We start from the raw sequence: 115,343 nt of genomic DNA, 5'->3' as shown, positions 1-115,343 counted from the left end.
CAGGCTTTTTGTGCAAAAGATGCAAATTATTGTGCATTTCATATGGAGGGAGAAATCCGATACAAAACTTTAAAGGAGACTTTTTTATGGATCCTGAAGATAACAAAATCTTACTATAAATTAACATAGAGAGCGTACAAAGCAGCTTCTTTGCTCGAGCTAATGGCTATATATTAAAGAGGTGATTTTAATTTTTTTTGTCTATATTTTAACGTGCACATGTTTAGCAATCGGCATTGTGCTAGGTTTTAAGCGGATTAACTGCAGCATGGTTCCAATGAGCAGCCACAGGGAGATGGAAAAGCAGAATAACACGGGGGAAAAACAACGGTATGGAAAAGTAGCAATTATTATCCCAGTTTATGAAGAAGTAAATGTAATTGAAAAATCAGTACAAAATTTTAGCGGGTTTGCAAAGAATGGAATTAACATTTATTATGTTACTACTGAGAAGGAACACGGGAAGCATACAACGAAAAATGTCTTGCGAGAGATCATCAAACGGAAAAAGTTCGAACAGAATATACACATAATCGAGTACCCATATAATACCGGGGTGATGGCACATCAACTCAATTATGCGATAGAACAATTTGAACCCAATACAATTTGCTTTGTATATAATGTTGATTCAGTTATTGATATTAGAACAATTGATTATGTAATCGACAACATTGAGGTGTTAGATAACGGAGTATTCCAACAGTATTCATACTCGGAACGAACTTCTGACAGCAGAATAATTAATAGTGCTATTCTTTGGCAGAATAGGTGGATGTTTGCTTTTGAACTTCCTAAAACAATAAGATCAAAAGGAACTGTTAAACTATTGAATTTTAATTATGTGATAGGTCATGGTTTGGTTTTTTCAAGGGAAATGTATGATAATTTTGAAGGGTTTTCGGAATCGGACATTAATGAGGATAATGTGCTGGGATATGTCTTGAGCATAAAAAATATACCTGTTTATCATATCCCATATTTGGAGAAGGTTGATTTTGCATATAGTACGCCAGTCTATTTGTTACAGCAGGAAACATGGTTTAACGGCCCGTTATATGCATATAAATACTTTACAGATTTGTGCAAAAAGTTAGAGAACAATAAAATAAAATGGAGAGCATTTATTACGGCATCTTTAAACTTTCGAGCTGCGATAAATTGGTTGCCATTTCCTATCACATGCATTATTCTGTTAATCTGGACAGGACTTACTAGTAGATACGGCATGTTTCTTCTCCTGCTCGCTCTAATTGAGGTTTATGTTAGAGCTATAAATGAGGTGAGTGAACTGTGCATTAAAAAGATAACAGGCAAGCAATTTAAAAGTAGAAACATTATTAGTTGTCAATGTTTGTTTTGGATGTTTGTTCACACAATAGGTCCGATTAGGACGTTGTGGAAGATTATAGCCGGGAAAAATAATCAAGAAAACAAGAAAAAACCCCAAAAAAGTAAGATGTTTTAATCACAGTGCTAATAATATATTTCGATATATTTGAACGAATGGAAGAATTTTCGTTCAATGCTTGAGCGTAGCTTTCAAAGAAGATGTGTTCAGTGCTGTTATAACGCAGCTTAGTATCACAAGTTGTTTTTATTCTGCTTAGTTGTCGTATGATTCGATGACTTGGGAGGTAGAGCAGAATGGGTACGATTTTAGCAATCCCTATGCCCCTTACAGATGATGCAAATGGATGATACTTTTTCGGAACTTCCAATATAGTGAGTTCTGTGATATACTTGCTCTAATTAGGAACATTATACCGTTTGTTCAGTTGTAGGGTGACGATTGCAAATATACGTCAGAAGGCAAAAAAGATTGACGTATCTCAACGTCCATATCGCAAAGAATTGACGGTCAACGACGGCATTCCGCAAGAAGTCACAGTCCATAATGGTGAACCTACCATGATCGATTTGCCTGAGCTATTAAAAAGTGCCAGAATAATTGAGGTATACAAAATGGAACTGAAAAGGATATCGATAATTAACAAGTACAATATAAGTTCGATTGACAAAATATCATATGGCTGGTCGAAGGATGAAAAATATCGTTTGATGGACTGCAAAGGGACTCAATATCTCCTTCGGTTGAGCGAAAAAAAATATATGGATGAAAAATTGAGGGAAAGTAGAATTGTCCGTAAAATTAATGGACTGGATTTTTCTATGTCGCGTTTAGTTGAGACGGGATACAGCCCTGAATTGGACAAAGTGTATATGCTTTTTTCGTGGCTCGATGGGCAGATAATGAACAAATGTATTAATCTATTTGATGAAAATCATCAATTTAGATTGGGTGTTCGAGCAGGTATCATACTTAGTGCCATACATCAAATCCCAATTGATCCGCAGGATTTACCAAAAAAGAATGTTGTTGAGAAAAAAAAGGCGCAGATGGAGGAGTATATTTCTTGTGCGCACCGAGTAGAAAACGACTCACATGTTATAAAATATGTGATGGATAATTTACACTTACTTGAGAATAGTAAAGCTGTTTATAAACACGGAGACTTTCACCTTGGAAATCTAATTCTTTTGAAGAGCGAGGATGATGTAGGAGTTATAGATTTTGATCGCGTGGGATGCGGAGAAGGGTATAGCGAGTTCTACAAAATGCAGGCATTTGAAGTTGAAATCAGTATTCCATATTCAATTGGAAAAGTATATGGATATTTCAATGGCGATCCGCCGGAGTTGTTCTGGAAAATATTGAAACTTTCTGTACTTCTTTCATCATTATATTCAATAAAGTGGGCCGAAGAGTACGGAAATCGTGAAATACAAGGAATGGTAAAAAGATATGAGATGGCATCCAATGACTATGATGGTTTTCAAAGCCAGATTCCTAAATGGTATTCCGACAATTGTCGACGCTTTTTTTAGAATGCCCCTCATTCTATGTGTCATGAATATGCTATAAATCAGCGTTGGTGGATGGAAATCCAATTTTTAAAAGCAATTAATTTGAATGTTGCATTAACTACATATTTGATTATATGGATGCTGATTTGTGAGCTTTTAAATAGAAATGACGGGTCCATGATGATTGTACAAGAGATGTGGGACTGCTGTTTCTTTAACAATGTATCAACGGAAGTCTTAATAATGGCCAGTAGAAACTTTGCGTTGATTATAATGGGAGCTACAAATGGATATAAAAGCGAAACTTCGCCCCTTTTATGTGGCCAAGATGCTCTACGAACAGACTGATGAGGACCATTATCTGACGATAGCGCAGATTATGGAGCAACTTGAAAGGGGCTATGGTATTATACGATGATGCACGCTCCGGAAGCTTTGCACCACTTGCCAAACTTACCGGAGAAAAGAAAGTCGTTTTGGGCCTTATTACGACGAAAAATCCGCAGCTGGAGGACAAGGACGAAGTCATCCGCCGTATTCGCGAAGCAGAGAATTTTGTTCCGTTGGAACGCCTGTATCTGAGCCCGCAGTGCGGCTTTGCCTCCTGCGAAATCGGCAATAAGCTGACCGAAGAAGAGCAATGGGCAAAACTGAAATTGGTGAAAGACATTGCGAAAGAGGTATGGGGCTGATTCGTTTTCACGATAAGGCGAAAGATCATCCTTCTGTCATCTCTTAGAGAACGCAAAAAGCGCTGCCCGTGCAGCGCTTTTTTTGTGTTGTACAACAGATGTCGTTCCGTGCTATGCTGATAGTAGCTTTCGAACAGAAAGAAGGAGACATGGGAAAGAATAAAATCGGCATTATTGATGTCGGCGGCGGCATGCGCGATATATATGGCGCAGGCGTTTTGGATTATTGTATGGAAGAAAATATTACTTTTGATTTGGGCATCGGCGTATCTGCCGGAAGCGCTAATTTGGCGTCCTTTATTGCCCGGCAAAAGCATCGGAATCTGCAATTTTATACGGAATACTCCTTTCGTAAAAAGTATGTCAGTTTGTGGAATTTTCTGCGCCATCGGAATATGGTCGATTTGGATTATGTTTATAGCACCTTAAGCAATGCAGATGGCGAAAACCCATTGGATTATCCGACACTGCGTGATAATCCGATGGATTTTATCGTAGTCGCTACCGAGGCAGAAACGGGGCGGGCTCACTACTTTGATAAAAGAGCCATTTCACAGGATCGATATGATATTTTCAAAGCTTCCTCAGCCATCCCCTTTTTTTGTCGCCCCTATCCGATTGACGGCACGCTCTACTATGACGGTGCATTATCGGATCCGGTACCTGTCGAACGTGCTTTGGCAGAAGGATGCGATAAGGTGATTTTGATTTTAACCTTGCCGGAATCCACCGTGCGCACGCCCGAACGAGATCAGAAAGCAGTTGACCATATCAAAGAAGAATTCCCGAACGCTGCCAAAGCATTTTCACTTCGCTATGCGCGCTATAATGCCAGTGTCGATAAGGTGAAGGCACTCCGGGAGGAGGGCAGAGCCCTTATTCTTTCGCCGGATGACACCTGCGGCATTGATACACTGAAGAGGGATAAAGAAGGCATGCGAAAATTGTATGAAAAAGGCCTCAAGGATGCGGAGAAAATTGCTGTATTTTTGGGGCAAGAGGCAAACCAAGGGGAGCAAATAGGATGAAAAACAGAATCCTTTATCAGCGCGTCAATCCAGCCGGCAACATTACCGCTTTTATTCACACATCTGTACCGAAGGACCGATGGGTAGCGGTGGGGCGTGCCTTGATGGCACAGGCGGATCCGTCCATTGAACAGGTTGCTTTCTTATCAATGGACGATACAGGTTCTCCCGTTCGTATGGACATGATGGGAGGGGAATTCTGCGGCAATGCCACGCGCTCCTTTGCCCTGTTAAAAGCGCTTCAAAAAGACATACACGGCAAAAGCGTGGAAGTTGTGTCCGTAAGCGGCGCCGCGAAGCCCTTGTCGGTTGAGGTAGACACCATACAGAACACTGCTTCGGTGACGCTTCCCGATCCGAAGGCGATTGCTCTACTTTCTTTCGCAGAAAAGGATTATCCTGTCGTGCAAATGGAAGGGATTAATCATCTGCTACTTCAAAATGTCGCAGAAGATAGAAATTTGGTGCCGATTCTCATCAATGTACTGCTTCAGCGTTATCCGGCACCTGCTTTAGGAGTTTTGTTTCTGAACGAAAAAGAGCCATCCTTGGTGCCATATGTGTATGTGACGGAGGCACAAACTCTGTATCGTGAGGGATCCTGTGGCTCCGGCAGCTTTGCGGTGGCCTATCTCTATGCGAAAAAATGGCATCTCGATCAAGATACGATTCTCCTGCATCAACCGGCGGGAATAATCGAACTTTCTGCTACAAGGGAAGGAGAGCATGTGCATGCCGCTATCGGCGGCCCGATAGACTTGGGCAATGTACAGGAAGCCGAGCTGGACCTTACGTGTTGAAAGCAATAACGATTGAAAAACCGTATATCTTTCGGATAGGCTAAGAACGAGATAACAAAAAAATATGAAAACCCCTTGCAAACAGAATGCAAGGTTGCTATAATGTACAAGTCGCTGATATTAAGAGCGTGTTAAATGTTCGTATGGCGATTCAATCTAAGTAGCGGCGGTGATTTTCACTGCTATGCCTTGTTAGCTCAGCTGGTAGAGCGCGCGGCTGTTAACCGCGTTGTCGTAGGTTCGAGTCCTACACAAGGCGTTTTGCCGGGGTGGCGGAATTGGCAGACGCAAGGGACTTAAAATCCCTCGATCCTTACCGATCGTACCGGTTCGATTCCGGTCCTCGGCATTTCCGGAAACGACTTTCGGCAGCTTGGCGGAGTAGCTCAGCTGGCTAGAGCACTCGGTTCATACCCGAGGTGTCATGGGTTCAAGTCCCTTCTCCGCTACTTTTGGCCCTATGGTCAAGCGGTTAAGACATCGCCCTCTCACGGCGGTATCCCCGGTTCGAATCCGGGTAGGGTCAATTTCATGTTTGGTGTGCGGCCCGGTAGTTCAGATGGTTAGAATGCCAGCCTGTCACGCTGGAGGTCGTGGGTTCGAAGCCCATCCGGGTCGTTTTTTAATACGGGCGAGTACCCAAGTGGCTAAAGGGGACGGACTGTAAATCCGTTAGCTATGCTTTCAGTGGTTCGAATCCGCTCTCGCCCATTTAACCAAACATGACCGAATTTTTCGGTTGACAGTTTGGTCTCGAATATGATAAAATATTCGAGTCATTAAAAATCACGAAAGTGATTTGCGGCAGTGGCTCAGGGGTAGAGCATCGCCTTGCCAAGGCGAGGGTCGCGAGTTCGAATCTCGTCTGCCGCTTCCCTGCGGGTGTAGCTCAGTGGTAGAGCTCCAGCCTTCCAAGCTGGCTACGAGGGTTCGATTCCCTTCACCCGCTCTTCGAAGATGTGTGCCATTAGCTCAGCTGGATAGAGCGTCTGGCTACGGACCAGAAGGCCTGGGGTTCGAATCCTCAATGGCACGCTATTAAACCGCTTGAAGAATTTCAAGCGGTTTTTTCTTTGCTTTTTTTCGAGAGAAAAGGCATGCGAATGAAAAAAATAGTGTATACTTAATGGACAGATCGGAAGGGGGAATGCGACATGAATGATCGACTGCTGCAAGTCGAAGAGGGTCTTGAAAATCGTTTTTTATATCAGAATGATCCGGATTCCATGCACATTCTTCTGTCCATGATCGATCATCGCAAGAAGTTGTCCAATATACAGCCCGGCTACCGCCTTATGAAGCATATGATGAAATCCTTAAAGCGCTCTTTGCGTTATCGTAAGGACCGAGATTTCATTGTGGCGGCCATTAAGAAACTTATCAATGACGAAGTGAATCGTTTTGAATTGGCTATTTTTTTGAAGGGCTATGTGGCCGGTGGCCAGTCCTCTTATTTTGTGGATCGACTGGAACGTCTGGCGTTACAGGAATACGATCCGGAGCAACTGGCGCAGTTGCCTACACTTTTTCATAATCAAAAGCAGGGGAAGGTGATGGGGCTGCAGTCCATGGTGTTTTATCATATTAAAACGTCTACAAAGGGTAATCAGGAAGTAAGACAATATTCCAATTTGTATTGCCGTAAGGTACTGCGCAAGAAAGTTTTTCAGTTGAACGGCTCATTGGATTCCCAGATTGTGTTGGACTTTGAACACCTTTCGCAGCTGAAGGTGGAAGAAGGAAATCTGGACTTAAGAGAACTCAATATGATCTATGGAAAGATCAATCATTTTCTCTATAACAACATTGCGAAGGTATATCGGTATGCATTCTGGAGCGGCATGAATGATGCGGTTTTAGAAAGGTATGCGCGATGAGAATCTTTGGCATTGACCCGGGACTTGCTCGCATGGGCTACGGCGTCATTGACTTTGATGGTAACAGCCTACGCCTTGTTACCTATGGATGCATTGAAACGCCGGCGCACAGTCCGATGCCGACAAGACTGATACAAATTGATACGCAATTGAATCAGCTGCTCAAAGAAACCGCACCGGATGAGGCGTCCTTTGAGGAGCTTTTTTTCTATCAAAATAAGACGACGGGCATTTCCGTCGCACAGGCGAGAGGAGTCGAAGTCACAGCGGTGGAGCGTCTGGCAATTCCGCTTTATGAATATACGCCGGGACAGATCAAACAAGCGATCACCGGATACGGTCGTGCGACAAAAATTCAAATGCAAAATGCCGTGAAGATGTTGCTGCGCATGCAGGAAGTCCCAAAGCCCGATGATGCAGCGGACGGTCTGGCAGCGGCTATTACGCATGCTTTCGGGCAACGTTTTAAGGAACAACAACGAATGAGGTAGCCATGTATGCTTATATCATCGGTCAGGTGACCGCAATGGAAGCCGAAAAGATTATCCTGGAAAACAATGGAATCGGTTATGAATTGGCGACATCCCTAAAAGCGATGTCGCGTTTTCAGGTGGGCGAAGAAGTCAAAGTGTATACACGCTATATCGTCCGCGATGATGGCGTTTTTTTGTTTGGCTTCTATGATGAGCAGGAGCGGGATATGTTTGACCGTTTGACTAAAGTTTCCGCTGTCGGGCCGAAAGTAGCCCTTTCGATTCTTTCCTCAGTGAGCGTGGAAGGCATTGTGCGAGCCGTGCAGACGCAGGATTTGGCTACCCTAACGAAAGCACCGGGGGTTGGGAAGAAAACCGCCGGACGCATTCTGTTGGAGCTGATGGATCAGGTTAAGGATTGGGCAATCGAGGGAGCGGTTCTTCCTCAGGAGGAGACGTTACCTACGCAAGAGGAGTTTGATGTCGCTCTGCAGGGACTTTTAAATCTTGGCTATCAGCGCAGTGAAGCTATGCGCGCACTCAAAGGATTGGATCCGTCTCTGCCATTGTCAACCTTAATGCGAGCAGCATTACAACGTTTGAGCTAAGGAAAGGAGGTAACATTGGAACAGGAACGAATTGTGGCAACACAAGCCGATGAGGAAGATACCTGTCACGAAGGAAACCTCCGTCCTCGCTGGTTGAAAGATTATATCGGACAGGAAAAAACAAAAGAGAAGCTGCAAATTTTTATGAACGCCGCCAAAGCGCGTGGCGAAGCACTGGATCATGTTTTGCTTTCGGGACCTCCGGGTCTTGGAAAAACCACGCTTGCCGGTATTATTGCCAATGAAATGGGCGCTCGTTTGAAAATCACCTCGGGTCCTGCCATCGAAAGGCAGGGCGATCTGGCCAGTATTCTGACAAATCTGCACCGCGGCGATGTGCTCTTCATTGATGAAATCCATCGCATCAATCGCAATATCGAAGAAGTTCTCTACTCTTCCATGGAGGATTTTGCTTTAGATATCATGGTGGGGAAGGGAACTACGGCGCAAAGCTTGCGTCTGGACTTGGAACCCTTTACTTTAATCGGTGCAACAACGCGCAGCGGCATGCTTTCTTCGCCATTGCGAGACCGCTTTGGAGTGCTTATCACGTTTGAAATGTATCAGCCGGAAGAACTCGCCCGCGTGGTTTCACGTTCGGCGGAAATTCTTGACATTCAAATGGATGCTGCTTCAGGCATGGAAATCGGACGTCGCTCGCGCGGAACACCGCGTGTTGCCAATCGTCTGCTACGTCGTATACGTGACGTGGCACAGGTATGCGGAGACGGCTCTATCACGCGGGACATTACGCGCGAAGCACTGGCCATGCTGGAAGTGGATGAACTCGGTCTCGATCGCGATGACCGTCGCTTTTTGCATATTATTGCCGAACTTTTCGACGGAGGACCGGTGGGTATTGATACCGTTGCAGCCTCCATGGGAGAAGAAAGCCGGACCGTGGAAGATGTGATTGAACCGTTTTTAATGCAAATCGGCTTTTTAACACGGACCCCGCGCGGCCGTGTCTTAACCCCGGGCGCCTATGATTACCTCGGGCTACCGGTGCCCAAAAATACCCTGCTGTGAACGGCTTTTTCGGCAGGAAGAAAGATGGAACAGGAAGGACAAGAAGCTAAATGAAAACATCGGATTTTAGCTATGTATTGGATCGTCAACTGATTGCGCAGCATCCTACCAAAAAAAGAGAGGATTGCCGCCTGATGATATTGGATCGCGATAACGGGAACATGACGCACGATCATTTTTCGCATCTGTTGGATTATCTGGAACCCGGCGATGCCTTGATCATGAACGATACGAAAGTGATCCCCGCACGTTTGTACGGCCATCGGGAGGGCAAAGACGAACAGATTGAAGTTCTGTTATTGCGTCGCGTTGAGGGCGATCTTTGGGAATGCCTCGTGAAGCCGGGGAAAAAGATGAAGGTGGAGACCGAGATTCTTTTCGGCGATGCCACGGAGCCTCGACTTATGACGGGCAAAGTGCAGTCCATTTTGGAGGAGGGACAGCGCCTGATTCAATTTCATTATGAAGGTGTATGGGAAGAAATATTGGATCGTATCGGTTCCATGCCTACGCCGCCCTATATCACGGAGAAGCTGAAGAATAAGGACGACTATCAAACCGTTTATGCCCGTGTGGATGGCTCAGCCGCAGCACCAACGGCAGGCCTGCATTTTTCAAAAGCGATGCTGGAGGATTTGAAAGCCCATGGCATTCGATTGGGCTATTTGACCTTGCACGTGGGTCTCGGTACTTTCCGCCCTGTCTCCGAAGACAATATTGAAGAGCATGATATGCATTCGGAATTCTATGTCTTTCCCAAGGAGACGGCGGATCTGATTAAAGAGACCAAAAAAGCCGGACATCGTGTGATAGCGGTCGGCACGACTTCCACACGAACCTTGGAGAGCGTTGCCCAAAAATGCGGCAGTCTGCAAGCGGATTCCGGCTGGACGAATATATTCATCTATCCTGGTTATGCGTATAAGGCCATTGATGGTATTATTACGAATTTCCATCTGCCGGAGTCTACGCTGATTATGATGATTTCTGCCTTAGTGGGCAGGGAACGCATTTTGCATGCCTATGAAGTAGCCAATGCTTTGCGATATCGCTTCTTTAGCTTTGGGGATGCCATGTTAATTCTTTCCCGTAGGGATACTGCGCCCGCCAATGCCGAGCGAGGCATTGCGGTGCATCCGGAAGAGTTTCAAGCGGAAAGTGAACACGACGGGCCGGACGCTTCGGATCCGATCTTTGAGGAGGCGCCATGCCGGCCGTAACGTATGAACTCGTCCATCAATCCAAGGACTGCGGCGCTCGTGCCGGTATATTGCATACGCCTCATGGCGATATTTTGACACCGGTTTTCATGCCGGTGGGCACACAAGCTACGGTGAAGGCTATGTCAACGCCGGAGCTGAAGGAAATGGGCGCTCAAATTATTTTAGCGAACACCTATCATCTGTTTTTGCGTCCGGGTCCGGAGATTGTAAAAAAAGCGGGCGGTCTGCATGACTTCATGAATTGGGATCGTCCGATGCTTACGGATTCCGGCGGCTACCAGGTGTTCAGTTTTGCGGATCGCAAGTCCATTACGGAGGATGGCGTGACCTTTCAGTCGCATCTGGATGGATCGCCGCGTTTTCTTTCACCCGAGGTCTCCATCGGCGTCCAAGAGGCACTGGGGGCGGATATCATGATGGCCTTTGATGAATGCGTTCCGTTTGAGGCGGATTATAACTACACGGAAAACTCCATGCATCGTACGTTACGATGGCTGGATCGCTGTATAGAGGCGAAAACGCGTGACGATCGGGCTCTTTTCGGCATTGTGCAAGGCGGCTTTGAAGAAGATTTACGTCGTCTTTCCGCGAAAGAAACCATTGCCAGAGATTGTGATGGTTTTGCGATTGGCGGCATCAGTGTCGGGGAACCGCATGAAGAGTTTTTGCGCATCCTCAATTACACGACACCGTTATTGCCGGCAGACAAACCGCGCTATAACATGGGCATCGGAACGCCGGATTATCTCTTTGATTCAGTGGAAGCGGGGATTGATATGTGCGATTGTGTTTTACCGACGCGTGTTGCACGGAACGGACAGGCCTTAACCCATGACGGCAAACGAAATATGCGCAATGCGAAATTCAAAGAGGATTTTAGCGCTCTCGATTCGGATTGCGACTGTCCTACCTGCACGCAGTATTCTCGTGCGTATCTGCGTCATCTGGTGACGGCGGGCGAAATACTCGCATCGCGCCTTTTGAGCTTTCACAATCTGTATTTTCTCATTCATATGATGCAGGAAATGCGTGAAGCGATTCTGGCTGATGCCTTCCTTGACTTTAAGAAAGAATTTTTGGGACGCTATCTTGCTTGATAAAGCCCGTCTTTACAGACACTGTGATACAATAGAACGGATGCAATAATGCTTGCAAAGCAAAAACTAAGATTAAAGGAGTTACTATGCAACAGTTATATCCCATTATTATGCTGGCCATTATGTTCGGCGCAATGTATTTTCTGATGATTCGTCCTCAGAAAAAACGCCAGGAAGAGATGGCCAAAGTGCGCGACACCTTGAAAATTGGCGACACCATTGTCACCATCGGCGGCATTCGCGGTCGCATTGTCGCTTTGTCGGAAGATGCTTTTGAGATTGAAACCGGACAGGAGCACCATCGTGTCGAATTCCTGCGTAACGCACTTTCCTACGTGGTCCAGCCCGTCGCAGGATATGAGGAGAAGAAAGAAGAAGGCGGTCTTCATTGGGAAGGCGAAGAGAATACCGAGGAGGCAGACAGCCCGGCTTCGGATGTTCCGCAGGAAACAACGGAACAATAGCATGAATGCGAAGAAAGACGGGGTTTCCCGTCTTTTTTTTGCTAGGGAAGGAAGAGCATGCGCTGGTTTATGAAGAACAATCGCGAAGCTTATCAAACACTGCGTCGCGAAACAACACAGTCTCCGCTCTCCGCTCTTCTTCTGGCCAATCGTGGGATTGGCGCGGAAGAGGCGGAGGCGTTTTTGCATCCTCGAAAGGAAGACCTCTTGGATCCATTTCTGTTTCAAGAAATGGAGATTGCCGTTACGTACATCTACGAAAGTTTGCAAACCGATACGCCAATTCGTATTATCGGCGATTATGATCAGGACGGTGTGGCAGCATCCACTATCCTGGTGAAGGGATTACGCGCGTTGGCAGAGGGGATGGGCAAGAATCCGATGCAGGCGGTGAGCTATGCGATACCGGATCGCATTGAGGACGGCTACGGACTCAATGCGTCGCTGGTGGAACAGGCGGCAAAAGAGGGGATTGGGCTGATCATTACCGTGGATAACGGCGTGGCTGCCTTTGAAGGATTGGAAAAAGCTTATGAGTATCAGATTCCCGTCATTGTGACGGATCACCACGAAGCTGTAACCGTAGACGGGCAGGTGAAACGCCCGCCGTGTGAAGCGTTGTTAAATCCGAAATTCCCGGAGGAAACCTATCCTTTTCCCGGCCTGTGCGGCGCCGGGGTGGCATTTAAGGTCATGCAAGCGCTTTGCCGCTATGGTGACATGCCGATGCCGTTTTTTGATGAATTAATAGGTTTTGCAGCACTTGGAACCATTTGTGACATGATGGATCTGCAAGGGGAAAATCGTGTGATCGTATCCTTGGGGCTGGAAGCTCTCAGTCGAACGGAAAATCCGGGTTTGCGCGCTTTATTGAAGCTGCACAGCTGGGATCGCCCGGTAACCACCTATACGGCGGGATTTATTATCGGGCCTTGTATCAATTCTTCCGGACGCCTTTCGACAGCACGCTTAGGCGTCGAACTGTTTTTAGAACAGGATGAAGCCACCGTCGAGGCATATGCGCAGGAACTTTACACGTTAAATGAAGAACGCAAGGACCTGACGAAACAGGGCGTAGAGGAGGCGTTTGCCCGACTTGATGGAAAAGTGTTACCGTCGGTTATCGCTGAAGTGCTTCCGGATGTGCATGAAAGTGTATGCGGCCTTATAGCAGGTCGCGTGAAGGATCGCTATCATCGTCCGACTTTAATATTTACAAATGCCATGGCGGGAGAGCATCTTTTAAAGGGCTCAGGGCGCAGCATTGAGGCCTATGATATGTTCGCTTCTCTCAATCGCCATCGCGATCGCTATGTGGCATTTGGCGGGCATCGCATGGCTTGCGGTATGACAGTGCGAGAAGAAGATTTTCAGGCATTGCGTGCGCTGTGGAATGCCGAAGCGAATTTGCAGGAAAAAGACTTTGAACCTTCGGTGGATTTTGACGGCGTTCTGGATCTTTCCTCGGTTCACGCCGACGCCTTGGATGCCATGGAGGCTCTCGCACCTTACGGAAAAGGCAACCCACCGCCGCTTTTTGCAGCAACGCATTGCAATGTATTGAGCATGCGCTTGGTCGGTCGCCAAAAAAATGTGTTGCAGATTCTATTGGAATCCAAAGGAGCCCGTTTGCAAGGGGTTGCTTTTTCCGGCGATACACTGTTACAAAAACTAGCGCAAGAAGGAGGCTCGACAGCAGAAGCTGAGATTCGTTCTGCCCTTTACGGACAACCTTCTGCGCTTGCGGTGGATATTTTGTATCGACCGGAATGGAACGAATTCCAAGGGAAGAAGAAAATTCAATTAAAATTAGCCGATATCCGTATGAGTAAGGTATAATTTAAAGATAGTATTCTAATGCAAGATATCGAGATTTTGTAAACCAATGCCGATGCGGCAGGAGCGAAGGGGGGAATCATGACCATTGACCAATTGATTGACGCGGTAAAAGCGTATCATCCGTCGACCGATGAAGCCCTCATTCGACGTGCCTATGCCTGTGCTGCAGCGGCTCATGAGGGACAAAAACGAAATTCCGGTGAACCGTACATCATTCATCCGCTGCATGTAGCCATGATCTTGGCCGAATTGCAAATGGACGATCAATCGATATGCGCGGGCCTTTTGCATGACGTGCTGGAGGATACGTCCGTTACGGAAGAAGAGATGAAGCAAGAATTCGGTGAGGAGATTACCACCCTTGTGGATGGTGTTACCAAGCTGAAACAGTTGCAATCCAAATCCAAAGTAGAAAATCAGGTGGAAAACTATCGCAAAATGGTCATGGCCATGGCAAACGATATTCGCGTCATCATCGTGAAGCTTGCCGACCGTCTGCATAATCTTCGTACGTTGGATTATAAGGACCGTGCGAAACAGGTGGAAAAAGCTACCGAGACCATTGAAATCTATGTGCCGATTGCGCATCGCTTAGGTATTTCCACGATCAAGTCCGAATTAGAGGACTTGTGTTTAAAATATCTGGATCCGGATGCGTATTTCGAGATTTCTGAATTGGTACATAAACGCTTGGATGAACGCAAAGAATACATTCGAAAGATTATGGATCGACTGAGCAAGGAACTGGAGTCATTGGGCATTCATTTTGAGATCTCCGGACGTCCGAAGACGCTCTATTCAATCTATAAAAAGATGTATCAGCAAAATAAAACCTTTGACCAGATCTTTGATGTTTCAGCCATTCGTGTGATTGTGGACACGGTCAAAGATTGCTACTCTGTGCTTGGCGTAGTGCATACGCTTTGGAAGCCGATTCCGAAGCGCTTTAAAGACTACATTGCCATGCCGAAACAAAACATGTATCAATCACTACACACCACGCTGATCGGCCCGGGCGGTGAGACGTTCGAAGTACAGATTCGTACCTTTGAGATGCATCAGACCGCGGAATACGGTATTGCTGCGCATTGGCAATACAAAGAAGGACGCCGTAAGAAAACCGCCTTTGATGAAAAACTGACTTGGGTGCGTCAGCTGATGGAATGGCAGAAGACGGCCACGGACTCGAAGGAGTACATGGAAACCCTAAAGGGGGACTTTTTCTCTGATGAGGTCTATGTATTCTCGCCGCGTGGCGATGTGGTAGAGCTCACGCGCGGTTCGACGCCGGTGGACTTTGCTTATCGCATTCACTCGGATATCGGGAATCACTGTGTGGGCGCCAAAGTAGACGGCCGTTTGGTACCGCTTAACCATGTATTGGAAAATGGTAATATCGTGGAGATTCTCACCTCCAAAAATTCGGAGGGCCCTTCGCGTGACTGGTTGAGCTTTGTGGCCAACCCTTCTACAAAGCAGAAGATTCGTCAGTTCTTTAAGCATGCCAATCGTGAGGTCAACGTGGAGATCGGCCGTGATATGGTGGTGCAGGATTTAAAAAAGGACGGTTATCACCCGAATGAGTTGATGAATGACGAGGCTCTGGAATCCGTCATTGCACGGACAAGCTTTGCTTCGCCAGAGGATCTCTATTCGGCAATCGGGTTCGGTTCCCAGACCGTAGGCAGTGTTACGGGTAAACTTAAGGCTATCTATGAAGAGAAACGCAACGAGGAAGCGGAAAAGAAACGACTGGAGAACCTCGAATCATCCGGCGAAGTCCATGCGGTACATGGTCCACAAAGTGGCGATGAGGCGGTTCGGATTCGCGGGGAAGGAGTATCCAATCTGCAGATTAAGTTTGCACAGTGTTGTTCGCCCGTCCCCGGTGATGCGATTATCGGTTATATCACGATGGGGCGCGGTATTTCCATTCATCGAGCGGACTGTGTGAATATCGTCCATACGAAGCAGCCGGAACGCCTGATCGAGGTGGAATGGGCCGAAACGAAAAAATCGAAATTTTTCTCTACCCTGCGCATTTTGGCTCGCAACAAAACCGGCTATATGGCCGATATCGTCGAATTGCTAAATAAGATGGAAATCAACATGTCGGGATTGCAGGTGCATACCGATGCGGATAACACCTCGCATATCTTAATGACCATTGAAATTGATGATGCGAAACAGGTGTATGAGGTGATGCGCAAGATTCGCACCGTCCCGAACACCATAAATGTATTTCGCATGAACGGTTAGGAGGCTGTATGCAGGTTCGCTCCACAGTAGCCGCTTATTTTGGTGAAAACACGTATCTTTTGAGCGATGCGCAAACGGGACAAGCGGTTCTTATTGATCCCGGTTCACCACTGCCACTTTTAGTCCAGTGGATTGAGGAGGAGCATCTCACCTTAACCGATATTCTTCTGACGCATGCACATGTGGATCACATTGCCGGCGTGCCGTATTTCCGTCAAAAATACCATGTTCCGGTATGGCTGTCGGAGAAGGAAAGAGACGTGCTGGAAAACTCCATTCGCAGCTATCCGCAGGTTCTTGGGGATCTGCGAGAAAAGCTACAACCGGATCATTGGATTCATGAGGGCGACTGTCTTACGCCTTTTCAATTGAAGGTGCTGGAAACGCCGGGACACACCCATGGCAGCGTCGTCTACCAAAGCGACAACGCCCTTTTTACCGGTGACACATTGTTTTTCGGATCGGTGGGACGTATGGATTTGTTCAGCGGCAGCGAAAGCGATATGAAAAAATCGTTGCGAAAGTTGTTTTCTCTGCCTGAGGATTATATCGTATATCCCGGACATGATATTCCGACAACATTAAAACAAGAACGCAGCATTAATCCCTACGTTCGATATTATTTACAGGATGAAGAATAGCAAGAAAAAGGAGCAACTATGGAATCCCTTAACGGACTGAAACGCACGCATCATTGCGGACAATTACGTCTGGAAGATGTGGGAAAAACGGTAACCTTGATGGGCTGGGCACAGAAGGTGCGCGACCTCGGATCTTTAGCGTTTATTGATCTTCGTGATCGCACCGGCATAACGCAATTGACGTTTAATGCGGAAACGGATGAGGCGCTCTATGAGAAAGCGAAAGCTATGCACCAGGAATATGTGCTGGCAGCCGTCGGTGAGGTTGTGGAGCGTTCTTCTAAAAATCCGGACCTGCCCACAGGAGATATCGAAGTTATTTGTTCCGAACTTCGTCTTTTAGATGTGGCCAAAACGCCGCCGATTTATATTCGCGATGATGACGATGTGAAAGAAGAGATGCGCCTCAAATATCGCTATTTGGATCTGCGTAAACCACGTATGCAAGAGATGCTCACCAAACGCGCTGCGATTACGCGCGCTTTCCGTGAATTCCTCTATCAGGAAGGCTTTATTGAAGTTGAAACCCCCTATTTAGGCAAGCCGACACCGGAAGGCGCACGCGACTATCTGGTGCCTTCTCGCGTATCGCCGGGGAAATTCTACGCTTTGCCGCAAAGCCCGCAGCTCTACAAACAGCTGCTGATGATCGGCGGGACGGATCGGTATTATCAGGTTGCACGTTGCTTCCGCGATGAAGATTTACGCGCCAATCGCCAGCCGGACTTCACACAGGTGGATATTGAAATGTCCTTTGTTACAATGGAGGATATTTTGGAGATCAATGAGCGTTTGATGGCTTCTGTCTTCCGGTCGGTGTTACATGTAGAGTTACCGCGACCGTTTCAGCGCATTTCCTTTGATGAAGCCATGCGCCGTTTTGGTACGGATAAGCCGGATCTGCGTTACGGTTTTGAAATTGTCGATTTGGAGGGCGTGGAGAAAACCACAGAATTTGCGCTTTTCCATCAAGCGGCGGAAGCCGGTGATTTTATCGGCGGCATTAATTTTAACGGTCTGGCTGACGTTTACGCCCGTAAGAAACTGGATAAGCTCGCGACCTTTGCCAAGGGCATCGGTGCAAGCGGCATGCTTTGGGTAAAGAAGACACAAGAAGGGATTTCTTCCAGCTTTAATAAATTCTTGACAGAAGAAGCCAAGCAATTCCTAGAAAAATCCTTGTCCTTGGAAAATGGCGATGTGGCCGTCATTCTGGTTGGACCAAAAATGAAAACTTTGGAGCATCTGGGAACCTTGCGCACCACGGTTGCTAACGAAAACTTAACCTTTGCACCGGATGATTTTGCGATTTGCTGGATTGTTGACTTCCCGATGTTTGAATACGACGAGGAAGAACAACGCTATGTGGCAAAGCATCATCCGTTTACCAAACCCTTGGAGGAAGATATTCCGCTGCTGGATACGGATCCGGCCAGTGTACGTGCGCAGGCCTACGATATCGTCATTAATGGCGATGAACGCGGTGGCGGCTCCATTCGTATCAACAACGCGGATCTGCAGCGCAAGATTTTTGACTTGCTGAAGCTAAGCAATGAAGATATCGAATTGCGCTTCGGCTTTTTCGTAGAAGCACTGAAATACGGCACTCCGCCGCATGGCGGCATTGCCTACGGTCTGGATCGTTTCGTGATGATGATGATCAATCGCAGCAATATTCGCGACGTCATTGCTTTCCCGAAGACGCAGACGGCACAGGACCTCATGATGGATGCACCGACGGTTATTACGCCTGCGCAATATGAAGAGTTGCACATTACGGCACGCGAAGAAGAGCGGTAGGCTCTGTCGCAGTAGGCTGTTTTCCGAAGGAGAAAGAAAGGAGAAACCATGCAAAATAAAGCGCTTATTGTGAGTACTATGGGAAGTCAATGTAAGATCCTGGTCATGCGCGCTGAGGCATGCGGCTCCTGTGAAGCCTGCAATGCCTGTGGTGCAAAACCCAGCACCTATGTGATTGAGAATACGTTACAGGCAAAGCCTGGAGAAGCTGTTATGGTAGAGATGAAGGATGCAGATTTCTTTCGTCGCGTCGGCTTGCTCTATGTCTTGCCGATGCTGCTCTTTGTCGGCGGCATCGTGCTGACCGATTTGGCGCAAAAGCCCTTGGGAATGCATGCCGAAGCTTTGGATCTTATCGGCGGCCTGTTGGGGCTTGTCCTTTACTGGGCAGTGATTCGAAAGGTCGATCGGAAAGAACCGGATACCCCGGCCATGCGCATGCTCTATCGCACCACGCTCGAAGAAACCAGCTCGAATTGCTGTGAAGTGCAGCATTAAAGAACGGAGGCCTCATGCGTCCCATCGTTTCCATTGTTGGTCGTCCGAATGTCGGAAAATCAACACTCTTTAATAAATTAGTCGGACAGCGTGTCTCGATTACAGAGGATACGCCCGGGGTGACTCGCGATCGTCTGTATCGAGAAGTTGAATGGCAAAATCGCTATTTTCTTCTAATGGATACAGGCGGTCTGGAAGTGAATTCCGATGATGTTATGTCTCGTCAAATCGAATGGCAGGTGGATCTCGGTCTGGCAGATTGTCAGCTGGTTTTGTTTCTTGTTGATGGTAAGGCCGGTGTCACTGCTATGGATCATATGGTGGCGGATAAGATTCGTCGCAGCGGAAAGCCCTGTCTTGTCGTGGTCAATAAGATTGATACGCATGAGACACCAAATGACGTCTATGAGTTTTATGAACTGGGCTTTCCGGATCTTTTCGTAATTTCTGCGGAACAACAATATGGTTTGGGCGATCTTTTGGATGCGATTTTTGATCATTTGCCTGCCGATGCGCAGACGGAAGAAGAAGACGATTCCCTGAAAATCGCTTTGATTGGGAAGCCGAATGTCGGAAAAAGTTCCCTAGTGAATTTTTTACTTGGTGAAAATCGTATGATTGTCACCAATATCCCCGGAACGACGCGGGATGCCATCGATTCGTATTATGAGCACGATGGACGAAAATATACGCTTATCGATACGGCCGGACTGCGTCGACAGCGGTCTGTGGATACACGTATTGAAAAGTATTCGGCTTTGCGAACCCTTTCTTCCGTGGATCGAGCAGACTTGTGCCTGTTTTTAATTGATGCACAAGAAGGTCCGACGGAACAGGATGCTAAAATTGCGGGCTATGCCCATGATCAGGGTAAGGCCTCCATTATTGTGCTCAATAAATGGGACTTGATTGAAAAAGAGACGAATACGTTAAAAACCATGGAAGATCGCATTCGTACGGTTTTGACATTTAATCATTACGCACCCATTTTATCCGTTTCGGTGAAGACGGGGCAGCGCATGGATAAGCTGTTTGCTTTGATTAATGCCGTGGATGAGCACTACAGCTTCCGCGTTTCTACGGGGCTGCTCAATGATATTGTGCGCGATGCCGTCGTGTTGAATCCGCCGCCGACGGATAAGGGCAAGCGCTTAAAGATCTATTATGCTGCGCAAGTGACCACTCGTCCGCCAAAATTCCTTTTCTATGTCAATGATGCGGAATTGATGCATTTTTCCTATATGCGCTATCTGGAAAATCAGCTGCGCAAAAACTTTGATTTTACGGGCGTGGCCTTGCATCTGGAGGTACGCGAGCGAAAGGAACGGTCATGAGACTCGTCGGCATCATTGTGATCAGCTTTTTGTTAGGCGGCCTTCCCACGGGATTGCTGCTCGGCAAAGTGTTGGCACATAAGGATATACGGCAAAGCGGCAGTGGTAATATCGGCGCTACGAATGCGTTGCGTACGCTTGGAATCGGCTTCGGTATTCTGACATTTGCCGGTGATTTATTAAAAGGGATTCTGGCGGTTTTTTTGGCGCGTGTGATTGCACCGGCGGACCCGTTGGGCGTGGCATTGGCCATGTTCTTCGCGGTATTCGGACATTGCTATTCTCCGTTTCTGGGATTTTCCGGAGGGAAGGGTGTAGCGACCGTCTGCGGTGTCATGATGGCGGTGGATCCGCCATTGACCTTATGTTGGCTGGGTGTCTTTTTTATCATCGTCGCAGTAACCCGTCTGGTTTCACTCGGTTCCATCACCACGATTTTTTGTGCTGCCTTATACACTTTGTTCTTTACCACGCATCCTTTCGTGATCAAGGTGGCGCTACTCCTGTGTGCGTCGGTTTCTATTTTCCGCCATCATGAAAATATTCGTCGCTTGTTAAATGGCAGCGAGAAACGTTTGGGAGCTGATCATGCGTCGTAAATCTGTCTCGGAACAACAGTCTGCTTTTGACACGACGGCGGAAAAGCAGCAGAAAAAAGAGCGAAGGAAAGTCCATCGCAGCGGGCGCTTTTACGCCATGTTGGCGGGGATTTTTTTGCTCTGCCTTTTGTTTTATATCGGTTGGAGATTCTTTTTTAATCCGAAGACAATCACATTAGTACGCTCTGAAATGGTGGAGCAGACGCGGGAAGGCAAAGGGGCGTTTTTCTATCATGAATATGCACCGGATGTATTTCGCGGCTTGACCGTGCCCATTAAGAATTTGGATACGACGATACGCTATCGTGTGGAGAAAGCACTTTTTCCTTTGGATGAAGCCTTACGACGAAAAATCGAAAGCGCTTCTGCTCGCTTGGCTGCATCGGAAGAAGCCTCTTATATGAAGCAAATGTTGCAAGCCAATGCGGTTACGATGCCTTTTTCCGGTCTGGTAAAAACAGAAATCGATGGGTATGAAACGTTGTTTCAACCGGAGAGCCTGTCCGTGTTACAACCGGGCGATATCGGTACGGCAGAGGGCAAGGCAGTCAGGGAAAAGGGATTAAAATTTGTGGATAATCGTCTTTTCTATGTCGCCATGGATTGCCCGCAATCGGTATTGCCATTATCCGTTAAAGTTGGGACGAACTATCCGATCAAAACGGAGAAAAATGTGTTTTTATCTGGTACGCTGGTGCGACGGGTATCCGATGCGCAGGGCCGAAATCTTCTTATTTTCGCACTACGGGACGGCTATCAACGCTTACAAGAGGCGCGTTTTGCATCGTTGCGTCTGATTTTGGAGGAAGCGGAGAGCTATCGCATACCGATTTCCTGCGTTTTTCACGAAGGAGAAAAGACCTATTGCTTCATATTGGATAAGAATCATGTGGCGCAAAAAATTCCCGTTCGAATCACAGGTGTTGATGAAAAAACGGATGAATTTTTTATTGCGCCCGTGCCAAGCAAAAATGCATCCAAGGTTCTGTCGCGTTTTGATCGCGTGATACGGAAACCGACCGAAGTGAAAGAAGGAGGGTTGTATCGATGGGATTAAAAGAAAATATCGAAGAGGTGCGCGAACGCATCAATCGTGCGGCCGCCAAATTCGGACATCGCCCGGAAGATATTACACTGATAGCCGTCACGAAAACGGTGGAGGAAGATCGCATCCGTGAGGCGATTCAGCTCGGCATGAAGGATATGGGCGAAAATCGGGTGCAGGAAATGCTGCGTAAACAAGAGGCGTTCCAAGGAGCGCGCTTGCACATGATAGGACAATTACAACGCAATAAAGTGCGCCAGTTGCCCGATTCTGTGGTGTTGGTGCAGAGCGTGGATCGCCTTTCTTTGTTAGAGGAATTGGAACGCATCGGGATTCGCGATGATCGTTTTTTTGAAGCTCTGTTGGAAGTCAGTATCGCCGGGGAGGAACAAAAGGGCGGCTGTCCTGTGGAAGAAATTCCATCTTTGCTCGATGCAGCCGAGTCTATGACGCATGTACGCTGCCGTGGTTTTATGACCGTAGCGCCGGTGGTGGATCATCCGGAAGAATCGCGTATTTATTTTAAAAAGATGAGAACTTTGTTCGAAAAGAACCGTACCATCGGTTATAATAGGAATCAACTGGATATATTGTCCATGGGAATGTCGCACGACTTTGAAGTGGCTCTGGAAGAAGGTGCCACGATGGTGCGCATCGGGACCGCATTATTCGGAAAACGAAGCTAACCGTGAGGAGGATGGAATGGGATTTTTTGATAAGATGAAGAATATGATCGGTATTGAAGATCAGTATGAGGATGAGGATTATTCGGACGAATACGCGTACCAAGACCAGCCGTCCTATGATAAATCCTATGAAACGGACGATGCTTCAGACAATACAAATGACTATGCATCCGACTACAGCTCCGCCGGCTATGAAGAGCCGTCGTCCTCTTCGACGTCTTCGCGCTTGGGCAAAGTGATCGATATGACTTCTGGTTCGTCGCGTATGCGCATCAGCATTCAAGAACCGTTGGAATATGATGACGGTCCGAAGGTATTGGATAATATTGCACAGGCGCGTACAGTCATTTTGAATCTGGAGATGTTGGAAGTCGATAAAAAACGCCAGATTTTTGATTTTGTCAGCGGCGGCGTCTATGCCCTCAATGGCAATATTCAAAAAGTAACCAAAGACATTTACGTCATTGTACCGAAGGGCGTGGATGTGGACGCTGCAGTGAAAGAGTCCGTTTCCGAATCGTCCATGTATCAACTGTAAGAAGATCGCTCCCTCGGTTCGTCCGAGGGAGTTTTTGTTTTGAATAGGAGCATTATGTTATTTGGAATCCTGATAAGCGTGGTCTGGGTGCTTTTGGATCAGTGGAGCAAGCATTGGGCAGTCGGTGCGCTTTCGCATGGAGCGAGTCTGTCTGTTTTGGGGCATTACTTGCGTTTAACTTATGTTGAGAATGATGGCGCTGCTTTTGGCATATTCGCCGGACAGAAATTGTTTTTTATCGCATTAAGCATCGGCGCAATTCTCTTTTTACTTTTTGTCCTATGGCGCCATCGCAAAGATAGCATTTGGTTTCGTTTGGCGATGGGAATGATTCTGGGCGGTGCAGCAGGCAATTTCATCGACCGCGTGCGATGGAGCTATGTGGTTGATTTTATTCAAGTGGATATTATTCGCTCCATTCAATTTCCCGTATTTAATGTAGCGGACATCGGCGTCACGGTGGGTGTGTTTTTTCTAGCCGTTTTATTATTGCGAACACCGGACGAACAAGGAGAAAAACGATGACGGTGACGATCGGCAACGATTGGGATGAAATTTTGTCGGGGGAGTGGGAGAAGCCCTATTATCAAACGCTGCGGCGACTGTTAGTAGAGGAGTATCGTACACATACCATCTACCCGCCTGCCAATGAAATTTTTCATGCGTTACAACTTGTACCCTTTTCTGATTGTCGCGTGGTCATTTTGGGACAGGACCCGTATCATGAGCCGCGACAGGCCAATGGTCTGGCGTTTTCCGTACAAAAAAGCGTACCTGTTCCGCCTTCCCTGCGCAATATCTATGCAGAACTGGAACAGGATTTGGGCATATCACAGCCGCAACACGGTGACTTAACGGCCTGGGCGGAGCGAGGTGTCTTGCTTTTAAATGCCACCCTTACTGTGCGTGCGCATCAGGCAAATTCGCATGAAGCGATTGGCTGGCGGGTGCTTACCGATCGCATCGTGTCGCTTTTGGGACAGAGGGAAAAACCATTGGCTTTTGTACTATGGGGTAAGTTTGCTCAATCGAAACGGTCACTGATTCAAAATCCGGAGGACTTGGTTTTGATGGCGCCGCATCCGTCGCCGCTATCCGCACATCGCGGTTTTTTCGGTTCTCGTCCGTTTTCCAAGATCAATCGTTTCTTTGAAGAACGCGGTGAGGAAGGCATCGATTGGCATTTGCCTGACTTTCCGGGGGAGAATCAGCGTGTGTGAACATAAGCAATTTCTCATACAAAGTAGCGATGAAATCGTCGGTATGCGTTTTGACGCCGGGGCAGCGGAACTATTGGAGGATTACTCCCGTTCGCAGTTGGAAAAAGCTATTTCAGCGGGCGCTCTGCTTTTAAACGGAAAAACAGTGAAGGCACGTACTAAGTTAAAAGGCGGGGACAGCCTTTCTTTGGATCCCACTTTTTTTCGGCAAACACCGATTTTACCGGAACCGATACCACTTACCATTCTTTATGAAGATGATGACATGTTCGTGGTCAATAAGCCGGCAGGAATGATCACACATCCGACCGATACCGTGCGATCAGGCACCTTGGTGAACGCTTTATTGGCATCCGGAAGGCCTCTTGCAACACTCTTCGGAGCGGATCGACCCGGCATCGTACATCGCTTGGACGCTCAGACTTCGGGTGCATTACTGATTGCAAAAAACGATGTAACCGCCGAAGCCTTAAAGCATATGTTTCAGCAACATCTGGTTAAAAAACGCTATTTAGCAATTGTTGAAGGCAGCTGGCAGACAGAGGGGACGGTGGTCGATAAAGCGCTCGGCCGAAATCCGAAGCATCCGGAAAAGCAGGCGGTGCGCTCGGACGGAAGAAACGCTCTGAGTCGATTCATTACCATCGAGGCACAGACGGAGGCGAGCTTTATGGCTGTCGACATAGCGACGGGGCGAACACATCAGATTCGCGTCCATGCGGCTTATTGCTCCCATCCTGTGGTCGGAGACACCGTATACGGTTTTCGCCGACAACGCCATGCGTTTGCACATCATTTATTACATGCGCGCAGGCTTTCCTGGCAGCATCCGCATACGGGACAAGAGATCACGGTCGTAGCACCCTTGGATGATGAATTTTTACGGGCCTTGTCGCTTTACGGTTTTCATGTGCCATTATCGGATGATAAGGATATAGCGCCTTTTTAAGACGGTTATGGAACACTTTTACACTTTTTGAATCAAATGGGAACGCGTGGAAACACGCGTTCTTTTTATTGGAATTCGCTGAGATCGCTTCTCCTTTACACTAAAGAAAAGGAGGAAACTATGCTTGCAAAAACAACATCTTGTCATTTTGAAGGACTGGCGACAGAACCGGTAACCGTGGAAACGCAAATTTTAGGCGGCTTCTCTCAATTCTATATCGTGGGACTTGCCGGCACTTCAATTCAAGAGGCCAGGGAGCGCATCCGTTCGGCCATCGTATCCATGGGGATACGCTTACCGCCGGGACGCATCGTGGTCAATCTGTATCCGGGAGATGTGCCAAAGGGCGGCACCCAATGGGATTTGCCCATTGCTGTCACCTTATTGGCGGCGATGGGTGCCTTGGAACCATCATTACTCGAAACAGTGGCTTTTTTAGGCGAATTGTCATTGGATGGGCACTGTCGTCCTGTACCCGGAGCATTTGCCATGGTATTGACACTCCAAAAAGCCGGTATTACAACTGTTTATCTACCATTGGAGAATCTCAAGGAATGCATGGAAATCGGAGGGATGCAATTTATTCCGGTGACTTCATTGCAAGAAGCCGTTGCTAAGTGTCGGGGACAAATCGATTGCGGTGCGATCATCGGACGACATTGCGACAAAAAACCGGAAGAGTGGCGCAACGACTTGCCTGATTTTCGTGACTTGAAGGGACAGGAACCGCTGAAACGTCTATTGGAAGTTGCCATAGCCGGCAGACATTCTCTGTTATTGATCGGGCCTCCTGGTGTGGGGAAGAGTATGGCCATTTCTCGTGTGCCGAGTATCTTACCGTGGCTTACCCCGGAGGAGGAAGTTGAAGTACTACGCGTGCACTCCGCTTGCGGTCTATCTGTCCACGCACACCCGATGCCGCCCTTTCGAACGCCACACCATACGATTACGCCTGCTGCCTTACTGGGAGGCGGCAATCCGCCGATTCCGGGAGAGATTTCGCTCGCACATCATGGGATTTTATTTTTAGATGAGATGCCTCAATTTTCCATAAAGGCACTGAATGGTTTACGCACCCCGCTGGAACAACACCATATAACCATTTCCAGGGCACGACGCCGGGTGGAAGCGCCGACGGACTTCCAACTGCTTGCCACAGCCAACCCCTGCTTATGCGGATATCTTGGCGATCCCGATCATACCTGCAACTGCTCGCCGTCCGCCATTAAACGCTATCGCGCACGCCTATCGGGACCACTACTTGATCGCATGGATATGGTATTTACCATAAGTACGCGAATGACGTCACAGGAGGATGTCACGGTTATATCGAAAAGCGGCGCTGACAGTGCGTCGATGCGCGAACATATTGTCATGGCACGCAAACGGCAGATAGAGCGCTATCGGCCCTTCGACTTTTCGGTCAATGCTCGTTTTCCTGACACCTTGCCGGCAGCATTACTACAGTTATCCGATAAAGCGGAGCAATTGCTGCGTCAGCTTTCCGAACACTATGCGCTTTCTTATCGCGCACAGAAACGCCTGCTATGCGTAGCACGCACGATTGCTGATTTGGACGAATGCGATTATATTACATCAAGTGCCGTCGCAGAGGCGTTTCAATATCGGCGTGCCGCGGAGGAATGGCGCCGGAGTAGTGTTTTTTAGAAGAGTGTATTATCATTCGTCAGAAATGGAATTACATTCATAAAAACGGAGGAAAAATTGTATCACTTCGGGCGGACTGCTATAATAAATACGATAAAACCTTGAGGAGGATATATGTTATCTGCGAATGATTTAAGAAAAGGAACGACTTTTGTCTACGAGAACGACGTGTATGAAATTATAGACTTTCAGCATGTTAAGCCCGGAAAAGGTGCGGCCTTCGTGCGCGCTAAAATTCGCTCGGTCATGGGCGGCGGTTCAAAGGACGTTACCTTTAACCCGAATGATAAATTCGAGGAAGCCCGCATTGAAACAAAGGAAATGCAATATCTGTATTCGGACGGCGCTTTATATTACTTCATGGATCCGGAAAGCTACGAACAGTTTGCACTGGAAGGTGATGTGGCGGCGGACGCCATGAAATTCATTCGTGAGAGTGATTTGGCCATCATGAAGTTCTACAAGGGAAATGCGTTCAGCGTATCGCCGCAGAACTTTGTTGAATTGGAAGTCACGCAGACGGAACCCGGCGTACGTGGCGATACCGCTTCCAACACCACAAAACCGGCTACGGTGGAAACCGGCGCAACGATCAACGTGCCGCTGTTTGTCAACATCGGCGACAAGATTAAGATCGATACTCGTACAGGCGACTATTTGTCCCGCGTGTGATATGAGACGTCAAGAACAACGGGAATGGCTCGTTCGACTGGTCTACGAGCAAGATATGAATGCGGCGGATCCATTTTCGGCACAGGAACTGCTTCGTGCCCACGAGTTGCCGGAGGAAAATGCCTATTTGGCAGATTCTTTGCGTCTTTTACACGCCCATCAATCCGAGATTGATCGGATAATGGAGGACTATTTGCGTGATTGGACGGCACAGCGTTTGCATGCGATTGATAGGGCCATTTTGCGCGTAGCTATCAATGAAATTCTTTTTACCGATTTCGCTCCGACGGTGGTTACCATTCATGAATGCGTGGGAATAGCTAAACGCTATTCCGATGAGCAAACCTACAAGTTTATCAACGGTGTTCTGTCATCGTTGGTGAAAGATTTGCAGTCGGGCACCTTGACGAAGGAATTCGGCATTCAGGTGGATGCTGCTAAGATTCCGAATCCGGAGGATTTGCCCTCCGATAAATACGATGAAACCCATTAAAGTTTCGGAACTTGTACTCTACTTGGATCGCATCGTCCGTGATGATCCGATTTTGAAGCGACTGCGCGTAGAAGGGGAGATTGTGAATCTCTCTCGCGGACGCCATATCTTTTTTGACTTAAAAGACGACGGTGCACTCGTGCACTGTGTGGATTTTAACGGCGTTTTACCGGCGACGGCCAAAGAAGGAGATTGCATTCTCCTCACGGCTGCCGCCATGGTCTATAAAGAACAAGGAAAGTTTGAACTGCGCGCACTATCGGTGGAGGAACAGGGGCAGGGCAAGTTGCTCGTTGCCCTGGATCAGCTACGCCGAAAATTAGCGGCGGAAGGTCTCTTTTCACCGGCGCGTAAGCGTTCTTTACCGCGCTTTCCTCGACGAATCGGTTTAATCACCTCGGCAGAAGGTGCGGTTTTGCATGATTTTGCCAATGAAGTGCATCGACGCTATCCTTTAGCGCGCATTCTGTTTTCTCCTGCCTCCGTGCAAGGTACGGCGGCACCGGAAGCCATGTGTGGGGCGTTTCAACAATTGGCTTTATGGCATAAAAGTTCTCCCTTGGATGTCGTCGTGCTGGCACGTGGTGGCGGCTCCGGCGAGGACTTGAGTGCGTTTAATGATGAGCATCTGGTGCGTTGTATTGCGGCGTGTCCTGTGCCTGTCATCGCTGCGATCGGCCATCAAGTGGATACCACGCTTAGCGATCTGGCAGCGGACCGAAGGGCTTCTACGCCCACGGAAGCGGCTATTCTGGCCACTCCGGACGGCAATGATCTCTTACGAGCCTTGGCTACGCGACAAAAGCATTTATCGTTACGTATGCAGCAGGTGTTTGATCGAAAAGGACGGCAATTGGAGCAGGTGATGCGAGCGGTCGAAAAGCGATCGCCCTCTCAGCGTTTGCGTCAACAAGCGGAAAGCCTGCAAAAACATATGCTTGTCATCGGTGAAAGATTACGCCAGTCCATGCGCAAACGTCGCCATGCGATTGATGAAAGAGTGCGTCGGGCGGCAGCAGTGCGTGAAAAACGGCTTGCCGAGACCTCTTGGACCGTTAAGGATCTTAACGGACGACCGGTACTCGCCGGCGCCTTACGCTTGGAGGATTCCTACTATTTGCGTTCGGGAGCGTATCAGTATCGCATCATTGTTAAGGATAAGGAGAAGAAGGATGTCCTTTGAAGGGAGTTTTGAAGAAGGCTTGTTACGCCTGGATGAATTGACCAAAGCATTGGATCGCGATGATTTAACCCTGGATGAATCCACCGCTTTGTATCGCGAAGCACGGGAATTGGGCGAACAGCTGCATCAAAAACTGGATAAGGCGGAATTGGAAATACAGGATTTGGAAGGGAACGATGTTTCGGTCATTCTGGATTCGGAGGTTTCCGATCATGCGGATTGAGGATTGGCTGCAAGAAGTCTTTCTTCCACGCTTAAGGGACCGTCTGGAAGCGATCCGGGCGCTGGATAGCATGTTCTACGCAACGGATGGCGGAAAGCGCCTGCGCCCGCAGATGGTATTTGCTGCAGCAAGCGCCATTCAAGAACCGACGCCGCACCTGCCCTGGTTTTCAGCAATGACGGATGCCGCGTGTGCTTTGGAAATGATCCATGCGCATTCTCTTATTCATGATGATATGCCTTGTATGGACAATGATCGCTATCGACGCGGCAAGCTGACCGTTCACGCTGCCTATGGGGAGGCAGAGGCACTTTTGAGCGGAGATGCGCTGTTAAATGGTGCCTATATCGTCCTTTTTAACGCAATGGACGAAGCTGATGCGAGCCTTAGCCAACGCATCAGTCGTGCCGGAACCTTGCTTAGTCGTCATGTAGGTTTGGAAGGGATGTTGGGAGGTCAGGTGCTGGATATGCATCCAATTTCCCACGACCGGCAAGCGATTCAAGCGATGGTGGAGAAAAAAACGTCGGCATTGTTTTCAGCGGCTTGCGGCATGGGTTGCATTCTTGCCGGCGGCAATGAAAGACATGTGAATGATGCCGTTCGTTTCGGGAATCTTTTCGGCTTACTTTTTCAACTGAATGATGATGAAGACGACCGACAACAGGATGAGAAGGAAGGAAAATACACATATTGGCAGGCCCTGCGTGAAGAAAACAACGACATGCGCACAGTGCTCTTTGATCTTGCTGCACAGAGGGCCAAGGCATTGCCTCATGGAGAACGACTTCTAACGTTATTACAAGGGGTTTCGACAGAGAATTGATTGGCGTAGGAAAGGTAAAGAACGATGAAAAAATATAATCGACAACGTCTGATCCTGGATCTCATTGAACAGCAGGAGGTACAGACGCAGGAGGGGCTTGCTGATCTGTTGCGCGAACAGGGCGTACATGCTACCCAAGCAACCATTTCAAGAGATATTAAAGAATTGCGCATTTCAAAAGTGCAAACCGTAAAGGGAAGCTACAAGTATACCGTCTTGGACTCTGTGCATGATTCGTTAAATGAACGACTGCACAAGATTTTGCGTTCTGCCATTTTAAGCGTCTATCACAACGGTAATATGGTCATTATTGAGACTGTCATCTACTGCGCACCGGTGGTTTCCATGACCATTACGAACGCGAAACTGAACAATGTTGCCGGTATCGTTGCCGGTGTTGACACACTCTTTATTGCACCGACCGATGTTAGCTTGCTGGATGTGCTTGTAAAAGATATTGAGGAGTTCATTCAATAATGCTTGTCGAACTGCGGATTCAACATTTTGCTTTGCTGGAAAAAATCGAACTTTCCTTTTATCCCGGCGAATCCGTAGTCACCGGGGAAACCGGCTCGGGTAAAAGCCTTTTTGTTGATGCGTTAGATTTTTTGCGCGGCGCGCGCTCGGAGCGCCGCATTCTGCATGAAGCGCGGCCGGCTATCGTGGAAGCTGTTTTTATACCGGCACCGGAAGAAATTTGTGAAGGTTCTCCATTGCGCGAATGCTTAGAGGTGTTGGACATTCCCTATGAGGATGGCAATATTATCGTACGACGTGAATTCTCCGCAAAAGGATCCAAACAGAGGCTGAACGATATTTCGGTCACGTTGCAATCGTTGCGCACGGTGATGGCCCTTTTATTGGACATTCATGCGCAAAATGCACAGAATCTCTTGAAAAGTCCTTCTACCTATTTACCGCTCTTAGACGCCTATGTTGGCAAAGACGCAATCCCCCTGAAGGATTGCTTGAAAAAAGATCTTGCTTCCCGCGAAAAAGTTGCGGCAAAGCTTCAAGCTTTAGCACTTTCTCCGGAAGAAGTGTTGCGAGAAACGGATCTCTTACATTATCAAATCCAAGAGATCGAGGATGCGCATCTGGAGGATTTGAACGAAGAAGCTCTCGAACAGGAATATAAATCCCTGGTATCGGCAACGGAACGGATGCGCATGGCCGCTCGTCTTTCAGAAGCGCTGGAAGGTGATCGAGGCTTACGCGACGGCTTATTGCGTTGCGCACAGGCTTTTGATGAATTGGCGGGAAACGACGCATCGGCATCGGACATGCGTGATATGATGTGGCAGATTGAAGCGGAAACCGATACGCTTCGCTCGGATCTCTCTCGTTATCGCAACGGTATCGTTATTGATCCGATGCGCATTCAGGAGATTGATACGATCTTTCAGATGCTTCAGAATTTGCGACGGAAATACGGGCAAAATTTCAGCGAAATTCTTGCATTTCGCAACACAGCTGAAAAGCGCCTTGCCTTGTTGCAAGGGATTGAAGCGGAACGCGAAAAACTGCGGCAGGAAGATAGATCGTTAGAAGTTTCTTTAGAGAAAAACGCAGCAGCGCTACATGATTTGCGTAGAAACGCGGCACATAAATTGGAAGATCGGGTAAAGAGTGAAATGCTGGAGATGGCGATTAAATCCATGTCTTTTTCCATCCCCTTTACCAAAACTGAGTCCATCGGACGCAACGGATACGATCGCATTGATTTTCGCATTTCCACAAACCCCGGTGAGCCGATGCAATCGCTCTCGGAGGTTGCCAGCGGGGGAGAAATGTCCCGCTTTATGTTGGCTATGAAGATCATTGCTTCGGAAATATCCGCTATGCCGACGCTCATTTTCGATGAGATTGATACGGGTATCAGCGGACGCACCGCGCAAGTTGTGGCTGAAAAAATTTCAAGATTGACGGAGCATCACCAGGTGATCGTTATTACCCATCTGCCGCAGATTGCGGCGTTGGCGGACACACACTATGAAGTTGTAAAAGAAACGCATGGCGCCTCTACCATCACCGTCATGCGTGAACTGGATGAAGCAGGAAGAGCCGCCGAGCAGGCACGTCTGATTGGCGGCGTACATATTACTGAAACAACGCGCTCCAGCGCTGAGGAAATGATCGAACAAGCCAAACGATGGAGAATGCAACGAAAGGGCAGGTCATGACCGACGAGAATCAAAATATTGAACGCATTATAAAATCAGAAGAAATTTATGATGGGCGGATTGTGCATTTGCGTGTAGACACTGTGGAATTGCCGAATATGGTCTATGCAAAACGCGAGATTGTGGGCCATCAGCGCGGTGTCGGCATTTTAGCCATGAAGGACCCCAATACCATGATTATGGTGCGACAATATCGCATTGCGGTAAAGGAAAGTCTCCTGGAGATTCCGGCAGGATTGGTAGAGCCGGGCGAATCACCGCAGGAAGCCGCACAGCGGGAATTGCAGGAAGAGATCGGCTTTAAGGCGCAGAACATGGAATATCTGTTAGATGCCTATGCCTCTCCCGGCTTTACGAATGAAAAACTGAGTTTATTTCTGGCAACAAACCTTGAGCCGTCCAAATTGGAGGAGGACTCGACGGAATTTATAACGGTAGAAGAACATAAGGTGGATGCGCTGTACCGCATGGTCTTGAATTTTGAGATCGCGGATGCCAAAACCATCATCGCCATTCTCTATGCAAAAATGCATCAAAACGATGCACAGTAAGGAGAAGAGACAGAACGGATAGGGCATGTTTTCGGAAAACTTTTCATTGATGACGACGATCACCTCCGTCATAGCGATTCTTTTTACAATCATTTCGCATGAATTTGCGCATGGGCTGGTTGCCTTGTGGAATGGTGACCCCACCGCACGGGACGCCGGACGACTTACGTTTAATCCGTTGCCGCACATTGACCCGATCGGCCTTTTATGTCTTTTGGTTTTTCGCTTCGGCTGGGCAAAGCCCGTCCCGATCAATTCCGACAATTTTCACAATGAACGACTCGGTATGCTCTCGACGTCTTTGGCCGGGGTTACGGTGAATTTTTTAAGCGCTCTCCTTGCAGCGCTCTTGTTACCGCATGTCTCGCAGCCGTTTTTTCAGGCTCTGCTTATACAGATCATGACGTATGGTGTATTTTTCTGTGTTTTTAATCTGATGCCGATTCCTCCTTTAGATGGTTCTAAAGTCATTCTTGCCTTTTTCCCTGAAAACGTCCGCTGGCAGGTGTATCGCTATGAGCGCTATACGCAGTGGCTGTTGCCTATTTTAGTGTTTAGCGGTATTTTCGGTAAAATTGCACAGCCGATCACGGAAGGAATACTCAGCGGTATGCTGGATTTTTCTTTTCATCTGCTTTAAGAAATGATGGTTTGAAACGGCTTGACGAACGACAGAAACAGAAACGAGGGATCCGTTGATCCAAGTGGACTTAGCGCCCTTTTCGGGGCCGATGGATTTATTGCTCGCCTTGTTGCGACAAGCAAAAATTGATATTTACGATATTGAAATCTCTCAAATCACGGAACAATTTCTGGCAGTGATGCAGCAGAATAGCATTCCGCCGGATGATTTGAGCGATTTTATTCGTATGGCCTCGATTCTCGTGCAGATGAAGGTTCGCATGCTGTTAAAGGATCAGGATGACGAAGATGACGGCATGACGCGCGAGGAAATGATTGCTCGTCTGCTGGAATATCGTACGTATAAAGAATTGGCGGCACGCTTACAGATCTTGGAGGAGGAAGGCGCACTCTATTATGTAAAAATGGGTGAAGATCCGGATCGCTTTCGTGCCAAGCCAAAAGAAATATTGGAAGGAACGCCGCAGGATCTGCTTCGCGCGTTACATGAATGGCAGGAGAGACGTGATGTTACTCGACCACAGTTTTCACCGCAATCCGTCATGGTGCGTGAAGAATATGGAGAGGATGTGGTGGCACGTCGGATTCGTCGAAAGCTTGCGAAGGGCGAACGTTTCACCTTTCTTGACTTGTTTGATCCCAGAGATTACAAGAAAAGCAACGTCATCGTTACTTTTTTATTGATGCTGGAACTGACGCGTCGCCATGCGCTGGAATTGCAGCAAGACCCGGAAAGCCAACAAATTTCCATAAAGATGCGCAATCGCAAAGCATTTGAAAACGTGTTGGAATGGATAGACCCGCAGGAAACGGAGAATGAGCATGCAGAATGATCGAGAATTAAAATCTTTAATCGAAGGACTGCTCTACGTTTGGGGCGATCCGTTGCCTGTAAAAGATTTGGCAGAGGTGGCGGAAATTCCCGTCAAAACCTGCCGCAATTTACTGGAGCAGATGAAAGAGGAGATGGAGCATGAGCGCCGCGGTCTGGTGCTTCACACGGTGGGCGATGCCGTACAACTGACAACACGCAAGGAACATGCGCCTTATTTTGAAAAACTCTTCGGGGAAGCTAGGCGCAAGCGCCTGTCCAATTCAGCATTGGAAACCTTGGCCATCATTGCCTATAAACAACCGGTGACGCGCATAGAAGTGGACGCCATCCGCGGTGTGCGCAGTTCCAGTGCCTTGGATACGTTGCTGGAGCGCGGTCTCATCGAAGAAGCCGGTCGTCTGGAACAAATCGGTCGTCCGATTTTGTACCGAACGACACGTGAGTTTTTACGCGCCTTCACCTTGTCCTCCCTGGAGGATTTACCGTCCCGGGAAGAAGTGGAAGCACTATGGGAGAAAAGCGATGCGGATTAATCGCTTTCTGGCACGGGCCGGTATAGCGTCGCGTCGTAAATCAGAAGCCATCCTTTTAGAAGGACGTGTGACGATAAACGGTTTGCGCGTGGACCATTTGGCAACGGAGGTATCTCCGCAAGATATCGTCTGTGTGGATGGAAAGCATATCGCCTGGCCGCAAGAGCGGCTGTTACTTGCGTATCATAAACCGGTGGGGCTGTTGTGCAGTCATAGCGATCCGCACGCGTCACGCCTGATCTATGATGATTTGCCGAAGGACCTGGGGTTGTTCAGCATCGGTCGACTGGATCGGGATTCGGAAGGCTTGCTTTTGATCACCAATGACGGAATTTTAGCGCAGTCGGTAGCGCATCCTTCGATGGAGACGGAAAAGGAATATGTTGTGGTATTAAATCGCCCCTTTGTCGAAAAGGATCGAGAAACCCTTCTGCGCGGCGTATCGATAGAGGGTAGTCTCTGGCGCATGGATGCCGTTAAACCGTATACTTCCGATGCGGGACTGGACGAAATTTTACCGCAATGGCCGCCGAAAATTCTCCCTACGCGCATTGTCCGCGTTTTTTTACACGAAGGGCATAAACGGGAGATTCGTCGCCTGTTTGCCGCATTGCAATATCGCGTATTGCGTCTGGTTCGTGTTCGCGTGGCGGAAATCCAGTTGTATGGCATATTACCGGGCGACTATCGAGTGCTGGAAGGGAGTCTATAATGCAAAAAATCTGGGATATCCTTGTGATTGGCATGGGCGCTTCCGGTTGTATGGCCGGTATTGCGGCAGCGTTACAAGGAGCCTCGGTAGCTCTTATCGACGGCAATGAAAAGGTCGGTAAAAAGATCTATATTACCGGTAAGGGGCGCTGTAATGTGACCAATGCAACGCCATTACCCGAATTCATGGACGGCTTGGCCCACAATTCTCGCTTTTTATATTCCGCGCTCTATCACTTTACAAATCAGGATTTGATGGATTTTTTTACGCAACACGGACAAAACGTCAAGATTGAAAGGGGAGAACGGGTATTTCCGACATCGGATCATTCCAATGATATCAATCGCGTGCTGGAAAAAGTTTTGCGCGAAAACGGAGCAACACTTTATTTTCATCATCTCGCGGAAAAGATAGCCTATGACGCAGAGCATGCTCTTTTCACGGTTTCCGTGCTCGGCCGGGAAACAATGCAGGCGCGTCGGCTGATTTTAGCGTGCGGCGGCCAATCGTATCCGTCCACGGGTTCCACCGGTGACGGTTACCGCTTTGCGGCGGGCTTTGGACATTCGATTCAAGAACCCCATCCATCGCTTGTGCCGATCACCTTATCTGACCCTTACATTGCTACTTGGGAGGGGATTTCGCTGAAAAATATTGCTCTGAAGGCCCGTTTAGGAAAACGAAAAAAGCCGCTTTCTTGCTTTGGTGAGATGCTCTTTACGAGGGAAGGGATTTCCGGTCCTGTTGTACTGACGCTTTCAGCGTTATTAGCTGGAAAGAAAAATGAAGAGATAACTCTCTCTTTGGATTGGAAACCGGCTTTAGACGCAGAAACCTTGCGTAAACGGCTGGTGCGGGAGCGAGAGAAGGCGCCGAATCGTGCTCTTTCAACACTGTTTCAATCCTTTTTACCGAAGCGGTGCACCGATGTGTTTCTTGAAAAAGGCGGATGGGATGCCGCCGAGCCGTTTCATAGCTGGACCAGGGAGGAGGAAGAACACTTTATTGCACTATTGAAGGATTTCCCTCTGACTTTCTCGGGCTTCGGTTCTTTCAAGCAAGCCGTGATAACGCGTGGCGGCGTCACGGTAAAGGAGATCGATCCTTCTACGATGGAATCGCGTAAACAGAAGGGCTTATATATTGCCGGTGAAATGGCGGATGTGGACGGTTTTACCGGAGGCTATAATTTACAGATTGCATTTTCAATGGGACATCTGGCCGGCGATAGCGCGGCAGCTTCGTTAAACGGGAAATAGAAGGAAACTCTCATGGGGAGGAAAAAACTATGACAAGAACTATGGCCATTGACGGACCGTCGGGATCGGGCAAAAGCTCGGTTGCCGATCGATTAGCCCAAGCGTTAAATATGGCTCATTTGGATACGGGCTCTATGTATCGAGCCATTACCTTAGACCTGTTGGAACAGGACATTCCTGTTGAGGATGCGGAGGCGATACGCAAGAGATTGGATGCAGTGAATCTCACCATGGAACCGGGAAGGGTACTTTTGAATGGCCGCGACGTCACAAAGCGCGTGCGCGAGGATGATGTGACGCAAAAGGTTTCCGTAGTTTCCGGCTATGACTTTGTACGCCGCAAGCTGGTGGCGATGCAGCAGGATATTGCCAAAAAACAGGACGTGATTTTGGACGGCCGCGATATCGGCACTGTCGTTTTGCCTCATGCGGACTTAAAGATCTTTTTGACGGCTGCGCCGGAGGAGCGGGCGCGCCGTCGTCTGTACGATAAAAAGTCCACGTCTACCATGGATTTTGAGCAAGTCCTCGCAGATATTCGTCGCCGTGATGCGTATGATTCTACACGCGCCGTGTCTCCTCTTGTGCAGGCGGACGACGCGATCCGCATTGATTCGACGGATCTTGAAGTGGAAGATGTGGTAGAACGCATCATTAAGGAATGGCATCATGTTTTTGAAATGCATTAAGGTCTTAGCAAAAGGGCTGATGCATCTTTTGTTTCGCTTTGAGATGGATGATGCACTGGTCGATAAAAAGGGCCCCTTCATTATCTGTGCCAATCATCGTTCCAATTGGGATGCCTTCGCCATGTTTTTAGCATCGCCTATGGACACTTATATTGTTGGTAAAAAAGAATTGTCGGATATTCCCATCATTGGAGCTTTTTTGCGCGCAATTCAAATGATTCCTGTAGATCGGGAGGGCAATGATATTGCTGCTTTACGAACCATGCGTAAAGTCCTGAAGGAAGGACACGTGCTCGGTATTTTTCCGGAAGGGCATCGCTATGACACACGGGATCTTTCCCATATGAAAGATGGCGTTGCCTATTTGGTACAGAAAGCCAAAGTGCCGGTGTATTGTCTTTATCTGGAATCAGACTATCACTTTCGCAGCACCTTCCGTGTGACTTTGCGTGACGCACTGCCTTTCGAGACGTTCGTACCGTACGATAGCCGGGCCGGACGTAAGGATATTATGCGTCTGATTTATAACTCCATCTATGCCTTAAATAGCGGAGAGGAGATGAGTCATGATGATTCGCGTTGCTGATCATGCCGGCTTTTGCTTCGGCGTGCGTGAAATTGATCGTAAGACGGAAGAAGCTCTTCAGCATGCTGAAGGAAAAATCGTATACTCTTACGGCCCTCTGGTACACAATCCGCAATATGTAAAGCGGCGTGAGTCGCAAGGGGTGCATATTTTGCACAGCATAGATGAAGCTTCAAGAGTAGATGCGAATGCCATTTTAATTTTACGTGCGCACGGCGTCACAAAAGAGGAGCGCGAAGTCCTTAAAAAGACCAAAGCTACCATCATCGATGGCACTTGCCCGGTACTGCAGGGCATCTATCGTTTATTAGAAAAGAAAGAAAAAGAAGGGTATCGTTGCGTGATCATCGGCGACCCTAACCATCCGGAAGTACGCGCCATGCGCAGCTATTTACAGCCGGATGCGCTTATCATTGACTCGGAAGAAGAAGCCGGTCGCGTGATTTCCGATAAACCACTTTTTGTGGTTTCGCAAACCACGAATCGGGAGGAATTTTTCGAACGCATCGTGGCAGCCTTTCCAAAGGATATTTCGGTCACGGCACAAAAAACGATCTGCCATGCCACGCGGGAGAGACAGGAAGCCACGGCTATATTAGCAGCAGAATCGGATCTTATGATTGTGATTGGAGGTCATAACTCGTCAAATACGCAAAAATTAAGGCAAGTTGCCGAAAGTAAGACAAAAAATGTAGCACAAATTGAAGTTTTCAAGGATTTAGCTTTACAAAACTACCCTATATTGAATAGAATAGGCATAACCGCCGGTGCGAGCACACCGGATTGGATTATTGAGGAGGTCGTCAGAGGGATGGAGAATTTTACGAAAGAAGATTTCATGGAACAAATCGAAGACAGTATGGTGAAGATTTATCCTCGCGATATTGTCAAGGGCACTGTGATCAGCGTTAAGGATGATGAGGTATATGTCGATATTCGTTATCGCGCAGACGGAATCATCAAGAGTGACGAGATGACAGATGAACAGCGTGCCAACACGCACGAGCACTTCCATGAAGGAGACGAGATCGATGTCTACGTGATTAAGTTGGATGACGGGGAAGGCAATGTTGTCCTGTCCACACAACGCGTAGAAGGTCTGAAGAACTGGACGAAGCTCATGGAAAAATACGAAGCCGGCGAAACGGTGGAAGCCATGATCACCGGAGAGAATCGCGGCGGCCTTGTGGCCAATGTGATGGGTATCAATGGATTTATTCCGGCCTCACAGATTGCTACGTATTTTGTGAAGAACTTCAAGCAGTATATCGGTCAGACACTGGAATGCAAATTCCTGTCGGTTGATGAAAGAAAACGTCGCGTGGTGCTTTCCGCTCGTGCCGTTTTGGAAGAACAACTGGATAGCGTTTGGGATAAGATTGTCGTCGGTGAGACGATTAAAGGTAAAGTCGTTCGCATGACTGATTTCGGCGCATTTGTCGATTTGGGCGGTGTGGACGGATTGATTCATGTTTCGGATATTTCTTGGCAGCGCATCGAAAAGCCGTCGGATATCTTGGAGATTGGTCAGGAAGTTGAACCGATCGTGCTCAAAGCCAATCGCGAGCGCAATCGTATTTCCTTGGGCCTGAAGCAGTTAATGCCGAAGCCGTTTGAAGTCTTCAAGGAAAAAAATAAGCCGGGCGATGTTGTCAAAGGTACCGTCGTGAATCTCTTGGATTTCGGCGCTTTTGTCCGTCTGGATGAAGGTGTTGAAGGCCTCATTCATGTATCGCAAATTGCTCATCATCATGTAGAAAAACCTTCTGACGAATTCAATATCGGCCAGGAACTGGAAGTAAAAATCCTGGAAATTGACGAAGAGCGTCAGCGCATCGCATTGTCGACGCGCGCGCTGGAAGAGCCGCCGGTAGCGGAAAAACAGGAAGGTGCTGAGGAAGCCGAGGGTGAAGCAGCGCCGCGTCACATTGACACTTCTAAGTTTGAACGTCACGAACAGCCGAAGGCAAAACAGCCGAAGCAACAGCGTGAACGCCGCAAACCGCAGACCACGTTGGATTTTGAACACGGCGATGATATCGGCACCAACTTGGGTGATCTGATTGCCGCGCAGATGAATTTGTTGGGCGATGCGCCTGAGGAGGCACCGGCCGAGGAGCAAGCTCCTGCACAGGAAAACGAAACGGTCGACAACACGGCAGAACAAGCTGCTGATGATGCCAATACTGCGGAATAACCGGAAGCCTAAGCATCTGAAGAGTAAAAAGAGGCCTTTCATCGAAAGGCCTCTTTTTTATTGCACTCTTTGATACAATAGCTTGAGGCAAAGGAGAATTATGAAGTATAAAATTATTACACACGGCTGCCAGATGAATGAGCACGACTCCGAACGGATGGCGTACTTATTAGAGACCATGGGCTATACGCCCACGTCGGAATCAGCAGAAGCCGACATCATTCTTATGAATACATGCCTGGTACGTGAAAATGCAGAGCTCAAAGTGTTTGGCCAGGTGGGCGCTTTAAAAAAATGGAAGGAAGCACGTCCGGGACGCATTTTAGCGCTTTGCGGTTGTATGATGCAGACCGGTGCGGCCAAGGATACCATCTTGCGCTCCTATCCGCAGGTGAATCTCATTTTCGGTACTCAGAATATCGGACGTTTGCCGCAACTGGTGGAGGAAGTGCATCGAACAGGTGAACGTGTCGTGGACATCACGAAATTTGAGGATGTAGCGCCTTTTTATGAAAGAACCGATTCCTCATTTGCTTATGTCAATATCATGACCGGTTGCAATAATTTCTGTTCCTATTGCATTGTTCCTTATGCGCGCGGCAGGGAAGAGAGCCGTCCCGCTGAGAAGGTGCTCGCGGAAGTGCATGCCCTTGCAGGACGTGGCTATCGTGAAGTCATGCTCTTGGGGCAAAATGTAAACTCCTATGCGGATGGTACGCTGGATTTTCCGGAACTGCTCGATCAAGTAGCGGATGTGCCCGGCATTGAACGTTTGCGTTTCATGTCCTCGCATCCGAAAGATCTTTCGGATCGCTTAATTCAGGTGATGGCGGCACACGAAAATATTGAACGTCATTTTCATTTACCCCTGCAGTCCGGCTCGGATAAAGTGCTGCGCGAAATGAATCGTCACTATACGCGCGATCACTATCTGGATTTAGTCGATCGTTTACGAAAGGCCATGCCCGATATCGGCCTTTCCACCGATATCATTGTCGGCTTTCCCGGCGAGACGGAGGAGGATCATGCGCAAACCTTGGATCTGTGTCGACGTGTGGAGTTTAATACTGCCTTTACCTTCATTTATTCTCCACGCCCCGGAACGCGCGCAGCCAAGCGTGACGATCAAGTTGATGAAAAAACCAAGAGCCGTCGTTTTCAGGAATTGCTGGATGTGCTGTATCCGATCTTTCTGAAGAAAAATCGGGAGGCTATCGGTAGCGTTGTGGATGTTCTTTTTGATTCCGTAAGTAAAAACGATGCAACAAAGCTCTCCGGACGCGATTCGCAGGGCCGTCTGCTGCATGTGCCGGGCGATGCGTCCTATATTGGAAAAATGGAAAAAGTGCGGATTACCGACGCCAACTCTTTTGCGTTGTTCGGTGAACGCGTGAAGGAAGTTTGACGGAAAAGAGGAGCCATGGTTTGGGATGCCATTAATCGAGAACAGCTCTCACCAATGATGCGCCACTATGTGAGTATCAAAGAGCAACATCCGGATTGCCTGATTCTTTATCGGTTGGGCGATTTCTATGAAATGTTCTTCGAAGACGCCGAGGTGGGGTCGCGGATACTGGAGTTGACGCTGACGGGGCGTGATTGCGGTTTGCCGGAACGTTGCCCGATGGCGGGCGTTCCGCACCATGTCATCGAATCCTATGCGGCTAAACTCGTCAATGCCGGCCACAAGGTGTGTTTGGTGGATCAAATGGAAGATCCCAAAGAAGCCGTAGGCCTCGTTAAGCGAGCGGTAACGCGCATCATTACCCCGGGCACCCTTATCGATGCGGAAACCCTCGATCGCCATAGCCACAACTATCTGATGGTGGCGTATTACTACCGCCATGCGCTCGGTCTTTGCTTCTGTGATATATCGACGGGACGCTTGGAGACTACGGAAATCGAACACAGTGCCCGACCGGAGGTAACCGTTTTGGACTGGGTAGAGTCCAAAGCGCCTTCCGAACTGATTTTGGTGGAAGATGCGGATAACAGCGGGGTGAATGATGCCGTTGAAACATTGCTCTCCAATCGAAAGATCTTTGTATCACGCATGGAGCGCGGGACGCTACACATTCGCGATTTGGATCAGGGTCTGCGTGAAAAATTACCCGGAGGGATCCCATCTGTTTTAAAGCACCATCTGGTTGCTCAGATTGCCTTATATCTGTTGTTGGAAACCATCTATGCCTATCGCGAAAAACCCTTGGAGCATCTGGCAACAGTCGTATGGCTGCGCCCCTATCAGTCCTTGCGTATGAACGCTGCAACGCGAGAGAACTTGGAGTTGACGCATAATTTGGATGATGGCAGTAGGCATCACACGTTGCTTTCGGTATTGGATCGCGCGAAGACCGCCATGGGGTCTCGAAAGTTGGCCGACTGGATTTCTTTTCCGTTGATGGACACACAGGCAATTTTACAGCGCCAAAACGTGGTGGCCCTCTTCAAAGAGCATCTCGTCGAGCGGCTGTCTTTACGTGAAGCGCTCGATCGTGTCTACGACTTAGAGCGATTGCTCGGTAAGTTGAGCTTTCACCGCGGTAATGCACGCGATCTGTTGAGCTTTGCGCAATCCCTGTCCACCTTGCCGGAAATCATCGCTATTTTACAAGCCATGCAAGCGGATGCTGTATCGTATCTTTTGGAGGGACTGGATCCGCTTACCCCACTGTATGATGCGATATTGCAGGCCATCGTGGACGAGCCGCCCATCTCGGTGAATGAAGGTGGTATGATTCGCGACGGCTACAGCCAGGCCTTAGATGCACTTAAATGCGGTAGCGATGAAGCGCGTCAAGCGCTTGTAGAATATGAGGAACAGGAACGACAGCGCAGCGGTATTAAGAATCTGCGCGTCGTATATCGCAAAAATCAGGGTTATTTCATCGAGGTTACCCGTTCCAATTGGGATAAGGTGCCGGAAGACTATGAGCGTCGCCAGACGCTAAAGAATGCCGAGCGTTATACAACGGAGTATTTGGAGCAGCAGGCAAATCGCATCATTGGTTCAGCAGCCCAAATTGAAGCGATGGAATACGATATCTTTCGTTCGCTGCGCGATCAGGTGGCGGCACAGGCTGTTAATGTGGAGCGTGTTGCGGATACACTGGCGGCATTGGATGCGCTCCTTTCTTTGGCCCAAGTTGCTGACGATGGGGAATACATCCGTCCGACTTTTACGGAAGATACGGACGTTATTGCCATTCAAAGCGGCAAACATCCTGTCGTCGCCGCAAAAGGGGGCGTGGACTTCATCCCCAATGATCTTACGATAGGGGAAGCGAACAATCGCATTCAAGTGATTACCGGCCCCAATATGGCAGGTAAATCGACCTATATTCGCCAAAATGCGCTGCTTCTGATTATGGCGCAGATGGGTTCTTTTGTTCCTGCCACGTACTGCACCTTGCCCATTACCGATCAGATTTTTACGCGCATTGGCGCACGTGATCATTTGGCCAAAGGGGAATCCACTTTCATGGTGGAGATGAAAGAGATGGCGGACATTCTTCGCGAGGCAACGGAACAAAGCTTCTTGGTCCTAGATGAAGTGGGAAGGGGGACGAGCACGAATGACGGCCTCTCCATTGCCTGTGCTATTTTGGAGTATCTATCACGTTCTTTGCCGGCAAAAACTCTCTTTGCCACGCACTATCACGAATTGACGGAATTGGCGGATGTCCTGCCGAATCTCACCAATCGCAGTGTGCAAATTGAAGAACACGATGGAGCGCTGGTCTTTTTGCATCGTGTGGAAGCCGGTGCAGCGGATCGCAGCTATGGGATTGAAGTGGCACGTCTGGCCGGCATGCCGGAACGCATTCTGTTGCGCGCCAATCAACTGCTGCAACAGCTGGATGCACATAAAATAGAAACGCCCTCTTCGGTATTTAATGGATCGGCCGAAACGTCTTCGATCCTTGCGGAGCCACTGCAGAATGTCGACCCAGAGGCTTTCGATCCCGCACAGGAGGCTTTTCTTAATAAAATTCGCACCTTGGATATCAATCAATTGTCGCCCATGGAGGCCTTTTTGGAACTGGATGCGCTGATCCGTGAGGCCAAAGAGATGGAGGAATCATGATTCATCAACTGGATGAAGAAACGATTAAACGCATTGCTGCCGGTGAGGTGATTGAACGACCGGTTTCTGTTGTGAAGGAATTAGTTGAAAATGCGGTGGACGCCGGAGCTGATTCCATTCAGGTTTCGATTCGTCAGGGTGGTAAGGCCAGCATTTCCGTATCGGATAATGGCAGCGGCATTCCGCGCGACGAAATGGAAAAAGCATTCCTGCCGCATGCCACGTCGAAGATTGACGGATTTGAGGATCTCTATGCCGTGCATTCGTTGGGCTTTCGTGGAGAAGCATTAGCTTCCATCATTGCAGTGGCTAATGTAGAAGCGCATTCCAAAACAGCCGATGAGGAAACCGGTAAAAGCCTGCGTTTTGAGAATGGCGTGTTGCAAGATACGAAGACCGTAGCTATGGCGACAGGAACACGCATGGAAATTACCGAGCTTTTTCACAATATTCCTGTGCGCCGAAAATTTTTAAAGAGCGATGTGGCCGAGAGCAATGCCATTTCCCGATTGCTTTATAGCTTTGCCATCGGCCATCCGTCGATTGCGTTCCATTTCTATCGTGATGATAAGCGCGTTCTCCAAACCGGCAAGAACCAGACCCTTGCGGAGACACTTTTGGTTCTCTTTGGGAAAAGCTATCATGAAGCGCTGGTACCGCTTGAAGCAGAGAATAGTCTTTATCATGTCACAGGCGCCATTGGGAACAATACGTTTTACCGTGCCAATCGTCAGATGCAGTATCTTTTTGTCAACGGTCGAGCGGTAGAAGAAGAGCGCGTGCGTGATGCCGTGGAAAGCTGTTATCGCTCTTTGATTCCCAACGGTCGTTTTCCTGCTTTTCAGCTGTTTATAGAAACAGATCCGGCAAATCTGGATGTGAACATTCATCCGAATAAGATGAAGATTCATTTTGCCGATCCGGATGCCTTGGAAGAACTGATTGCGCAAGCCGTACGGGAGGCGCTACGCAAAAAGCCAATGATTCCCGGCGAGGAACCGGAAAAAGACAATTTGTTTACGCTTTCGTCGGAAGACAGCATGAAACGCCTTCTGCAACAATATGCCTGGCCAACCGAAACGCATGGTTCTGACATGGTAGTTAATCATGCTGCGACAAGCTTTGCCCGTTGTGAAGAAGAGGATGCTGTCGCAGATACAGAAAAGAGCGAAGATGCCTCGGAGGAATCCTTGGTGGAGTTCGATTGGGAGGAAGAAGCAACCGTGCCGGAGGTGGTACAGGAGAGCCGTGACGAGTTTTCGGCTGACGATACCTCGCTACTGCCTTCCTATGACGCATTGCGTTTTGTGGGCGTTCTCTTTCGGGTTTATGTACTTTTTGAAGAAAGAGGCATGGGGTCGGTACTCATCATGGATCAGCATGCGGCGCATGAGCGTGTGAATTACGAACGTTTTGTTAAGCAGTTTACACATGGCGCCATTGTGCAGCAACGCCTGCTGAAGCCGGAGGTGTTGCCGCTTTCTGATGCACAGGCGTCAGCTTTTTCCGAACGTAAAAAGATTCTGCAACAGATGGGCTTTGATGTAGAAGTCTTCGGCGACAATCGTGTGGTGCTGCGTGGCGTTCCGACGCTTTTCAAATCTCCCGATAATGCCCTTCTTTTGCAGGAGCTGTTGGATATGCCTGTGAATGCCATGGAAGAATACGATACGTTATTGGACCAGATGGCCATGAAAGCCTGTAAAGCGTCTGTGAAACAAGGAGACAGCTTGAGTGAGGCTGAGGTTGCCTCTTTATATGCACAGCTTTTTGCTTGCGACTATCCGTTGACCTGTCCACATGGACGTCCCACGGTGATTCGTCGCGAGAAGAAAGATTTTGAAAAATGGTTCATGCGCATTAAATAGAAAGAGGAGACATGCCAAAGAAACGCCTATTCATCGCAGGGCCTACCGGAGTCGGAAAAACGGCGCTCTCTCTACGCCTGGCCAAAGCCTTTCACGGTGAAATCCTGTCCATGGATTCCATGCAGATTTATCGCGGCATGGATATCGGTACGGCAAAAGTCACTCCGCAAGAACAGGCACAGGTACCGCATCATCTGTTGGATATTGTAACGCCCGGTGAGCGCTATACCGTTTATGATTATCAACGCGATGCACAAAACGTTGCTGCAAAACTGATAACTAACGGAATTTTACCGATATTTACCGGTGGGACAGGACTCTATTTAAATGCTCTTTTGAAGGGTTACCAATTTACGGGAGTGGATACCACCGAAACGTTGCGTTCGCAATTGGAAGCCGAGTATGCGTTGGATCAGGGGCGCTCTCTCTATGCCGAATTGCTGAAAAGCGATCCCGCTACGGCGCAGAAAATAACAGAAAAAGATAAACCGCGCCTCGTGCGTGCCATTGAAATTGCCCGTCAAACAAATGCCAAGCCTTCCTTGCTACGAAGCGATGAGACTGATACGACTTGGGAGAATCTGGTAATTGTTCTTTCTTTGCCGCGCGAAAGTCTTTATGATCGCATCAATCGCCGCGTGGTGTCCATGATGGAGAAAGGCTTAGTTCAAGAAGTCGAAGCGCTCCTTAAAGCCGGTGTACCTTTTGATTCGCAGGCGATGCGGGCCATCGGCTATCGCGAAATTTATTGGTATTTCAACGGCTGGACAAGTTACGACGAAACGGTGTCTTTAATACAGCGGGCCTCTCGTAACTATGCCAAACGGCAATATACCTGGTATCGAAAGGTAGAAGAAGCGGTTTGGATCGAGGAGGAAGATCCGGAGGAGCGCTATCGCAAAGCGGCTGAACAAGTTAGCCAATTTTTGACGAATGAATAAGTTTTTTTGTGGACAGAACCTTAGAAAACAGGAAAAAGATCATGATAAACAACCCCTATAAAAAATATTACTCGATTGGCGATGCTGCCCTCAAACGCATAGAACATGCCGAGGCAAAGCTGAAAGATCGCTTCGCATCGTTAGAGGCCATTCGTATGGAAAATCAGCTGAAGGTCTTAAAGGCTATGCAGGATAACGGTCTTTCCCAGTCCGATTTTTATGCTGCCACCGGTTATGGCTATGGCGATACCGGTCGCGAGAAAACGGAAGCTATTTTCCGCGACGTATTTCGCGCCGAAGATGCGCTGGTGCGTGCCGGCATTACCTCAGGTACCCATGCGCTCGCAACGGTGATTTTTGCCCTTGTCGGCCACGGACAAACGCTGTTTGCTGCGACCGGCCATCCCTACGATACATTACAGGAAGTCATCGGGATCAAGGGAGAAGAAGTAGGAACGCTTCTCGAAAGAGGCGCTAAATACGAGATGTTGCCGTTGGAACACGGAAAAATCAATTTAGCCGCTTTGCCGGAGGCCTTAAAAACACATCCGCGACTGGTTCTTCTGCAGCGCTCGACCGGCTATACGAATCGTCGTGCGTTTACGATTGATGAGCTGGGAGAAGCCATTGCCGTAATTCGCAAGGCTTCACCTGAATCCATCATTTTTGTGGACAATTGCTATGGCGAATTCACCGAAACACGAGAGCCTTTGGATGTCGGTGCCGATTTAATGGCGGGATCCCTCATTAAAAATCCGGGTGGCGGTATTGCGATCAGTGGCGGCTATATTGCCGGGCGCAAAGATCTTGTCGAGCGATGCATGAATCATTTGACGGCACCGGGAATCGGCAAAGATACCGGCCTGAGCTTCGGAACGACGCGTCTTACCCTGCAAGGCCTTTTCTTTGCTCCGCACGTAACGATTGAAGCCCTCAAGGGCGCCTTACTTTTTGCGGGCGTCTATGAAGACATGGGCTATTCCTGTATGCCTGCTCTTTCCGATCCGCGCAGCGATATCATCGAAGCCATTACGCTCGGAACGGGGGAGAAGGTGGAGAAGTTCTGTCATGCCGTGCAGCAAGCGGCAAGCGTCGGCGCTGATGTCTTACCAATGCCTTGGGATATGCCCGGCTATACCGATCCCGTCGTGATGGCATCGGGCGGCTTTATTGATGGATCTTCCATTGAAGTGAGTGCTGATGGGCCGATGCGCGAACCCTTTATTGTGTATTATCAGGGAGGCGTCGTCTACGAGCAGGTCAAATTGGCGTGTTTGCTAACGGTGGAAGCGCTGAATCAACTAAATGATTAACAGAGGTTTAACACTCCGTTTATAAGAAATTTTTCCGTGTGTCGTAAGCTAAGACTTGGAATGTTTTAGCTCGTTCCACGGAAATTTTTTTATTCTCATAAGGAGGCTTCAGTGAATCAACCTAACTATATTAAGACCTGTTCGCGCATGCTTGCGCTGGTCACCGCAGCTAGCATTGCTATGTCTACCGGAGTCGTTGCCGAGCGGTCGAACGTAGCAAAAGCTCCTCAACCGGTCGAAGAAAATTCATCCGTTGTCATGCAAGCCGATGTTTCTACCTCTTCATCAGAAGAGAACCTTTCGTCTTCAGAAGAAAATAGGGAAACCATTGAAGAAGAATCCTTAGAAGAGGAAGCAAAAGGTATAACGGCGACCTTCGACTATAACGAAGATGCCCCGGAAGGTGTCGTTGCGCCTGATGCCATTACGGCAAAAGACGGTAAGATCACTCTGCCGATGCCGAAAGAAATGAAGAAAGGCGAGAAGGAATTCATCTGCTGGAAAAAACTAAACAATAAAGAAGGTTATATTGAGGGATCGTGGCAACCGGGAGATGCAGTAACTCTTACGGAGGACACCACTTTTGTGGGCAAATGGCGTAAACCGGCATGGGCCGTACGTCTCACCTTCAAAGATGAACAGGGCAACATCATTAAGGACGATGCTACCTTGGCTACCTTTAAAGCTTCCTTGATTGGAGATAACGGGGTTGTTATCAAGAGTAGTGATTACGCTATTTCCAGTTTGCTTATTTACGACGAGGATAGCGATAAGTACATTCCACGCGGCGAATACCACTTAAACATCGATCTTTCCGGTAGTCAATACTCCTTTGTTTCGGCAACCTTGGACAATAGATACTATGATCAGAAAAAACATGAAATGATAACGGAGCATACTGCTTTTAATCCGGCGTCGGAAAAGATGACGATTCCCAGACCCGGCGTAAAAACGGAAATAGATACGAACTTCTTGGTTACCGTCGTTGTTAAAAAGAATTCCTCGGTCAAGGCAACCTTCGAATATGACAAAAATGCACCACAAGGTTTTACCGCACCTGCCGCTATCTCGGCAACGGACGGTAAGGTGACATTGCCGCTGCCTAAAGAGATTGTTTCCGGAGATACGCAGTTTATCGGCTGGAAAGATGCGGATACTAAGGCCATCGTTCAGCCGGGTATGGAAGTTTCTCTTGAACAATCTAAAACATTCATTGGCGTTTGGAAAAAAGCGTACTGGTCCGTGAATCTTACGATAAAGGATTCGTCGAATCAGAATATTACCGAAAAAGCCTATCCTTCTATCAAATCCGTCACCTTAATGGATAAGCAGGGACGTGAAATGCCCGGCGTTTATGACAAAGAGAAGAACGTAATCTCCTTCTATAAGGCGCCTGAGACGGAAAAAGCTACCGCCCTCTTTGCTGCAGACGCTACCAGTACGTTGCCCACGACAGAAAACGGTTATCTGTTACGCGGCACCTATGAGCTGCAGCTTAACTTCAAAGACGGCACCTATCAAACGGTCTCTGCTACATTAAACGGAGAAAAATTTAACCTGACCTCCGGAACTATTGCTGTTCCGGAAGAAAAAATTGGTGTGACGGCCGATGATACGCAGGAATTGGTTATTATGCTGTCGCAAGCAAAACAGTCCTCGGTCAAGGCAACCTTCGAATATGACAAAAATGCACCACAAGGTTTTACCGCACCTGCCGCTATCTCGGCAAAAGACGGTAAGGTGACATTGCCGCTGCCTAAAGAGATTGTTTCCGGAGATACGCAGTTTATCGGCTGGAAAGATGCGGATACTAAGGCCATCGTTCAGCCGGGTATGGAAGTTTCTCTTGAACAATCTAAAACATACATTGGCGTTTGGAAAAAAGCGTACTGGTCCGTGAATCTTACGTTAAAGGATTCGTCAAATCAGAATATTACCGAAAAAGCCTATCCTTCTATCACATCCGTCACCTTAAAGGATAAGCAGGGACGTGAAATGCCCGGCGTTTATGACAATGAGAAGAACGTAATCTCCTTCTATAAGGCGCCTGAGACGGAAAAAGCTACTGCTCTCTTTGCTACAGACGCTACCAGTACGTCGCCCACGACAGATAACGGTTATCTGTTACGCGGCACCTATGAGCTGCAGCTTAACTTCAAAGACGGCACCTATCAAACGGTCTCTGCTACATTAAACGGAGAAAAATTTAACCTGACCTCCGGAACGATTGCTGTTCCGGAAGATAAAATTGGTGTGACGGCCGATGATACGCAGGAATTGGTTATTATGCTGTCGCAAGCAAAACAGTCCTCTGATAGCTCCTCTGATAGCTCCTCTTCGGCGGCTTCTTCCGACGATGCTTCGTCAGATAGCAGTACGCAGGGAGGAAATCATTCGACGCCCAAGGACCATTCCGATACTTCGAAAGCGTCATCAAGCGAAAAGACGCCATCCCGCTCGGAAGCTTCAAATAAAACAGGAGATGCGTCACAATCGCAAGCCTCTAAAGATTCTGAGACAACGCATGAGCAAGAGCCTATCGAGCAGCCCACGGCTTCCGATACATCGGAACCGACTGTACCCAATGAAGAAGAGCATCCGACAGAGTCAGAAACGGAGCAAGTACAGGAAGAAGATGCAATGAACAAGTCTTCTCTGTCGAAGGGTCAAAAAGCACCTGCACCTATCAATTTGAATCAAAAAGGGCTCTCTCCCAAAACGGGGGACATCACACTGCTTTCTTTCGCGGGAACCGCAGTACTTGCAGCAGGAGCTTTTGTGGCAAGCAAGCGTAAACAACGCTAAAGCTATAGGAAGTGGATTGGTCAGGATTAAAACGAATAAGCAACGGCTTTCGGCTGCGGTCGTCGGCCGTTGTTTATTTTATGAGGTAAGGCTTGTGGGGCTGATCGCTTAAAATGACTGCCGTGTTTTATGTTGTTTATATTTTTCTTGACAGCGAACATTTGTTCGATTATACTAAAACCATCAAGAACAAATGTTCGACACGGGAGGGGTTATGAAACACACAGTCATTGTTCATCCGAAACGGTTCTATGCATTTACAACTGCTGCTATTTTGCTTATCGCATTGACGATTACATTTTTGGTCGGTTTTGCTTCCGATCGTTCTTCTTCGGCAGCATCGGCTTCTTCGGCAAGAACGGTGATTGTACGGGAAGGGGACACCGTATGGAGTATGGCGCTTCCCTTAGCTAATGCCTCAAACCGTGATGTCCGCGACGTTGTTCGAGATATTTATCGATTGAATGATTTGGAAAATCATGCCCTGCATCCGGGGCAACCCCTACAAATTCCAAATCGGTAATCGACGATCCGCTGCCCCCGCAGCGGATTTTTTTTGCCTTGTTCTCATTTTGTTTTTAAGTCCTCGTTGCGAAAGGTCTGGTATAATAGAAAAAGATAACGTTACCACGTTACGAGGAGGGAAAACATGGCGCAAACAGTGATCCAAATGAGCCATATTACCAAGACTTTTCCGGGGGTTGTTGCTAACAGCGATGTTTCCATTACCCTGCATAAGGGGGAAATTCTGGCGCTTCTCGGAGAGAACGGTGCGGGGAAATCGACCCTGATGTCTATTCTTTTCGGTTTATATGAAGCAGATAGCGGAGAAATTTTGGTAAACGGGGAGCCAACCAAAATAAAGGACCCGAACGATGCCACGCGCTACGGCATTGGTATGGTGCATCAGCATTTTAAATTGGTACCGAACTTTACCGTACTGGAGAACGTCGTTCTCGGGGTGGAGACCACGAAGCTCGGATTTTTAAAGATGGAGGAAGCCAAAAAACGCGTGATGGAACTTTCGGATCGCTATCATTTCCAAATCGATCCGGACGATAAAATTGAAGATATTTCGGTGGGGCAGCAGCAGCGTGTCGAAATCATTAAGATGCTCTATCGTAATAATGATATTTTAATTTTTGATGAGCCGACGGCGGTTTTGACCCCACAGGAGATTGAAGAACTGTTGGAGATCATGAAAACGCTGGTGAAGGAAGGCAAATCCATTATCTTTATCACGCACAAATTGAATGAAATCAAAGCAGTAGCGGACACAGTAACCGTTTTGCGCAAGGGTAAAGTCATTGATACGGTAAAAGCGGCTGACGTGAGCATTGAAGAAATGAGTCGTATGATGGTTGGTCATTCCGTGCAGTTGTCTTTTGATTTACAACCACATGCCTTGGGTGATCGCGTACTCAAAGTTAGGGATCTCACCTTGGATCAACCCGTTGACGGACAGAAAACGCTCAATCACATCAATTTTGATGTACACAAGGGAGAAATTGTCTGTATTGCAGGCGTTGATGGGAACGGACAATCAGAGCTTGTGTATGCGCTGACGGGACTCATTCAAAATGTAAGCGGTTCGGTGGAATTAAACGGCGAAGATGTGCTCAAGCGTTCCATTCGTTTTCGTAATACCCACGGTATGGCTCACGTGCCGGAAGATCGTCACCGCTATGGGCTTGTGCTGGACTATGATTTAGGAAAGAATCTGGTGTTGCAGAATTATTTTGAGGAGCCTTTCCAGAAAAATGGCTGGATTCAGTTTCAAGAAACCGATGACTATGCCGATAAGCTCATTCGCATGTACGACGTACGAGCCGGTCGCGGGGCACGTACCGTTGCTCGCTCCATGTCCGGCGGCAACCAGCAGAAGGCCATTGTGGCGCGCGAAATAGAGCGCAACCATGATATATTAATCGCTGTGCAACCGACGCGCGGTTTGGATGTTGGTGCGATTTCGTATATTCACAAACAGATTATCGATGAACGGGACGAGGGCAAGGGGGTTCTTCTGGTCTCCTTTGAGCTTAGCGAAGTGTTGGGCATCTCCGATCGTATTTTGGTCATGCATCATGGTGAAATTGTGGCGGAGTTAAGGCCGAAAGAGACGTCGGAAGAAGAGCTCGGACTCTATATGTCCGGCGCAAAACGCATGGAGGTGGCAATCCATGAAGACTAAACGTATTGGTTTGAAGAAGGCCATGCCTTCCTTTATTGCAATCCTTATCGGTCTCGTAGTGGGCGTTGCGATCATCTTTTTCACCAACCCCTCAGCTGCCGGAGAAGCCATTCCAAACTTCTTTATGGGGCCCTTCATGAACGGCATGGCCGGTATCGGCAATCTGTTTTACTATGCCACACCGCTATTGATGACAGGCCTTGCAGTAGGCTTTGCCTTTAAGACGGGCCTTTTTAACATTGGTGCATCAGGGCAGTTTTTATTGGGCGGCTTCATGGTGATTTTGCTCTGCAATCGTCTGGAACGCTTTGTTCCGCCCTTTCTCATGTGGCCTGCGGCGCTTCTTGTTTCGGCACTTGCCGGCGCGTTCCTGGGAGCCATTGTCGGGGCGCTGAAAGCCTATCGCAATGTGAATGAAGTCATTACCTGCATCATGCTCAACTATACCGTCATGTATCTGATCAATGACCTCATCAAGCGACTGAATATTTACAATCTGTTCCGTAATACCACGGTGGCCGTCTCGACGTCCATTCCGCGCATGGGATTTGACGTACTGTTTCCTGGCACCTTTGCCGGCGGCGGTTTTTTGATCGGCGTGGTGATGGTGGTTTGTTTGCACTTAATTTTGAAAAAAACGACATTTGGTTTTGAAATGAAGGCCGTGGGGCTTAACCGTGATGCGGCAAAATATGCGGGTGTCAATGAACGCGCCAGCATTATTAAATCCATGGCGATTTCGGGCGCCATGGCCGGACTGGGCGGGGGACTGTTCTATCTCTCCGGCGCCGGCACGGCCATTGCTGTTGTTGATGTGCTGCCGCAGGAAGGCTTTGACGGCATTGCTGTGGCACTTCTCGGCTTAAGCGAGCCCATTGGTATTTTACTCTCGGCACTGTTCTTCTCGTATCTGAGCATTGGCGGACAGGCCATTCAGACTCTCGGGTATGCGCCGGAGCTTATCACCATTATTATTTCTTTCATCCTCTATGTATCTGCTCTTTCGGTTCTCTTCCGCCGCTTATTGAATCGGCGCAAAAAGGACGACATTGAGACGGGAGTGCCCCTTTCAAAGGAACCGCCAAAGCCGGCGATACCAAAAGAAGAGGCTGATACGTCATTAGAGACGCTGCAACAGACACCGATGGCAGAGGATAGGGCGGACAGCACCGAAAAGCAATTGCGTAGCGTATCGGAAATCCTGGAAGAGGAGGGAGGCAAACCGTGGAACTCATAATCTTCGTTTTTCAACAAATGCTGAATTTTTCCGTTCCTCTGATGGCCGTTGCTCTGGCCGCAATGTTTTCCGAACGCAGTGGTGTCATTAACATCGGGCTGGAAGGTATTATGGTCATCGGCGCCTTTGCCGGTACCTTATACATGCACATGATCGTGGAAGGTGGCGGCACGGTTACCATGGGGCATCTGTGGATTGCTATTTTAATCTCGATCGTCGCGGGGACGGTCTATTCGGCCTTTCATGCCTTTGCCTCCATTAATATGTTTGCGGATCAAACGATCTCTGGTACCGCCATCAATATGTTTGCCGGCGCCTTTGCCATTTTTGTGGCGCGTTCTCTGATCGGGATTCAGCAGATTTCGTTCTCCGGCACGTTCACATTGGACAAAGTTCCGCTGCTCGGCGATATTCCGATCATCGGAGAGATTCTGTTCCAAAACACTTATGTCACGACGTATCTCGTGTTACTCTTATGGGCGGTATCTTATGTGCTGCTCTTTAAAACTTCGTTCGGGCTTCGTTTGCGCTCCGCCGGTGAATTTCCGCAGGCTACCGATGCAGCAGGCATTTCCGTCGCAAGAATTCGCTGGGCAGGCGTTCTAATTTCCGGCGCTCTTGGCGGATTGGGCGGTCTAGCCTACATTCTTCCCGTTTCGACTGAATTTAACGGTACGGTTGCCGGTTACGGATTTTTAGCCATTGCGGTATTGATTTTTGGGCAATGGAACCCGGTTACCATCGGCCTGGCGGCATTCTTCTTTGGCCTTTTGAAGGCGCTCTCGTCCATCTATTCGGGCATTCCGTTTTTGTACAATTTGGGCATTCCGCAGTTTGTGTACCAGATTTTGCCCTATGTGATTACGATTGTACTGTTGACGTTTACCAGTAAGAAGACACGTGCTCCGGCCGCCGAAGGACGCCCCTTCGACAAAGGGCAGCGATAATATTTTTTATAAAAGGGTATTTTACTGTTAAAGATGTGTAATAATTACACATGGGTCTTGTAAATGTTGAACTAACACTTGAACATAAGGAGGAAACTATGAAGAAAAGTTGGAAGATTTTGGGCGCATTGCTGGCGCTCGTCTTTGTTCTGGCTGCTTGCGGCAACAAGAATGACGCAAAATCTTCGGAAAACGCAAAAGCTTCGGAAGAGAGCGCAGCACAAACAAGCCAAGCTACTTCGGATAACAAAGCAGCTGCCGGTGATATTAAATGGGATGATAACTCCCTGTATTTGATCACTGACCTTGGTACTATCGATGATAAATCCTTTAACCAGGGTTCCTTCGAGGGGCTGCAGAAATTTGCGAAAGAGATTGGTGTCAAAGCCAATTATCTCCGTCCGCAAGGTCAAGGCGACCAGGTTTATCTGCAAGCCATTGAGCAGGCCATTCAAAAAGGCGCAAAGGTTGTTGTTACCCCGGGCTTCCTCTTTGAGGCGGCTGTAGGTACTGCACAGAAAAGCCATCCGGATGTGAAGTTCATTGCTGTCGACTTTGAGCCGAAGAAAGTGGTGGAAGGTAAAACAAACAAGGACGGTTCTCCGGTAACGGAAACCTATTATGAAAAGAATACCTCCGGTGTAATGTTCAAAGAACAGGAATCTGGCTTCTTGGCAGGCTATGCGGCCGTAAAAGAAGGCTACACGAAACTGGGTTTCACTGGTGGTGTCGCGGTTCCGGCTGTCGTACGTTACGGTTTCGGCTTCATTGCCGGCGCTGACTATGCAGCTAAAGAGTTGAATATCCCGAAAATTGAAGTTATGTACAACTATACCGGTTCCTTTACGCCGAAGCCGGAGATTCAGACGTTGGCAGCTACCTGGTATAAAAAGGGCACGGAGATCATCTTCTCCTGCGGCGGCGGTATCTGCTCTTCGGTTTTGAAAGCTGCTCAGGATAATAAAGGTATGATGATCGGCGTCGACGTTGACCAAAAGGATATGGGCGAACAGGTATTGACTTCGGCCATGAAGAACCTTCAAGGTGCTGTTTATCAGGCTTGCAAGTCCATTGCCGAGAATAAATTTGTAGGTGGCGAAACCACTCGTTTGGCTGCTAAGGATGACGGCGTTCAGCTGTCCAATGATTTCTCGCGTTTCAAGAAGTTCACGGAAGCGGATTACAAAGCGGTATACGAAAAGATTCAGAAGAACACCGATGATATCGATAAGAAGATTCCGGATATCGATGCAAGTCTGAGCCCCACGGAAATGGGTGACCCGACTTTGATTATGAAGCCCTTCACGAATGTAACGTTGAATTACGTGAAGTAATTCGTGAACATTTACAAGAAAAACGAAGGAAATTTTTAAAAGATTCCTTTCGAAAGAAAGCGGCAAGGATACTTTTGTACCCTTGCCGCTTTTTATGTCCCCGCCATTTTAGCATCGATGTACCTAAAAGAATCAAATAAAAAAGCTGTGAGATGACTCACAGCTTACGATGCAGGTGAAGGGATTTGAACCCCCACGAGATTGCTCCCACTAGTCCCTGAAACTAGCGCGTCTGCCGTTCCGCCACACCTGCGAACGACTTAATTATTATAGGGGATGTGTTAAGGAAATGCAAGTTTTTCTTTAATTTTAAGGAATTAATAAGCGACTAAAGTCTGTGAACTATCCAAAATCTCATGCGACATGGCAATTGTATGCTCCGGGAAAACCTATGTTATAATGTGTTCAGTCTAACGGAGGAGGATAGCATGGAGCAGGCGACGGCTACGTTGGAGAACGTGAAAACAGACGCTTACAACAAGGACAAATTAATTTTTGATGTTGCGCTGTGTGCCGGCGTCATACTCATGGAGAATGGGGCAGAGACGTATCGCGTTGAAGATACAATGGAGCGCATTTTAAGCTTAAGCCGTCATCGCGAGATGGATGTCGTTGCTTTGCTGACCGGACTTTATGTTACCTTGACCTTGGAAGATCATCGCTATTTGACCGCAGTGCGTCGTATTAAAGATCGCACGTTCCGCTTGGAGAAGATTCGAGGGGTGAATACCATTTCCCGCCGACTGGCCGGACACGATCTGACCATTGAGCAAGCCTATGAGATGCTTAAGGACATTGCGGAGGATAAGGAGCCCATTCGTTTTTCGAAAGTGTATCATGCCATTGGCGCTGCAGGCTTTGCATTAATGTGCGGAGGCAATTTGGTCGAAAGTGTGATTGCCGGTTTGGCCGCCTGCAGTATTATATTGACCAATAAATTGGTGCAACATCGTGTGACTGGCAGCTTTATTCCATCTTTTTTACATACCTTCGTTATGATTTTTGTGTTGGGTGTCGTAGTCCGATTTTTTCCTGTTCTTCGCATTGATCGCATGGCAATCGGTGCTCTGATCAGTTTGTTCCCGGGAACTACGTTAACGAACGGGATTCGCGATACAATGCGCGCTGATTACTTAACCGGTGTTGGCAACCTTTTGGCAGCGATCATTTCCGGCACGGCGCTGGCCGCCGGTACCTTTTTTGCCTTGGCATTGACAGGAGGATTCTTTCTATGAGTGTAACATGGGAAGCCATCCGCGCTTTTTTATTTAATCCTTTCGCACAGCCGCTGTGGTTGAAATATTTGATGCAAGGTTCCGGCTCTTTTTTAGCGGTTTTCGCTTTTACCATCATGCTAGGCGCCGGAGGCAAAATATTGATCTTTAACTCTATCGTGGCCTTTTTGAGTTGGGATACCTATGCGCTCCTCTTGGATCTGGGATGGTCCAATTTTGCAGCCACTTTTATGGGCACGTTAGTGGTAGCCATCGCCGCGCAAATCGGAGCACGCCGCTATCGTACTCCCGTCACGATGGTGATTATTCCATCGCTCTATCCTTTAGTGCCGGGAGCGCCAATTTATCGCTGCGTCAATGCAATTTTCTATGAACGAATGGATCAGGCAGGCGCCTTTGCGATCCAAGCCTTTATTATGGCCGCTTCCATTGCCATGGCAGTGTTTTTAGTCGAATCAGCGGTCATGCTGTTAAAACAAAGAAAAATGGATACGAACAACGAGCCTCCCGCCGCACCAACACAATCCGTACATTAAGTTTGGATAGAGTAGGGTAACATCCGTAAACAGAAAGAAGGAGAACATGGTTGAACAAAGCATTGCCTATCGTTATGATACACAGCTGTTAATAGAGGGCGATGATCTGGATGAAGATCAGATCAACGATTACTTTGTAGAAAATTTCAAGGGCGATTGCCTGCTGGCCGTTGGGGATGAGAATCTGATTAAGATTCACTATCACACCAATGAACCTTGGCTGGTGTTGGAATATTGTCGCTCTTTGGGAGAGATTTTTGACATTGTGGTCGAGGATATGGATCGCCAAGCAAGAGGACTTAAAGGTTAAGGTTAAACAAAAAAGCCGGGGTACAGGCCCCGGCTTTTTCTTATTCTTGGTTATTTTATCTCTTTGGCATCCAGATGCGCCAGGGGATTGCGCCGCATGGCATCGCGCGCCATTGCATCTTCCACGTGCGTGTAAATCTGTGTGGTTTGCAGGGATTCATGCCCTAAAATACGCTGCAGAGTACGAATATCTACCCCTTCCCGATAGAGCAACGTGGCTGCGGTATGGCGCAATTTATGAGTCGAATAGACCCTTGTATCAAAGCCGGCTTTTTCGAGCAGACTATCGATACGATGCTGCACAGCACGAGGTGAAATGCGGGCATGACGTGTCGATAAAAAGAGCGCCGTTTCTCCCGGAACAATCGGGCGTTTTGCCAAGTACGCCTGCAGGGCGGCTTCACAGGACTCTGTCAAATAGAGGACGCGTTCTTTATTGCCTTTACCCACCACATGAAAGCGTCCTTCTTTGAGAGATGTCAGATTAAGACCACAAAGTTCGCTCAAGCGCATACCTGTTGTGAGAAATGTGACAAGAATGGCAACATCACGGGTGCGAAAGAAGGGATTCTGTTCTTCTGCTGCAGCGGAAATGAGATGTAGTGCTTCTTCCAACGTCAGATAGACAGGATGCCTCTTCTTGCGCTTTGGCGTCGTTAACTTCTCGGCAGGATTTTTCTCAAAGTATTCTTGAATGTTCACAAGATATTTAAAAAACGAACGTATTGCCGACGACATCCGTGCGCGACGGTTGCCCGAGAGGCCCTCTTCTCTTTCGGAGTAGGCGAGATACGCTAAAAGATCATTAATCGTAACGGCTTTAAGATCGTCTACACTCACGCTATCTATGGCAATGGCTTCCAACGGCTTATGATGAAGAGTACTATCGCCGTGGCGACGGACATGAAAGCGCAGAAAGCGCACGAGGTCATAGGTGTACTCCCGAATGGTACGCGGTGATAGACCTCGTACAGTTTTCATATAGTTAATATAATCATCTAATACCAATGGATAATCCAAGGCGGCCTCCTTGGCGGCTTCATTGCAATGCCGCTTCTTACATAATATAATACAAAAAGGTTACATTTGCTTCAATGGAGATAAATACATGCTTCACGATGAAATATGTGGAACGGAGAATATGATGACTTACCATCAGGATGCGGCAGCCATATGCCGCAAGCTCGGCGATGCCGTGCTGTCGAGTATCGGAAAAGTAGTGATCGGAAAAGAAATCCCTGCAAAGAAGATGTTGATCTGTCTGTTGGCCGGCGGCCATGTATTGCTTGAGGACGTTCCGGGCATCGGAAAAACGACCCTTGTGCACGCCTTAGCCAAGTCAGTACGCTTGGATTTTCAGCGCATTCAATTTACCCCGGATCTCATGCCTTCTGATGTGACTGGCTTCAATATGTATAATCCGAAAATTGCGGACTTTGAATTTCGCGAAGGGGCTGTCAATACGCAAATTCTTTTAGCCGATGAAATTAACCGCTCCTCACCGCGTACACAATCTGCCTTACTCGAAGCGATGCAGGAAGGCCAGGTTACCGTGGAAGGTACGACGTATCGCTTACCGCAACCGTTCATGGTGATGGCCACGCAGAATCCGGTCGAGAACGTGGGCACCTATCCGCTGCCGGAAGCGCAGATGGATCGTTTTATGATGCGCATTTCCATCGGTTATCCGTCCATGGAGGAGGAAATGGAGATCATCTCCACTAATGCCATGCGGCGCATTCAAAAGGATGTAGACGTGGTGGCGGAGGCCGATGTGATCAGTTGGTTACGTGAGCAAGTGCCACAGGTTGAAGTTTCCAATGATGTCAAACGCTATATGCTTAACCTGACGCGTAAAACGCGTGAAGACGAAACCATTGAACTTGGTGTCAGCCCGCGTGCAGCACAGATGCTGTATTCGGCGGCACAAACCCTTGCATTGCTCAATGGACGCCAGTATGTGATCCCGGAGGACGTACAGACGCTTCTGCACGATGTGTTGGATCATCGCATTATATTAACACCGCAAAGCCGCGGACGCGGCATTACGGCTCATGATGTGATCGGAGATATTCTGAAGTCCACGGCGGTTCCGCGATGAAAGGCCTGCGATTTCGCTTCTTCATGTGGATCGCAGCCGCAGTAATCCTCTTCCTATTGGCCAATACCAAACTGCGGCCTTTTCCGCATGTGCTTTTAATTTTTTGGCTGCTTTTGCCGATTCTCTCTGCGGGATTCAGTTTTCTTTCCGGTCGGCATATCGATCGAAAGGAAGAATTGCGCCCATTGCGCCTGCATCGCGGAGAAGAAGGGGAATGGATCTTGGAGCTTAACAACAGCTCACGTTGGATGCCGTTTTTTCTGCATTTTCCTTTCCCATCCGAAAAGCATCGCACCACGGAGGTGATGTTGCGTCCGGGCGAAGTGCGCCGTTTGCACTTTCCCTTTATTGCCCCCTATACAGGCACCTATACGTTCTCTTCCGGTGAACCGATTTTTGAGGATCTTTTAGGTTTTTTTAAATTGCAATTCGGCGGCCGAAAAATTCGCACGGCGCGCTGTTTTGCACTGCCAGCGCAGCGCGAGGCAGAAGAAATCCCAGGTGGTGAGCCATCGGATGATGATGGTAATGTCATCGAAAGACGATCGTTAAATGTCGTAACGGACGACCTGTTTTCCATTGATCCGATACAGCAGGGGGAACCGCTATCGCATACCCATTGGAAATTGAGCAGTCGGTTGCAAAAATGGATGATTAAACACTATTCTGACGTGGAACGTGCGCCGTTACGTCTCTTAGTCGATGTAAAGCCCGTTAACTTCGATGGCGCGGCCCAATTTATCGGCACAAAAGAGACGATTGATCCTGCGCTGGATAAAGCGTTACGCGAACGAACGGATTTTTTGGATTGCTTTTATTCAGTTGCGTTGCGTTTATTGGAAAAAGGCGTAAGCATTGATGCAGGAGATCGCTATTCGCAGTTGATTCACCTTCAATCGATAGGAGAAAAAGAGTCTCTGGCGGTTTGGATTGCTACGCTTTCCTTCAACGCAACACCACGTGCCTGGCGACTCAGTCAGAGTGACGATCGTCGTCAGATGATATGGGTGCAAGAGGTGGATGATGCCACGCTCGGCAGCTTGTTGCAATATCAGAGTCTTGGCATTGATTTCGTTTTGGTCTTAGAACGAAATAAACAATCGGCGGAAATTTTACAGGCGTTGGAGCGTTCCCGCTTGGAATGTTTATGGTTGGATGAGGCAGATGCCTCGTAGGAGTCATATGGTACAGGAAAAGGAAAAAGACCTGATACAGATGTTACAGGCGTATCTGACAACAGCCTTGTTTGCGGTCGTCGTCTGCCATTTTACGCTTCTTTTGCTGGAACAGCCCATGCCACCTTTGGTAAGCCTCATATTAACGATGCTGGGATTGGTTGCACTTCTGATTGTTGCGCTGCGTTTTTGGAAGATTACGTTTTCTGTCTTGGGCATAGCCATGCTTATGGTGGGCTTTCAATATGTATTGAAGAGTTCTCTATCGATACCGTTCTTTGGATTAGCCTGGTGGCAATCCCTTTGGAACGCTTTGGCCGATGCCTTCCGCTGGGCTATTACGATCAACAGTCAAAAGGGAGCGCGCCCGGACATCTTTTTACCGGCATTCTATGCGCTTGTCGCATTTTTGTCCGTTTTATCGAACTGGACACTGCCGATTCCCATTCTCAACATGATTTTTTTGATCGCGCCTCTGTTTTATATACCAAAACTCACGCAGGATCCCTTTTGGCTGCTATGGCTGATGGCCGGACTTTTTTGTGTCTATGCTTCCTATGCTTTTCGCCAGGATCCGGACAGACGGGATCAGCGTCCGCCTTTGCTTTTTGGAAGCATAGTATTGGCTTTGACGTTCGCTTTGCAGTTTGTGATTCCTCCGGATTTCTTTTTTAATTCGACACTCTCCGAACAGTTAAATCGGATGATGCCCACGCAAACCGGAACCGAAATTACAAGCTTTTCCTTGGCGGAACTGGGCTTTTATCCGCAGGGAAATCTGCGTGTGGGCGGACCGGTAAAGCTGACCGATACCCCGTATCTGACGGTACGTGCCGAAGCCCCGTCTTTCTATTTGCGAGGCGCTTCTTATGATCATTTTGACGGCAAAAGTTGGTCGCTTTCTGCATCCCAACAGTTGCTGCCCCTGTCATTTTCCGAGCACTATTATGATGAATTTGATACGGATCCGTCCAAAGTGTTTTGGTTCCGCAATGCCGCCGCACGTGATACGGCGATTCAGTCAGGTCTGTATCGTCCTACACTCTATTTTTTGCAGACGGCAAAGCCGACGCGCATTGTGTTCCATGGCGGAAAACCGGCTACGATCGTGCATTTGAATGCGAAGGCACCCGCCGGGGCCAAAACGCAGGATCTGCTGACGCAATACAATGCTAAGACAGCGTTCTTCTACAGTGCGTCCGGTATGGTGGTCAGCGCAACAGCTTATGATGATTACGGGCTTCTAAATCTCGATTTTGTGCCTTTGGTAGCGAATTATTGGCGTCCTCAGGTGCAACAGCTTTTCAGTCCTTCACACGGCAGGGGAGAGCGAAAATATGCCAATCTGGTACGCAAAAAGGATCCGAAACTGGCCGCTTTACTCTATGATGGCAATACAGACGATTTTCCCGCTCTGTTGCAAAAGCTACGGGCTCATTTCGAACAAACATATCAGTATGATTTGAACGTACCGAAAATTCCGGATAAACAAGGTTTTCTTGATAACTTTTTAACAAATAAAAAAGGCTATTGTATCTATTTTGCGACCGCTTACAGCCTTTTGTTACGCGACATTGGTTATAACACGCGTTATGCTGAAGGATTTGTCGTACCACAGGCTTCAGCAGCGCAAGCCGTTAGCGAACGCACAATATCTTCTAAACAAGCGCATGCCTGGACGGAAGTTTATTTAGACAGTATGGGCTGGGTTCCAATTGAAGCAACGCCTTCCTCGCATCTGAGCGCGTTAAGTGGTTTGAATCCGGATATGGCCAAGAAGCCTTTACCGGATTTCGTTCCGCCGACGGACCTGGATGTCACAGACTCCGCTGAAGCATCCTCTGACATCTCCGAAGAAGCATCATCAGACGCATCCGAATCGATTTCATCTTCTTTCAGCAGTGAAAAGGAGGAAGGTCCGGCGTCCGATGAAAATCCTGAAAATTCACAGGGAACGGATGAAAACGAGGCCGTAGAATCGCCGAGAAGCCCCTTGGACTTACAAATAGGTGTCATTGGGTGTCTTATCCTGCTTCTGCTTTCTATGGGCCTTCTGGCGGCGTATATCGCGAATCGGCGTTATCGTGCATGGAAAAATCGCCTCTATGGTGATTTATCCGCTTGGAACAGTGAAAATGACGAAAAGTTCCGCATATTGTGGCAACATTTGCATCGACTAGTAAAGCTGCACGGCCAAGTGTTACAACCGGACGATACGCTGACAGATTTCGTAAAGGCGGTAAAACTTCTCTTAGAAAGAACGGATCCGACTCTGGCACAAACGGCCAATATCGAAGTGACAAAGGCACTGCAGGCGGTGCGTTACGGCGGAGAAATTCCGGATGAAGCGTTACTTAAGGTATTGTTGGGGTGGTATCGCGGGCTCAGTAAAACCTATCGGACGAAAACATCCACACTGCGTTGGTTCTATCAGGATGTCTGGACGGTAAAGGGACAGCCGTGGCAATAAGAATATAAGTATGGCGGGATGTTGGACATGACAGAGTCTAATCTCCCGCCCTTGTTTGTCGCAAAATATTGATTTTGTGACATAAATTAAATCTCGAAAACAGCGTAACAAAAAGGAGCCTCAAATCGAGGCTCCCCTTTCGTTACCGATCCGTTTAGGATCTTTTACTTATTTGTTCGTACGTGCTTCTGTTTCTTATCCATTGATACCATAAGAAACAACCCGCTGCTTAACAGTGCCAGCGCGAACATAGATTCGATACCGACATCCGACGTTTTTGGTGCTGTCTTTTCTTTTTGCGTCTGTGGTTTCTTTACTGCATTTGTTTTTCCGGTCTTCACCGCCGACGTCATTCCTGTTTCGGCCAGTGTCCAGTTTTTATCCAACAGATGCTCGGCATAAATGGAGTTTGCCAGATAGCGATAATCGTCCTGCTGATGTGCCTTATTGGTCAAGGTGTTGGCGAAGAGACGCATCGTTTTGCCGTCCTTATGAATACGTACGGCCTGGATGCTGCCTTTGTACCCATTCATGTATTCCTGCGTCATGAACGCTTCAAGCGGGTCTTGGTCTTTGGCCGTGCGAATTAAAACCGTGCCGCCATCCGGCGTGGTCAGGAAATAATCCCCACCGTAGCCGTACATGATGTGGTCTCCGCTTTCTTCGTATGGTGCCGTCGCTAAATCCTTTACCGGGAATTCTACCTTGGATAAGGCGTCAAATCCGATCCAGTCACCGTCCAGTTTGAATTGCAAATCACTGAGCTTCGTATCCTTTACAAATTGCAAAGCATCCGACGTGTAGCCCACATAGGGCTTGCCGTTAGCAATGGCTTTAGCAACGTCCGCATCGTTATGAGGATACTGGCTACCGACAATGGCACTGGCTTCTTCCGGGCTCTTGGCTAAGGTAAAGCCCATCTGCTTTTGCAGAGCAAAGAAATCCCAATTACCGTTCGTATTCAGGCGATTCTTATAACCCACCATACCAACGGGGTTACCATCTTTGTCTTGAATAGCCTCTTGTGCATAGGCACGTGGTACATAGAGGCTTAAATTCGTTTGAATCAGGCGACCTTCCGGTACCGTCCCCTGCTTTAAAACGTTGAGTACGAAGCGATCCGCGATGCCGACCAGGTTTTTCGACGGTGTAGCAAAATTGCCGCGCATCGGCCCCGCTGTGATGAGGCTTACTTGTGCCTTTTGTTTTAAGAGTGCATTAACGGCCTGAATTGCTTCCAGAGAATTGTTCTTAATGATGCTGACCGGCCCCTTCCCTATTACAACAGAGGTAGGATGCGGCGCTTCTGTGATCGCTTCTAAGGCGCCATCAAAGACGCCGACTTTTCTAAGCGTGTTCATGGTGAACCCGCGGAATGCGGAGAAATTGGTTACCGGTTCCGAGTATAGAGACCCGACGGACCAGTCACGAATGACCATATTGGGATACAGGACCTGGTTTGCCATATTGCGCTTAGCTTGGCGCATATTGATGACAATGGATCCTTGCGGATACACGACACCATCCACTGTCTTAGCCTTGGTTAAACGACTGACTTCGACATCATTGCGCAGCAAGAGAGCAATGGTTTCCTCCGCTGCCTTGCGATTGCGCTGCATCTTCGCATCCATCGGGATGACATAGTATTCCGGGAAGAAGTTCTTGTTCTCATTCTTATTCGGACGGAATACATCCGCCTCTGCCCCCGCCTCATCCTTTTGATTGACATAGTACTTGCGGATGGCTTCCGCATCGATATTTTTAACACCGCGCAGATAGCGCATTACCTGGTTCGTGAACATGCGATCACGATTCTTCACAACGAAATCCGCATTACCGACACATCCGAACTGCAGTGCACGAACGGCATCAGCATTGGCATAGGCAGACTCAACCGTATAGGCGTTCACGCCGTGCATCATGGCATACTGCGGCGTATAACTGGAAGACATATCATCAAACGGATACTCCCAGAATACCGTACCATCGTCTTGTTTCTTCAGATAATCGCGCATCGGAATCTTAGCACTATTCATGGTGCGATTGTTTGCCAGCGATGCCGCCGCAAAGGCTTCCCCTTGCTTCATAGCTGTATCGATAAACAAGTCATACTCGTTATTCGGATCGTGTGTGGGGCTGCACGGTTCAATCTGGTAATACTGATAATAACCGTGGAATTCATGCAGGGAAATCGGGTTCCACTTGCTGATCAGCTGAGACATCGCACGGGTTTCCGGCTGCGTCTGATAGGTATTATCACGGTTCAAATCAAAGCCATTTCCGTTCGTGCGGGAATTGACCGTACGGGCATCCACGTTTTCTGACGGCACTAAAATGAAGAACACATGATCGAGAATGTGACGCGGATCAAAGACGCGGGTTTCACTGTTGTAGTATTTATGGAAATCTTCTTCGCTTAAATCCGCCGAGGCATCAATGCCGCCATCGTAATTGCTGCCGTTGCTGATTCCGCCGTTGCCGCGGATATAGCCGATACCGGTCACTTTATCTTCAATGAGCTTGGACCAGACAGCTTTGTCCTTTTCCATCTCGACGGCCAATTCTTTCTTACCTTCTTCGGTAAGCCCGGTAATGGAGCGATATGATACTTTCTCGTTGCGGCTAAGCATGCGCAAAAATTCCATCACGGCATCCGCGCCGACGATTTCATCCGCGTGAATGTTGGAATACATGACCGGCACCTTATAGCGCAGCGTACCGTCACGCAGTTCCTTTAAGACGCCGGCAGGATCCTTCTGCACGCGCGCCTTCAGAGCCTGATAGTCACTCAAGTCCTTTTCGGATTTCGCGACAAAGACGGTGCGCATGGCTCTGCCTTGTGCCGAACTACCGAATTGTTTAACATCGGCATACAAACCATTTTTACGCGCTTCGGCGACGGCTTCCGGCAATTCCTGATCCACCTCTTTTTGTGAACGATAAGCGTCGTAGGGACGGAACGTAAAGAGATGGGCAGCAACAGCCTTGCCGTTTACAAGCAGCGTCAAGTGATAGGTGCCGTAATAGTCCATCATGGCAGAGCGCACGACGGCGCGATCGCGAATGTCAATCCCATCGAAACCGAAGAGTTTGTTATTACGGAACGTTAATACAACACTCGGCTTTCCGTCCACCATCTGCACTTTTGTTTGAATATCCTTAAATAATGGCTTTGATGGATATTCTTCCTTGATTTGTGCGTGTTTGGTGTGTACCGTACGCCAATCCTGCAAGGGGCCGCCTAGCTTCTGATGCGGGAATAAAGACCAATCATTCGGCGCTTCGGCTTTGGTACGGGATAACGTCCAGGAGAAGTTGGCTTGTTTTAATTCTTCCAAGGTCATATTCTCGAACGATACCACTGCCCGATAGCTGCGTTCTTCGGTCATGGACAGCTGTACACCGCGGTCTGTTTCTTTACCGGCACCTGTGCGCGAAAGCGACATCAAAGGTTTTTTTTCACTTCCCTTCTCTGCGTTTTCCTCTGTCTTTTCGTCGGTTACGGAAGAATTCTCCTTCTTTTCAGCTTTTTCTTCGGAATCCTTTTCCTGAACCTTGTTTTCTAAAAGGATCGGCTTGGATTTAACGGTGGATAGCGCCGATTCGGCGGACTTTTTTGCCGCTTCATTTTTTAAAGGCGATGTATCCGAAGTAGCGGTGGCCTGCGCATCTTCCTTACTCTCCATCTTGTCTACAGGCAGCGATATCACCCAGTTTTCCGTCGGTGATGTATCCTCTTTGGCTGCTGCCGTTTGAGGCAAGAAGCTGAGGCAAAGAGCAAGCCCTATGCCCAGAATCATGCCCTTTTTATTGAGAGCCATATCGTTTCCTTTCTATTTCAATTTGCCCTTCCCCACCTCCATTGGCAGGAAAGCCTTTCTATTCTACGATACCATACTTAAACAAAAAAAACAGCAAAGACAAATTTGTCTTTGCTGTTCTCGTTTAATGCGTGAAAGATTACTTCAACGTTGCGAACATCACCGCTTTGATGGTGTGCATACGGTTCTCTGCCTGATCGAACACCTTGGAGTGTTTGCCCAAGAAGACTTCGTCGTTGACTTCCATGCCGTCCAGGTCGAATTTATCACCGAACTTCTCGTTGACTTCTTCACCGATGGTGGTCTTGAGGTCATGGAAGGAAGGCAGGCAGTGCAGGAAGATGACATCTTCCGAAGCATTGTCGATGACCTTCTGGTTGACTTTGTAGGGATAGAGCTGGTTAATGCGGGATTCCCAAACTTCATCCGGCTCGCCCATGGAGACCCAGATGTCCGTGTAGATAACGTCAGCGTCCTTCGTGCCTTCTTCAACATCATCCGTGAAGCGAATGATGGAACCGGACTCTTCCGCAAATTTCTTTGCTTTATCGATCAGCTCTTGCTTCGGCATGAGTTCTTTCGGGCCGCAACCGGTGTAATTAACACCCAGTTTTGCGCAAGTGATCAACAAAGAGTTAGAGACATTGTTGCGGCAGTCGCCCATGAAGACGAAATTGATGCCCTTCAGGTAACCGAAGTTTTCCTGAATGGTCAGCATATCTGCAATCATCTGTGTCGGGTGGAATTCATCGGTCAGACCGTTCCATACCGGAACGCCGGAATCTTCAGCCAGCGTTTCGACCATTCTCTGATCAAAGCCGCGGTATTCGATACCATCGTAGAAACGTCCCAGAACTTTAGCGGTATCCGAAATGGATTCCTTTTTGCCCATCTGGCTCGAACCCGGATCCAAATAAGTCACGCCCATGCCCAAGTCACGGCCGGCAACTTCGAACGAGCAACGTGTACGTGTGGAGGTTTTTTCGAACAACAGAACGATGTTCTTACCTTCCAGATAGCGATGCGGGGTACGGGTCATCTTTAATTCTTTAAACCGCTGTCCCAAGTCGATCAGATACTGGATTTCCGCCGGCGTATAATCCGACAATGTGAGAAAACTTCTTCCTTGCAGATTGATTGGCATATTTTTACTCCTTTTTCAATCGAAATAGTAATGTACCGACGCCTACAAGCGTTGCCGCTTAAAGCGCCACTCTTTTTATATCACATTTTATCCGGAGCCGATACACCAATCAGGTCTAATGCGTTGTGTAAAACAGTTTTTACGGCCAACACCAGACCAACACGTTCATTCGTGCCTTCCGGATCTGCCTCATCGACGATCTTTGTTTCGCCATAGAAGCTGTGGAATGCGGTTGCTAATTGCATCAAGAAGTTGGTCATCTTATTCGGCTGACGCAATTTTGCAGCTTCTGCCACCAAATCAGGGAATGAATCCAACAGTTTCAGCAGAACGACTTCTTTTTCGCTGGTCAAGTGGGTGTAATTTTCCACTTTTTTGAATTCCGGCGCTTTTTCTAGCAAACCTGCTGCGCGCGCGTGCGCATATTGAATGTAATAGATCGGGTTCTCATTGGAAGCCTTCTTTGCCAGACCGATATCAAAGTCCATCTGTGCTTCTACCGCACGGCTGATAAAGAAGTAACGCGAAGCATCAACGCCGACGTCATCAATCAACTCGCGAATTGTCACCGCATTGCCGGTACGTTTGGACATCTTGACTTCTTGTCCGTTTTCGACAAGGTGCACCATCTGAATAATGTCTACTTCCAAGTCATCGCGCTGGTAGCCGAAAGCCATTAAGGCTGCCTTCATACGATTGATATAGCCGTGGTGATCGGCGCCCCAGAGGTTGACCAACTTGGTATAGCCACGGTCGAATTTATAGAGGTGGTTTGCAATATCCGGCGTCATATAGGTCAAAAGACCATTGGCTTTACGCAAGACGCGGTCTTTGTCATCGCCCCACTTTGTGGTTTTTAGCCAGATCGCACCATCTTGCTCATAAACAATGCCCAGCTCTTTCATTTTGGCAATGGCTTCATCCACTTTACCGGAATCATAGAGCCATTGTTCGCTGATCCAAGAATCGAATTCGCAGCGGAAATCACGCAGAACTTCTTCGATCTTCTTCAGCTCTCTCTTATAGCCTTCCTGCTTAAAGAATTCCGTGCGACCTTCTTCTTTATCCAGCCACACATCGCCAAGGGTCTTGGCTAACTCTTCCCCAATTTGTTTAACATCCTCGGCGTTATAGCCATCTTCCGGAATGGCAACATCACGGCCGAAGTATTGTGCATAACGGGCATATACAGACAACCCTAAGTTTGTCATCTGTGCACCGGCGTCGTTGATATAGTATTCACGCAATACATCATAACCGCTTGCTTTTAACAGACGGCAGATGACATCGCCCCAAACAGCCCCGCGTGCATGACCCAAGTGCAGATCACCAGTCGGGTTGGCGCTGACGTATTCTACCAAAATGGATTGGCGTTTTCCGCTATAATTTTCACCATATTTTTTGCCCTGTGCCAAAACCTTGTTAACAATAGCGGCAAGAGAGGTTTTCTTAATACGGAAATTCAGATAGCCCGGGCCGGCCACTTCCACCGATTCCAGTACATCCGATTTTTCCTTCAAAACCTTCGCAAGCTCTTCGGCGATCTGGCGTGGGGCACGCCTTAATTGTTTGGCCAGCTGCATACAAATTGTTGAAGCATAATCCCCGAAGTCTGTGTTGCGCGGCACTTCGATAGGGATCGTATCCAGCTTCAGCGAATATTGCTCTTGGAGAACATCGCTGATGAGATTGCTCAGTTTTTCTTCATTCGTCATAATTTTCCGCCTTTTCCTTTGCTTTTCTCTTTCCTCGTGAAGAGAATGAAACACTACCACTAACGTACCTATTGTACCACACCCGAACGATGGCTTTTCATTTGCTTCATCGAGAATTTTTCAGCCAACACCAATTTTGCGCGTTGACAGAAACGTTCTACGATACTCTTTTTTGTTCCCTTATGATACACAGCGAGAATAGAGGTCACGTTTTCCAGTTGTCCTGCGGAAAAATACCGTAAATTGGACGAGGGTTGCAAAGACATTAGAGAAGACAATGTTTGAAAAGATATGCCTTTTCCGCTCTCCACTAGGCCTAAAGCCGATGATAAACTCGGTGCTTCAATCAATTCCTTCGGTTTCAGACCATAATAAGAAAAAAATTGATTGGCAAAAAGACGAATGTTTTGCCATGGACGTAATACGATAAAAGGCTCATCCTTTAATTTCGAATAATCGATTTTTTCCGGATTAAAAGGAGAAAATTCCTTGGTTTCATTATCCATGAATCCTTCTTTTTGTCTCGCAACGAGCATAATCGGATCTGCCGCCAATACCATATGTTCCAAATCCGGATCTTCCGGGATCATATTTGTAAGTAGAATATCCGCTTTTCTCTTTTGGATCATTTCGAGACATTCAAAAATCGGTCCCTCAAAAACTTCAAGATTAACCGTTGGATACTGATTGGCAAAGGAAGGGATAACCTTAGGCAAGACGTATACACCCAATAATGGAATAGTGGCGATGGAAAGAACGTCCGTTTCATTCTGTTCGTGGCCGATCAGCTTGCTTTTCATTTCTTTTTCCATGGCTAAAAATTTTTCCATGTAGGATAGGTAAATTTTCCCCTGCTCCGTCAATTTTGTGGGCATAGCATCCCGATCAAAAAGAACAATGCCCAATTCATTTTCAACGCGTTTGATAAATCGACTCAGCGCGGGTTGAGAAATATAAAGTTGTTCTGCCGCACGGGTAAAATTTTGTGATTTTTCCACAGCTTTTACGTACGTATAGTAGCGACGATCAAACACCTGTAGCTACCTCCTTATGTGTGGGATCCGATGTTCGTTTCGACCACACATTCATTGTAATGGAAGTGAGGATGATTGCTGAACCGATTATAGCGCTGACGCCCGGTTTTTCTCCAATGAGCAGCAAAACCCATATCGGCGTTAAAATCGGATCCAGTATCGGGATCAATACCGCTTCAAGCGCACTCAGACCTTTACTTGCATAGGCATACAATGCATAAGATAAAGCAATAAAAATTCCGTTGAGCAGAACAAGCATCCAGTCGATTCCAAACGTAAAGGGTACTTGTACAAGAAAAGGCAAGCCTACTATGGCGGTTAACATGTTGCCCATAAAAACGCAGACAATCGGATCATTGTTTTTCTGTTGACGCAAAAAAAGAGAAATGCCTGCAAAAAATATACCGTTGCCAACTGCAATCAGATTACCCAATGCACTTCCCCCACCGAACTGGTCAAGAAAAAAAAGCACCATCCCTATAATCACGCCAAATAGACAAAGAAGATCCGCACGACTTAACTTTTCGTTCCACCAAAAAAACGAAAAGAGCGCAACATAGATAGGAGCACAATACTGCATCATAATCGCCATTGCAGCGGTCGTCAGCTTATTAGAACCGATAAAACTATAGGTGAAAAGGCAATAACATATGGCATAGCCAAAAACAGCACGGTCCAAATGTATTTTACTTTTTCGTACAATTGGCCAAAGCAATACTCCTGCAAAAGCGCTGCGTCCACAAGCAATCGCCATAGCATTCCACGAGATCGTTTTGACAAACAAACCGGAAAGACTCCAAATGAACGCAACAAGTATAGTTAATAAAACAGATTTTTGGCGTTGCATAATACCCTTTCTAAAAAGGGAAAGGCATAAGCCTTTCCCTTCACGCTTTTTTTCTTAGGCACGCTTCAATGTGTAAATGTCCGGTCGACGATTTTGTAGGCTGAAAAGTTGATTTCGAACTTTGTCCATATAATCAAGATCAATTTCTGCGGTAATCACTCCCGGCTTGTTGGAGGCCCTTGCAATTACATTTCCCCATGGATCCACAATCAACGTATTTCCATAGGCTGCAAATTTCGGTTTCTGACCAATTTGAGCCGGTGCGATGACATAGCAACCATTTTCGATCGCTCTTGTACGCAAAATGCATTCCCAATGATCCTTTCCCGTCGGCATGGTGAAATCAGCAGGCATCATCAGGATCTGCGCCCCCTCAAGAGCCATAATACGATATAACTCGGAAAAACGCATATCGTAGCAAATCGATAAACCTAAAATACCACAATCCTTGGTATCAACGGTAACAATGTGATTACCCGGTGAGATTCGATCAGACTCCCTGTTCTCTACTCCACCAGGGATGACAATATCAAAGGGATGAATCTTATGGTATTTTGCCACAAACTCCCCATCCGGATTAATAATCATAGTTGAGTTATAAGGTCGATCGTCTTCTTTATTGATTTCATAGATGCTTCCGCAATGTAACCAGACGGAAAGTTCTTTTGCTAAAGAAGACATCAACTGAAATGTCCGTCCCCCCGGCACCTCTTCTGCATGTCCGACACTGTCTGGGCCGCAATAATTCATATTTTCCGGCATAGTAATCAGCTTTGCTCCGCGTTTTGCCGCCTCACGAATAAACTTTTCCGCAACGTGCAGATTATCGTCAACATTTTGCTGGGAATCCATTTGAATCGCTGCAGCTATAAAAGTATTTTTCATTAAAATCCTCCTTTTTTATAATCTTTTATGCGTCTTTCTTTTTACGCCCAAACAGCAGATGACCGCCAATGAGGAAAAAGAGGAATAACAACACACTTATAACCGTAGTAATCACCGGTGCAGTAAAAATTGCCAACGATCCCACAACCATATACGGAATTTGCCAAGAATAACCCAATGTACTGGAAGTGGAAATACACGAGGAAGCAGTGGTATCCGAATCGGGATCCATTACCTTAATCAACATCAAGCCAGTGGCCAAAACACCGCATGCCATACCAAATAGACCGACACCAGATTCAAAAGAATCATGTTGCAACCAACGGCGACCAAGTTTGATACAGATTACATAGTTTCCGATGCCCATCGCCAACGATACTACTAGTAACGGTATACCGTATGAAATAAAGATGCGCATGGATGTAGTCGCAATAGCAGCAGTAATCATATACTCCAATGCCGTCCCGGTAATGCGGCTCATTGTTTTGCGATCAATATAATCGTTAAACTTTGTTTTGCTGATGATGCCTCCTATAACCATGCTGGACAGAAGAACAGCGCCAACCAATGGAAAACGCTTCATGATCGGGTGAATTTGAATGAGCAGCTCACGCAGAATGACGCCGACAACAATGACAGCTCCAACAATAGCTAAAGAAAAAGCAAGAGGATCGAGAGACGAAGCATTTGTGACACCATTGCCAAGGGAACGTCGATCCGCCGGTTTTACGTAACCCGTTTTCTGTTCCTCTGGCATATCTTGAAACGACATTTTAACATGAGTGAGGCCCTTTTTGGCACCTAAATTAATTAGAATCATTCCCGCTATGATACCGGTTAGTATCCCAATGGTAGCAAAAGTGACACCTACACCTAAAGCATCATCCCATAGACCTGCTTCTTGAATAATGGTTCCAACGGTTGTTGCATTACCATGCCCGGCATAAAATCCCCAAACTCCCATGTAACCAAATTGATATGGCAAATCCTTCATAAACAAACAGAAAATTGCGGTAATACCCAATCCAAGAAGTAGCTGTGCTTGGTGCGCAGCGCCTGCAAGAAAGGTTGTTGCCATTCCGTCGCGCCCAATTGAATCCAACTGGATACCTAAAAACATTGTCGCGCAAATAAAGACAACTAATGCACCTGCCCACTGTCCAATACCTTTGCTGAAAGGAATGTAGATAGTTGCAACCTCTCCGAGCCAACTTTTACTCAGCAACATTCCTAAAAATCCCGCAATCAAGGACGTCGGGATAAAAAAGCGTTGCAGGAAAGAAATGCGCTTACGCATTTCAAAGCCGATTAATAGCAATACACTTAAATAGGCAAAGTCTTTTAACACTTGCATCATCGTCATAATGTTGTCCTTTCCATTTTCTCTAGAAGCATCGTAATTGCTTAATTATTGATAAAACGGTGCAAACTCCTCAACCAGCGTGAACTGCCCCATCATGGCATGTACTTTTGTCGGCGGATCAGTCATTCGGCTACGTACAGCAAGGGTTGAGCCGGATTGTGCAAGCTCGTTTAAAACTTCAAACATACCTTCCGAAGCTGCCAGCATGGAGGAAATCGGAAACAAACCAATGCTAAAACCTAAAACAGCGACATCCTTTGGCGCAATATTTCCTCCAACATAACCCTTTTCATTTAAGTTGACCATCAAAGGAATCTTTGCTTCCTTTGCAACGCGATGCAGTTCTTCCGTGGACTTAATTCCGTCAACATAGGCATAATCGGCTCCTGCTTCTTTTGCGGAATTGATTCGTGTAATAGATTCCTCAATGCCATAGCCGTATAGGTTCGCACATGTGCGGTAGATTATTACAAATTCTTCGCTCACTGCCGAGCGAATAGCTTTAATCTTTGGAGCGACTAAATTCCAGTCCAATATTTCATCCTTATCCGGACGAAGTGCGGGAAGAACTTTATCGTCAATTTGAAGGCCGGCACATCCGAGCTGTTCATATATTTTTCCAGTGTTGGCAGAATGAATGGCATTGCCAAACCCTGCATCCGCATCAGCGACAAGCGGAATTGTCACAGTGCTTGTAATATGCATAATTGTGTCCGCAAAGTCCGATAAACTTAAAAACCCGATGTCCGGTCTACCGATACGGCTATAAGCTAATGCTCCACCGGAAAGAAAAAGTGCAGGAAATTTCGACTCTTCGGCGATCTTTGCCGACAAGCAATCATAAACACCGGGAAGTGTTAGGAATTCGTTTTCCGACAGCAATTTTCGAAACTTTTTTGCCTGATGATTTACCATAAAGTATTTCTCCTTCTTTGGTTCCTTTAGTTCAATTTAACTTGATTATTTCTAAAGCTCTATTTTCTGTCAATTCGAATCGTGATATCTCATCATAACCAATCGGCTATTGCTATCCGATTTTTCAAAATAAAATGGATGACTGTCAGCTCCTTTTTGAAAGGAAAACGATTTGTCATATAAAGTATGAAACAAATTCTAAACGAATAAAAAAGAGCCGCATACGCGATGCGACTCTATGACGTGCCATTGAGGATTCGAACCCCAGGCCTTCTGGTCCGTAGCCAGACGCTCTATCCAGCTGAGCTAATGGCACTCACTGAATGCATCATAGCATAGAACTTCACGAATAACAAATTTTTTGCCCTTTATCCTTAAAAAAAGTATACTGTGGTTACAAGATTGTACAATAGATCGGCATAAAAATGACCGACCTTAAAGAGGAGAACCTATGAGTATTAGTATGCTGCAGTCAAAATTCACCTCCTTGCTCACCCCGGAACGCGTGGCCAGTTATGATCAAGAGGTATATCAGGAACCGACCATGATGTTGATCCACAGCATGAGCCGTTTTTTATATATTCGAGAAGGCGACGCGACCATCCGTATCAACGGTGAAGAGTACAGGATGACAGAACATTCCATGATTGCCATCCTCCCCTGGGATGTGACGCAAATTGTTGCGGTGCGAAGGCCTGTTACTGCCGAACGCATCATCTATAACTTCAATTTCATGAATCTGTATCTTCGCTCCGATTATAATCCGAATAAACAATTTTTTAAGCTCTGGAAGGTTATGCGTAAGCATCCGGTCATTTCTCTTGGCGTGAATGACGGCAAACGCATTGAAGATATCATTGAACGGTTGCGCAATGAAGTCGGTATCGAAAGTGTATTTTCAGAACGCGCCCATTCTGTTCCTGTCGAAAATTTTACACAAATTTATACCGTCTCTTTGGTGGTGGAACTCTTAGTTTTATATAATCGCGCATTGGAAAAATCTGTTTCCGAAGATGCCGTTGCCCAAAATACCGTAACCTCTGATAAAAGCAAAGACGGTGAAACGGAGGGCTTTTTCATCGGCGATCTTTTAAACTATTTATATAGTCATCTTTCTGAAAAAATCACCCTCAGTCGCCTCAATAAGATCTTCTATGTCAGCCAATCGACCATCGCAAAGCGATTGAAGGAAACTTTGGGCTATACGTTCCAGGAACTCATTACTTCGATGCGCGTTTATAAAGCAATGGATCTCTTGACCTATACCGATTTTAATCTGCAGGAAATTGCACAATTGGTTGGCATGAACGATGCTGCGCATCTGGTGCACTCGTTTAAGAGCATGGAAGATATGACGCCCAATGAATTTCGCACGAATTTCTGTGCCGCCATTGAGAAAAAGACGCACTTAAAAACGTCCGAATCTTCCGTTGCCTTAGAGGTAGTCAATGACATCCTCCGCCACTATGAAGATCCCCTCACCACTCCCCAGTCCATTGCGGAAAAATACCATCTCACACTGGCCGAGTTGAACCGCGTTACCCTCTATTATGTCGAACGTTCCGCCTCAGATTTTATCGCATGGCTTAGGGTGAATAAAGCGTCCGAGCTACTGGTGCGAACGGATATGTCAGTGACAGAAATTGCTATGTCCGTCGGCTTTAAAACCTTAAAGACCTTTTATCGCTATTTCCGTAAGCATTTTTCCGCCTCACCGACAGAACTTAGAGAACGCGTGCATTACCAAAAGGCAGACGGTACCATCGAATATAATGAATTTGCTTCGATTTCTTGATTTTTTTCTCATCAAAAAGGCTCCCGATGGGGAGCCTTTTTTTGTTTTACGTTAAGGATGCATCGAATGCTTCTTTTAGTATTGGCATGAGCTCCTTTGCCGACAGTGCAGACTGTCCGTTTACCAATTGCGGTGAACCGCCTCCGCGTACTTGTGCGCTTTCCTTTACGACATTGAGCCAATCTCTAGCTTTTCCCTCTGCCGAAGCAAATACCAACGCACATTTTCCATCGACTTCCGAAACAAGAATTTTCGACTTTTTATGCTCAAAAGCGATCTTCTGCCCCAGAATGCGCAGTGTTCCGCCGTCTTTATCCGGCAATTCGATGACCGGAGCATCGTCTTTTGCTAAGGCATCGGCTTCATAGCCCGCCAATTTTTCTTGCAAGGCTTTGATCGTATCTTTTTGTTCATGTTCCGAAAGGAACAAGGCACGGACACGTTCGGTAAGCTCTTTACGGCTCACCTTCAACGTTTTTTCCAAGGTTTGTAGTGTTGTTTCATCGTCTTTTAAGGCACGTCCTACTGCCGGACCGATCACACAGTGGATGCGCACGCCTCGCGAGGTTTTCTCGGCATGCGTAATGACAAAGCTTCCAATCTCCCCCGTACTGTGCAGATGCGGTGTACCGCACGGCTGTTCATCGAAAGTGCCAAATTTAACGATTCGAACCTGTTCCAAATCCTGGTAAGCAGGATCCGGATACTCTTTACCGGGAATGTAGGTAAAAGTCACCGGTACGTCGGCCAAAATGGCTTGATTCATGTACTCTTGAATGTCGTCCAGTTCTTCTTCGGTGATAGTATCCTGCGGGATTTCGTACCACTGATCGCCTTCATGCACGCCAACAGCACCGGGTTCCATCCCCTTGCGTTTCACATAACCATCCACGAGATGCAAGGCACTTTGTGCTGCTGTATTGGTAAGACGCGTATCAGGATCCACCTGCATATGAATGGGATTAGAGAGAGACCCATCCACGCGATGCCACAGTACGCCATCTTTCCAGATAAGATCCGTTATCGGTAACCCGTTTATCGTACCGCGATCCGATGGCATACCGCCCTTTTCACCCCAAAATACAGTATCTTCAAAAGTATAGGCGCCATCCTTTTCTTCGGCAATGGTAGTATCAGTCTCCAGACGCCAAAAATCATCATAGTGTCCCTGCATGGTGTCTCCTTTCGATTTCGAACCTGCCATCTATATACCCAAAGGGGAAAGAAGATATTCTCTGCATGGTGAAGAGTCCTCGCCAAAATGTATTGACAGCAGACAAAAAAAGAGAGGGGAAATCTCCCCTCTCTTTTACGGATAGCAAGGATCCGTTACGTCTTGTCTTAGAAAATCATTTCAGCAACGGTCAGAATGATCGCGCAAGCCACAGCAATGATAACGAGCAGCTTGAAGACCCATTTGAGGTAGGTCGCATACTCGACATGCGATGCTGCCACACCACCCATAACGACACCGGAGGTCGGCGTTGCCATGTTAACAACACCAGAACCGGCAGTGAAGATATTGACCATGATGTTCGGGTTGAAGCCCAACTGTGCTGCCAAGCCGCCCATAACCGGAATCGACAGGCCGGCCAAGCCGGAAGTCGAAGGAACGAGGAAGCTCAACAGGATATAAACCACGAGGGACAGCGGGACAAAGACCACACCCGGAACGCCTTGCAGCAAGCGTGTGCACTGATCCAAGATCCAGAAGTCCATGTGCGTTGCGCCCATAACAACTGTGATACCACGGGATACAGCAATAATGATACCAACGGACAGAAGGTCTTTCGAACCATCAATGAAGCTTTCAACATAGCTGTGTTCGCTGTAGCCGCCGATGATAGCAATCACGATGGAGCTCAGAATGAACCAAGCCGCCAATTCCAAGAAGTACCACTGGCCAAGCGGCAGACCTGTCAATTTGTCGGTCCAACCGAAAGCAGCCATGTATGCTTCTTCATTGCCATGGAACACGAGCTCCTGATACGAAATCAGGGACATGATCATAACAACAAAGGTAATGGCAAAGACGAACAAGACCGCCTTATGACGACCGGTGAATTCAATGTGTGCATTCGGATCTTCTTCACCGAATTGTTCACGCATGGTTTCTTGCTCTTGCAAAGACAGGATCGTCGATCCCTTGTCTCTCTTCACCTTCTTGGCATAGCGCAGTGTAAAGGCAATAGCAATAGCAATCACGACCAGCCACAGGATGCCACCGATCAGATAGATCAGACCGCTGTTCGGGGTGATACCGCTGGCTTTCAAGCCGGCAATAGCAACGCCCGTAGCAAACGGGTTAATCGTGGAGCCCAAGCAACCGGCAGCAGAGCCGACCAAAACGGTAGACAGAGCGACGACCGTATCAAAGCCTGCCACAACCATTGCTGAGGTGATAAAGGCGTAGAAACCGATGGTCTCTTCGGCCATACCATAGGTGCTTCCGCCCAACGAGAACAGGAACATCAGGACAACAATGAGGATTTCCTCTTTGCCGTGCATCTTATGAACCAACGCGTTGATACCGGCTTCCAAAGCGCCCGTCTTCATAACGATGTTCAGGAATCCGCCCAAAGCGATGATGAACATCAACAAATCGGAAGCATTCGTAAAGCCGTTCGGAATAGCCATAACAAAGTCTTTTACCTGGGCACCTACAACGGTGACGTGTTTGCCCTCATCCACAATATCGAGTAAATCCTGATATTTTCCCGGATCCAACGTCTTGATAATGGAATCGCTGATGGTAGCACCGTTCAAAAAGAAAGAAATAATGCAAAGAACGGCAAGAATGATGACCAGAATGGTAAAAGCAGATAAAGAATGACGCTTCTTTTTAGCTGGCATCGTTTCGGCGTTCGGCTGTTTATTCATATCAGCCATAATGAACTCCTTTCAATAATTTCTTCGAACCGCGAGGGTTCGTTCGCTGACAGGTTACTTCGTAATCACGGTACCTGTCTTTCCTTCCAACGCTTCTTTTGCTTTTGCAAGAGACGTGATCAGCGCCTTGCCGCCTTCACGTTGTTGGACATAATCTAAGCATGCTTCAATCTTCGGCAGCATGGAACCGGGGGCAAATTGCCCTTCTTCAATGTACTTCTTAGCTTCTTCGACATTCATCGTGTCGAGGCCCTTCTGATCCGGCGTATTGAAGTTAATCGCCACTTGATCGACAGCTGTCAAAATCACGAGCATATCCGCTTCAATATCCAAGGCCAAACGAGAAGAGGAGCGATCCTTATCAATGACCGCCGGAACACCGCGATAGGTGCCGTTCTCTTCGACAACAGGAATGCCGCCGCCACCGACGGTGATCACGATGTCGCCAAGCTCTACCAATTGTTTGACCACACCCAATTCAACAATCTTCTTGGGCAACGGGCTGGCAACGACACGGCGATAACCGCGACCGGCATCTTCCACAAAGGTATAACCGGTTTCAGCGGCTAATTTATCCGCTGCTTCTTTATCCATGAAGCTGCCGATCGGCTTACTCGGCTTTTTAAAAGCAGGATCTTTCTCATCCACGACAACCTGTGTGACGACACAAGCCACTTGACGATCGTTCTGCTTTCTGTTGGCCAGTTCCGCCTGAATGGACTGAATCAGATGATAGCCGATGTAACCCTGGCTCATTGCCCCACATTCCGGGAAAGGCATAGCCGGTGTGTTGCCGCCGTGTTCGGCGGAAAAGGACATGGCGTTGTTGATCATACCGACTTGGGGGCCGTTGCCATGACCGATAATCACATCATAGTTTTCTGCCAGATCCACGATGGTCTTAGCCGTCTGTTTCACCAGCTCCAACTGCTCCTTCGGCGTGCTGCCCAGAGCGTTACCGCCCAAGGCCACAACAATCCTTTTTTTGCTCATAGTATCTCCTTTATTCATACCAAATTTCATTAATAAATGCAATTCCAATGAAACCGCAAACCGGTACGCCACAGGCAGTACCGGCTTACGGAGTCATTAGCAGACCATATTCATTTTAACAATTAGTTTTCACGAACCAGCGGCATGGACATGCAGCGCGGGCCGCCACGACCAACCGTCAGATTGTCTGCATCAAGCTCGATGACTTCAAATCCGGCTTCCTTCAAGGACTTGTTCGTCTCGAAGTTGCGCTTGTAAACGACGATCTTGCCCGGGGAAAGAGTCAAGGTGTTGGAACCATCGGTCCACTGTTCACGCTCAGCAGCCATGTCATCGCCACCGCCGCACGGGAACAGACGAACTTTTTCAATACCCAAAATGCCGGCCAGGATCTCGCCCAAGGAGCCCTTGTGTTCTTCGATTTTGACGTCATGTTTTGCTTCGTCTTTCGTCAGTTCGAACACGCGCAGTGTTGCGGTGATGCCCGGATGATACGTAAAGGCATCGTGATCGATCATCGTGAAGACGGTGTCAAGGTGCATGAATGCACGGGATACCGGAATATTGAATGCGAAGATGCGTTCAATCTTATTGCCTTCCGTTTCGAAGAAGAGGTTCATGGCCAATTTCTGGATGGCATCAGCCGTCGTACGCTGAGAAATACCAACGAACAGCGTTTTTTCATCTACGTTGAAGACGTCTCCGCCCTCAATGTGGAAGTGATTGTGACGTCCGTAGAGGTCTTTAACCTGTCCCTTGTATTCCGGATGATATTTGAAGATGTAATCCGCATAGATGGTCTCACGGTTGCGGGTTACGGAGAACATTTTATTGATTACAGCGCCGTTGCCAACCGAGGCGAACGGATCGCGGGTGAAGTAGAGGTTCGGCATCGGATTGACGAGCAGGTAAGGATGTTCCAATTCATCAATCAGGAAGTTTGTTTCGATGTCGCCCAGTTCTTTGAAGGAAACACCAGCCATGGTCTTCATGACGAACTCTTTGGTGTCTTTAATACCGGCAAAGAATTTTTTCAGAATATTATGATAGGTTTCGGTATGGATACCCGCATCATCCAAGTATTCATCGATGAATTTCTCGCGAAGGCCCTCGTTTGCATCCAGGGTTTCCGCCATTAAATCTTCGAGGTATACCACTTCTACGCCCTCTTTGCGAAGAATATCCGCAAAGGCATCGTGCTCTTTTTGTGCCTTCGTTAAATCCGGAATATCGTCGAACAGCAGCTCGCCGAGCGTATCCGGTGTCAGGTACTTGAGTTCGTCGCCCGGGCGATGAACTAAGACTTTCCTTAGAGGCTTAATCTCACTGGTAACTTGAATGGGTTTCATATCATTCCTTTCTGTTCCAATTGTTGATCTCTTAGAGATCTTATTATAAAAACGGTTTTACAGGCATGACTATTTCTGTATCAAGCCATATATAGTATATGGCCTTCAGGCGTTAAAGGAAAGTCACTTAATGCCTGTTTCGTTGTAGAAATTAGCAAGTTCGCCTCTTTCCTCATCGTTGCGGATGCTCGCTTCCGTATTGTGCAGAACCGTACGCTGAGTTTCCCCACGATATATAGAATAGGCGGCAAAGTAGCTATACTCGAAATAAATTTCTGTCTAATTTTTATAAATCGTTTTCTTCTCTAGAACTTTTCACGTGTCTCTTTGGCCTGAAGTCGAATATACGCCATCCCTATTTTAATGTTATAATTAAGCCATTGTAACTGCAAAAGGAGGATCCCATGGATTTTGAGACGACAAACTTCATCCATCAAATTATTGAAGAAGAATCCGCCCCAGGCGGACGTGTACACGGAAAACAGATTGTGACCCGTTTTCCTCCGGAACCCAACGGTTTCCTTCACATCGGTCATGCCAAAGCAATTAATATGGATTTCGGCACGGCTCTAAAATATAACGGTATTTGCAATCTGCGTATGGACGATACAAACCCATTAAAAGAAGAAACTAAGTTTGTTGAATCGATCAAAGAAGACATCCATTGGCTGGGATTTGACTGGGGTGATCGTTTCTATTTTGCTTCGGATTATTTCGATCGCATGTATGAAGCCGCGCAGGTGTTGATTCGTAAAGGTCTTGCCTACGTAGATGATCTTTCACCGGAGGAGATGCGTGAATATCGCGGCACACTGACGGAGCCGGGTAAACCCAGTCCTTGTCGTGATCGCAGCGTCGAGGAAAATTTGGATCTCTTTGATCGGATGCGCCGCGGGGAATTTGCAGACGGTGAAAAAACATTGCGTGCTAAGATTGATCTGGAATCTGGCAATATCAATATGCGCGATCCGGTCTTATATCGTATTGCCCATCTGCATCATCATCGCCAGGGTGACAAATGGTGCATCTATCCGATGTATGATTTTGCGCATCCGATTGAAGATGCCTTGGAAGGAATTACGCATTCGCTTTGCTCGTTGGAATTTGAAAATCATCGCCCCCTGTATAACTGGGTGGTCGAAAATACGGATATGCCCCATCGTCCGCGTCAGATTGAGTTTGCACGTCTGAATCTGACTAATACGGTTATGTCAAAGCGCAAATTAAGAACACTCGTCGAGGAAGGCTTGGTGGATGGCTGGGATGATCCGCGTCTGCCAACCTTGCAAGGGTTACGTCGCCGCGGATTTACGCCGCAGAGCATTCGCAACTTCTGTGAACGCATCGGGATGACAAAAACCGACAGCATGGTGGATGCCCGTTTCTTGGATTATTGCGTGCGCGAGGACTTGGACGAGCATGCGCCGCGTGCCATGGCTGTGTTGGATCCAATTCGTTTGGTGATCGATAACTATCCGGAAGATAAGGAAGAAATTTGCACGATTGCTAATCATCCTAAGGATCCCTCCATGGGAACGCATCAGGTTCCCTTTAGCCGTGAAATTTGGATCGAACGCGAAGATTTCATGATCGATCCTCCCAAAAAATACTTCCGTCTCTTCCCCGGCAATGAAGTGCGTCTGCAAAATGCCTATATTGTTAAGGCAACGGATTACGAATTGAATGAAAACGGTGAAGTTGCCGTAGTACACGCTACCTATGATCCGGACTCCTTTGGCGGAAACGCCGCCGACGGCAGAAAGATACGCGGAACCATTCACTGGGTACCGGTACGGCACGGCGTTACTGCAGAAGTGCGCCTGTATGAGCCGTTATTCTCTGTCGAGAATCCTGATGCGGAAGAGGCAGATTATCGCGACCTCATCAACCCGAATTCTTTAACCGTGATTTCCAATGCCGTTGTGGAGCCTTGGCTTACCGAAGAGCATCCGGACGACACGCGTTATCAATTCATGCGCAAAGGCTATTTCTGTGAGGATCGTCACTATTCTACCCCTGAGAAACGCATTTTCAATCGTATCGTAACGTTGCGGGACAGCTTTAAACCGCAAGCATAATGTAGGGAGGCCATATGTCGTACTATAGAACGCTGATAAAACGAGAGCGCCGAGGAATTCTTCGCGTGCATAAAAAGGGGCAATCTCCATCCTCTCATATTAAATTTCTCGTTTTGATGAGTTTTTTGGTACCGATTCTCCTTTTATTGCCGGCATTTATCTATGCCGGCATTTTCCCTTTTGGAGATCAAACCACCCTAGCCGTGGATTTGCGCAATCAGTACATTGGCTTCTTTGAAGCGTATAAGCACGTATTTTCAGATTTCGGCAGCCTGCTCTACAATTTCACCAAAGGACCGGGCGGATTAATGAGTGCTACCGACGCCTACTATTTAATGAGCCCGTTAAACTTTTTGTTTTTCCTTTTCCCCTCGGCTCAAATGCCTTTGGCCGTTGAACTCATCCAAGTGCTGAAAATCGGACTCTCCGGTGCTTTTTTTGCTCTCTTTTTATCCCGTCGCGAACATGGCGATGACTGGCGGACGTTATTATTTGCTTCCTTCTATGCCCTGATGTCATTTTCCATGGCGAATCTTTTAAACGTCATGTGGTTGGATGTGCTTTACATGGCGCCGTTGGTGTTGCTTTATTTGGAACGCTTGTTGGATGGGAAAAGTCCGATACCCTACATTCTTTTGCTATTGTGGACCATTTTGATGAATTTCTATATGGCCTACATGCTCTGCGTTTTTCTCGGCTTCTATGCCCTCTGGTCCCTCATTCGTCGCCCGCGTCCGAACGGCATGAAATCGGGTAATTGGATAAAAACCTGTGTGCAAAAGTATTTTTCTTTTGTTCTCTTTTCGGGTATTGCTGTAGCCATGTCCGCTTGGCTGTTGCTCCCCAATCTTTATTCACTTTTGCTCAGTAAGGGGCCCTATCAAGATCAAGTTGTAGCCAAGGCGACTTTTCAGTATCCCTTAGCCGACCCGTTGTCTCGCCTGATTCCGTTTGCCTTTGACTATGATCAAGTGTCCAATGGCTATGCCAATATCTATTCCGGTACCTTGTGCACGATTCTATTGTTTTTCTATTTCTTTAATGCACGCGTATCGGTGCGAGAACGCATTACTTCGTTCCTATTGACGGCTTTCTTACTGGTATCAATGAATTTTCGCCTGCTCAATGTATTTTGGCACGGTTTCCAATATCCCATTTGGTACAATTATCGCTTTTCGTGGATCTTCTGCCTGTTTACCGTACTCCTTGCATTCCGTGGGTTTATGCGGATGCGCCGTGTCTCCTTGGTGCAACTTTCTATAACACTTGTTAGCTTCGTTGCTCTTTTAGGCTATCTCGCCTACCGAAAATACACGGATGACAAGGCCTTTTCCTTCCTAACCCTCTACCATCTGGCAGGAACTTTCGTATTGGCGATCGTATATCTGGTTCTTTTGGTACGCTGGACGGCGGAGAAAAAAATGCTTAGGACAGCTTCCTTCATGCTGCTTCTTTTCTCCCTGCTTGAAATTTCTGCCAACGCTTGTGTCTACACTGCTTGCTTCACTTATGAAGGACGTACTGAATTTGCAGCATTTCATCAAAATATGCAGCAAGCTCTAGAAGACGTGCGTCCGAAGGCAAATACATTTTATCGTGTTGAAAAAACGTTCATGCATGACAGTAACGACGGCATGCGTTTCGGCATTAGCGGATTGACGCACTTCAATTCCACCTATGAATTTAACACCATTGAATTGCTCTCAAGTCTTGGCTTTTCACGCGGTCGTGCATCGACCACCGGCGGAAATGCAACAAAATTTACCGATGCATTCTTTGGGATTCGTTATTATCTGGCCGGAAAAGATAAGGAAAATACGCCGACGTTTGCCGGCGAAGACTCGGTCTATAAGCCAAAAACACATCGCCCCGATATTCAAAACATGACCTTAAAAACAGAGCATCCTTGGATTCGCGTCTATGAAAATCCATGGTGCATGCCTTTCGGCATGGTGGCGGAAAAAGAGCTCGGAAACTTTGAGATCGGTCGCAAAAATCCTATCGATTTGCAGGATTATCTGGCAAATATGCTGGATGGGAAGGCGGAAGGCAAACTCAATTATTTTGTACGCCGCCCGCTTGAAAAGCCACAATTCATTAATCTGAAAAAAGATGAACACAGCACGGAGCTGGCTACCTATCGCAGAATATCCTCGAACAAGGACGAGCATGCACAGATTAAATACAAGGTGCATACGTCCGGCAATGCTTCGGCGTATATGACCATCTCCGAAACGTTCAATTCTTACAATTCATTTGTGTTCCTGAACAATAAGCAAATCGAAAACAAACGCTCCGGCAGTGTATCCACTTCGCAAGTCTTGAACGTCTCCGCTGCCAACGAATCCGAGAAAACACAGGATCTGACGATTCAGATGCATCGCAAAAAAGATAGTTTTCGTCTCAATCACGTCGCTTTATTTGAATTGGATGAGAATGCGCTGAAGGATGCCGTGGCATATCAGAAAAAGAATGGCTTACATTTAACATCGTTTCATTCGACGGCATTTTCCGGTACCTTTGAAGCGACAGAAAATACGCCCTACTTGCTCTTAACCCTTCCTTATGATGAAGGATGGAGCGCAAAGCTGGATGGACGCTCTGTCCCTACAAAGAAGGTCTTGAATGCATTAACAGCGATTTCGGTGACGCCCGGCACTCACAAACTGGAGATGGAGTTTCACACCCCCATGCTGTGGGAAGGGTGTTGTTTAAGCCTGGCCGGACTCATGTTTCTATTTGTTTTGATCCGTAATGAACGGCAAAGTAAGGCTCGAACAGTATCAGCAGTATCGGTAGGACATGAGGAGGCACTCTGATGCGTCTTTCTTGGGTAAGAAGCATTAGTCTCCTGTTGCGCGTGCTGGGAACCGTAGCGCTATTTTTCACGCTCTTTCCCCCGGTAGGCGTTCATCCTTGGATTCCCCTTGCAGGCTTTCTGTTCTTGTGGGGATCGGCTGCTGCCCTAGATTATACGAAGTGGCGATGCCCCCACTGCCTCCACCATCTCGGAAAGCGCATGTTTCCCCTTCCTACGCGTTGCCCGCATTGCCATCAAACGCTTCATGCGCATGATAAAGCCCTCACAGAGGCGGAGTATCGCCGGTATCGGGATGCGAATAAAGAAAATCGGCCGCCACAATAGAAACACCCCAAACGGATCATCTGAATTGTTCTTCATGTTAGCAGACTTACAGTACTTCTTTGAGAATCGATGAAAAGTACTGTAGAATTTAAGCCTCTTTTACAGTGTAAAATTCCTTTTCACCTAAAAGTACTGTAGTTTTACGTCCTAAAATACAGTACTTTTAGCAATTATTGGAATTTGCACTGTATTTTTATCGCATTTTTTACAGTACAAAAAGACATAATCGAAAAAAGTACTGTATGTGGTGCCAATTTTATACAGTACAAACAAGCGTTATCGAAAAAAGCACTGTAATTGCTGCCGATTTTATACAGTACAAATTCACTTTTTCACAAAAAGTACTGTTTTTTTGACGGATTTTCCTACCTTAAAAAATTAAATAAAACGGAAAAACGGTATTCCCTTTCGGGAAAGTTGTTTTTAGCTGAATCCCTTTTTCATTAATGAATCCATAGCCTTGCCAACATCATGATGAAAGGAATGGTCACTGCGCAGCCCAGACAGGTTACCACGATAATCTGCGACGCATAATAGGTGTCCAGATGATAGATTTTTGTCTGCATGGCTAAGTTGTTGGCAGTCGGACAACTCCAGGCAACGACGGTTACCATACGCAACTCGACAGATCCGAAGGGAAATAGGATCAATAGTACTAACGGCACAATGGGAAGTACCACCAAGCGTATAAAGGCAACAAACCATACGCGCTTCGTTTTGAATAAGCCGGAGAGCGGTTTGGCTGCAATAAAGGCACCGAGTATGATCATGGCTAAGGGAGAATTAATCGCTACCAAAGCCGAAATGGGACGCAATACGATTTCCGGAACGGGCACCTGCAGCAGATAGAAGAGCCAACCTCCAACGAACGATAAAAATATGGGTTGCTTCACGATGCTCTTTACCGATGGCAAGCTTTTGGAGGCATTGGGATCCAACAGACGTGAGCCGTATAAAATGATGAGAAGATTGGACATCACAACCGATGGAGCAATGTAAAAGGCGCATTTCGGACCAAAGAACGCTGTAGCAATGGGAATGCCCACGAAGGCCTTATTATTGAAAATGACCGCAAAACGATCTATCGGATGTTCTTTCCCGAAAATCAGACGGGAGAGCAGAATATAAAGAAATTGTACTAAGGCCGTAAACAACATAATGCCAGCTAGGGATAGCGCTTCATCGGGATCAAAGGGACGCAAAAAAGAGTGAAAAAGCAATATCGGCAAAAAATACGCAATGAGAATCTGACTCATCTCGTTGGTGGTTGTCGATGAGAGTTTTCCTTTTCGCGCCAGAAAAAAACCAAATCCAGCCAAGAACGCAAAAACTGCAAATTGTTGAAAAAAAGCCAGCACGCTACCCTTCCTTACTGCACATTCATTTCGCTTTGATGTCCTTTTATTTTAACCTATTTTATTCTATTGCACAGAAAAAGCCCCTTTCTCTACAGAGAATGTCCATAGAAAAAGGGGCAATGAAACTATTTTGCTACATCAGTGGCGCGTGTTTCACGCACAATATTGATTTTAATTTGTCCCGGATATTCCAGTTCACTTTCGATCTTTCGAGCGATATCGTGCGCCAGAATGACCATCTTATCCTCTGATACTTCTTCCGGTTTTACCGCAATACGAATTTCGCGGCCGGCTTGAATGGCATAGGATTGTTCGATGCCCGGGAAGGATTTGGCAATTGCCTCCAGATCCTCCAAACGCTTGATATAATTCTCCGTCGATTCGCGACGAGCGCCCGGACGAGCCGCTGACAAGGCATCGGCAGCCTGTACAATAAATGCTTCAAGCGTTGCCGGTTCCACATCATTATGATGCGCCTCAATACAGTGCACCACTTCCTTGCTCTCGTGATATTTTTGGGCAATACGAACACCAAGCTCCACATGGGGTAATTCGATTTCATGGTCGATCGCTTTACCGAGATCGTGTAGCAAGGCGCCTCGCTTCGCAATCTTCACATTAGCGCCGAGTTCCGTTGCTAACATGCCGGCAAGCTGGGCTACCTCAATCGTATGCTTCAGCGCATTTTGACCGTAGGACGTGCGATATTTCAGTTTACCCAGCGTTTTGACAATTTCCGGATGAATGTTGCGAATCCCGACTTCATCCACAGCCGCTTCGCCAGCTTCACGGATCGCATGATCCACTTCCTGCTCCGCTTTCTGATAGAGCTCTTCGATACGAGTGGGATGAATACGCCCATCAACGATGAGCTTCTCCAAGGCGACACGCGCTTTTTCACGACGTACCGGATCAAAGCACGACAGGACAACAGCCTGCGGTGTATCATCGATAATCAGGTCCACACCAGTCATCTGTTCAAAGGCACGAATATTGCGCCCTTCTCGACCGATGATGCGTCCCTTCATTTCGTCATTCGGCAAAGGAACCACCGTGACTGTGCTTTCTGCCACAAAATCTGAGGCATAGCGTTGCACCGTACGGGTAATAATTTCCCGTGCGCGGCTTTCCGCTTCATCACGCGTTTTGGCTTCTTCTTCCCGCAGAATTTGTGCACGTTCATGCACAGCATCTTCACGGGTTTTTTCAAGTACCAATTCACGTGCCTGCGCCTGATTTAATTCGGCAATCCTCTCCAGCTCCTCTTGGCGCTGAGCGATCAACTGATCAGCACGCGTTTCCTTTCCCTTTAATCGATTCTGGTCTTCGGCCAGTTTCTTCTCCTGCGCTTCCATTTGTGCGCTCTTATCGTCCAGCAAGTCTTCACGCTTATTTAAGCGGCGCTCCGTATCTTGCAATTCGTTTTGACGGCGCACATACTGTGCCTCTTGTTCATCGCGCATGCGATGAATTTCCTCCTTTGCCTCCAACAAAGCTTCTTTTTTGTATGTTTCCGCTTCGCGATTGGCATCATCGATAATCTTATCGGCCAGAGATTTTGCCGAACCGATCTTGGCTCGGTTCTGATCCATACGATACTTATTACCGACAAAGAAGAAAATTACGGCACCTGCCAGGAAGGCCAGAATGGGATAGATATAATCCATAGTTACCTCCTTTCCGTAAAATTTTCTTTACAAATCCTTAATCAGTCCAACGTAAAGGTTTCACTTCCTTGATTGTTGGAAGCGGATGAAGGGTTGCTTTGACTGTCGCCCGCGCTTGCTTCATCTTCTCCCTTCGGTTGAGCCAGATCATGGAGAGTCGCGCGCAATTCACTTTCCATTTTTTTGCGCAAGTCCGGATGCTCCGCAATGAAATTCTTAGAGTTTTCGCGTCCCTGGCCGAGTCGTTCACCATCGTAGCTGTACCAGGCGCCGGCTCGTTCCACAATCCCCAGATCAAAAGCAGTATCGAGCAGGGTTCCGATTTTTGAGATCCCCGTCCCGTACATAATATCAAACTCCACTCGCTTGAATGGAGGAGCGACCTTATTTTTGACAACCTTAACCTTGGTACGGTTGCCAATGACTTCTTCTCCGTCCTTTATTTGTTCGCCACGGCGAATTTCCATACGGATCGTAGAATAAAATTTAAGCGCAACACCGCCCGTCGTCACCTCCGGATTCCCGTACATGACGCCGATTTTTTGGCGGATTTGGTTTAGGAAGATAACCGTCGTATTAGATTTTGAAACCACCGGCGTTAATTTACGCAAGGCCTGACTCATCAGACGAGCTAACAGACCCACATGGGTGTCCCCCATTTCGCCTTCAATCTCTGCACGAGGCACCAGCGCAGCCACCGAGTCCAAAACCACCACATCGATAGCATTGGAGCGCACCAGACTTTCCAAAATTTCCAGCGCCGATTCCCCATCGTCCGGTTGCGAGAGTACAAGATTATCCGTATCCACACCTAAACGACGTGCATAACCGACATCCAGCGCGTGTTCGGCATCGATAAAAGCGGCAATACCGCCCAGTTTTTGAGCCTGCGCGATAGTTTCAAGCGCCAAAGTGGTTTTACCGGAACTTTCCGGACCGTAAATCTCGATCACACGTCCGCGCGGTAATCCGCCCACTCCAAGCGCCAAGTCCAAGTTGATCGCACCGGTCGGAATGGCATCAATTTCTTGTACCGGCTGTTCGCCAAGGCGCATAATCGCACCTTTGCCGAACTGCTTTTCAATCTTACTGAAGGCGAGCTTTAACGCCTTTTGTTTATCTTCCTGATTCATATTTGCAATGGCCATAATGCCTCCTGTTACATGTTTTGGAGATCTAGGATCTCCCGATTTTTCCACAGATAATCCACTCCCGAGAGAATGGTGAAAATGACAGCGAGCGCTACCAAGACGTTCGCCACCGGAAATGGTCTTAAGAAAGACAGCCAATTGTTTTCCATCAGCAACACGATGATAGCCAGCATTTGGAACGTCGTTTTGTATTTTCCCCAGATAGAAGCGGCAATGGTTACGCCATTGGATACGGCAATCGTGCGAAAACCGGTAATCATGAGCTCGCGCACCACAATAATGACGACAACCCACGAGGCAATCTGTCCGCCACCTACCAGCAAAATAAACGCTGATAGCGTCAACGCCTTATCCGCCAAAGGATCCATAAACTTGCCGAAGGTCGTCACCAAATGCCGACTGCGGGCAATATGACCATCCAGAAAATCCGTTACAGAAGCAATGATAAACAGTAAAGCGGGAATGACACTGTTCGGCGTCAAGTAAAGATAGCTTGCAACGAAAAAAGGGATCAGTCCCATCCGTACCATCGTAATCTTATTCGGCAGATTCATCCTCATCCTCCTGCCACGACGATTCATGCAGATACACCTCTCGCGGCTTCGATCCATCCTGCGATGAAATAGCTCCCATCGCTTCCAACTCATCAATAATGCGTCCCGCGCGTGCATAGCCGATGCGGAAACGTCGCTGTAAGCCGCTAATGGAGGTGGTTTCTTCATGGCTGATAAATTCCAGTACCTCATCCATCAGAGCGTCTTGCGGCGCATCCTCGTCGTCACGCGAAACTTCTGTTTCTTTTTCAATCGAGGCAACCAAATCCTTGTCATAGGAGACGGTATGTTGATCCGTCAAAAATTGCGTTACCTTCGAAACTTCCGCATCCGAAACAAACGCCCCTTGTACACGTTTCGGTTTGGGAAAATTCGAGGGATAGTAGAGCATATCGCCCTTGCCCAATAATTTCTCCGCACCACTTTGATCCAATATCGTGCGCGAATCCACAGAAGAGGAAACCGCAAACGAAATGCGCGATGGGATATTTGCCTTAATCGTACCCGTAATGACATCCACCGAAGGACGCTGCGTAGCAATGATCAAATGAATGCCGCAAGCACGGGCCATCTGTGCCAGACGGGTAATGTGTGCTTCAACATCTTTAGAGGCCACCATCATCAAATCGGATAACTCATCGATGATCAGAACAATGTATGGCAGATTCTCCATCGATTCGTCAATTTTCTGCTGCTCCCGATATCCGCCGATATCGCGTACGGAATATTGCGAAAACAAGCGAAAACGACGCTCCATTTCCTTTACCAACTTATAGAGCGCACGGGCGGCTTTCTTCGGATCCGTCACAACCGGAATCATAAGATGCGGAATATCACTATAGACCGACAATTCCACGACCTTCGGGTCAATCAGAATCAGTCGCGCCTCTGAAGGAGCATATTTGTACAGAATGCTCATGATAATCGTATTGATGCAAACGGATTTACCGGAGCCGGTTGCGCCGGCAATGAGCAAATGCGGCATTTTAGATATCTTTGCTATGACGGGATCTCCGTCAATGCTCTGTCCCAAAGCGATTGGAATGCCCGAATCCGAACGAATAAACGCATCGCTCTGCAGAATATCCCGAAGCCATACCGTATCCGACACTTTGTTTGGCACTTCCACGCCCACGTAAGGTTTACCGGGAATCGGCGCCTCGATGCGAATGTCCTGGGCAGCCAGCGCCAGCGCTAAATCATCCGCTAAATTCGTAATGCGACTGACCTTAACGCCCGCTTGCGGTTTTAACTCAAACTGCGTCACAGTTGGTCCGCGCTGAATCGACACGACACGCGATTCAATTCCAAAGGAATCAAGCGTCGTTTCAATTTTACGCGCCTGCTCTTCCAAATTTTCTGTACTCGCACTGCCCGATTGTTCTCCCGTTTTTAACAACGCAATGGGAGGCGTAATATACGTCTTTTCATCGGCTACATCAGTAGACGTGCCAAAATCTTGGACGTCCTCCGTTTTGTCTTTCTCGTCCTCTTTTGTCGCCTTAGAAGGCACATCTGCCAGCGGTTCCGCCTTAGATAGAGATGTCTTTTTTTCGGCGCTTAACGTACGGTCGTTATAATTTTTGATGCGAATGGGTGCCGTTTCTGACGAATCATTCTCCAGGGTTTCTTCCTCGAATAGAGGTTCCGGATGAAAACGACGATTCTCCGCTTCAGGGATCTGTTCCACGACCTCGTCATGTCGATTGCGTGAGAAATCTGCACGATGTTCAGTGATTTCACGTTCTCTTTTGTCATTCCTCCGCTTTTCCGCAGAAGCTTGCAGAGAAGCGTGTACATCCCCCGCCTTTGACCATCCTGCAGCAATCCATTGCGTAACAATGTTGAAAAACTCCAACAACTTCACGTCGAATAAATGCAACACGAAGAAGAACAGGACAAACGAAAAGAGCAGCCAAAGTCCGATTTCTCCAATGAAACGTCGAAATACAAAACTCAATACCCCGCCAAGCATGCCGGCACCGCGCAATATCTCCCCACGTTCCGCCGACAACGCTACGGTCGTCTGAAACGAAGCTAAAGGCAGATCACTGACACTGAATAGCATGCTGATACAGAAAAACAAGGCGACCAGATAAAGAAGGGTACGAAGGAGTTTCCCGTGCAACGCATGCACTACGCCGGCCACTAAAAACAATAAAATAAGCGGCGGAACGGCATATGCGGTGACACCGAATAGCTTGAAAAAGCCGCCTCCGATTACACGACCAAACCAGCCGGTCTGCGCACGGAAATAAATGGTTGCCGCGCCAATAATGAGGGCTATAAAGCTGGCAACCATTAAATACTGAATTTTTTCATCCTGCGTTCGCTTTTTATCGCGTCTTGTTCGATTTGCCATGCTTCCTCCTCACCCGCCCTTAAGTATAACATAACCGCCTAACAAAAAGACGACAAGGGCGTGGGAAAGTGTTTCTTCCCGTCCCTTGTCGTCTCATTTTTCTCAAATAGAGCTTTGATTGCCTTCCTTACGGACGCGGCAACAGTGCTTTACGCGAAAGGTTAATGCGGCCCTTATCGTCAATTTCGATGACCTTTACCTTGACCTTGTCACCGATTTCCACCACATCCTCCACGGACTCGACGCGTTCATGCGCCAATTTGGAGATATGGATCATGCCTTCCTTGTTGCCGCCTAAGTCGACAAATGCGCCAAACTTCATAAGCCGTACGACGGTTCCTTCATAAACATCACCGACTTCGACGTCATGAACAATCTCTTCGATCATCTTCTTGGCCTTTTCGCCACTTTCGCCGTCGGGAGCCGTAATCGTAATATGTCCGTCATCAGCCGTATCAATGGAGGCACCGGTGGCTTCAACAATACCGTTAATGGTCTTGCCACCCTTGCCGATGACTTCACGGATCTTCTCGGGATCAATATCCAAAGCCAGAATGCGCGGCGCGTATTTCGAAAGCTCCTTGCGCGGTTCGGCAATGCAATCGGTAATCACCGTTAGAATCTCGGCACGAGCCTTTTTTGCCTGCGCAAGGGCAACTTCCATGACCTCTTTATCGATTCCCTCGATTTTGATATCCATCTGCAAGGCGGTAATACCATCCTTGGTGCCGGCTACCTTAAAGTCCATATCGCCCAGATGATCCTCGAGACCCTGAATGTCGGTAAGAATGGACATGTTTTCGCCCTCTTTAATCAGGCCCATGGCAATACCCGCTACCGGTTTTTTAATGGGCACGCCGGCGTCCATTAAGGACAGCGTAGAACCGCAAATCGAAGCCTGAGAACTGGATCCGTTCGAACTCAGTACCTCAGAAACCACGCGAATGGTGTACGGGAACTCTGTGGAATCCGGCAATACCGGCAAGAGCGCACGCTCTGCCAAGAAGCCGTGTCCAATCTCGCGACGGCCGGGCGAACGCAACGGTTTGGTATCGCCTACGCTGAACGGCGGGAAATTGTATTGGTGGAAGTAGCTCTTCACCACTTCTTCCTGGTGTAATCCATCGATATAGAGTACATCGCGCGGACCGCCCAACGTCACAACGGAAAGAACCTGCGTCTGACCGCGCTTGAAGAGACCGGAACCGTGTGCACGCGGAAGTAATCCACATTCCGCACTCAAGGGGCGGATTTGATCCATGGCACGACCGTCGGCCCGTACCTTATCTTCAGTAATGAGACGACGGACTTCGTTACGAACGATCTCCTCCATAATGGCATCAATGTCATTGCGAATGCTCGGGAAAATTTCAGCATCAGCCGCTTCAAAAAGTTCGAAGGTTTCTTTCTTAATTTCTGAAATACCGTCTTCGCGGATCATCTTATTGTCCGAGCGCAGTGCCTGGATCAGGCGATCCTTGCAGAAGCGTTCGACACGCTCGCGCAGCTGGGCATCCGGCTCATGTTTCACAAATTCATATTTCGGCTTGCCTTCCTCTGCCACAATCTTCTTGAAGAAGCGGCAGATGGATTTGATTTCCTCGTGACCGTAGAGAATGGCGCCCAGCATTTGCTCTTCACTGAGTTCATTCGCACCGGCTTCCACCATCATAATGGCGTCTTCCGTGCCGGAAACGGTTAAATTCAATTCCGAATGTTCCATCTCTTCTTCCGACGGATTAATGACATAATTGCCATCAATATAGCCCACGATAACGGCGCCTGTCGGTCCGTCGAAAGGAATGTCCGATAAACTTAACGCCAAAGAAGAACCATTCATGGCCAAAATCTCGGGAGGATCTTCCGGTGCAACGGAGAGAACAGTAGCAATCACCTGCACATCGTTCTTAAAACCCTCGGGGAAAAGCGGACGAATCGGTCGATCCATCTGGCGCGCATTGAGCGTTGCCTCCATGGAGCCGCGTCCTTCTCGTTTAATGTAGCCGCCCGGAATCCGTCCGACGGCATACAGTTTTTCCTGATATTCACAGGTCAGCGGGAAAAAGTCCTGTCCTTCGCGAACATTGCGATTCATGACAGCCGTGGTCAAGACGATGCTGTCTCCTGCGCGCAATATGCATTCTCCGTTTGCCTGTTCTGCCACCTTACCGATGGTGACATGGAAGGCATTGTTCGTTACCTCAGAACGGTAATCGAATTCTTTCATTCTTTCCTCCTAAATTTCTAGATGAACACTCACCCTTCGTCTTCGACGAGGTTCCTGTTATAGACTGTACAAGTATATCAAAAGCATGTTAAATAATCTATGATTCCAAAGATTCCCTACGCGAAAGCCGTACTTTAAGCGCAAGGTCTAAGCTAAAAAAGCGCAAAAAAAAAGAAAAGAGTGCCGAAGCACTCTTTTTCTCTTAGCCACGCAAATTCAAACGTGCAATCAAATCACGATATCTTTCGATATCCAATTTCTTTAAATAATTCAGAAGACCACGGCGCTGACCGATCAGCATATACAGGCCGCGACGAGAATGATTGTCTTTCTCATGGGTCTTCAAATGCTCTGTCAGTTCCGAAATACGATAGCTTAACAGAGCAATCTGTACTTCCGAGGAACCGGTGTCTTTTTCATTCTTACCGAATTCTTTGACAATTTCCTGCTTTTTTTCTTTTGTTAACATAATTTTCTCCTTTGTAAAAATTCGCTCCTATCAAAGAGGCGGTCGGAGAGCCGTCCTCTGAGAAAGAGTACTCGATTATTCTATCAAAACGCATTTGCAAATGCAATCCCGCATTGGCAAATAGGTCGATTTTAAGGCAATAAAGCATCCGGAAAATACCATTGGAAAAACCAATAAAAGTTGGTACGCTCCGGGAGTTCCTCTCGTTCCGGTACCATGCCCTTGTCTTCTGATGGATCTTTTTCAGCATTTAAAGCCTTTAACATGGGCTGAATCGCCCCTATTTCCTGGTCGAAACAAAGCGTGATATTGGGCGCCTCCATGTTTTTTTCCTTCGTATTTTCACGCATGGTTAAAGAACGGAGAGTGCCATCGGATCCAAATCGGACCTCCACAATCCAGGTATCCTCGTTTTGCAGTGAAAGGAGAGCATTTCGATTTTCTTTCCACTCGCGGACCAGTAGGTCTATAAAAAATTGGTATTTTCGCACGCCTAAAATTTTATCGATGTTGGCCGCACAGTTCTTTTTTAGTGCAGTGAGGCCTTCATCGTCCAAGAGCAGCGCATCTAACACTGAATAAAAAGGTGCCCGCTTCAGACGGCTTCCATCCGGTAAAACTTCCGTCGTAAAAAACTTTTCCGTTTTTTGGTCCATCCGCCCCAATAGGGAAACGATGTTTTTCTTCTGCATCGCCTCCAACAGCAATTTCAGTGCACTCACGCTTTTCTCGTAAGCCTCCGGGCGCTTTTTCTGTTCGCTCCAGTCAAAACCGGCGATATCAGTGGTTCCATCAATGTCAATTTGATCCTCATTTTCATTAACAAAGTGTATATTATAGCGGGAAAGTAAGCGATAGAACAAGGGAATGGCCACATTCATTTCCTGACGCTCTTTAAAAAAAAGAGGGCGCAACGAAGATTCTCTCGTGGACCAAGCGCTCAATTGTTTTTCTTCCGAATTATAATAGCCGACCCGGCTATCGTCGGAAAAGGTATATCCCGCCTGTATGATACGACCATCGATGATTTTTTGAATCAACCGATGCTTGTCGCGAAAAAGCCAAATCTCATCGTCCAATAGATCGACACCATTCACACGTTCCAAATGCAACGAGACATGAATCCGTTCGCTATTGGTCATCCGTTGATAGCCATCCGCCAGCGTGTATTTTGGACCCGTCAGCCAGTGAAACAGAAATGTTCCGCTAAGGACAACGAAACAACCGACGATAAAAAAACGCCAATATCGTCTGAAAAACGACCCCATCCCTCCGTTTTTTCTCCTGACGGCAATGCCGCAATAGCGGCAGAATTTGCTCCCGTCCGGAATTTTCTTACCACAATTCGTACAATACATCGCATACCTCGAAATCTAATACTTTTACTTAAATCGATCGCGCAAATTTTGCGACTTCGATTCCTCATACTTTCCGGCTGCCCGATCCTTTGCGTCTTTCACGTGGTCTGAAATGCCGCCAATCGCATTGCTGGCAAATTTACAAAGAACCATCATCGCAATTACAAAAACAATGAAGAGAATCACAGCCCCCGAATTATACATTCCCTGCCTCCCTTAAATAAAGTCTCGCTTCGTATGCACTTCCAATTTCTTTGTCGTGACCTGCGTATTGGAATCCAATTGCAGAAAAAATTTTTCAACGGTCGTTAAAAGACCGTTCATGATCATGTCATCTTCTACGACGCCATGATAGACTTCCCATCCGGTGAATTGAAACTGATAAACCGTTTTTTGTTCTGACTGTTCTACACAGGTTAGAGAGGCGGAAATCTTATTTCCATAGTTCAGCCGAACCAGATTTGTGTTTCCGGACAGAACAAAGCTTGTTTGTGCCTTCCAATCGACCGACTCAAGCGCTGTCTTCATTTGCTCCGGCGAAATCGGTGAAAATGTAAAAATTTCTGCATATTCCATAAAGTCTTTGTCTCGATCCATAATATGGCCAGCGTGTTTCAGATTACTTCGAATATAGGCTTGTGCAGTAAAACCGACGGCAATAATAATCAACGCGATCAGAATCATTGGTACATCCATTTTTTTCTCCTTACGCTATCCCGGCTAGTTCACATGTCATTTCCGCCTGAAACAGCGGTTGGAACCGGCGTTCCGCATTTTGTACAAAATTTGGCTTGGGCGGGTAGCTTGGCACCACAATTTGTACAGTATGCAACCGGCTTATTTGTGTTTTCGGAAGGCGTAGTAGCCATGACGGACACAGTGTTTTTTTCGTTGGATTGCTTTAGTCGATACCGCTGATCAAAGACCTTCGTGAGGGCGTTTGAAGCGCTAATCGCGCCTTGGTATAACATGCGTTCAAAGGCACGAATGCCGAGATATACACCAACAATGGACACAACCATGGCAATCACACTCAGCGCCGTGTTGCCGGTTGCCTTTTCCACCAACAAACCGATTAATAAGCCAATCCAAATGGCATTATATGAATACGTTCTTCTCATTTCAGCCTCCTGTCGGTCCTTGTTTTCTCATTCCTCTGACATTTGCCAGACGCCAATTTTGGGACTCAGCACGATACTGGTTTTTGTATTTTCTGTCAAACGCTCTTCCTGAATCTGTGCGGCATGCATCATATTGCGCATTTCTTCCGGAAACAGCTCCAGCGAGCTTCCTGGCGGATAAATCATTCCTGTACCGCCCTTCTTCATGCCAAAATCGTCATAGACCAGACGGTCGGGAACCCCATGATCGTGCTCCACTTTTTCTTCTCCAGGCGAAACCGGCGATTGCAAAGATTCAATAGTGAAGGCGTAGCCCTTATCGGTGACCTTAAAATTAGAAAGTTTTCCGGTTAACCTAGAGCGAACGATTTGGTCCGAGTCGCTGTCATGATAGGAAAGCAAAAAGCTACCGTCCTCCTTAAGAGTAAACTCGAGACCCCAGGCACCCGCCCCGCTATAACACGCATACGATCCGCTAAAGTCCGCAAAGGACCAAGTATGCGGAGGCGCCATTATGGTTCCTTTCATTCCGACCAACAGGCGAAAATCCGGAATTTCATAAAGAGGTTCTTTCTTTTCGTACAAAACCGGTTCAAAAAAAGGCGGATGCACATTTTCATCCTGCCAAAAAATATCTTCGATGGAAGGAACGATCAAAACCACCTTATGATTTTCATAGGCTTTCCAATAAGCAAACGCATCCTGATTATTGCTATTGGTCAAAAAAATGTAATGCGCGGGGCGCGGCTTTGGCTCTGAGGCTGCATTTGTGGCTAAGATTTCGGGATCGCCTTCAAGCTCCAAGACAGCATAGCTTACCTTTAAGTATTGGCGATACGGATTGTCCGGCTTTTCGGCCCATTCATATCGTGATCGCACGCTATTTAACTTGCCAATATTGCCCTGTGCTTTATAATACTTTGTCTGTGCTTGTTTTATTTCCTCCGTAGATGAATAAATGCGCACCGTACCCGGAATAATTTGCGATCCGTTTTTTTCGGCCTCCTTCAACGCCTGAACGATCTTCGGATCCGGCCCACAGGCGGATAGTGAAAAAAGCAACACAAAAATCATGAACCACAGAATCCATCGTTGCTGTCTAAAGTCCATACTTTTTATCTTCATATTTCACCTCCAAGGCATAACGTGAAATGAGGCAAAGTGCCTCTCCTGCTTTATTTATAGCATCCATGGCCTTATAAAGGTTCTAAAGAACTTCCAAAAAAATTCCAGACCGTAAAGATCGCGCATAAAATGGCATAAGCTGCATAAATGGCCCGAGTAAAAAAACAAAGCAGCGACAGGTGCCTGTCGCTGCTTCTTTTTTCTAATCTTTCAATTGTTACTTTGAGGCTTTCTCAAAGCGTATTTTCCTTACTTCACCGTGAAAATCGCCTTCAAGGTATTGCGCACACTCTCGCCTACCGAGGCCGGTCCGCCAATGAGGAGAATCTGCTTAAGATTGGTATGTGTATTCAAGTAGGCATCAATCGGCATCGGCAGATGCGACTGTCTCGTAAGGAGTACCGGGGCATTGAGCTTCTGTGCTACCGGACCGGCAACGAGCGCATCCGACCACTTTTCGCCACTCGTAATAATGGCGCTTGTCGGATTCGTTACCATCTTTGCCATCTTTGCCGACACAACATAACGATCTGCGCCGTCTACACGGGACACCGTTTTTCCGATCATTGTCTCGATTGCCTGTTTTGTCTCAGGGCCAATGGTTCGTTTACCACCACTGATGACCGCATTCGAGATACGGGCCTTCAGCACATCCGCTACGAAATTCGGTACGCGATCCTGACGAACCAAGAGAATCGGTGCCTTCCATTGATGCGCATACGGTACCGACGAAAGAGCATCCGTATAAATCATGCCACTCGCAATCACCGCATTCGTGCTCTCCGGCAAGTAAGCCGCCGAGTTCTTGTTCACCTCGAAGCGGTCAACGCCGTCCACACGGGTAATCTTTGCACCGGTAATAGCCTTGAGCTCCGCAATTACCTTTTCAGAGATCGTGTTCGTGCCACCCATGACGATGATTTCGTCGCGGCCGGTACGAAGGATTTCCTGCTTCGTCACGTCAAAGAGCGCATCCTTCTGCGTATACAGAATCGGGATATTCCCTTGGGAGACATTCATAGCACTCATGGAATCGGCATAAGCCATGTTCTGCACAAGGATCACTTTTTTCGCATCGCCGAAGTACGTCTTGGAGATCGTAGCCGCAATATCCTGCCGTGTCGGGTCATCGATGGGTTTAATGACGTCCGGTTCTTCCGTCTTTTTATCGTTCTTGACGTAGATGGTGCGGACTATGTCATTCTCGTAACGGATAAGCCCGTCCTTAATGGAGAAAGAGAGTGGCTTGTCCAGCGGAACATAGCCTTCCGGTGTCTTGATTTCCTCCAACGAATAGTCCCCTGTTGTGAGATATGCCACCTTCGCTTCACCCGATTTATCCGTCGTCACGACGCGGTTGATCGCGGGAAACATCTTGTCTGTAATTTTAAATGTCACAGGCAGTGGAATCCGATTGCCGTCGCCGTCGATCTTAATAATGCGAAGGATCGGGGTGGTGGGCTTGTGGTCTGGCTTTGGCGTCGGCGGTGTTGGCTTCTTCCACTGTGCATAGACCTTCATATCTTCTTTCACCATCGAATTCGCTGTAAAAGCTTCGCCCGTTCCATCGGGCTTCGTATTCCATCCGGAGAAGACCATTCCGGCACGCGTTGGGTTAACGGGCAGATCCTTTGGCAAACATGTACCATTTGACAAGCAATTATCCGCTAAAGAATGCTTATAGTATACTTTGCGCGTGCCTAATAACGTTTTATCCGCTACTTGTGCACTACCTTCATTTTTATAGAAGCTCACGACCGGAATACGTTGTTCCAAGATAAGCGTATAGATACTAGAGGAATTGAATTTATAATTGGTATTAATTCCATTGGAATCATTCCATGATCGCAAAAAGCCATATTCAGGCTCCTGGGGACGAATAGCACGCTGAGGTAATTTTACATCCGGCTTACCTTTCGACTTATAATAAAAGTAAAATCCTACCGGCCAATTGCCTTCATCGGCAAGCTTTTCCTTTTCTGCTTCAGTAAGCGTAGGCAGCTTATGATCCGTCCCGATCGTCTTAAGGATGTAATCTGTCCCGTCTACATATTGACGATTTCGACCGGTTACCTTGCCTTCACCATTTAATATAAATTGATTTTTACCGACATCCTCATTTTTGACAAAAGCGATACTAACCATTTCCATGTGAAAACGCGTTACCGCATATGTCTTTGTCCCTTTTCCGTCATATAGTGCTTTTATATCACCTCTGTCGCTCTTTACCTTCAAGAGATACTCCGGATCTTCTCCCATTTTTTCCTGTGTAAACCAAGAATAATAGTACGGAGGAAGCGTAGATGCGTCGACCTCAATCGTGTACTTTTTTCCTTTTTCGTAGGGACCAAGATATTTTGCTCCACTCCAACGCCCACCAATCGTGCCATTCGTTCTCTCATTAAGGGTTCGGTCCTCGTTATAGACATTAAAATATACGTTTTCCCAAGCTGTTTTTGCTTCGTTTTTCAGTGGGCCACCAAATACCATAGTATTACGCCAAACGCCAATCGCTGAGTTCGGCGTTAACAGCTTAGGCATATTCGGCGCATTTGAGTCTTCCAAGAGAATTTCCGGCAAAATCTCAAAATACACCTCATTTTGCGCCGTCAAGGCTCGCGACGTTGTCTCTTTTTTCGTGGCTCCATCCGCAAGAACTTTCCCTGCGGTCAGAAAGCCAATGACAAGAGCCAGGACGAAAAGTATCGAGAAAAACCGTTTTTTTGTCGTCTTCATGATTGCCTCCTCCTTTTTGTTTTTTCCTTCTTAAACGATAAGCAGTGGTGTCATGTTCTTTTAATACTATACCCACCAATACGCTTTTAAGCTCTAATCGAAAAATGTCTGTTCCGTTGAAATTTCAGTGAAGCGAGAAACGCCATAAAAAAACGCCCTCTTGATGGCGGATTAACCCGCCACCAAGAAGACGGCATACGAAAGATTCTTTCTCTCGCTTTTATCTCACTTCATTGATAAATGTAGAGCGCATCTGTTTCCACTCTTCCGCCCACGAACGCAATAAGCGATCATCTTCCTTGAGCTGTCGGATAAGGGCTTCCTTGTCGTGATAACGCACATTAAACCGTTCAAAGCGCAAGAAAGAGAGCTGCATGGGCTGCTCGTATATGGTTTCGTGAAAATCAAAAAGATTGGTTTCGATAGTCATTTTTGAACCATCATCGAAAGTTGGATTCGTACCCACCGATGTCATGCCGAAGCCCTGCCAATTGTTTAACCGCGCATAGGTCAGATAGACGCCTTCATGCGGCAGCACATAGGGAAAGGAAATGCCCAGGTTGGCCGTTGCGTAGCCCAGATCGTGACCGCGATGTGCCCCATGAATCACGGTGCCGGATATGGTGTAGGGCGCGCCAAGCATTGCATCGGCACGCTCCACTTCTCCTTTTGCGATCGCTTCACGAATGCGTGTCGAACTGATGCGTTTTCCTTCAAAACGGACATCCTCAATTAAACTGAGCGAGAAAAGGCCATCCTTCTCGGCTTTTAAAAGATCCTTCACCGATCCCTCAGCGCCTTTTCCAAAGCGATAATCGTATCCCACAACGATATGACGAACATGGAGATCGCGATGAAGAATTTTCTGAATAAAGACCTCTTTGGATTGTGCCGCGAATGTTGCATTGAAGGTGCAAAGAAATATGGTATCAATGCCGGCACGCGAGAGACGCGCTTTTTTATCATCGACACTGGTCAGTACCCGTTTTGCCGAAGGTGCTAGAACATTCGTCGTATGATTCTTAAAAAGTAACACTGCCGATTCCCAGCCATGCTCCTTGCTAACCGCATTCGCTTTTTGCAACAGTTGTTGATGCCCCAAATGTACACCGTCAAAATTTCCGAGTGCGATAACCACCGGCTTCTCTTGCACCCAATCGGCGCGGTCGTAATCCAAAATTTGCATTGCATTCCTCAGCCGATTGATTCGGCTATGACTTTCTTCATCTTCAGACACGTGCCTTCCCACACGCCGAGGCCCAAAAACACCGAGTCGGCATAGACACGTACGATATGTTCTTTGGAAAGCAAAAGATGTGCTTGATCTTCTGTCCCCGCTTCTTCCGGAGCAGACAACGATGCCTTCCGGATGCGCTCCGCTCCCAGAGTAATCTTTTGCCCTTGCGAAGCGCGCCATCCTTCTTTTCCTTCTAATACGACCGACGGAAAATGCAATACCGCTCTGTCTGCCGGCTGTAATAAGCTTTCCGCCGTCAAGCGATCCATCTCTTTCAATTGCGCAATCGAGATCGCTTCCGCTTCAACAAAGGGACCGACCTTCGTGCGTCTTAGCGATGTCATCATGGCACACGTCCCCATGGCAGCGGCCAAATCCGCAATCAACTGGCGAATATAGGTGCCCTTGGAGCAGCGGCAACGCAGTGTCGCTTCCGTGCCTTTCATGGCTAAGAGTTCCAGAGCATAGATTTCAATCGCGCGCGCCTTACGCTCGACGGTCTTTCCCTGTCTTGCGTATTCGTACAGTTTTTTGCCGTTAATTTTTACAGCACTGTACATGGGCGGTTTTTGCAAGAGCTTGCCAAGAAAAAGCGGCAGAGTATCTTCCAGCTGATGTGGATCGATGGATTCAAGGGATTCTTCACGCAAAATCGTGCCCGTCCTGTCAAGCGTATCCGTCTCCACGCCAAAACGCATCGTGAAAATATATTCTTTGTCGTACGACGTCAGATAATCGGTCAGACGCGTAGCCTTGCCCACGAGTACCGGCAACACGCCCGTCGCCATCGGATCCAGCGTTCCGCTGTGTCCGATGCGACGAATTTGTAATACCCGACGCAGAATGGCCACGACGTCAAAGGACGTCATGTCTGTTTCCTTAAAAACATTGATGATGCCGTTCATTCTATTTCCAACGCCTCCATCAGATGCAGGAATTGAGCCCAACAGTCGGCATTGCTGCCGTGAAGCGTGGCGCCGGCTGCTTTCTTGTGCCCCCCGCCGCCCAACTTCTGTGCAACTGCCGCTACATCAAAATAGGCTTTGGAGCGAAAACTGATCTTTTGCGTGTCGGCATCCTGCTCCTTGAGTATGGCTGCCACCTCGACGCCGGCAAGACTGCGTAAATCGTCCACCACGCCTTCCGCCTGCGGCATAGCAATGCCATAGTGATGCAGCATCTCCTGCGTAATGTTCGCGACAATGACTTTTCCGCCATGTAGCTGTTTTGCTTGTTCGGTGACTATGCCGCGAAACGCCACCATATGCGGATTTTCGTTTTGATACTCATAAAAATAGACGCGCTGTGCATCTGCACCTCGGTCCATCAGGTCGGCACCGATGCGCAGGGTGCGTGCCGTCGACGTATCATACAGATAGCGATTCGAATCCGTAATGAGGCCGGTATAAAGCGCAGTCGCAGCATCCGCCGAAAATGCCATGTCCGTTTCCAACAGAAAACGAGCGATGATTTCACAGGTTGAAGAGGCCTTCGGGTCTAGAATCGCACAGTCGCACAGCCCGTCATTGGTCAAGTGGTGATCAAAATTCAGGGAGTGTTTGCTGTGATCAAATGCTATTTTGGCAGTGCCCATACGTGGCGTATCGCCTAAATCTACGCGGATGAACAGATCGTAGGACTTGTCGGGATCCGGCGCACGAAGCAAAGAAAAGGCCGGCAGATAGGAAAAATGCGCATTATTTTCCTCTGCCAGCATATCCACTTCCTTGCCCGCTTCCTGCAAAGCCAGCCCCAGCCCCAGGACGGAGGCATAGCTGTCTCCGTCCGGATTCACATGACCTGCAATCGCAATACGCTTCGCAGCATCAATCAATGCTTTGGCTTGTTCAATCGTGCTCATTCGCAGCCTCCCTCGCCGGGGACACTTTCTCCCCTAGCGGCTTGGTTTTCCGCATCTTTACGCATGGTTTCGGCAATTAATTTATCCATGTACATCCCATGCTCAATGGAGTCGTCCAAATGAAACCGCAACTCCGGAATCTGACGAATTTTCACATGATGGGCCAGATAATTCTTTAAAAAGCCCTGCGCATTTTCAAGGCCTTCTAGCGTTTGGCGTTGATCCCAGTCCGAACCCATCACGCTGACATAGACATCCGTGTAAGAAAGATCATTAGAGACACGTACCTCCGAGAGGGTCAAAACCGTGGAAATCTTCGGATCTTTCAATTCGAAAAAGATGGCTTCGGAAAGTGCTTTCTTGACCTCCTGCGAAATACGGCCCAATCTTTTTTCGTTCATGGTGTCCTCACTTTCTCTTTTACGTCTTCTCGTTTATTCGACGGGCACTTCCACCTCATGGAAGCATTCGATGGAATCGCCCACCTTCACGTCGTTATAACGATCAATACCCAGACCGCCTTCAAATCCACTGGCAATTTCTTTCACGTCATCCTTAAAACGACGCAATGAAGAAATGGTGCCTTCATGAATGACGACATCATTGCGCAGCAGGCGCACGCCGGCATTGCGTACAATCTTGCCGGAGGTGACATAGATACCGGCAACGGTACCGGCATTCGGGACCTTAAAGGTGTCACGTACTTCGCAGCGTCCTAGGACTTCTTCCTTGATGGTCGGCGAAAGCATACCTTTAATAGCTTGTTCGATATCTTCAATGGCGTCGTAAATGACGCGATAAGTGCGGATATCAATCTCATCGCGCTCCGCCTGGCGAATGGCGCCCTGATTCGGGCGAACGTTAAAGCCGATGATAATCGCATTGGAAGCGGTGGCCAGCATCACGTCGCTTTCACTGATACCGCCGACAGCGCCGTGGATGATATTGACTTTCACTTCGTCGTTACTGAGTTTGGCCAAAGATCCCGCCAAGGCGTCAATCGTCCCTTTCACATCGGTCTTAACGATCAGATTTAATTCCTTTAGCCCGTCTTCCGAAATCTGCATATGCAAATCATCCAACGAGATATGGGTGGTCTTGTTGAGGCGTTCGTCGCGATTGCGCTGTGCAACCTTTTCGGCAAAGCTGCGTGCCGCCTTTTCATTCGAAACGGCATAGATGGCATCGCCCGCTTCCGGCAAATCCGAAAGGCCAGTGATTTTCACGGGAACAGAAGGACCCGCTTTATGCACTTTCTTACCATGGGAATCGAACATAGCACGAATATGCCCGCTGACCTGACCGGAAACAACATAATCCTTGTCATAGAGCGTACCGGTTTGCACCAGAACCGAAGCCGTGGCACCACGACCGCGTTCAATCTGTGATTCCAGTACAACGCCGATCGCAGGGCGCTTAGGATTGGCTTTCAGTTCTTCCATTTCGGCTACCATAATGACCATTTGCAGCAAATCTTCGATGCCTTGATGCGTCTTGGCAGAAATCGGAATCATAATCACATCGCCGCCCCATTCTTCCGGCACCAGGCCCTGTTCGGCCAGTTCCGTCATCACGCGGTTCGGATCCGCACCTGGGCGATCCATTTTATTAATGGCAACGACAATGGGAACACCGGCAGCCTTCGAGTGGTTGATGGCTTCAATGGTTTGTGGCATGACACCGTCGTCCGCTGCGACAACCAGGATGACAATATCGGTCGTCTGCGCACCACGGCTCCGCATCTGCGTAAAAGCCTCGTGTCCCGGCGTATCGATGAAGGTGATCGGCTGTCCATCCACGATGGCTACTGATGCACCGATGTGCTGTGTAATGCCGCCGGCTTCACCGCGGGTGACTGCCGTTTCTCGAATGGCATCCAACAAGGAAGTTTTGCCGTGGTCGACGTGTCCCATGACCGTAACCACCGGCGGACGTGACGCCAGATCCTTCGGATCATCGTCAAAATTCAGAGATTCAAATATTTCATCCTCGTTTGATTCTTCCGGTTCGGTAATCAAAACACCGAATTTTTCCGCTACTGTGGATGCCGTGTCAAACGTAATCGATTCATTTAGGCCTGCCATAATGCCCATTTTGATCAATTCCGTGATGACGTCCATGGAATTTTTATGGATGGCTTTGGCAAAATCACCGACAGTGATTTCAGCAGGAATTTCAATGATGCTGTCCAAGTCATCCTCGGGCGCTTTTTCCACCGGTTTATCCTGCTTCTTCTGGGGCTTCTTTTTCTTGCCTCGTTTCGGGGTTTCCCGCTCTTCCTCTGCCGATGCTTCTACGATATTGGGCGGCACATGCTGTTTCTCTTTCTTTTTTTGTCCATGTGCGGCTTATGCCCTACATTATCTTCTTGCTCTTCATGACGCGAGTTATGTTTTTCTGTCTTATTTACTTTTTGCTTCTCTTTTTTATTCGTTTCCTTCTTGTCGGATTTTTTATTGGTTTGCTCGACAAAATACTCACGAATCAACTTAACATCGCTTTCTTTTAAGGCAGACATGTGGGAGGGAAATGTCAAATCCAATTCCTTCTCCAGCAATTCTCGGAAGGCGGTCGTCTGTTTTCCCAGTTCCTTAGCTAATTCATAAACTCTCATAAACACCTCGATTCCTACATCGATCGTTTCAGCTCCTCATAAAAGGCCTCCGGTATTTGCATTTTCAGTGCAGCTTTCAAACGATTCTTTTTTTGTGCGATTTCTATACATTCGAGTGACCGGCAAAGATACGCGCCGCGGCCATTCATTTTGCCAGTATCATCCATGGTCAATATGCCTTCCGGGGTACGAACCACACGGAGTAATTCCTGTTTAGGTTTCCGTTCCCCGCAAACAACACACTTGCGAAGCGGCTCCTTTTTAGGCATGCTCTGCCTCATCCCCTTCTTCCGTCTCTTTTTCTTTATCCTGCGGCAAAGCAAAGATGTCGATCGCTTCGTCTTTATTCACCGGCTCGAAAGCGGAGGGATCCTCGTTATACTGTGCTTCTCCCTTGATATCAATCTTCCAACCGGTCAGGCGAGCCGCCAAGCGAACATTTTGACCTTCTTTTCCGATGGCCAAAGACAGTTGATCATCCGGAACGATGACCGTGGCCGCTTTTTCTTCTTCTTGGAGAATGACATGCGTTACCTCAGAAGGGCTCAATGCGTTCGCAATGAATTCTTTGGGGTTCTCACTGTATATAATGATGTCCATCTTTTCACCGTTTAACTCATCAACGATAAGGTTTACACGGTTTCCTTTATAGCCGACACAAGCGCCGATGGGATCGACATTCGGGTCCTTGGAATAGACGGCAATCTTCGTTCGAGAACCCGCCTCACGCGAAACGGAGTAAATCTCTACTATGCCATCCGCAATCTCTGGTACTTCTTGTTCAAACAGACGCGCTACCAGGTTCGAATGCGCACGGGACAGTAAAATTTGCGGGCCGCGCGAAGAAACGCGCACATCGCACACATACAGTTTCACACGATCGCCCACATGCAGATGCTCATTGGGAATCTGCTCCCGTTTTGTGATCACACCTTCAGTTTTCCCTAAATTGATGTAAATATTATTGTGATCCGTCCGTTGCACCGTGCCGATGATCATTTCTTTCATGCGATCGATATAGGCGTCGTACACCGCTTCTCGCTCTGCATCGCGCAGCTTTTGAATGATAATGTTGCGTGCCGTTTGTGCAGCAATGCGACCGAAGTTATTCGGTTTCACTTCTACGCGCACCGTATCGCCGACCTGGGCATTCTTCATGCTCTTTTGGGCTTCTTCCAAACTGATCTGGCCAATCGGATCTTCAACTTTTTCCACCACTTCGCGAATTTGCACAACATGGAAATCGCCGGTTTCCGGATCCGCCGTCACTTCCACATTGGTCTCGTCCTCGAAGTTCTTTTCGTAGCTCTTTTCCAACGCTTTTGCCACAGCATCCAGAATTACCTCTTTGGAAATCCCCTTTGTGCTCTGCAATTCATCCAATGCCTGTAATAACTCTTTATTCATTTGCCCTGTTTTTCCTCCTTAAAACGTAATGTGCGGCCGCACTTTCGCAATATCTTTGCGTTCCCATTTCTGTTCTTGCCCGTTGATTTCTAACGTGAATGTCTCATCATCAAAGGAAACCAGGGTAGCAACCCATTGTTTGTTGCCGTCTCGTTTTTGATATAATCCGACTTCAACTTCTTTACCCAGATTTAATTCCAACTGTCTGTCCGTCGTTAGAGGACGCGATAAATCCGGTGAACTCACCTCTAGCAAATAGTGCTGATCAATCGGGTCCCATTCATCCAGCTTCGGACTCAACGCTTTGCTCACAATTTCGCAATCGTCCACGGTAATGCCGTTCGGATGGTAAATGTAAAAGCGCAGGATGGAATCCCCTTGCTCTCTCACAAATTCCACGTCCAGCAATTCAAATCCGGCTTCTTCCACCACCTCGGCAAAACGCGGCTTCCAAGTCCGCAACATTTCCTGGTTCATGGTGCCTCCCTTCCTTAAAAAAACAAGAGCGGAAACCCGCTCTTGTCCCATCACATCTATCGATAGTATTCTACCATATTATCTTTATACTGACAACTAAAGAAGGCGTATCTGTTCTATAGCGTGTAGAGATACAATTGATGTGAGACCAAGAAGAAAAAACATAGAGAGAAGTCCTGTATAATGAAAGTGTCCACCAAACAATGAAAGGATTCTCTACATAGCACTGTATGAAGGGAAATAAATATGTTGAACTTTATCATCAACGAAAAAAAAGAATTTTTTCTTTTTCTGGTTTTAATGCCTTTGCGTGCCCTGAGCTCTGTTGCGGTCATGACGATTATTGCCAGTATCATTGATTTTGCGATGAGCGGATCATTAACGCAACTGCCAAAATATTTTATGTATTTTGGCGTTTACATTCTCGTCGATTTTCTCATTAATGTTTTTGATGCAAAAATACATTTTACGTTAATTCAAAAGAGTATCTCCAGCTTGAAACAGCGTCTTTTTCAAAAAATGATGTGGCAAGACAAAGATGTTTTTCATGATAAATCATCCACCTATCTTTCCGTTATCGAAAATGATGTGGAAATTCTGCGCGAAGTGCTTTATACGATTATGGATATGATGGAAGATTTTATGCGAATGTTTTTTGCGACTCTTATCATGTTTTACTACAGTTGGCAGATAGGTTTGTTTGTTCTGCTCACTTCTTTTTTGCAGGCATTTATTCCTATTGCTTTTGGCAAAAAATTAGAACGCAGCGGAGCAGAATATACCGAGGGACAAGAGAAGCATATTGCAACCCTAAAGGACTACCTCTCTTCCCATATGACGGCTAAAATATTTCATATTGAAAGCATGTTGACAAGAAATTATGGAAAAACCGTATGCGAGGTGGAAACAAAATGGAGGGAAAAGGAGTTTTTAAACTCTTTCGTCAATTCCTTTTCTTATGTTTTCAATAAAATTGCGTATTTAGGCATTTTTCTCGTCGGGGGCTATTTGTTGATGATAGGAAGCATACGCTTATCCATTATCGTGGCGATTACGAATGTCGTTTCCTATATTAGTGGTCCTTCTTTGTATTTAGTTGATGACTTAGCAAAGATAAAGGCAGCCCAAACTGCACTTCTTCGCATAGAAAAAATCCTAAACCAGGAAATAACAAAAGAACCTACTCATGATCCGCTAATAGCCTTACACACGATTCAACTGGTCGATGTTTCCTTTGCCTACGAGAAGAAGAGCATACTAAAAGCGGTCTCTTACCAATTTGATCGCAATCAAAAATACCTTATCGTCGGAAAAAACGGCGCAGGAAAAACGACTTTGCTAAATTTGCTCTCCGGTTTAGAGGAAAAATATACAGGAAAAATCCTGTATAACAATATAGATCAGCGACAAATCAGCCGTGAAAATATAGCGAAAAACATATGTCTCATCGAACAGACTCCCTTCCTCTTTAACGATACGATTTTTAACAATGTAACGTTGTTTGAAACGTTCCGTATAGAAGAAGTCGAACAGGCCTTAGCCCAAGTCGGGCTGCTGGATTATGTGCTCGGATTAAAAGACGGATTGCAAACCGTTCTCTTCGAAAACGGTAGAAACCTATCGGGCGGTGAAAAGCAACGCTTAGCTCTGGCACGGGCCTTATTGCGAAAAACGCCATTTATCCTCTTGGATGAGTACACCTCTAATCTGGATAATCGCTCACTGAAAGAGATTGAACGATGCATCTTTTCTCTAAAGAATGTGACCGTTATCGTCGTTTCCCATCGTACCGAGGAAAAAGACGAGAATTATCAACACATCATCCGCATAGAAGATAAACAGATCCTTATGCAAAAATAAGACGGACGGTTGGCCGATAATCGGCATATATTAAGAAAAAAAGTGCTTCGCCGCCTTGAGACAAAACCATGTCCTCTGTGGAATTTATCAAAATGGTCATCAAACATTTTGGCTATCAACCAAAAATCATACAGACGGATAATGGCTTTGAATTTACTCACTTCCAGAAAACACGCCGAACGCATCCATTTGACCTGTTTTGCCAAAAACAAGGGATTACGCACCAGCTTATTCGCCCAAGGACGCCGATACACAATGGTAAAGTAGAACGAAGTCATCGTAATGACAACGAACGCTTCTATTCGCGCTTGTCTTTCTACAGCTACGAGGATTTGCTGGTACAAATGAAGCGCTATTTATATAAATCGAATCGACTGCCTATGCAAACCTTGGGGTGGTTAACGCCCATGGAAAAACG

At 47.5% G+C, this 115,343-nt stretch carries 100 protein-coding genes, 11 tRNA genes and 4 pseudogenes (2 of these 115 running past the window's edge); 75 read left to right on the top strand and 40 right to left on the bottom strand.

Annotated features, from left to right (window positions below; all coding sequences use genetic code 11):
• From BN98_RS02665 to BN98_RS02355, 64 genes and pseudogenes are all read left to right on the top strand, one after another.
• Window positions 1–119, top strand: the end of a protein-coding gene (locus BN98_RS02665; RefSeq protein ID WP_019189873.1) for a radical SAM/SPASM domain-containing protein. It extends 850 nt beyond the left edge of the window; only the last 119 of its 969 coding nucleotides appear in the window; the start codon falls outside the window, past its left edge; the stop codon is at window positions 117–119.
• A gap of 176 nt (window positions 120–295) precedes the next feature.
• Window positions 296–1,468 carry a glycosyltransferase family 2 protein gene (locus BN98_RS02660; protein WP_019189874.1) on the top strand — a complete coding sequence of 391 codons (1,173 nt, stop codon included), beginning with the start codon at window positions 296–298 and terminating at the stop codon, window positions 1,466–1,468.
• Window positions 1,469–1,785: 317 nt separating this feature from the next.
• Complete coding sequence (locus BN98_RS02655) at window positions 1,786–2,889, top strand: phosphotransferase family protein (RefSeq protein WP_019189875.1); 1,104 nt, start codon at window positions 1,786–1,788, stop codon at window positions 2,887–2,889.
• Between the two features lie 265 nt (window positions 2,890–3,154).
• On the top strand, window positions 3,155–3,286 hold the full coding sequence (locus tag BN98_RS08650) for a hypothetical protein (RefSeq protein ID WP_019189876.1): 132 nt from the start codon (window positions 3,155–3,157) through the stop codon (window positions 3,284–3,286).
• Window positions 3,282–3,560, top strand: a pseudogene (locus BN98_RS02650) (vitamin-B12 independent methionine synthase); the annotation flags it as partial. The gene BN98_RS08650 and the pseudogene BN98_RS02650, both read left to right, overlap by 5 nt.
• Window positions 3,561–3,709: 149 nt before the next feature.
• Window positions 3,710–4,588 (top strand): patatin-like phospholipase family protein, encoded by an 879-nt coding sequence (locus BN98_RS02645; protein ID WP_019189878.1) that lies wholly within the window; start codon window positions 3,710–3,712, stop codon window positions 4,586–4,588.
• Entirely contained in the window at window positions 4,585–5,388 is an 804-nt protein-coding gene (locus BN98_RS02640; RefSeq protein WP_019189879.1) for a histidine racemase CntK family protein, read from the top strand. The genes BN98_RS02645 and BN98_RS02640 overlap by 4 nt, the downstream gene beginning before the upstream one ends.
• A 186-nt stretch (window positions 5,389–5,574) precedes the next feature.
• Window positions 5,575–5,647, top strand: a tRNA-Asn gene (locus BN98_RS02635).
• A gap of 4 nt (window positions 5,648–5,651) precedes the next feature.
• A tRNA-Leu gene (locus BN98_RS02630) sits at window positions 5,652–5,737 on the top strand.
• A gap of 26 nt (window positions 5,738–5,763) precedes the next feature.
• Window positions 5,764–5,837: transfer RNA gene (locus tag BN98_RS02625), tRNA-Met, on the top strand.
• Between the two features lie 5 nt (window positions 5,838–5,842).
• Window positions 5,843–5,914: transfer RNA gene (locus tag BN98_RS02620), tRNA-Glu, on the top strand.
• 18 nt (window positions 5,915–5,932) lie between these two features.
• Window positions 5,933–6,006 (top strand) — tRNA-Asp (locus BN98_RS02615).
• Window positions 6,007–6,017: 11 nt separating this feature from the next.
• Window positions 6,018–6,099 (top strand) — tRNA-Tyr (locus BN98_RS02610).
• Between the two features lie 90 nt (window positions 6,100–6,189).
• Window positions 6,190–6,261 (top strand) — tRNA-Gly (locus BN98_RS02605).
• A 5-nt stretch (window positions 6,262–6,266) separates the two neighbouring features.
• Window positions 6,267–6,337 (top strand) — tRNA-Gly (locus BN98_RS02600).
• 12 nt (window positions 6,338–6,349) lie between these two features.
• Window positions 6,350–6,423: transfer RNA gene (locus BN98_RS02595), tRNA-Arg, on the top strand.
• Window positions 6,424–6,542: 119 nt separating this feature from the next.
• The gene (locus BN98_RS02590; protein ID WP_019189880.1) at window positions 6,543–7,265 is read left to right on the top strand and encodes a hypothetical protein; all 723 of its coding nucleotides are present in this window, start codon (window positions 6,543–6,545) and stop codon (window positions 7,263–7,265) included.
• Complete coding sequence (gene ruvC / locus BN98_RS02585; RefSeq protein WP_019189881.1) at window positions 7,262–7,756, top strand: crossover junction endodeoxyribonuclease RuvC; 495 nt, start codon at window positions 7,262–7,264, stop codon at window positions 7,754–7,756. The genes BN98_RS02590 and ruvC overlap by 4 nt, the downstream gene beginning before the upstream one ends.
• 2 nt (window positions 7,757–7,758) lie before the next feature.
• Window positions 7,759–8,346 carry a Holliday junction branch migration protein RuvA gene (gene ruvA / locus BN98_RS02580; protein ID WP_019189882.1) on the top strand — a complete coding sequence of 196 codons (588 nt, stop codon included), beginning with the start codon at window positions 7,759–7,761 and terminating at the stop codon, window positions 8,344–8,346.
• 15 nt (window positions 8,347–8,361) lie between these two features.
• Window positions 8,362–9,375, top strand: coding sequence for a Holliday junction branch migration DNA helicase RuvB (gene ruvB / locus BN98_RS02575; RefSeq protein WP_019189883.1), 1,014 nt, complete (start codon window positions 8,362–8,364; stop codon window positions 9,373–9,375).
• 50 nt (window positions 9,376–9,425) lie between these two features.
• Window positions 9,426–10,595, top strand: a complete 1,170-nt coding sequence (queA, locus tag BN98_RS02570) for a tRNA preQ1(34) S-adenosylmethionine ribosyltransferase-isomerase QueA (protein ID WP_019189884.1) — start codon at window positions 9,426–9,428, stop codon at window positions 10,593–10,595.
• Window positions 10,583–11,695: a tRNA guanosine(34) transglycosylase Tgt gene (gene tgt / locus BN98_RS02565; RefSeq protein WP_019189885.1), complete on the top strand. Its 1,113-nt coding sequence runs from the start codon at window positions 10,583–10,585 to the stop codon at window positions 11,693–11,695. Before queA ends, tgt begins: the two co-directional genes overlap by 13 nt.
• Before the next feature lie 86 nt (window positions 11,696–11,781).
• Window positions 11,782–12,159, top strand: a complete 378-nt coding sequence (gene yajC, locus BN98_RS02560) for a preprotein translocase subunit YajC (protein WP_019189886.1) — start codon at window positions 11,782–11,784, stop codon at window positions 12,157–12,159.
• Window positions 12,160–12,216: 57 nt separating this feature from the next.
• Window positions 12,217–13,998 carry a single-stranded-DNA-specific exonuclease RecJ gene (gene recJ / locus BN98_RS02555; RefSeq protein ID WP_019189887.1) on the top strand — a complete coding sequence of 594 codons (1,782 nt, stop codon included), beginning with the start codon at window positions 12,217–12,219 and terminating at the stop codon, window positions 13,996–13,998.
• A gap of 78 nt (window positions 13,999–14,076) precedes the next feature.
• Window positions 14,077–16,257 (top strand): RelA/SpoT family protein, encoded by a 2,181-nt coding sequence (locus BN98_RS02550; protein WP_019189888.1) that lies wholly within the window; start codon window positions 14,077–14,079, stop codon window positions 16,255–16,257.
• Between the two features lie 8 nt (window positions 16,258–16,265).
• The gene (locus BN98_RS02545; RefSeq protein WP_019189889.1) at window positions 16,266–16,898 is read left to right on the top strand and encodes an MBL fold metallo-hydrolase; all 633 of its coding nucleotides are present in this window, start codon (window positions 16,266–16,268) and stop codon (window positions 16,896–16,898) included.
• A gap of 18 nt (window positions 16,899–16,916) precedes the next feature.
• Window positions 16,917–18,698, top strand: coding sequence for an aspartate--tRNA ligase (aspS, locus tag BN98_RS02540; RefSeq protein ID WP_019189890.1), 1,782 nt, complete (start codon window positions 16,917–16,919; stop codon window positions 18,696–18,698).
• Window positions 18,699–18,746: 48 nt separating this feature from the next.
• The gene (locus BN98_RS02535) at window positions 18,747–19,196 is read left to right on the top strand and encodes a SoxR reducing system RseC family protein (protein ID WP_019189891.1); all 450 of its coding nucleotides are present in this window, start codon (window positions 18,747–18,749) and stop codon (window positions 19,194–19,196) included.
• Window positions 19,197–19,210: 14 nt separating this feature from the next.
• Window positions 19,211–20,530, top strand: a complete 1,320-nt coding sequence (gene der / locus BN98_RS02530) for a ribosome biogenesis GTPase Der (RefSeq protein WP_019189892.1) — start codon at window positions 19,211–19,213, stop codon at window positions 20,528–20,530.
• Window positions 20,527–21,129 carry a glycerol-3-phosphate 1-O-acyltransferase PlsY gene (gene plsY, locus BN98_RS02525; RefSeq protein ID WP_019189893.1) on the top strand — a complete coding sequence of 201 codons (603 nt, stop codon included), beginning with the start codon at window positions 20,527–20,529 and terminating at the stop codon, window positions 21,127–21,129. The genes der and plsY overlap by 4 nt, the downstream gene beginning before the upstream one ends.
• Window positions 21,119–22,186 (top strand): biotin/lipoyl attachment domain-containing protein, encoded by a 1,068-nt coding sequence (locus BN98_RS02520; protein ID WP_019189894.1) that lies wholly within the window; start codon window positions 21,119–21,121, stop codon window positions 22,184–22,186. Before plsY ends, BN98_RS02520 begins: the two co-directional genes overlap by 11 nt.
• Entirely contained in the window at window positions 22,177–22,860 is a 684-nt protein-coding gene (locus tag BN98_RS02515; protein WP_019189895.1) for a YggS family pyridoxal phosphate-dependent enzyme, read from the top strand. The genes BN98_RS02520 and BN98_RS02515 overlap by 10 nt, the downstream gene beginning before the upstream one ends.
• 16 nt (window positions 22,861–22,876) lie before the next feature.
• The gene (locus BN98_RS02510) at window positions 22,877–23,398 is read left to right on the top strand and encodes a cell division protein SepF (protein ID WP_019189896.1); all 522 of its coding nucleotides are present in this window, start codon (window positions 22,877–22,879) and stop codon (window positions 23,396–23,398) included.
• 54 nt (window positions 23,399–23,452) lie between these two features.
• Complete coding sequence (gene lspA, locus BN98_RS02505) at window positions 23,453–23,923, top strand: signal peptidase II (RefSeq protein ID WP_019189897.1); 471 nt, start codon at window positions 23,453–23,455, stop codon at window positions 23,921–23,923.
• On the top strand, window positions 23,920–24,618 hold the full coding sequence (locus BN98_RS02500; protein ID WP_019189898.1) for a uracil-DNA glycosylase: 699 nt from the start codon (window positions 23,920–23,922) through the stop codon (window positions 24,616–24,618). Before lspA ends, BN98_RS02500 begins: the two co-directional genes overlap by 4 nt.
• Window positions 24,611–25,567 (top strand): RluA family pseudouridine synthase, encoded by a 957-nt coding sequence (locus BN98_RS02495; RefSeq protein WP_019189899.1) that lies wholly within the window; start codon window positions 24,611–24,613, stop codon window positions 25,565–25,567. Before BN98_RS02500 ends, BN98_RS02495 begins: the two co-directional genes overlap by 8 nt.
• Before the next feature lie 36 nt (window positions 25,568–25,603).
• Window positions 25,604–27,235 carry a YifB family Mg chelatase-like AAA ATPase gene (locus BN98_RS02490; RefSeq protein ID WP_084765258.1) on the top strand — a complete coding sequence of 544 codons (1,632 nt, stop codon included), beginning with the start codon at window positions 25,604–25,606 and terminating at the stop codon, window positions 27,233–27,235.
• 114 nt (window positions 27,236–27,349) lie between these two features.
• The gene (gene efp / locus BN98_RS02485; RefSeq protein WP_019189901.1) at window positions 27,350–27,907 is read left to right on the top strand and encodes an elongation factor P; all 558 of its coding nucleotides are present in this window, start codon (window positions 27,350–27,352) and stop codon (window positions 27,905–27,907) included.
• A 1-nt stretch (window position 27,908) separates the two neighbouring features.
• Window positions 27,909–28,400, top strand: a complete 492-nt coding sequence (gene nusB, locus BN98_RS07825) for a transcription antitermination factor NusB (protein WP_084765257.1) — start codon at window positions 27,909–27,911, stop codon at window positions 28,398–28,400.
• On the top strand, window positions 28,387–29,583 hold the full coding sequence (gene xseA / locus BN98_RS02475) for an exodeoxyribonuclease VII large subunit (protein WP_019189903.1): 1,197 nt from the start codon (window positions 28,387–28,389) through the stop codon (window positions 29,581–29,583). Before nusB ends, xseA begins: the two co-directional genes overlap by 14 nt.
• Window positions 29,573–29,806, top strand: coding sequence for an exodeoxyribonuclease VII small subunit (gene xseB, locus BN98_RS08375; RefSeq protein WP_019189904.1), 234 nt, complete (start codon window positions 29,573–29,575; stop codon window positions 29,804–29,806). The genes xseA and xseB overlap by 11 nt, the downstream gene beginning before the upstream one ends.
• Window positions 29,796–30,632, top strand: coding sequence for a polyprenyl synthetase family protein (locus BN98_RS02465; RefSeq protein ID WP_019189905.1), 837 nt, complete (start codon window positions 29,796–29,798; stop codon window positions 30,630–30,632). Before xseB ends, BN98_RS02465 begins: the two co-directional genes overlap by 11 nt.
• Window positions 30,633–30,656: 24 nt before the next feature.
• A complete protein-coding gene (locus BN98_RS02460) occupies window positions 30,657–31,109 on the top strand; it encodes an arginine repressor (RefSeq protein ID WP_019189906.1) in 453 nt (150 codons plus the stop codon).
• Complete coding sequence (gene recN / locus BN98_RS02455) at window positions 31,109–32,815, top strand: DNA repair protein RecN (protein ID WP_019189907.1); 1,707 nt, start codon at window positions 31,109–31,111, stop codon at window positions 32,813–32,815. The genes BN98_RS02460 and recN overlap by 1 nt, the downstream gene beginning before the upstream one ends.
• Window positions 32,812–33,366 carry an NUDIX hydrolase gene (locus BN98_RS02450; protein ID WP_040942512.1) on the top strand — a complete coding sequence of 185 codons (555 nt, stop codon included), beginning with the start codon at window positions 32,812–32,814 and terminating at the stop codon, window positions 33,364–33,366. The genes recN and BN98_RS02450 overlap by 4 nt, the downstream gene beginning before the upstream one ends.
• A 25-nt stretch (window positions 33,367–33,391) precedes the next feature.
• The gene (locus BN98_RS02445) at window positions 33,392–34,006 is read left to right on the top strand and encodes a site-2 protease family protein (protein WP_019189909.1); all 615 of its coding nucleotides are present in this window, start codon (window positions 33,392–33,394) and stop codon (window positions 34,004–34,006) included.
• 64 nt (window positions 34,007–34,070) lie between these two features.
• Entirely contained in the window at window positions 34,071–34,841 is a 771-nt protein-coding gene (locus tag BN98_RS02440; RefSeq protein WP_242826679.1) for a segregation and condensation protein A, read from the top strand.
• Window positions 34,825–35,376: an SMC-Scp complex subunit ScpB gene (gene scpB / locus BN98_RS02435; protein ID WP_019189911.1), complete on the top strand. Its 552-nt coding sequence runs from the start codon at window positions 34,825–34,827 to the stop codon at window positions 35,374–35,376. Before BN98_RS02440 ends, scpB begins: the two co-directional genes overlap by 17 nt.
• A complete protein-coding gene (locus tag BN98_RS02430) occupies window positions 35,366–36,088 on the top strand; it encodes a pseudouridine synthase (RefSeq protein ID WP_019189912.1) in 723 nt (240 codons plus the stop codon). The genes scpB and BN98_RS02430 overlap by 11 nt, the downstream gene beginning before the upstream one ends.
• Window positions 36,088–37,347 carry a BaiN/RdsA family NAD(P)/FAD-dependent oxidoreductase gene (locus BN98_RS02425; RefSeq protein ID WP_019189913.1) on the top strand — a complete coding sequence of 420 codons (1,260 nt, stop codon included), beginning with the start codon at window positions 36,088–36,090 and terminating at the stop codon, window positions 37,345–37,347. Before BN98_RS02430 ends, BN98_RS02425 begins: the two co-directional genes overlap by 1 nt.
• Window positions 37,348–37,376: 29 nt before the next feature.
• Window positions 37,377–38,036, top strand: coding sequence for a (d)CMP kinase (gene cmk / locus BN98_RS02420; RefSeq protein ID WP_019189914.1), 660 nt, complete (start codon window positions 37,377–37,379; stop codon window positions 38,034–38,036).
• On the top strand, window positions 38,017–38,622 hold the full coding sequence (locus BN98_RS07820; RefSeq protein WP_019189915.1) for a lysophospholipid acyltransferase family protein: 606 nt from the start codon (window positions 38,017–38,019) through the stop codon (window positions 38,620–38,622). The genes cmk and BN98_RS07820 overlap by 20 nt, the downstream gene beginning before the upstream one ends.
• Window positions 38,603–40,819: a bifunctional 4-hydroxy-3-methylbut-2-enyl diphosphate reductase/30S ribosomal protein S1 gene (locus BN98_RS02410; protein WP_019189916.1), complete on the top strand. Its 2,217-nt coding sequence runs from the start codon at window positions 38,603–38,605 to the stop codon at window positions 40,817–40,819. Before BN98_RS07820 ends, BN98_RS02410 begins: the two co-directional genes overlap by 20 nt.
• Before the next feature lie 100 nt (window positions 40,820–40,919).
• Window positions 40,920–42,224: a tRNA (N6-isopentenyl adenosine(37)-C2)-methylthiotransferase MiaB gene (gene miaB, locus BN98_RS02405; RefSeq protein WP_019189917.1), complete on the top strand. Its 1,305-nt coding sequence runs from the start codon at window positions 40,920–40,922 to the stop codon at window positions 42,222–42,224.
• 15 nt (window positions 42,225–42,239) lie between these two features.
• On the top strand, window positions 42,240–44,906 hold the full coding sequence (mutS, locus tag BN98_RS02400; RefSeq protein WP_019189918.1) for a DNA mismatch repair protein MutS: 2,667 nt from the start codon (window positions 42,240–42,242) through the stop codon (window positions 44,904–44,906).
• Window positions 44,903–46,774, top strand: a complete 1,872-nt coding sequence (mutL, locus tag BN98_RS02395) for a DNA mismatch repair endonuclease MutL (RefSeq protein ID WP_019189919.1) — start codon at window positions 44,903–44,905, stop codon at window positions 46,772–46,774. Before mutS ends, mutL begins: the two co-directional genes overlap by 4 nt.
• Before the next feature lie 11 nt (window positions 46,775–46,785).
• A complete protein-coding gene (gene miaA, locus BN98_RS02390) occupies window positions 46,786–47,715 on the top strand; it encodes a tRNA (adenosine(37)-N6)-dimethylallyltransferase MiaA (RefSeq protein WP_019189920.1) in 930 nt (309 codons plus the stop codon).
• A gap of 41 nt (window positions 47,716–47,756) precedes the next feature.
• Window positions 47,757–49,028 carry a methionine gamma-lyase family protein gene (locus BN98_RS02385; protein ID WP_019189921.1) on the top strand — a complete coding sequence of 424 codons (1,272 nt, stop codon included), beginning with the start codon at window positions 47,757–47,759 and terminating at the stop codon, window positions 49,026–49,028.
• A 111-nt stretch (window positions 49,029–49,139) separates the two neighbouring features.
• Window positions 49,140–51,833, top strand: coding sequence for an LPXTG cell wall anchor domain-containing protein (locus tag BN98_RS02380; protein ID WP_019189922.1), 2,694 nt, complete (start codon window positions 49,140–49,142; stop codon window positions 51,831–51,833).
• Window positions 51,834–52,047: 214 nt separating this feature from the next.
• On the top strand, window positions 52,048–52,356 hold the full coding sequence (locus tag BN98_RS02375; protein WP_019189923.1) for a LysM peptidoglycan-binding domain-containing protein: 309 nt from the start codon (window positions 52,048–52,050) through the stop codon (window positions 52,354–52,356).
• A 126-nt stretch (window positions 52,357–52,482) separates the two neighbouring features.
• Window positions 52,483–54,024: an ABC transporter ATP-binding protein gene (locus tag BN98_RS02370; RefSeq protein ID WP_019189924.1), complete on the top strand. Its 1,542-nt coding sequence runs from the start codon at window positions 52,483–52,485 to the stop codon at window positions 54,022–54,024.
• A complete protein-coding gene (locus BN98_RS02365) occupies window positions 54,014–55,261 on the top strand; it encodes an ABC transporter permease (protein ID WP_019189925.1) in 1,248 nt (415 codons plus the stop codon). Before BN98_RS02370 ends, BN98_RS02365 begins: the two co-directional genes overlap by 11 nt.
• Window positions 55,249–56,208, top strand: a complete 960-nt coding sequence (locus BN98_RS02360) for an ABC transporter permease (protein ID WP_019189926.1) — start codon at window positions 55,249–55,251, stop codon at window positions 56,206–56,208. The genes BN98_RS02365 and BN98_RS02360 overlap by 13 nt, the downstream gene beginning before the upstream one ends.
• A 98-nt stretch (window positions 56,209–56,306) precedes the next feature.
• Window positions 56,307–57,542, top strand: a complete 1,236-nt coding sequence (locus BN98_RS02355; RefSeq protein ID WP_019189927.1) for a BMP family lipoprotein — start codon at window positions 56,307–56,309, stop codon at window positions 57,540–57,542.
• Window positions 57,543–57,712: 170 nt separating this feature from the next.
• Here BN98_RS02355 and BN98_RS02350 read toward each other — a convergent pair.
• Window positions 57,713–57,795: transfer RNA gene (locus tag BN98_RS02350), tRNA-Leu, on the bottom strand.
• Between the two features lie 175 nt (window positions 57,796–57,970).
• Here BN98_RS02350 and BN98_RS02345 point away from each other — a divergent pair.
• The 3 genes from BN98_RS02345 to BN98_RS02335 are packed head-to-tail and all read left to right on the top strand — an operon-like array spanning window position 57,971 to window position 59,623.
• Window positions 57,971–58,777 (top strand): threonine/serine exporter family protein, encoded by an 807-nt coding sequence (locus BN98_RS02345; protein WP_019189928.1) that lies wholly within the window; start codon window positions 57,971–57,973, stop codon window positions 58,775–58,777.
• Entirely contained in the window at window positions 58,774–59,313 is a 540-nt protein-coding gene (locus tag BN98_RS02340) for a threonine/serine exporter family protein (RefSeq protein WP_019189929.1), read from the top strand. Before BN98_RS02345 ends, BN98_RS02340 begins: the two co-directional genes overlap by 4 nt.
• A 46-nt stretch (window positions 59,314–59,359) precedes the next feature.
• Complete coding sequence (locus BN98_RS02335) at window positions 59,360–59,623, top strand: hypothetical protein (protein ID WP_019189930.1); 264 nt, start codon at window positions 59,360–59,362, stop codon at window positions 59,621–59,623.
• A 50-nt stretch (window positions 59,624–59,673) separates the two neighbouring features.
• Here BN98_RS02335 and BN98_RS02330 read toward each other — a convergent pair whose 3' ends face one another.
• A complete protein-coding gene (locus BN98_RS02330) occupies window positions 59,674–60,642 on the bottom strand; it encodes a tyrosine recombinase XerC (protein WP_019189931.1) in 969 nt (322 codons plus the stop codon).
• 88 nt (window positions 60,643–60,730) lie between these two features.
• Here BN98_RS02330 and BN98_RS02325 point away from each other — a divergent pair, with 88 nt between their 5' ends.
• From BN98_RS02325 to BN98_RS02315, 3 genes are read left to right on the top strand one after another with little or no spacing between them, the layout of a single operon-like run.
• Window positions 60,731–61,723, top strand: a complete 993-nt coding sequence (locus BN98_RS02325) for an AAA family ATPase (RefSeq protein ID WP_338045852.1) — start codon at window positions 60,731–60,733, stop codon at window positions 61,721–61,723.
• On the top strand, window positions 61,720–62,898 hold the full coding sequence (locus BN98_RS02320) for a DUF58 domain-containing protein (protein ID WP_019189933.1): 1,179 nt from the start codon (window positions 61,720–61,722) through the stop codon (window positions 62,896–62,898). Before BN98_RS02325 ends, BN98_RS02320 begins: the two co-directional genes overlap by 4 nt.
• A 7-nt stretch (window positions 62,899–62,905) precedes the next feature.
• Entirely contained in the window at window positions 62,906–65,368 is a 2,463-nt protein-coding gene (locus tag BN98_RS02315; protein ID WP_019189934.1) for a transglutaminase TgpA family protein, read from the top strand.
• 164 nt (window positions 65,369–65,532) lie between these two features.
• On the opposite strand, the gene BN98_RS02310 is transcribed toward BN98_RS02315, so the two are convergent.
• The 10 genes and pseudogenes from BN98_RS02310 to BN98_RS02270 all read right to left on the bottom strand — a co-directional run bounded on the left by BN98_RS02310 (window position 65,533) and on the right by BN98_RS02270 (window position 77,408).
• The gene (locus BN98_RS02310; protein WP_019189935.1) at window positions 65,533–69,189 is read right to left on the bottom strand and encodes a M14 family metallopeptidase; all 3,657 of its coding nucleotides are present in this window, start codon (window positions 69,187–69,189) and stop codon (window positions 65,533–65,535) included.
• 139 nt (window positions 69,190–69,328) lie between these two features.
• The gene (argF, locus tag BN98_RS02305; protein ID WP_019189936.1) at window positions 69,329–70,333 is read right to left on the bottom strand and encodes an ornithine carbamoyltransferase; all 1,005 of its coding nucleotides are present in this window, start codon (window positions 70,331–70,333) and stop codon (window positions 69,329–69,331) included.
• A gap of 80 nt (window positions 70,334–70,413) precedes the next feature.
• Window positions 70,414–72,048: an arginine--tRNA ligase gene (argS, locus tag BN98_RS02300; protein WP_019189937.1), complete on the bottom strand. Its 1,635-nt coding sequence runs from the start codon at window positions 72,046–72,048 to the stop codon at window positions 70,414–70,416.
• A gap of 68 nt (window positions 72,049–72,116) precedes the next feature.
• Window positions 72,117–72,878, bottom strand: coding sequence for a LysR family transcriptional regulator substrate-binding protein (locus BN98_RS02295; protein WP_242826671.1), 762 nt, complete (start codon window positions 72,876–72,878; stop codon window positions 72,117–72,119).
• Window positions 72,879–72,905: 27 nt separating this feature from the next.
• Window positions 72,906–73,046 (bottom strand): annotated as a pseudogene (locus tag BN98_RS08730) (helix-turn-helix domain-containing protein); the annotation flags it as partial.
• A 28-nt stretch (window positions 73,047–73,074) separates the two neighbouring features.
• A complete protein-coding gene (locus BN98_RS02290; protein WP_019189939.1) occupies window positions 73,075–73,929 on the bottom strand; it encodes a DMT family transporter in 855 nt (284 codons plus the stop codon).
• A 54-nt stretch (window positions 73,930–73,983) separates the two neighbouring features.
• Complete coding sequence (locus BN98_RS02285; RefSeq protein ID WP_019189940.1) at window positions 73,984–74,814, bottom strand: carbon-nitrogen hydrolase family protein; 831 nt, start codon at window positions 74,812–74,814, stop codon at window positions 73,984–73,986.
• 25 nt (window positions 74,815–74,839) lie between these two features.
• Entirely contained in the window at window positions 74,840–76,177 is a 1,338-nt protein-coding gene (locus BN98_RS02280; protein WP_019189941.1) for a sodium/glutamate symporter, read from the bottom strand.
• 45 nt (window positions 76,178–76,222) lie between these two features.
• Window positions 76,223–77,092, bottom strand: a complete 870-nt coding sequence (locus tag BN98_RS02275; RefSeq protein ID WP_019189942.1) for an isocitrate lyase/PEP mutase family protein — start codon at window positions 77,090–77,092, stop codon at window positions 76,223–76,225.
• Between the two features lie 242 nt (window positions 77,093–77,334).
• Window positions 77,335–77,408, bottom strand: a tRNA-Arg gene (locus tag BN98_RS02270).
• A 135-nt stretch (window positions 77,409–77,543) separates the two neighbouring features.
• Between BN98_RS02270 and BN98_RS02265 the strand changes: the two genes are divergently transcribed.
• Window positions 77,544–78,887 carry a helix-turn-helix domain-containing protein gene (locus BN98_RS02265; RefSeq protein WP_019189943.1) on the top strand — a complete coding sequence of 448 codons (1,344 nt, stop codon included), beginning with the start codon at window positions 77,544–77,546 and terminating at the stop codon, window positions 78,885–78,887.
• A 46-nt stretch (window positions 78,888–78,933) separates the two neighbouring features.
• Here BN98_RS02265 and BN98_RS02260 read toward each other — a convergent pair whose 3' ends face one another.
• The 4 genes from BN98_RS02260 to BN98_RS02245 all read right to left on the bottom strand — a co-directional run bounded on the left by BN98_RS02260 (window position 78,934) and on the right by BN98_RS02245 (window position 84,118).
• Window positions 78,934–80,061 (bottom strand): alanyl-tRNA editing protein, encoded by a 1,128-nt coding sequence (locus BN98_RS02260; protein WP_019189944.1) that lies wholly within the window; start codon window positions 80,059–80,061, stop codon window positions 78,934–78,936.
• A gap of 167 nt (window positions 80,062–80,228) precedes the next feature.
• Window positions 80,229–81,776 (bottom strand): YfcC family protein, encoded by a 1,548-nt coding sequence (locus BN98_RS02255; RefSeq protein WP_019189945.1) that lies wholly within the window; start codon window positions 81,774–81,776, stop codon window positions 80,229–80,231.
• Between the two features lie 54 nt (window positions 81,777–81,830).
• Window positions 81,831–82,769, bottom strand: a complete 939-nt coding sequence (arcC, locus tag BN98_RS02250; RefSeq protein ID WP_019189946.1) for a carbamate kinase — start codon at window positions 82,767–82,769, stop codon at window positions 81,831–81,833.
• 122 nt (window positions 82,770–82,891) lie between these two features.
• On the bottom strand, window positions 82,892–84,118 hold the full coding sequence (locus tag BN98_RS02245) for an arginine deiminase (protein ID WP_019189947.1): 1,227 nt from the start codon (window positions 84,116–84,118) through the stop codon (window positions 82,892–82,894).
• A 404-nt stretch (window positions 84,119–84,522) separates the two neighbouring features.
• Here BN98_RS02245 and BN98_RS02240 point away from each other — a divergent pair, with 404 nt between their 5' ends.
• Both BN98_RS02240 and BN98_RS02235 read left to right on the top strand, forming a co-directional pair.
• Window positions 84,523–86,196 (top strand): glutamine--tRNA ligase/YqeY domain fusion protein, encoded by a 1,674-nt coding sequence (locus BN98_RS02240; RefSeq protein WP_019189948.1) that lies wholly within the window; start codon window positions 84,523–84,525, stop codon window positions 86,194–86,196.
• Window positions 86,197–86,210: 14 nt separating this feature from the next.
• Window positions 86,211–89,015, top strand: a complete 2,805-nt coding sequence (locus tag BN98_RS02235; protein WP_019189949.1) for a YfhO family protein — start codon at window positions 86,211–86,213, stop codon at window positions 89,013–89,015.
• Window positions 89,016–89,161: 146 nt separating this feature from the next.
• Here the strand turns inward: BN98_RS02235 and BN98_RS02230 are convergent, their stop codons facing one another.
• The 24 genes and pseudogenes from BN98_RS02230 to BN98_RS02120 all read right to left on the bottom strand — a co-directional run bounded on the left by BN98_RS02230 (window position 89,162) and on the right by BN98_RS02120 (window position 113,065).
• Window positions 89,162–89,377 (bottom strand): hypothetical protein, encoded by a 216-nt coding sequence (locus tag BN98_RS02230; RefSeq protein ID WP_040942509.1) that lies wholly within the window; start codon window positions 89,375–89,377, stop codon window positions 89,162–89,164.
• A 407-nt stretch (window positions 89,378–89,784) separates the two neighbouring features.
• The gene (locus tag BN98_RS02225) at window positions 89,785–90,699 is read right to left on the bottom strand and encodes an AEC family transporter (RefSeq protein WP_019189951.1); all 915 of its coding nucleotides are present in this window, start codon (window positions 90,697–90,699) and stop codon (window positions 89,785–89,787) included.
• 125 nt (window positions 90,700–90,824) lie between these two features.
• Entirely contained in the window at window positions 90,825–92,366 is a 1,542-nt protein-coding gene (gene rny / locus BN98_RS02220; protein WP_019189952.1) for a ribonuclease Y, read from the bottom strand.
• Between the two features lie 41 nt (window positions 92,367–92,407).
• Window positions 92,408–93,499 carry a recombinase RecA gene (gene recA, locus BN98_RS02215; protein ID WP_052332311.1) on the bottom strand — a complete coding sequence of 364 codons (1,092 nt, stop codon included), beginning with the start codon at window positions 93,497–93,499 and terminating at the stop codon, window positions 92,408–92,410.
• Between the two features lie 26 nt (window positions 93,500–93,525).
• On the bottom strand, window positions 93,526–94,071 hold the full coding sequence (gene pgsA / locus BN98_RS02210) for a CDP-diacylglycerol--glycerol-3-phosphate 3-phosphatidyltransferase (RefSeq protein WP_019189954.1): 546 nt from the start codon (window positions 94,069–94,071) through the stop codon (window positions 93,526–93,528).
• Window positions 94,055–96,433, bottom strand: a complete 2,379-nt coding sequence (locus tag BN98_RS02205; protein WP_019189955.1) for an FtsK/SpoIIIE family DNA translocase — start codon at window positions 96,431–96,433, stop codon at window positions 94,055–94,057. Before BN98_RS02205 ends, pgsA begins: the two co-directional genes overlap by 17 nt.
• 127 nt (window positions 96,434–96,560) lie before the next feature.
• Entirely contained in the window at window positions 96,561–98,660 is a 2,100-nt protein-coding gene (locus BN98_RS02200) for a polyribonucleotide nucleotidyltransferase (protein ID WP_019189956.1), read from the bottom strand.
• Between the two features lie 202 nt (window positions 98,661–98,862).
• Window positions 98,863–99,129 (bottom strand): 30S ribosomal protein S15, encoded by a 267-nt coding sequence (rpsO, locus tag BN98_RS02195; RefSeq protein ID WP_019189957.1) that lies wholly within the window; start codon window positions 99,127–99,129, stop codon window positions 98,863–98,865.
• A 131-nt stretch (window positions 99,130–99,260) separates the two neighbouring features.
• Window positions 99,261–100,397, bottom strand: a complete 1,137-nt coding sequence (locus tag BN98_RS02190) for a hypothetical protein (RefSeq protein WP_019189958.1) — start codon at window positions 100,395–100,397, stop codon at window positions 99,261–99,263.
• 30 nt (window positions 100,398–100,427) lie between these two features.
• Window positions 100,428–100,487 (bottom strand): annotated as a pseudogene (locus BN98_RS08725) (zinc-ribbon domain-containing protein); the annotation flags it as partial.
• Between the two features lie 24 nt (window positions 100,488–100,511).
• Complete coding sequence (locus BN98_RS02185) at window positions 100,512–100,691, bottom strand: hypothetical protein (RefSeq protein ID WP_019189959.1); 180 nt, start codon at window positions 100,689–100,691, stop codon at window positions 100,512–100,514.
• Between the two features lie 12 nt (window positions 100,692–100,703).
• A complete protein-coding gene (locus BN98_RS02180; RefSeq protein ID WP_019189960.1) occupies window positions 100,704–101,183 on the bottom strand; it encodes a hypothetical protein in 480 nt (159 codons plus the stop codon).
• Between the two features lie 29 nt (window positions 101,184–101,212).
• Window positions 101,213–101,608, bottom strand: a complete 396-nt coding sequence (locus BN98_RS02175) for a zinc ribbon domain-containing protein (RefSeq protein ID WP_019189961.1) — start codon at window positions 101,606–101,608, stop codon at window positions 101,213–101,215.
• Between the two features lie 27 nt (window positions 101,609–101,635).
• Window positions 101,636–102,733: a hypothetical protein gene (locus BN98_RS02170; protein WP_019189962.1), complete on the bottom strand. Its 1,098-nt coding sequence runs from the start codon at window positions 102,731–102,733 to the stop codon at window positions 101,636–101,638.
• A gap of 249 nt (window positions 102,734–102,982) precedes the next feature.
• Window positions 102,983–105,469 carry a cell wall-binding repeat-containing protein gene (locus BN98_RS07815; protein ID WP_019189963.1) on the bottom strand — a complete coding sequence of 829 codons (2,487 nt, stop codon included), beginning with the start codon at window positions 105,467–105,469 and terminating at the stop codon, window positions 102,983–102,985.
• A 220-nt stretch (window positions 105,470–105,689) separates the two neighbouring features.
• Complete coding sequence (locus BN98_RS02160; protein ID WP_019189964.1) at window positions 105,690–106,655, bottom strand: bifunctional riboflavin kinase/FAD synthetase; 966 nt, start codon at window positions 106,653–106,655, stop codon at window positions 105,690–105,692.
• Between the two features lie 8 nt (window positions 106,656–106,663).
• Complete coding sequence (gene truB, locus BN98_RS02155; protein WP_195891099.1) at window positions 106,664–107,575, bottom strand: tRNA pseudouridine(55) synthase TruB; 912 nt, start codon at window positions 107,573–107,575, stop codon at window positions 106,664–106,666.
• 32 nt (window positions 107,576–107,607) lie between these two features.
• Window positions 107,608–108,567 (bottom strand): DHH family phosphoesterase, encoded by a 960-nt coding sequence (locus BN98_RS02150; protein ID WP_019189966.1) that lies wholly within the window; start codon window positions 108,565–108,567, stop codon window positions 107,608–107,610.
• Window positions 108,564–108,968: a 30S ribosome-binding factor RbfA gene (gene rbfA, locus BN98_RS02145; RefSeq protein ID WP_019189967.1), complete on the bottom strand. Its 405-nt coding sequence runs from the start codon at window positions 108,966–108,968 to the stop codon at window positions 108,564–108,566. Before rbfA ends, BN98_RS02150 begins: the two co-directional genes overlap by 4 nt.
• A gap of 33 nt (window positions 108,969–109,001) precedes the next feature.
• Window positions 109,002–110,879 carry a translation initiation factor IF-2 gene (infB, locus tag BN98_RS02140; RefSeq protein WP_242826670.1) on the bottom strand — a complete coding sequence of 626 codons (1,878 nt, stop codon included), beginning with the start codon at window positions 110,877–110,879 and terminating at the stop codon, window positions 109,002–109,004.
• Window positions 110,861–111,181 (bottom strand): translation initiation factor IF-2 N-terminal domain-containing protein, encoded by a 321-nt coding sequence (locus BN98_RS08560; protein ID WP_040942508.1) that lies wholly within the window; start codon window positions 111,179–111,181, stop codon window positions 110,861–110,863. Before BN98_RS08560 ends, infB begins: the two co-directional genes overlap by 19 nt.
• A gap of 14 nt (window positions 111,182–111,195) precedes the next feature.
• The gene (rnpM, locus tag BN98_RS02130; RefSeq protein ID WP_019189968.1) at window positions 111,196–111,450 is read right to left on the bottom strand and encodes an RNase P modulator RnpM; all 255 of its coding nucleotides are present in this window, start codon (window positions 111,448–111,450) and stop codon (window positions 111,196–111,198) included.
• Window positions 111,443–112,588: a transcription termination factor NusA gene (gene nusA / locus BN98_RS02125; protein WP_019189969.1), complete on the bottom strand. Its 1,146-nt coding sequence runs from the start codon at window positions 112,586–112,588 to the stop codon at window positions 111,443–111,445. The genes rnpM and nusA overlap by 8 nt, the downstream gene beginning before the upstream one ends.
• 18 nt (window positions 112,589–112,606) lie before the next feature.
• Entirely contained in the window at window positions 112,607–113,065 is a 459-nt protein-coding gene (locus BN98_RS02120; RefSeq protein ID WP_019189970.1) for a ribosome maturation factor RimP, read from the bottom strand.
• Between the two features lie 246 nt (window positions 113,066–113,311).
• On the opposite strand from BN98_RS02120, the gene BN98_RS07810 reads away from it, so the two are divergent.
• Window positions 113,312–114,925, top strand: coding sequence for an ATP-binding cassette domain-containing protein (locus tag BN98_RS07810; RefSeq protein ID WP_019189971.1), 1,614 nt, complete (start codon window positions 113,312–113,314; stop codon window positions 114,923–114,925).
• Between the two features lie 71 nt (window positions 114,926–114,996).
• Window positions 114,997–115,343, top strand: a pseudogene (locus BN98_RS02110) (integrase core domain-containing protein); its annotated part runs 22 nt beyond the window's last position; the annotation flags it as partial.

Source organism: Levyella massiliensis (assembly GCF_000308275.2).
Classification (GTDB): Bacteria; Bacillota; Clostridia; order Tissierellales; family Peptoniphilaceae; genus Murdochiella; species Murdochiella massiliensis_A.
The sequence above is the reverse complement of the archived record's forward strand: the minus strand, read 5'-3'. Positions and strand labels throughout refer to the sequence as shown.

Bases quoted from the DNA above. Each gene is read 5' to 3' on its own strand.
- BN98_RS02660 (WP_019189874.1), top strand. From the start codon at position 296: ATGGAAAAGCAGAATAACACGGGGGAAAAACAACGGTATGGAAAAGTA.
- BN98_RS08650 (WP_019189876.1), top strand. From the start codon at position 3,155: ATGGATATAAAAGCGAAACTTCGCCCCTTTTATGTGGCCAAGATGCTC.
- BN98_RS02645 (WP_019189878.1), top strand. From the start codon at position 3,710: ATGGGAAAGAATAAAATCGGCATTATTGATGTCGGCGGCGGCATGCGC.
- BN98_RS02640 (WP_019189879.1), top strand. From the start codon at position 4,585: ATGAAAAACAGAATCCTTTATCAGCGCGTCAATCCAGCCGGCAACATT.
- BN98_RS02590 (WP_019189880.1), top strand. From the start codon at position 6,543: ATGAATGATCGACTGCTGCAAGTCGAAGAGGGTCTTGAAAATCGTTTT.
- ruvC (WP_019189881.1), top strand. From the start codon at position 7,262: ATGAGAATCTTTGGCATTGACCCGGGACTTGCTCGCATGGGCTACGGC.
- ruvA (WP_019189882.1), top strand. From the start codon at position 7,759: ATGTATGCTTATATCATCGGTCAGGTGACCGCAATGGAAGCCGAAAAG.
- queA (WP_019189884.1), top strand. From the start codon at position 9,426: ATGAAAACATCGGATTTTAGCTATGTATTGGATCGTCAACTGATTGCG.
- tgt (WP_019189885.1), top strand. From the start codon at position 10,583: ATGCCGGCCGTAACGTATGAACTCGTCCATCAATCCAAGGACTGCGGC.
- yajC (WP_019189886.1), top strand. From the start codon at position 11,782: ATGCAACAGTTATATCCCATTATTATGCTGGCCATTATGTTCGGCGCA.
- recJ (WP_019189887.1), top strand. From the start codon at position 12,217: ATGCGCTGGTTTATGAAGAACAATCGCGAAGCTTATCAAACACTGCGT.
- BN98_RS02550 (WP_019189888.1), top strand. From the start codon at position 14,077: ATGACCATTGACCAATTGATTGACGCGGTAAAAGCGTATCATCCGTCG.
- BN98_RS02545 (WP_019189889.1), top strand. From the start codon at position 16,266: ATGCAGGTTCGCTCCACAGTAGCCGCTTATTTTGGTGAAAACACGTAT.
- aspS (WP_019189890.1), top strand. From the start codon at position 16,917: ATGGAATCCCTTAACGGACTGAAACGCACGCATCATTGCGGACAATTA.
- BN98_RS02535 (WP_019189891.1), top strand. From the start codon at position 18,747: ATGCAAAATAAAGCGCTTATTGTGAGTACTATGGGAAGTCAATGTAAG.
- der (WP_019189892.1), top strand. From the start codon at position 19,211: ATGCGTCCCATCGTTTCCATTGTTGGTCGTCCGAATGTCGGAAAATCA.
- plsY (WP_019189893.1), top strand. From the start codon at position 20,527: ATGAGACTCGTCGGCATCATTGTGATCAGCTTTTTGTTAGGCGGCCTT.
- BN98_RS02520 (WP_019189894.1), top strand. From the start codon at position 21,119: ATGCGTCGTAAATCTGTCTCGGAACAACAGTCTGCTTTTGACACGACG.
- BN98_RS02515 (WP_019189895.1), top strand. From the start codon at position 22,177: ATGGGATTAAAAGAAAATATCGAAGAGGTGCGCGAACGCATCAATCGT.
- BN98_RS02510 (WP_019189896.1), top strand. From the start codon at position 22,877: ATGGGATTTTTTGATAAGATGAAGAATATGATCGGTATTGAAGATCAG.
- lspA (WP_019189897.1), top strand. From the start codon at position 23,453: ATGTTATTTGGAATCCTGATAAGCGTGGTCTGGGTGCTTTTGGATCAG.
- BN98_RS02500 (WP_019189898.1), top strand. From the start codon at position 23,920: ATGACGGTGACGATCGGCAACGATTGGGATGAAATTTTGTCGGGGGAG.
- BN98_RS02490 (WP_084765258.1), top strand. From the start codon at position 25,604: ATGGGAACGCGTGGAAACACGCGTTCTTTTTATTGGAATTCGCTGAGA.
- efp (WP_019189901.1), top strand. From the start codon at position 27,350: ATGTTATCTGCGAATGATTTAAGAAAAGGAACGACTTTTGTCTACGAG.
- nusB (WP_084765257.1), top strand. From the start codon at position 27,909: ATGAGACGTCAAGAACAACGGGAATGGCTCGTTCGACTGGTCTACGAG.
- xseA (WP_019189903.1), top strand. From the start codon at position 28,387: ATGAAACCCATTAAAGTTTCGGAACTTGTACTCTACTTGGATCGCATC.
- xseB (WP_019189904.1), top strand. From the start codon at position 29,573: ATGTCCTTTGAAGGGAGTTTTGAAGAAGGCTTGTTACGCCTGGATGAA.
- BN98_RS02465 (WP_019189905.1), top strand. From the start codon at position 29,796: ATGCGGATTGAGGATTGGCTGCAAGAAGTCTTTCTTCCACGCTTAAGG.
- BN98_RS02460 (WP_019189906.1), top strand. From the start codon at position 30,657: ATGAAAAAATATAATCGACAACGTCTGATCCTGGATCTCATTGAACAG.
- recN (WP_019189907.1), top strand. From the start codon at position 31,109: ATGCTTGTCGAACTGCGGATTCAACATTTTGCTTTGCTGGAAAAAATC.
- BN98_RS02450 (WP_040942512.1), top strand. From the start codon at position 32,812: ATGACCGACGAGAATCAAAATATTGAACGCATTATAAAATCAGAAGAA.
- BN98_RS02445 (WP_019189909.1), top strand. From the start codon at position 33,392: ATGTTTTCGGAAAACTTTTCATTGATGACGACGATCACCTCCGTCATA.
- scpB (WP_019189911.1), top strand. From the start codon at position 34,825: ATGAGCATGCAGAATGATCGAGAATTAAAATCTTTAATCGAAGGACTG.
- BN98_RS02430 (WP_019189912.1), top strand. From the start codon at position 35,366: ATGCGGATTAATCGCTTTCTGGCACGGGCCGGTATAGCGTCGCGTCGT.
- BN98_RS02425 (WP_019189913.1), top strand. From the start codon at position 36,088: ATGCAAAAAATCTGGGATATCCTTGTGATTGGCATGGGCGCTTCCGGT.
- cmk (WP_019189914.1), top strand. From the start codon at position 37,377: ATGACAAGAACTATGGCCATTGACGGACCGTCGGGATCGGGCAAAAGC.
- BN98_RS07820 (WP_019189915.1), top strand. From the start codon at position 38,017: ATGTTTTTGAAATGCATTAAGGTCTTAGCAAAAGGGCTGATGCATCTT.
- BN98_RS02410 (WP_019189916.1), top strand. From the start codon at position 38,603: ATGATGATTCGCGTTGCTGATCATGCCGGCTTTTGCTTCGGCGTGCGT.
- miaB (WP_019189917.1), top strand. From the start codon at position 40,920: ATGAAGTATAAAATTATTACACACGGCTGCCAGATGAATGAGCACGAC.
- mutS (WP_019189918.1), top strand. From the start codon at position 42,240: ATGGTTTGGGATGCCATTAATCGAGAACAGCTCTCACCAATGATGCGC.
- mutL (WP_019189919.1), top strand. From the start codon at position 44,903: ATGATTCATCAACTGGATGAAGAAACGATTAAACGCATTGCTGCCGGT.
- miaA (WP_019189920.1), top strand. From the start codon at position 46,786: ATGCCAAAGAAACGCCTATTCATCGCAGGGCCTACCGGAGTCGGAAAA.
- BN98_RS02385 (WP_019189921.1), top strand. From the start codon at position 47,757: ATGATAAACAACCCCTATAAAAAATATTACTCGATTGGCGATGCTGCC.
- BN98_RS02375 (WP_019189923.1), top strand. From the start codon at position 52,048: ATGAAACACACAGTCATTGTTCATCCGAAACGGTTCTATGCATTTACA.
- BN98_RS02370 (WP_019189924.1), top strand. From the start codon at position 52,483: ATGGCGCAAACAGTGATCCAAATGAGCCATATTACCAAGACTTTTCCG.
- BN98_RS02365 (WP_019189925.1), top strand. From the start codon at position 54,014: ATGAAGACTAAACGTATTGGTTTGAAGAAGGCCATGCCTTCCTTTATT.
- BN98_RS02355 (WP_019189927.1), top strand. From the start codon at position 56,307: ATGAAGAAAAGTTGGAAGATTTTGGGCGCATTGCTGGCGCTCGTCTTT.
- BN98_RS02345 (WP_019189928.1), top strand. From the start codon at position 57,971: ATGGAGCAGGCGACGGCTACGTTGGAGAACGTGAAAACAGACGCTTAC.
- BN98_RS02340 (WP_019189929.1), top strand. From the start codon at position 58,774: ATGAGTGTAACATGGGAAGCCATCCGCGCTTTTTTATTTAATCCTTTC.
- BN98_RS02335 (WP_019189930.1), top strand. From the start codon at position 59,360: ATGGTTGAACAAAGCATTGCCTATCGTTATGATACACAGCTGTTAATA.
- BN98_RS02325 (WP_338045852.1), top strand. From the start codon at position 60,731: ATGCTTCACGATGAAATATGTGGAACGGAGAATATGATGACTTACCAT.
- BN98_RS02320 (WP_019189933.1), top strand. From the start codon at position 61,720: ATGAAAGGCCTGCGATTTCGCTTCTTCATGTGGATCGCAGCCGCAGTA.
- BN98_RS02315 (WP_019189934.1), top strand. From the start codon at position 62,906: ATGGTACAGGAAAAGGAAAAAGACCTGATACAGATGTTACAGGCGTAT.
- BN98_RS02310 (WP_019189935.1), bottom strand. From the start codon at position 69,189: ATGGCTCTCAATAAAAAGGGCATGATTCTGGGCATAGGGCTTGCTCTT.
- argF (WP_019189936.1), bottom strand. From the start codon at position 70,333: ATGCCAATCAATCTGCAAGGAAGAAGTTTTCTCACATTGTCGGATTAT.
- argS (WP_019189937.1), bottom strand. From the start codon at position 72,048: ATGACGAATGAAGAAAAACTGAGCAATCTCATCAGCGATGTTCTCCAA.
- BN98_RS02295 (WP_242826671.1), bottom strand. From the start codon at position 72,878: ATGGAAAAATTTTTAGCCATGGAAAAAGAAATGAAAAGCAAGCTGATC.
- BN98_RS02290 (WP_019189939.1), bottom strand. From the start codon at position 73,929: ATGCAACGCCAAAAATCTGTTTTATTAACTATACTTGTTGCGTTCATT.
- BN98_RS02285 (WP_019189940.1), bottom strand. From the start codon at position 74,814: ATGAAAAATACTTTTATAGCTGCAGCGATTCAAATGGATTCCCAGCAA.
- BN98_RS02280 (WP_019189941.1), bottom strand. From the start codon at position 76,177: ATGACGATGATGCAAGTGTTAAAAGACTTTGCCTATTTAAGTGTATTG.
- BN98_RS02275 (WP_019189942.1), bottom strand. From the start codon at position 77,092: ATGGTAAATCATCAGGCAAAAAAGTTTCGAAAATTGCTGTCGGAAAAC.
- BN98_RS02265 (WP_019189943.1), top strand. From the start codon at position 77,544: ATGAGTATTAGTATGCTGCAGTCAAAATTCACCTCCTTGCTCACCCCG.
- BN98_RS02260 (WP_019189944.1), bottom strand. From the start codon at position 80,061: ATGCAGGGACACTATGATGATTTTTGGCGTCTGGAGACTGATACTACC.
- BN98_RS02255 (WP_019189945.1), bottom strand. From the start codon at position 81,776: ATGGCTGATATGAATAAACAGCCGAACGCCGAAACGATGCCAGCTAAA.
- arcC (WP_019189946.1), bottom strand. From the start codon at position 82,769: ATGAGCAAAAAAAGGATTGTTGTGGCCTTGGGCGGTAACGCTCTGGGC.
- BN98_RS02245 (WP_019189947.1), bottom strand. From the start codon at position 84,118: ATGAAACCCATTCAAGTTACCAGTGAGATTAAGCCTCTAAGGAAAGTC.
- BN98_RS02240 (WP_019189948.1), top strand. From the start codon at position 84,523: ATGGATTTTGAGACGACAAACTTCATCCATCAAATTATTGAAGAAGAA.
- BN98_RS02235 (WP_019189949.1), top strand. From the start codon at position 86,211: ATGTCGTACTATAGAACGCTGATAAAACGAGAGCGCCGAGGAATTCTT.
- BN98_RS02230 (WP_040942509.1), bottom strand. From the start codon at position 89,377: ATGAAGAACAATTCAGATGATCCGTTTGGGGTGTTTCTATTGTGGCGG.
- rny (WP_019189952.1), bottom strand. From the start codon at position 92,366: ATGGATTATATCTATCCCATTCTGGCCTTCCTGGCAGGTGCCGTAATT.
- recA (WP_052332311.1), bottom strand. From the start codon at position 93,499: ATGAATCAGGAAGATAAACAAAAGGCGTTAAAGCTCGCCTTCAGTAAG.
- pgsA (WP_019189954.1), bottom strand. From the start codon at position 94,071: ATGAATCTGCCGAATAAGATTACGATGGTACGGATGGGACTGATCCCT.
- BN98_RS02205 (WP_019189955.1), bottom strand. From the start codon at position 96,433: ATGGCAAATCGAACAAGACGCGATAAAAAGCGAACGCAGGATGAAAAA.
- BN98_RS02200 (WP_019189956.1), bottom strand. From the start codon at position 98,660: ATGAAAGAATTCGATTACCGTTCTGAGGTAACGAACAATGCCTTCCAT.
- rpsO (WP_019189957.1), bottom strand. From the start codon at position 99,129: ATGTTAACAAAAGAAAAAAAGCAGGAAATTGTCAAAGAATTCGGTAAG.
- BN98_RS02190 (WP_019189958.1), bottom strand. From the start codon at position 100,397: ATGGGGTCGTTTTTCAGACGATATTGGCGTTTTTTTATCGTCGGTTGT.
- BN98_RS02185 (WP_019189959.1), bottom strand. From the start codon at position 100,691: ATGTATAATTCGGGGGCTGTGATTCTCTTCATTGTTTTTGTAATTGCG.
- BN98_RS02180 (WP_019189960.1), bottom strand. From the start codon at position 101,183: ATGGATGTACCAATGATTCTGATCGCGTTGATTATTATTGCCGTCGGT.
- BN98_RS02175 (WP_019189961.1), bottom strand. From the start codon at position 101,608: ATGAGAAGAACGTATTCATATAATGCCATTTGGATTGGCTTATTAATC.
- BN98_RS02170 (WP_019189962.1), bottom strand. From the start codon at position 102,733: ATGAAGATAAAAAGTATGGACTTTAGACAGCAACGATGGATTCTGTGG.
- BN98_RS07815 (WP_019189963.1), bottom strand. From the start codon at position 105,469: ATGAAGACGACAAAAAAACGGTTTTTCTCGATACTTTTCGTCCTGGCT.
- BN98_RS02160 (WP_019189964.1), bottom strand. From the start codon at position 106,655: ATGCAAATTTTGGATTACGACCGCGCCGATTGGGTGCAAGAGAAGCCG.
- truB (WP_195891099.1), bottom strand. From the start codon at position 107,575: ATGACGTCCTTTGACGTCGTGGCCATTCTGCGTCGGGTATTACAAATT.
- BN98_RS02150 (WP_019189966.1), bottom strand. From the start codon at position 108,567: ATGAGCACGATTGAACAAGCCAAAGCATTGATTGATGCTGCGAAGCGT.
- rbfA (WP_019189967.1), bottom strand. From the start codon at position 108,968: ATGAACGAAAAAAGATTGGGCCGTATTTCGCAGGAGGTCAAGAAAGCA.
- BN98_RS08560 (WP_040942508.1), bottom strand. From the start codon at position 111,181: ATGAGAGTTTATGAATTAGCTAAGGAACTGGGAAAACAGACGACCGCC.
- rnpM (WP_019189968.1), bottom strand. From the start codon at position 111,450: ATGCCTAAAAAGGAGCCGCTTCGCAAGTGTGTTGTTTGCGGGGAACGG.
- nusA (WP_019189969.1), bottom strand. From the start codon at position 112,588: ATGAATAAAGAGTTATTACAGGCATTGGATGAATTGCAGAGCACAAAG.
- BN98_RS02120 (WP_019189970.1), bottom strand. From the start codon at position 113,065: ATGAACCAGGAAATGTTGCGGACTTGGAAGCCGCGTTTTGCCGAGGTG.
- BN98_RS07810 (WP_019189971.1), top strand. From the start codon at position 113,312: ATGTTGAACTTTATCATCAACGAAAAAAAAGAATTTTTTCTTTTTCTG.